Origin of the sequence: Ideonella sp. WA131b (genome assembly GCA_023657425.1) — a bacterium.
Lineage (GTDB): Bacteria > Pseudomonadota > Gammaproteobacteria > Burkholderiales > Burkholderiaceae_C > Rubrivivax.
On the sequence record JAGTJW010000001.1, the window covers coordinates 1 to 113808 of the forward strand.

General features: G+C 68.1%; 103 protein-coding genes, 1 tRNA gene and 7 pseudogenes (1 of these 111 only partly in view). 61 read left to right on the top strand and 50 right to left on the bottom strand.

The features are described 5' to 3' along the window. The first annotated feature begins 1137 nt into the window (after positions 1 to 1137). The 4 genes from KA711_00005 to KA711_00020 all read left to right on the top strand — a co-directional run bounded on the left by KA711_00005 (position 1138) and on the right by KA711_00020 (position 5617). Positions 1138 to 1350: a hypothetical protein gene (locus KA711_00005; GenBank protein ID MCM0607373.1), complete on the top strand. Its 213-nt coding sequence runs from the start codon at positions 1138 to 1140 to the stop codon at positions 1348 to 1350. 1323 nt (positions 1351 to 2673) lie between these two features. Further along, positions 2674 to 3909: an IS4 family transposase gene (locus tag KA711_00010; GenBank protein MCM0607374.1), complete on the top strand. Its 1236-nt coding sequence runs from the start codon at positions 2674 to 2676 to the stop codon at positions 3907 to 3909. 484 nt (positions 3910 to 4393) lie between these two features. Continuing rightward, positions 4394 to 5512: an IS630 family transposase gene (locus KA711_00015; protein ID MCM0607375.1), complete on the top strand. Its 1119-nt coding sequence runs from the start codon at positions 4394 to 4396 to the stop codon at positions 5510 to 5512. Positions 5513 to 5524: 12 nt separating this feature from the next. Beyond that, complete coding sequence (locus tag KA711_00020) at positions 5525 to 5617, top strand: GNAT family N-acetyltransferase (GenBank protein ID MCM0607376.1); 93 nt, start codon at positions 5525 to 5527, stop codon at positions 5615 to 5617. Positions 5618 to 5632: 15 nt separating this feature from the next. On the opposite strand, the gene KA711_00025 is transcribed toward KA711_00020, so the two are convergent. Further along, entirely contained in the window at positions 5633 to 6232 is a 600-nt protein-coding gene (locus KA711_00025; GenBank protein MCM0607377.1) for a hypothetical protein, read from the bottom strand. Positions 6233 to 6470: 238 nt separating this feature from the next. Here KA711_00025 and KA711_00030 point away from each other — a divergent pair, with 238 nt between their 5' ends. The 7 genes from KA711_00030 to KA711_00060 all read left to right on the top strand — a co-directional run bounded on the left by KA711_00030 (position 6471) and on the right by KA711_00060 (position 10296). Beyond that, positions 6471 to 6740 carry a BrnT family toxin gene (locus tag KA711_00030; GenBank protein ID MCM0607378.1) on the top strand — a complete coding sequence of 90 codons (270 nt, stop codon included), beginning with the start codon at positions 6471 to 6473 and terminating at the stop codon, positions 6738 to 6740. Further along, entirely contained in the window at positions 6718 to 7053 is a 336-nt protein-coding gene (locus tag KA711_00035; GenBank protein MCM0607379.1) for a BrnA antitoxin family protein, read from the top strand. The genes KA711_00030 and KA711_00035 overlap by 23 nt, the downstream gene beginning before the upstream one ends. A 186-nt stretch (positions 7054 to 7239) precedes the next feature. Next, positions 7240 to 7458 (top strand): DUF433 domain-containing protein, encoded by a 219-nt coding sequence (locus tag KA711_00040; protein MCM0607380.1) that lies wholly within the window; start codon positions 7240 to 7242, stop codon positions 7456 to 7458. After that, positions 7442 to 7762, top strand: coding sequence for a DUF5615 family PIN-like protein (locus KA711_00045; GenBank protein ID MCM0607381.1), 321 nt, complete (start codon positions 7442 to 7444; stop codon positions 7760 to 7762). The genes KA711_00040 and KA711_00045 overlap by 17 nt, the downstream gene beginning before the upstream one ends. Before the next feature lie 1012 nt (positions 7763 to 8774). Beyond that, positions 8775 to 9059, top strand: coding sequence for a BrnT family toxin (locus tag KA711_00050; GenBank protein ID MCM0607382.1), 285 nt, complete (start codon positions 8775 to 8777; stop codon positions 9057 to 9059). Beyond that, positions 9028 to 9309 (top strand): BrnA antitoxin family protein, encoded by a 282-nt coding sequence (locus tag KA711_00055; GenBank protein MCM0607383.1) that lies wholly within the window; start codon positions 9028 to 9030, stop codon positions 9307 to 9309. The genes KA711_00050 and KA711_00055 overlap by 32 nt, the downstream gene beginning before the upstream one ends. 765 nt (positions 9310 to 10074) lie before the next feature. After that, entirely contained in the window at positions 10075 to 10296 is a 222-nt protein-coding gene (locus KA711_00060; GenBank protein MCM0607384.1) for a helix-turn-helix domain-containing protein, read from the top strand. A gap of 170 nt (positions 10297 to 10466) precedes the next feature. Here the strand turns inward: KA711_00060 and KA711_00065 are convergent, their stop codons facing one another. Further along, the gene (locus tag KA711_00065) at positions 10467 to 11801 is read right to left on the bottom strand and encodes an IS110 family transposase (GenBank protein MCM0607385.1); all 1335 of its coding nucleotides are present in this window, start codon (positions 11799 to 11801) and stop codon (positions 10467 to 10469) included. A 542-nt stretch (positions 11802 to 12343) separates the two neighbouring features. Beyond that, positions 12344 to 13545, bottom strand: a protein-coding gene (locus tag KA711_00070; GenBank protein ID MCM0607386.1) for an IS3 family transposase whose coding sequence is annotated in 2 segments (ribosomal slippage) — positions 12344 to 13284 and positions 13284 to 13545 — 1203 coding nt in all. Because the reading frame shifts where the segments join, the coding sequence is not laid out codon by codon here. Positions 13546 to 13679: 134 nt separating this feature from the next. Between KA711_00070 and KA711_00075 the strand changes: the two genes are divergently transcribed. Together KA711_00075 and KA711_00080 are read left to right on the top strand one after the other, a co-directional pair. Then, entirely contained in the window at positions 13680 to 15029 is a 1350-nt protein-coding gene (locus KA711_00075) for an ISL3 family transposase (GenBank protein MCM0607387.1), read from the top strand. A gap of 534 nt (positions 15030 to 15563) precedes the next feature. Beyond that, on the top strand, positions 15564 to 16181 hold the full coding sequence (locus KA711_00080; protein ID MCM0607388.1) for an IS630 family transposase: 618 nt from the start codon (positions 15564 to 15566) through the stop codon (positions 16179 to 16181). Here the strand turns inward: KA711_00080 and KA711_00085 are convergent. From KA711_00085 to KA711_00120, 8 genes are all read right to left on the bottom strand, one after another. Next, the gene (locus KA711_00085; protein MCM0607389.1) at positions 16147 to 17010 is read right to left on the bottom strand and encodes a DUF4338 domain-containing protein; all 864 of its coding nucleotides are present in this window, start codon (positions 17008 to 17010) and stop codon (positions 16147 to 16149) included. The genes KA711_00080 and KA711_00085 overlap by 35 nt on opposite strands. Further along, complete coding sequence (locus KA711_00090) at positions 17007 to 18653, bottom strand: IS66 family transposase (protein MCM0607390.1); 1647 nt, start codon at positions 18651 to 18653, stop codon at positions 17007 to 17009. The genes KA711_00085 and KA711_00090 overlap by 4 nt, the downstream gene beginning before the upstream one ends. A 225-nt stretch (positions 18654 to 18878) precedes the next feature. Beyond that, positions 18879 to 20570, bottom strand: coding sequence for an IS1634 family transposase (locus KA711_00095; protein MCM0607391.1), 1692 nt, complete (start codon positions 20568 to 20570; stop codon positions 18879 to 18881). A 13-nt stretch (positions 20571 to 20583) separates the two neighbouring features. Continuing rightward, on the bottom strand, positions 20584 to 21585 hold the full coding sequence (locus KA711_00100) for an IS4 family transposase (protein MCM0607392.1): 1002 nt from the start codon (positions 21583 to 21585) through the stop codon (positions 20584 to 20586). 6 nt (positions 21586 to 21591) lie between these two features. Next, positions 21592 to 21753 carry a transposase domain-containing protein gene (locus KA711_00105; GenBank protein MCM0607393.1) on the bottom strand — a complete coding sequence of 54 codons (162 nt, stop codon included), beginning with the start codon at positions 21751 to 21753 and terminating at the stop codon, positions 21592 to 21594. A gap of 7 nt (positions 21754 to 21760) precedes the next feature. After that, complete coding sequence (locus tag KA711_00110) at positions 21761 to 22108, bottom strand: GGDEF domain-containing protein (protein MCM0607394.1); 348 nt, start codon at positions 22106 to 22108, stop codon at positions 21761 to 21763. A 376-nt stretch (positions 22109 to 22484) separates the two neighbouring features. Further along, entirely contained in the window at positions 22485 to 30785 is an 8301-nt protein-coding gene (locus KA711_00115) for a carbohydrate-binding protein (protein MCM0607395.1), read from the bottom strand. 1 nt (position 30786) lies between these two features. Continuing rightward, entirely contained in the window at positions 30787 to 31029 is a 243-nt protein-coding gene (locus KA711_00120; GenBank protein MCM0607396.1) for a hypothetical protein, read from the bottom strand. Positions 31030 to 31264: 235 nt separating this feature from the next. On the opposite strand from KA711_00120, the gene KA711_00125 reads away from it, so the two are divergent. The 7 genes from KA711_00125 (at position 31265) to KA711_00155 (ending at position 39785) form a co-directional block, all read left to right on the top strand. Then, entirely contained in the window at positions 31265 to 33814 is a 2550-nt protein-coding gene (locus KA711_00125) for a PAS domain-containing protein (protein ID MCM0607397.1), read from the top strand. Between the two features lie 35 nt (positions 33815 to 33849). Next, positions 33850 to 34464, top strand: coding sequence for a PAS domain-containing protein (locus KA711_00130; protein MCM0607398.1), 615 nt, complete (start codon positions 33850 to 33852; stop codon positions 34462 to 34464). Between the two features lie 934 nt (positions 34465 to 35398). Then, positions 35399 to 35707, top strand: a complete 309-nt coding sequence (locus tag KA711_00135) for a BON domain-containing protein (protein MCM0607399.1) — start codon at positions 35399 to 35401, stop codon at positions 35705 to 35707. A 44-nt stretch (positions 35708 to 35751) separates the two neighbouring features. Continuing rightward, positions 35752 to 36489 (top strand): trypsin-like peptidase domain-containing protein, encoded by a 738-nt coding sequence (locus KA711_00140; protein MCM0607400.1) that lies wholly within the window; start codon positions 35752 to 35754, stop codon positions 36487 to 36489. A gap of 113 nt (positions 36490 to 36602) precedes the next feature. Next, positions 36603 to 37820, top strand: a complete 1218-nt coding sequence (locus tag KA711_00145) for an efflux RND transporter periplasmic adaptor subunit (protein MCM0607401.1) — start codon at positions 36603 to 36605, stop codon at positions 37818 to 37820. A gap of 62 nt (positions 37821 to 37882) precedes the next feature. Next, positions 37883 to 38548, top strand: a complete 666-nt coding sequence (locus tag KA711_00150) for an ABC transporter ATP-binding protein (GenBank protein MCM0607402.1) — start codon at positions 37883 to 37885, stop codon at positions 38546 to 38548. Positions 38549 to 38564: 16 nt separating this feature from the next. After that, positions 38565 to 39785 (top strand): ABC transporter permease, encoded by a 1221-nt coding sequence (locus KA711_00155; GenBank protein MCM0607403.1) that lies wholly within the window; start codon positions 38565 to 38567, stop codon positions 39783 to 39785. Between the two features lie 22 nt (positions 39786 to 39807). Here KA711_00155 and KA711_00160 read toward each other — a convergent pair whose 3' ends face one another. Further along, positions 39808 to 39966, bottom strand: a complete 159-nt coding sequence (locus tag KA711_00160) for a hypothetical protein (protein ID MCM0607404.1) — start codon at positions 39964 to 39966, stop codon at positions 39808 to 39810. A 521-nt stretch (positions 39967 to 40487) separates the two neighbouring features. Between KA711_00160 and KA711_00165 the strand changes: the two genes are divergently transcribed. Further along, positions 40488 to 40898, top strand: a complete 411-nt coding sequence (locus tag KA711_00165; protein ID MCM0607405.1) for a PRC-barrel domain-containing protein — start codon at positions 40488 to 40490, stop codon at positions 40896 to 40898. A gap of 45 nt (positions 40899 to 40943) precedes the next feature. After that, a pseudogene (locus tag KA711_00170) lies at positions 40944 to 41111 on the top strand (CsbD family protein). A gap of 80 nt (positions 41112 to 41191) precedes the next feature. On the opposite strand, the gene argF reads toward KA711_00170, so the two are convergent. From argF to KA711_00185, 3 genes and pseudogenes are all read right to left on the bottom strand, one after another. Beyond that, positions 41192 to 42190 (bottom strand): ornithine carbamoyltransferase, encoded by a 999-nt coding sequence (argF, locus tag KA711_00175; GenBank protein MCM0607406.1) that lies wholly within the window; start codon positions 42188 to 42190, stop codon positions 41192 to 41194. Positions 42191 to 42208: 18 nt separating this feature from the next. Then, positions 42209 to 42415 (bottom strand): annotated as a pseudogene (locus KA711_00180) (arginine deiminase). Between the two features lie 50 nt (positions 42416 to 42465). Beyond that, positions 42466 to 43371: pseudogene (locus tag KA711_00185) on the bottom strand (amino acid permease). A 207-nt stretch (positions 43372 to 43578) separates the two neighbouring features. Here KA711_00185 and KA711_00190 point away from each other — a divergent pair. Further along, positions 43579 to 46446, top strand: a complete 2868-nt coding sequence (locus KA711_00190; GenBank protein ID MCM0607407.1) for a cation-translocating P-type ATPase — start codon at positions 43579 to 43581, stop codon at positions 46444 to 46446. Between the two features lie 226 nt (positions 46447 to 46672). Then, entirely contained in the window at positions 46673 to 47083 is a 411-nt protein-coding gene (locus KA711_00195) for a DUF2384 domain-containing protein (GenBank protein MCM0607408.1), read from the top strand. Positions 47084 to 47175: 92 nt separating this feature from the next. Here the strand turns inward: KA711_00195 and KA711_00200 are convergent, their stop codons facing one another. Then, the gene (locus KA711_00200; protein MCM0607409.1) at positions 47176 to 47538 is read right to left on the bottom strand and encodes an OmpA family protein; all 363 of its coding nucleotides are present in this window, start codon (positions 47536 to 47538) and stop codon (positions 47176 to 47178) included. After that, positions 47507 to 48292 carry a hypothetical protein gene (locus tag KA711_00205; GenBank protein MCM0607410.1) on the bottom strand — a complete coding sequence of 262 codons (786 nt, stop codon included), beginning with the start codon at positions 48290 to 48292 and terminating at the stop codon, positions 47507 to 47509. Before KA711_00205 ends, KA711_00200 begins: the two co-directional genes overlap by 32 nt. A 25-nt stretch (positions 48293 to 48317) precedes the next feature. Between KA711_00205 and KA711_00210 the strand changes: the two genes are divergently transcribed. Continuing rightward, the gene (locus KA711_00210) at positions 48318 to 49061 is read left to right on the top strand and encodes a Crp/Fnr family transcriptional regulator (protein ID MCM0607411.1); all 744 of its coding nucleotides are present in this window, start codon (positions 48318 to 48320) and stop codon (positions 49059 to 49061) included. An 87-nt stretch (positions 49062 to 49148) separates the two neighbouring features. On the opposite strand, the gene KA711_00215 is transcribed toward KA711_00210, so the two are convergent. After that, on the bottom strand, positions 49149 to 49853 hold the full coding sequence (locus KA711_00215; protein MCM0607412.1) for a VIT family protein: 705 nt from the start codon (positions 49851 to 49853) through the stop codon (positions 49149 to 49151). 341 nt (positions 49854 to 50194) lie between these two features. On the opposite strand from KA711_00215, the gene wrbA reads away from it, so the two are divergent. From wrbA to KA711_00235, 4 genes are all read left to right on the top strand, one after another. Then, entirely contained in the window at positions 50195 to 50794 is a 600-nt protein-coding gene (wrbA, locus tag KA711_00220; protein MCM0607413.1) for an NAD(P)H:quinone oxidoreductase, read from the top strand. A 124-nt stretch (positions 50795 to 50918) separates the two neighbouring features. After that, complete coding sequence (locus tag KA711_00225; GenBank protein ID MCM0607414.1) at positions 50919 to 52067, top strand: alanine--glyoxylate aminotransferase family protein; 1149 nt, start codon at positions 50919 to 50921, stop codon at positions 52065 to 52067. Positions 52068 to 52247: 180 nt separating this feature from the next. Then, a complete protein-coding gene (locus KA711_00230) occupies positions 52248 to 52775 on the top strand; it encodes a hypothetical protein (protein MCM0607415.1) in 528 nt (175 codons plus the stop codon). Between the two features lie 79 nt (positions 52776 to 52854). Further along, on the top strand, positions 52855 to 53097 hold the full coding sequence (locus KA711_00235) for a hypothetical protein (protein ID MCM0607416.1): 243 nt from the start codon (positions 52855 to 52857) through the stop codon (positions 53095 to 53097). Positions 53098 to 53179: 82 nt separating this feature from the next. Here the strand turns inward: KA711_00235 and KA711_00240 are convergent, their stop codons facing one another. From KA711_00240 to KA711_00250, 3 genes are all read right to left on the bottom strand, one after another. After that, the gene (locus KA711_00240; protein MCM0607417.1) at positions 53180 to 55387 is read right to left on the bottom strand and encodes a TonB-dependent receptor; all 2208 of its coding nucleotides are present in this window, start codon (positions 55385 to 55387) and stop codon (positions 53180 to 53182) included. Next, a complete protein-coding gene (locus tag KA711_00245; protein MCM0607418.1) occupies positions 55368 to 55688 on the bottom strand; it encodes a cytochrome c in 321 nt (106 codons plus the stop codon). The genes KA711_00240 and KA711_00245 overlap by 20 nt, the downstream gene beginning before the upstream one ends. Before the next feature lie 73 nt (positions 55689 to 55761). Beyond that, positions 55762 to 57054: a PQQ-dependent sugar dehydrogenase gene (locus tag KA711_00250; GenBank protein MCM0607419.1), complete on the bottom strand. Its 1293-nt coding sequence runs from the start codon at positions 57052 to 57054 to the stop codon at positions 55762 to 55764. 227 nt (positions 57055 to 57281) lie between these two features. Here KA711_00250 and KA711_00255 point away from each other — a divergent pair, with 227 nt between their 5' ends. From KA711_00255 to KA711_00305, 11 genes and pseudogenes are all read left to right on the top strand, one after another. Continuing rightward, positions 57282 to 59270, top strand: a complete 1989-nt coding sequence (locus KA711_00255; GenBank protein ID MCM0607420.1) for a sigma-54-dependent Fis family transcriptional regulator — start codon at positions 57282 to 57284, stop codon at positions 59268 to 59270. Positions 59271 to 59394: 124 nt separating this feature from the next. Further along, positions 59395 to 60468 (top strand): acyltransferase family protein, encoded by a 1074-nt coding sequence (locus KA711_00260; GenBank protein MCM0607421.1) that lies wholly within the window; start codon positions 59395 to 59397, stop codon positions 60466 to 60468. Between the two features lie 140 nt (positions 60469 to 60608). Further along, complete coding sequence (locus KA711_00265; protein ID MCM0607422.1) at positions 60609 to 60893, top strand: type II toxin-antitoxin system RelE/ParE family toxin; 285 nt, start codon at positions 60609 to 60611, stop codon at positions 60891 to 60893. A 4-nt stretch (positions 60894 to 60897) separates the two neighbouring features. Continuing rightward, positions 60898 to 61197 (top strand): putative addiction module antidote protein, encoded by a 300-nt coding sequence (locus tag KA711_00270; GenBank protein MCM0607423.1) that lies wholly within the window; start codon positions 60898 to 60900, stop codon positions 61195 to 61197. A 14-nt stretch (positions 61198 to 61211) separates the two neighbouring features. After that, the gene (locus KA711_00275; protein MCM0607424.1) at positions 61212 to 61607 is read left to right on the top strand and encodes a GFA family protein; all 396 of its coding nucleotides are present in this window, start codon (positions 61212 to 61214) and stop codon (positions 61605 to 61607) included. Between the two features lie 426 nt (positions 61608 to 62033). Further along, a complete protein-coding gene (locus KA711_00280; protein MCM0607425.1) occupies positions 62034 to 62312 on the top strand; it encodes a type II toxin-antitoxin system RelE/ParE family toxin in 279 nt (92 codons plus the stop codon). Positions 62313 to 62319: 7 nt separating this feature from the next. Next, complete coding sequence (locus KA711_00285; GenBank protein ID MCM0607426.1) at positions 62320 to 62640, top strand: HigA family addiction module antidote protein; 321 nt, start codon at positions 62320 to 62322, stop codon at positions 62638 to 62640. 205 nt (positions 62641 to 62845) lie between these two features. Next, positions 62846 to 63200 (top strand): annotated as a pseudogene (locus KA711_00290) (hypothetical protein). Positions 63201 to 63278: 78 nt separating this feature from the next. After that, on the top strand, positions 63279 to 63980 hold the full coding sequence (locus KA711_00295; protein ID MCM0607427.1) for an AAA family ATPase: 702 nt from the start codon (positions 63279 to 63281) through the stop codon (positions 63978 to 63980). Positions 63981 to 64058: 78 nt separating this feature from the next. Beyond that, entirely contained in the window at positions 64059 to 64412 is a 354-nt protein-coding gene (locus KA711_00300; protein MCM0607428.1) for an ATP-dependent helicase, read from the top strand. A gap of 429 nt (positions 64413 to 64841) precedes the next feature. After that, a complete protein-coding gene (locus tag KA711_00305; GenBank protein MCM0607429.1) occupies positions 64842 to 65666 on the top strand; it encodes a hypothetical protein in 825 nt (274 codons plus the stop codon). Here KA711_00305 and KA711_00310 read toward each other — a convergent pair. The 6 genes from KA711_00310 to KA711_00335 form a co-directional block, all read right to left on the bottom strand. Continuing rightward, complete coding sequence (locus KA711_00310) at positions 65656 to 66540, bottom strand: transposase (GenBank protein ID MCM0607430.1); 885 nt, start codon at positions 66538 to 66540, stop codon at positions 65656 to 65658. The two genes, KA711_00305 and KA711_00310, sit on opposite strands and share 11 nt — an antisense overlap. Before the next feature lie 85 nt (positions 66541 to 66625). After that, positions 66626 to 66850, bottom strand: a complete 225-nt coding sequence (locus tag KA711_00315) for a hypothetical protein (GenBank protein MCM0607431.1) — start codon at positions 66848 to 66850, stop codon at positions 66626 to 66628. 484 nt (positions 66851 to 67334) lie between these two features. Continuing rightward, positions 67335 to 68381, bottom strand: coding sequence for an IS630 family transposase (locus KA711_00320; protein ID MCM0607432.1), 1047 nt, complete (start codon positions 68379 to 68381; stop codon positions 67335 to 67337). 39 nt (positions 68382 to 68420) lie between these two features. Then, positions 68421 to 69995: a sodium:solute symporter gene (locus tag KA711_00325; GenBank protein MCM0607433.1), complete on the bottom strand. Its 1575-nt coding sequence runs from the start codon at positions 69993 to 69995 to the stop codon at positions 68421 to 68423. Between the two features lie 146 nt (positions 69996 to 70141). Beyond that, positions 70142 to 72889, bottom strand: coding sequence for a TonB-dependent receptor (locus tag KA711_00330; GenBank protein MCM0607434.1), 2748 nt, complete (start codon positions 72887 to 72889; stop codon positions 70142 to 70144). Between the two features lie 155 nt (positions 72890 to 73044). Next, positions 73045 to 73791, bottom strand: coding sequence for a GntR family transcriptional regulator (locus tag KA711_00335; GenBank protein MCM0607435.1), 747 nt, complete (start codon positions 73789 to 73791; stop codon positions 73045 to 73047). Positions 73792 to 73962: 171 nt separating this feature from the next. On the opposite strand from KA711_00335, the gene KA711_00340 reads away from it, so the two are divergent. The 6 genes from KA711_00340 to KA711_00365 all read left to right on the top strand — a co-directional run bounded on the left by KA711_00340 (position 73963) and on the right by KA711_00365 (position 80469). Then, positions 73963 to 74889, top strand: coding sequence for an N-acetylmuramic acid 6-phosphate etherase (locus KA711_00340; protein ID MCM0607436.1), 927 nt, complete (start codon positions 73963 to 73965; stop codon positions 74887 to 74889). A gap of 108 nt (positions 74890 to 74997) precedes the next feature. Beyond that, positions 74998 to 75903, top strand: coding sequence for an ATPase (locus tag KA711_00345; GenBank protein ID MCM0607437.1), 906 nt, complete (start codon positions 74998 to 75000; stop codon positions 75901 to 75903). Further along, the gene (gene nagA / locus KA711_00350; GenBank protein ID MCM0607438.1) at positions 75903 to 77039 is read left to right on the top strand and encodes an N-acetylglucosamine-6-phosphate deacetylase; all 1137 of its coding nucleotides are present in this window, start codon (positions 75903 to 75905) and stop codon (positions 77037 to 77039) included. The genes KA711_00345 and nagA overlap by 1 nt, the downstream gene beginning before the upstream one ends. Continuing rightward, complete coding sequence (locus KA711_00355; protein MCM0607439.1) at positions 77017 to 78066, top strand: SIS domain-containing protein; 1050 nt, start codon at positions 77017 to 77019, stop codon at positions 78064 to 78066. The genes nagA and KA711_00355 overlap by 23 nt, the downstream gene beginning before the upstream one ends. Continuing rightward, complete coding sequence (locus KA711_00360; GenBank protein ID MCM0607440.1) at positions 78054 to 79175, top strand: beta-N-acetylglucosaminidase domain-containing protein; 1122 nt, start codon at positions 78054 to 78056, stop codon at positions 79173 to 79175. The genes KA711_00355 and KA711_00360 overlap by 13 nt, the downstream gene beginning before the upstream one ends. 91 nt (positions 79176 to 79266) lie before the next feature. Next, the gene (locus tag KA711_00365; GenBank protein MCM0607441.1) at positions 79267 to 80469 is read left to right on the top strand and encodes a DUF1343 domain-containing protein; all 1203 of its coding nucleotides are present in this window, start codon (positions 79267 to 79269) and stop codon (positions 80467 to 80469) included. A 37-nt stretch (positions 80470 to 80506) separates the two neighbouring features. Here KA711_00365 and KA711_00370 read toward each other — a convergent pair. The 5 genes and pseudogenes from KA711_00370 to KA711_00390 form a co-directional block, all read right to left on the bottom strand. Next, positions 80507 to 80902 (bottom strand): annotated as a pseudogene (locus KA711_00370) (transposase). Positions 80903 to 81008: 106 nt separating this feature from the next. Continuing rightward, a tRNA-Ser gene (locus tag KA711_00375) sits at positions 81009 to 81100 on the bottom strand. Between the two features lie 79 nt (positions 81101 to 81179). Next, positions 81180 to 82478, bottom strand: coding sequence for a serine--tRNA ligase (serS, locus tag KA711_00380; GenBank protein ID MCM0607442.1), 1299 nt, complete (start codon positions 82476 to 82478; stop codon positions 81180 to 81182). Between the two features lie 91 nt (positions 82479 to 82569). Continuing rightward, positions 82570 to 83568, bottom strand: a complete 999-nt coding sequence (ispH, locus tag KA711_00385) for a 4-hydroxy-3-methylbut-2-enyl diphosphate reductase (GenBank protein ID MCM0607443.1) — start codon at positions 83566 to 83568, stop codon at positions 82570 to 82572. 2 nt (positions 83569 to 83570) lie between these two features. After that, positions 83571 to 84137, bottom strand: coding sequence for a peptidylprolyl isomerase (locus KA711_00390; GenBank protein ID MCM0607444.1), 567 nt, complete (start codon positions 84135 to 84137; stop codon positions 83571 to 83573). Between KA711_00390 and radC the strand changes: the two genes are divergently transcribed. Both radC and KA711_00400 read left to right on the top strand, forming a co-directional pair. Next, the gene (gene radC / locus KA711_00395; protein MCM0607445.1) at positions 84136 to 84807 is read left to right on the top strand and encodes a DNA repair protein RadC; all 672 of its coding nucleotides are present in this window, start codon (positions 84136 to 84138) and stop codon (positions 84805 to 84807) included. The genes KA711_00390 and radC overlap by 2 nt on opposite strands. Continuing rightward, positions 84804 to 85448, top strand: a complete 645-nt coding sequence (locus KA711_00400; GenBank protein ID MCM0607446.1) for a Smr/MutS family protein — start codon at positions 84804 to 84806, stop codon at positions 85446 to 85448. Before radC ends, KA711_00400 begins: the two co-directional genes overlap by 4 nt. Before the next feature lie 47 nt (positions 85449 to 85495). On the opposite strand, the gene KA711_00405 is transcribed toward KA711_00400, so the two are convergent. Together KA711_00405 and KA711_00410 are read right to left on the bottom strand one after the other, a co-directional pair. Next, the gene (locus tag KA711_00405) at positions 85496 to 86290 is read right to left on the bottom strand and encodes a MinD/ParA family protein (GenBank protein ID MCM0607447.1); all 795 of its coding nucleotides are present in this window, start codon (positions 86288 to 86290) and stop codon (positions 85496 to 85498) included. Then, positions 86287 to 86883 (bottom strand): GGDEF domain-containing protein, encoded by a 597-nt coding sequence (locus KA711_00410; protein MCM0607448.1) that lies wholly within the window; start codon positions 86881 to 86883, stop codon positions 86287 to 86289. The genes KA711_00405 and KA711_00410 overlap by 4 nt, the downstream gene beginning before the upstream one ends. Before the next feature lie 279 nt (positions 86884 to 87162). Here KA711_00410 and KA711_00415 point away from each other — a divergent pair, with 279 nt between their 5' ends. From KA711_00415 to KA711_00425, 3 genes are read left to right on the top strand one after another with little or no spacing between them, the layout of a single operon-like run. Beyond that, positions 87163 to 88029 carry a chemotaxis protein CheR gene (locus tag KA711_00415; GenBank protein MCM0607449.1) on the top strand — a complete coding sequence of 289 codons (867 nt, stop codon included), beginning with the start codon at positions 87163 to 87165 and terminating at the stop codon, positions 88027 to 88029. A 45-nt stretch (positions 88030 to 88074) separates the two neighbouring features. Then, positions 88075 to 88785, top strand: a complete 711-nt coding sequence (cheD, locus tag KA711_00420) for a chemoreceptor glutamine deamidase CheD (GenBank protein MCM0607450.1) — start codon at positions 88075 to 88077, stop codon at positions 88783 to 88785. Between the two features lie 21 nt (positions 88786 to 88806). After that, complete coding sequence (locus KA711_00425) at positions 88807 to 89898, top strand: chemotaxis response regulator protein-glutamate methylesterase (GenBank protein MCM0607451.1); 1092 nt, start codon at positions 88807 to 88809, stop codon at positions 89896 to 89898. Positions 89899 to 89936: 38 nt separating this feature from the next. Here KA711_00425 and KA711_00430 read toward each other — a convergent pair whose 3' ends face one another. The 5 genes from KA711_00430 to KA711_00450 all read right to left on the bottom strand — a co-directional run bounded on the left by KA711_00430 (position 89937) and on the right by KA711_00450 (position 94644). After that, positions 89937 to 91196 carry an oxygen-independent coproporphyrinogen III oxidase-like protein gene (locus KA711_00430; protein MCM0607452.1) on the bottom strand — a complete coding sequence of 420 codons (1260 nt, stop codon included), beginning with the start codon at positions 91194 to 91196 and terminating at the stop codon, positions 89937 to 89939. A 14-nt stretch (positions 91197 to 91210) separates the two neighbouring features. Beyond that, positions 91211 to 91846, bottom strand: a complete 636-nt coding sequence (locus KA711_00435; protein ID MCM0607453.1) for a non-canonical purine NTP pyrophosphatase — start codon at positions 91844 to 91846, stop codon at positions 91211 to 91213. A gap of 13 nt (positions 91847 to 91859) precedes the next feature. After that, entirely contained in the window at positions 91860 to 92588 is a 729-nt protein-coding gene (gene rph, locus KA711_00440; protein ID MCM0607454.1) for a ribonuclease PH, read from the bottom strand. A 76-nt stretch (positions 92589 to 92664) separates the two neighbouring features. Then, a complete protein-coding gene (locus tag KA711_00445) occupies positions 92665 to 93573 on the bottom strand; it encodes a serine/threonine-protein phosphatase (GenBank protein MCM0607455.1) in 909 nt (302 codons plus the stop codon). 99 nt (positions 93574 to 93672) lie between these two features. Further along, positions 93673 to 94644 (bottom strand): serine/threonine protein kinase, encoded by a 972-nt coding sequence (locus KA711_00450; GenBank protein ID MCM0607456.1) that lies wholly within the window; start codon positions 94642 to 94644, stop codon positions 93673 to 93675. 31 nt (positions 94645 to 94675) lie between these two features. Between KA711_00450 and KA711_00455 the strand changes: the two genes are divergently transcribed. Then, entirely contained in the window at positions 94676 to 95590 is a 915-nt protein-coding gene (locus tag KA711_00455; GenBank protein ID MCM0607457.1) for a YicC family protein, read from the top strand. Positions 95591 to 95738: 148 nt separating this feature from the next. Here the strand turns inward: KA711_00455 and rng are convergent, their stop codons facing one another. The 9 genes from rng to KA711_00500 are packed head-to-tail and all read right to left on the bottom strand — an operon-like array spanning position 95739 to position 103114. After that, positions 95739 to 97187, bottom strand: coding sequence for a ribonuclease G (gene rng / locus KA711_00460; protein MCM0607458.1), 1449 nt, complete (start codon positions 97185 to 97187; stop codon positions 95739 to 95741). A gap of 5 nt (positions 97188 to 97192) precedes the next feature. Next, positions 97193 to 97807 (bottom strand): septum formation inhibitor Maf, encoded by a 615-nt coding sequence (maf, locus tag KA711_00465; GenBank protein ID MCM0607459.1) that lies wholly within the window; start codon positions 97805 to 97807, stop codon positions 97193 to 97195. A gap of 10 nt (positions 97808 to 97817) precedes the next feature. Beyond that, the gene (gene rlmH / locus KA711_00470; GenBank protein MCM0607460.1) at positions 97818 to 98294 is read right to left on the bottom strand and encodes a 23S rRNA (pseudouridine(1915)-N(3))-methyltransferase RlmH; all 477 of its coding nucleotides are present in this window, start codon (positions 98292 to 98294) and stop codon (positions 97818 to 97820) included. Continuing rightward, positions 98291 to 98914 carry a ribosome silencing factor gene (gene rsfS / locus KA711_00475; protein ID MCM0607461.1) on the bottom strand — a complete coding sequence of 208 codons (624 nt, stop codon included), beginning with the start codon at positions 98912 to 98914 and terminating at the stop codon, positions 98291 to 98293. Before rsfS ends, rlmH begins: the two co-directional genes overlap by 4 nt. Before the next feature lie 2 nt (positions 98915 to 98916). After that, the gene (gene nadD, locus KA711_00480; protein ID MCM0607462.1) at positions 98917 to 99525 is read right to left on the bottom strand and encodes a nicotinate-nucleotide adenylyltransferase; all 609 of its coding nucleotides are present in this window, start codon (positions 99523 to 99525) and stop codon (positions 98917 to 98919) included. An 18-nt stretch (positions 99526 to 99543) separates the two neighbouring features. Beyond that, the gene (gene hemF / locus KA711_00485; GenBank protein MCM0607463.1) at positions 99544 to 100467 is read right to left on the bottom strand and encodes an oxygen-dependent coproporphyrinogen oxidase; all 924 of its coding nucleotides are present in this window, start codon (positions 100465 to 100467) and stop codon (positions 99544 to 99546) included. Positions 100468 to 100471: 4 nt separating this feature from the next. Beyond that, positions 100472 to 101104, bottom strand: a complete 633-nt coding sequence (locus KA711_00490; protein ID MCM0607464.1) for a 1-acyl-sn-glycerol-3-phosphate acyltransferase — start codon at positions 101102 to 101104, stop codon at positions 100472 to 100474. Positions 101105 to 101126: 22 nt separating this feature from the next. Continuing rightward, the gene (gene purD, locus KA711_00495; GenBank protein ID MCM0607465.1) at positions 101127 to 102389 is read right to left on the bottom strand and encodes a phosphoribosylamine--glycine ligase; all 1263 of its coding nucleotides are present in this window, start codon (positions 102387 to 102389) and stop codon (positions 101127 to 101129) included. Next, complete coding sequence (locus KA711_00500; protein MCM0607466.1) at positions 102386 to 103114, bottom strand: YebC/PmpR family DNA-binding transcriptional regulator; 729 nt, start codon at positions 103112 to 103114, stop codon at positions 102386 to 102388. Before KA711_00500 ends, purD begins: the two co-directional genes overlap by 4 nt. A gap of 115 nt (positions 103115 to 103229) precedes the next feature. On the opposite strand from KA711_00500, the gene KA711_00505 reads away from it, so the two are divergent. Both KA711_00505 and KA711_00510 read left to right on the top strand, forming a co-directional pair. After that, positions 103230 to 104114 (top strand): hypothetical protein, encoded by an 885-nt coding sequence (locus tag KA711_00505; GenBank protein MCM0607467.1) that lies wholly within the window; start codon positions 103230 to 103232, stop codon positions 104112 to 104114. A gap of 45 nt (positions 104115 to 104159) precedes the next feature. After that, a complete protein-coding gene (locus KA711_00510; GenBank protein MCM0607468.1) occupies positions 104160 to 105683 on the top strand; it encodes a DUF853 domain-containing protein in 1524 nt (507 codons plus the stop codon). Between the two features lie 37 nt (positions 105684 to 105720). Here the strand turns inward: KA711_00510 and KA711_00515 are convergent, their stop codons facing one another. Then, on the bottom strand, positions 105721 to 105930 hold the full coding sequence (locus KA711_00515) for a hypothetical protein (GenBank protein MCM0607469.1): 210 nt from the start codon (positions 105928 to 105930) through the stop codon (positions 105721 to 105723). A 718-nt stretch (positions 105931 to 106648) separates the two neighbouring features. Between KA711_00515 and KA711_00520 the strand changes: the two are divergent. The 6 genes and pseudogenes from KA711_00520 (at position 106649) to KA711_00545 (ending at position 111971) form a co-directional block, all read left to right on the top strand. After that, positions 106649 to 107459 (top strand): annotated as a pseudogene (locus tag KA711_00520) (histidine kinase). Further along, positions 107456 to 108277: a response regulator transcription factor gene (locus tag KA711_00525; GenBank protein ID MCM0607470.1), complete on the top strand. Its 822-nt coding sequence runs from the start codon at positions 107456 to 107458 to the stop codon at positions 108275 to 108277. The pseudogene KA711_00520 and the gene KA711_00525 overlap by 4 nt, the downstream one beginning before the upstream one ends. 131 nt (positions 108278 to 108408) lie before the next feature. Further along, positions 108409 to 108810 (top strand): DUF2306 domain-containing protein, encoded by a 402-nt coding sequence (locus KA711_00530; GenBank protein MCM0607471.1) that lies wholly within the window; start codon positions 108409 to 108411, stop codon positions 108808 to 108810. Positions 108811 to 108871: 61 nt separating this feature from the next. Then, positions 108872 to 110709: pseudogene (locus tag KA711_00535) on the top strand (glutamine--tRNA ligase/YqeY domain fusion protein). 136 nt (positions 110710 to 110845) lie between these two features. Continuing rightward, positions 110846 to 111301, top strand: a complete 456-nt coding sequence (locus tag KA711_00540) for a DUF3016 domain-containing protein (GenBank protein ID MCM0607472.1) — start codon at positions 110846 to 110848, stop codon at positions 111299 to 111301. Between the two features lie 169 nt (positions 111302 to 111470). Then, complete coding sequence (locus KA711_00545; protein ID MCM0607473.1) at positions 111471 to 111971, top strand: FKBP-type peptidyl-prolyl cis-trans isomerase; 501 nt, start codon at positions 111471 to 111473, stop codon at positions 111969 to 111971. A gap of 13 nt (positions 111972 to 111984) precedes the next feature. Here the strand turns inward: KA711_00545 and KA711_00550 are convergent, their stop codons facing one another. Then, positions 111985 to 112902, bottom strand: coding sequence for a DUF808 domain-containing protein (locus tag KA711_00550; GenBank protein MCM0607474.1), 918 nt, complete (start codon positions 112900 to 112902; stop codon positions 111985 to 111987). A gap of 106 nt (positions 112903 to 113008) precedes the next feature. On the opposite strand from KA711_00550, the gene KA711_00555 reads away from it, so the two are divergent. Continuing rightward, a protein-coding gene (locus tag KA711_00555) for an HDOD domain-containing protein (protein MCM0607475.1) crosses the window boundary here: on the top strand, positions 113009 to 113808 show its 5' portion. 157 nt of this gene lie beyond the right edge of the window; the window shows 800 of its 957 coding nt (coding positions 1–800); the start codon lies at positions 113009 to 113011; its stop codon lies beyond the right edge, outside the window.

The following is a 113808-nucleotide window of genomic DNA, read 5'->3' on the forward strand; positions in this document are numbered from 1 at the left end:
CGCTTACACTGCATGCCTCCGCGGGCAGCTTAGCTCGAACGTTAGGCAGCACAAGAAGACCCGATCTGATGCGATGTGTAGTTTTCTGAGCCGCCGCACGAATGCACGAGCTCCGGCCAGTGCGGCAATCATTCTTGCGTGGGTTTTCTGCCCTACCTTGCAGGGGCGCTTGCGCGGCGTCACAGCATCGCAGCGCTCACACCCTACGCTTGGCTGCAGCGCTTCGCGGTCAGCAGTGTTTGAACTTGATCCGCCGCTGTCAGTCAGAGCTTGGTGCCGCCGCCAAACAGGCAACTGCGGCTTCGCTGTACGCTTGCCGTGGCGGCGGACTTGGACGCATCGCGGGAGCCCTGCGCGACTGCTCGACCTCCACACTTCGCCAGCTTGGATACTCTCACCCGCCCATGTCGGCTGCACAGTGCTGCCTAACCCCTCGCTCAAGCTGACCCGCTACGGCAGGCGCTGTAAGCCTGGTCCGCGGCACATGGTGCATCATCGCGAACCAGGCTTACAGCGCCCGCCTACGCGGGCAGCTTAGCTCGAACGTTAGGCAACACAAACGAAGTCCGTGGTGCGCCAGCAGAGTCAGCGCCTGTCGGCGTGTGTTGAACAGCCACGAAGTCGCAGCAACGTCTCTTTACCGAGGTCAGCTTGTTCAAGCCTCAGGCACATGACCAAATCGAATCAACCCACTCCGTCATGTCAATAACTCGGCCAAGAGTGCAGCGCTTTCTCAGCCGGATCACCCGCAAGAAGCGCCCCGATCAAACAGCCAGAGCTCAGTCAGTTGGTCGGGCCGCCGCTCTCCAGCCGCTTGTGGCTTCACTCAGCTGTAGCTGGAGCGGCGGCTTGAAGACCCGACACACCACCTTCTTCTGCGCGGAGCGGGAGGCACCGCTGAGTGTCAGCAAGCGGAAGTGCCTTCACCTAACCCAGAGGTTTGCGGGTAAACCCTCAGTGTTGCCTAATTCCTCGCTCAAGCTGACCCGCTACGGCAGGCGCTGTAAGCCTGGTCCGCGGCACATGGTGCATCATCGCGTACCAGGCTTACAGCGCCTGCCTCCGCTGGCAGCTTAGCTCGAACGTTAGGCATCACAGAACATCCCTTCCTCTTCACAACCGCCAACGGAGGCTTCCATGGCAACCGAGAACTTCCGCGTAACGCATCCCGTCGAGGTCCAGAATGACGCCAAAGCCCGCGTTGCTCTTGACTTAATGGATCGCATCTCTCAGTGGGAGGAAGGCAAGGATGCGGAGAAGAAGAAGCGAGACTACTGGCTTACTCTGTACGCGCAGTGCTACAGGGCTGCGAACGGGGATGGCCTGAAACATGTTCTTGAACGAGAGTAGCCGCCTCAAGCAGTTTCTCTACGCTGCTGCCAAACTGTGGCAGCAGCATCTCGATGATTCGCAGTCGCTTCTCTTGCTCAACTTCGCTAGGGATGTTGCTTGAGTCCATACTTGCCTTTCTATTGCCATGATGATGGCGCTAACGCCGTGAACGTCACGGCCCGTAAATCAGTGATGCCTAACCCCTCGTTAAAGCCGACCCGCTACGGCAGGCAGCGTAAGCCTGGGCTGAGGCACTTTGTGCATCATCTCAGCCCAGGCTTACGCTGCCCGCCTCCGCGGGCGGCTTAACTCGAACGTTAGGCAGCACAAGAAGCCCCGATCTGAAGCGATGTGTAGTTTTCTGAGCCGCCGCACGAATGCACGAGCTCCGGCCAGCGCGGAGATTGCTCGTGCGTGGGTTCTCTGCCCTACCTTGCAGGGGCGCTTGCGCGGCGTTACAGCATCGCAGCGCTCCCACCCTACGCTTGGCTGCAGCGCTTCGCGGTCAGCAGCGCTTGAACTTGATCCGCCGCTGGCAGTCAGGGCTTGGTTCCGCCGCCAAACAAGCAACTGCGGCTTCGCTGTACGCTTGCCGTGGCGGCGGACTTGGACGCATCGCTGCAGCCCTGCGCGACTGCTCGGCCTCCACACGTCGCCAACTTCCATACTCTCACCCGACCATGCTGGCTGCACAGTGCTGCCTAACCCCTCGCTCAAGCTGACCCGCTACGGCATGCGCTGTAAGCCCGGGCCGCGGCACACGGTGCATCATCGCAGCCCGGGCTTACAGCGCACGCCTCCGCGGGCAGCTTAGCTCGAACGTTAGGCCTCGCATTCAACGCGCAGTGCATGCCAAGCGCTTCGAATACGCCGCTTGGCAGCTCGAACAGTGCCGCGCGTCGGCCGCGCAGCGAAAGTCAAGGCCGCTGCGGTGCTCTTCGGCTCCATCGGGAAGCCCTCGAAGCCAATGACTGGCCAAGCTCGGTGCAAGCTCAACCGCTCGTCGCAGCAGGGAGCCGTTGTCCAACCCAGCAAGCTCTGGTACAGCCGGCCAGCCACGCGAGCAGTTGCACGCCAGGCAACGCGCAAAGCGCCCTGCCAAGCTGCCAGTCGGGTGCAGCGGCAGCCGAGTATGGCGCCCGCTATCCGCTTCTTCGCGCTTCGGCCCACTCAACAGCCAGTCCTTGGTCATCGGGCCTTCCGCAGCGCGGAGCGGGAAGCGCACGTCGAGCCTTTGGAACGTCACCAACCGCGGGTTTACCCACAGCGAGGCCTAACCCAATACTGTTCCATTAGTTGATTTTCGTCCATACTTGGCCATGCGCAACCACCGGAGCAGCCATGGCCAGGACGAAGGCGACATTGGGTTCAGGGGCACGACTGGCGGACTACTTGAGTGCGAGTCTGCTGGCCCGGGTGTTTCCTGCGGAGCGAGTGCACGAAGCGCTGGACGCGCACGGTGTGAACTCGCAGCGCATCCGTCGTTTTCCCGCCGTGGCGGGGGTGTACTACACCATGGCGCTGAGCCTGTATCCGGAGGCCGCCTACGAAGAGGTGTTTTCGGTTGTCGCGCAGGGCCTGGCCTGGGCCCGGGGGTCGCAGCAGCCACCGCCGGTGTCCAAGTCCAGCATCAGCGCGCTGCGCAGCCGCATGGGCTCGGCACCGCTGCGCGATCTGCTGCGCAGCTGCTGCCTGCCGCTGGCGGATCCGGCGCGGCAGCCGCAGGCCTTCTACAAGGGCCTGCGCCTGATGGCGATCGACGGCAGCCGCCTGGAGCTGGCCGACGAGGTCGATGTGGCCACCGCTTTCGGCCGCCCGGGCAGCCGCACCGGTGTGGCTGGCTACCCGCAGGCGCAGTGCGTGGTCCTGGCCGAGTGCGCCACCCACGCCATCGTGGCTGCCGAGCTTGGACCCTATCGGGGCGACGAGTGGGCGCTGTGCCAGTGGCTGCTGGGGGCGCTGGAGCCGGGGATGCTGCTGCTGGCCGATCGGGGCTTCAACGGCTTCGAGCACTGGCAGCAGGCACTGGGCAGCGGCGCGCAGTTGCTGTGGCGGGCCACGGAGTCGCGGCTGCTGCCGGTGGAGCAGTTGCTGCCCGACGGCTCCTACCTGAGCCGCATCAAGCCCACCGGGGTGGGCAAGGCAGCGGCCGCTGCCCAGGCGCTGCAGGTGCGCGTCATCGAGTACCAACTGCCAGGCGTGCCCGATGCTGCGCCCCGCTACAGGCTCATGACCAGTCTGCTCGATCCGGTGCAGGCGCCGGCGCTGGAGCTGGCGGCGCTGTACCACCAGCGCTGGCAGGTAGAAGCGGTGTTCGACGAACTCAAGACGCATCTGCGCCAGGGCCGGCGCGTGCTGCGCAGCAAGACCGCCGAGCTGGTGCGCCAGGAGTTCTACGGCTGGGTGCTGGCGCACTACGCGGTACGCTGGCTGCTTCACGAAGGGGCGGCCCGCTGCGGCCAGGCCGACGAGGCGCTGTCGTTCACGGCCCATGTCCAGCTGCTGCGCCGCGAGCTGCCCCGCTCTGGGGCTTTTCCCCCCAGCGCAACCCAGACGCCGACAGCGATGGCTTCGTGAGCTGCTGCAGGCCAGCGCCAAGGCCCTCTGCGTGCGAACGCTCAACCAGCAGCGGCCACGCATGGTCAAGCGCCGCAATTCGCCGTACGCCCCCTACACGTCACAAAGAGTTCACCGCCCGTGCAGCTTTGAGCCCTGCATCAGCGCGCCCGCGGGGAGGCGAGCCGCGACAGCCGGACCAAGGGCAGCAAAGAACGAGTTCATGCCCTAATGGAACAGTATTGAGGCCTAACCCCTCGCTCAAGCTGACCCGCTACGGCAGGCGCTGTAAGCCTGGTCCGCGGCACATGGTGCATCATCGCGAACCAGGCTTACAGCGCCCGCCTCCGCGGGCAGCTTAGCTCGAACGTTAGGCCTCACATTCACATCCACGCTCACACCCTCTGAAGCGCCCCAGATGCTTAAGACTATCAATCTGCAGGCAGTTGCCTACCTAGTGTAGTGTTCGACTCTTGAAGGAACTTAATTGAGTTTTCCACCTCCAATGCTCTACTTCGGTTTGCAATGGAGCGAAAAATTGCGAGTTGCCCCAGGGATAGAGTTGACGGATGAGCAAGAGGTCGAACTGACGAGGCTTGCGCGCTCCAAGCGCACCAGCGTCAGGCTGGCCCAGCGTGCACAGATCGTCCTGCTGGCCGCACAGGGCCTTCAGAACAAGGACATCGCCGAGCAACTGGGCGTAGGGCGCGTGCAGGTTGCTCGCTGGCGCGAGCGCTATCTGCAGTCCGGCCTTCCGGGGATTGAACAGGACCTGCCGCGCGGCGCCCCGCCCGTGAAGATGGACGTTGCCAAGTTGGTGGAGCTGACCACGCAGAGCACGCCCGTGGCTGCCACGCACTGGAGCACTCGCAAGATGGCTGCAGTGCTGAAGGTCAGCCCGAGCACGGTGATGCGCCACTGGCAGGCCAACGGCCTGAAGCCGCACTTGGTGCGCGGCTTCAAGGTGTCCCGCGACCCGAAGTTCGTCGAGAAGCTCGAAGACATCGTGGGCCTGTACATGTCCCCGCCCGAGCACGCGTTGGTGCTTTGCTGCGACGAGAAGAGCCAAGTACAGGCGCTGGACCGCACGCAGCCGGGCCTGCCGATGAAGAAGGGGCGCGCGCAGACGATGACGCACGACTACAAGCGCAATGGCACAACCACGTTGTTCGCGGCGCTCAACGTGCTGGACGGCACCGTCATTGGCCAATGCCAACAGCGTCACACGCACGCAGAGTGGCTGAAGTTCCTGCGCAAGATCGATCGTGAAACGCCCAAGGACAAAACGCTGCACTTGATCGCCGACAACTACGCCACGCACAAGCACCCTGCGGTGCAGGAATGGCTGGCCAAGCGCCCACGCTTCAACATGCATTTCACGCCGACCTCAGCGTCGTGGCTGAACATGGTGGAGCGATTCTTCCGGGACATCACAGTCAATCGGCTGCGCCGTGGCGTGTTCACGAGCGTGCCCGAGTTGATCACTGCCATTGAAAAGTACGTCGCCCATCACAACACCAAACCAAAGCCGTTCATCTGGACCAAGAGCGCCGCCGACATCCTGCAGAAGGTAATTCGGGCCAATGCGCGCTTAAGTTCCAAACAGAACGCAACACTACACTAGGAGCATGGGCGCATCTACGCCCGCTTTGGCTTCGTGCGTTCAGGTGAGCCAACCTCGCAGAACGGGTTTAGGTTTGTGCCTATGCAGCGGGCCGCCGCCGAGTGAAGCCTAACCCCTCGCTCAAGCTGACCCGCTACGGCAGGCGTTGTAAGCCCGGTCCGAGGTACCCTGTACATTTTCTCGAACCGGGCTTACAACACCTGCCTCCGCGGGCAGCTTAGCTCGAACGTTAGGTGGCTCAACGCGCCAGCCGTGTCGCTCCAGCAACCGCCGGGCACGCTCCAGGTCGGCAGTGTTCGCCACGCGCTGAACCGGCACGTATGGCGCCACTCCCAGCCAGGCGCGAACCTCGTTAACCATCGACAGTTCGATTTTCCTTTTGCTCCGTCGCCAAGCGTCCTTGTCTTCTTCCCATCCCGGCAACGCCACAGCGCCGCGCCAGATGCTCAACTCGTCGGCGGCCAGTGCCATGTAAGCATCGCGGCTATCAATCCCACGCTGCTCAAGTTCCCAGCGCGTGCCGTGCTTCAAGCCCCACCACCAGGGCACAAGGCTTGGGTTTTCCGTTGCCCAGACACGCGACTTCTCTCTGCGCTCAAGCGAAGCCAGCATGTAGCGAACGGTGTCGCCACACACGCCAGGCGCTGCGCCAGTCGCCTTCAACGTCAGGCCGGTGTCTCGCAGCCTTTTGGCTTCCTCATATCGCTTCCAGTCACGCATACAGTTCCTCAGTTTTCCACCAGCCACCTAACCCCTCGCTCAAGCTGACCCGCTACGGCAGCCAATGCCCGGCCGCTCCGGGCGGGCGTTGCCATCGTCCCTGCGCGGCCGGTCATCGGCTTCCTCCGCAGGCAGCTTAGCTCGAACGTTAGGCGTCACAACCAACGTAGTCTGCGCCGCTACATTCTGCATCTACGGTTTGCTTGACCCTGCGACAGAACGCATATACAGTCTGCGCATGATCACCTGGGACGAGCCAAAACGTCGAACCAACCTCCAGAAGCACAAGATCGATCTTGCCGATCTGGAACCTGTTTTCGACTACCCGATGGTCACGGTGGAAGACTCTCGAGAGACCTACGGTGAACTGAGACTGCAAAGCCTCGGAATGTGGATGGGTCGAGTCGTCTTCTTGGTCTGGACTCCGCGAGGTGACGACACCGCGCATCTGATCTCATGCCGCTATGCCGAACGTCAAGAAGCCGATGACTACTTCCAAGCCCTTTAGTGCAGCAGAGATTGCCGCTGCCCGAAAAGCCGCGACGACTGAATCATCTTTGGAATCTCCGAAGGTCGACTGGAGCAAGGGTGCAGTCACGTCAGGCGGAGGGGTCGCCTCCACTCTGGCTGGAATGCGCCGCACCCGCGGACTAAACAAGCGACCCGTGAAAGAGCAGGTTGCGATCCGACTCGATCCAGATGTAGTCGGTGCTCTCAGGGCAAGTGGGCCTGGTTGGCAAACCCGCGTCAATACAGCGCTGAAAGAATGGCTGGCTTCACAGCCTTCTAAACGCAAGGCACGTCCGCCAGGTGCGGTCTAACCCCTCGCTCAATCTGACCCGCTACGGCAGGCCTTGTAAGCCCGGTCCGCGCCAGTCGTACTATCGTCGCGCACCGGGCTTACAAAGCCTGCCTCCGCGGGTAGCTTAGCTCGAACGTTAGGCCGCAAAGCCCACGCTCAGGTGCCCACCACCGATAGAATGCCGGCTTCAGCAGCGGAGCGCCCCATGAAGTCACCTCGTGTCATCTCTGATCCCGAGATCCTCGGAGGTACTCCTGTGTTCGTCGGAACGCGGGTCCCCGTACGAATCCTGTTTGAACACCTCGAGGCCGGAGACCCATTGGAAGTTTTCCTTGAAGACTTTCCGTCCGTGAGTAGGGAGCTTGCTGTGCAGGTCCTTGAAGACGCCAAATCCCAGCTGGAAGCTGATGCGCATACTGCTTGACGAGTCTGTGCCGTGGCGCCTTGGCCGTCATCTCACGGGGCACACCTTTACTTCAGTCCAGAAGCACGGCTGGGCAAGCATCAAGAACGGCAAGCTGCTCGCTCTCGCGGCTGGCGAGTTTGACGTTCTCCTAACCGCCGACAGGGGCATGGAGTACCAACAGAATCCTGGAACCCTTCCGATTGCGATCTTGGTCGTACGTGCCAAGAGCAATCGCATGGACGATCTGGTTCTTGCCGTTCCGGCAATTCTGGAAGCTCTCGCCAGTCTTGCGCCTCGCACGCTCGCCCGCGTTGCGGCCTAACCCCTCGCTCAAGCTGACCCGCTACGGCATGCAGCGTAAGCCTGGTGTGCGTCGCCCTCGGCACCTTCGCACACCAGGCTTACACTGCACGCCTCCGCGGGCAGCTTAGCTCGAACGTTAGGCCCGCCGGGAAACAATGCCTGTTGTCCTCAGCTCGGCTCGCCGCAGGCGGCTCGCCTCTGCCGCTTGCCCCCTCCCTCGCGAGGCGCCTCTGTGCACCACTGTTCAGCGCCCCGCTTCAGGTCCGCCGCTTCTTTGGTAGCCACCGCCGCAACATGCTTCGTACGGAACCGCTCACCTCGAACCACTCCTCCTTGTTTCCCGCGCACCGGACGCGAGACTCCAATCACCCCCGCAGCTCTCCTTCTCGGGTGCGCCCGGTGCGCTGCACCCAAGCGGCTGGCCTAACCCCTCGCTCAAGCTGACCCGCTACGGCAGGCGCTGTAAGCCTGGTCCGCGGCACTTGGTGCATCATCGCGAACCAGGCTTACAGCGCCTGCCTCCGTGGGCAGCTTAGCTCGAACGTTAGGCCCGCCGAAGAGCAATGCCGGTTGTCCTCATCACGGCTCGCCGCACGCGGCTCGCCTTCGCCACTTGTCCCCTCGCTCGCAAGGCACCTTTGGACTTCATCGTTCAGCGCCCCGCTTCGGCCCTGGCTTTCCTTTGCACGCCACCAGCGCAAGCTGCTTCGCAGGGACAGGCCTGTGGGACGCCACCTGTCTGTGCTCACCGCGCACCGGGCGCAGAACTTCAACCTCTCCAGCAGCACTCCATCTCGGGTGCGCCCGGTGCGCTGCGCACCAGCGGCTGGCCTAACCGGTCGCTCAAGCTGACCCGCTACGGCAGGCACTGTAAGCCTGGTCCGCGGCACATGGTGCATCATCGGGAACCAGGCTTACAGCGCCTGCCTCCGCGGGCAGCTTAGCTCGAACGTTCGGCCTCACAACAGACGCCCAGGTCAGGCCTCGGCCCAGTTTAGCGCAGCCATCTGTTTGTGCATACAATCCGCTCTGTGCGGATCACCTTCGACCAATCCAAGAACGAACGCAACCTGAGGCTGCGAGGTCTTAGCTTCGAGAGAGCCGCAGACTTCAGCTTCGACTCCGCTGTGTTCGCCGTGGACGATCGCAGGGAGTACCCTGAGACTCGGTACGTAGCTCTGGGTCTTGTGGGAGACCGTGTCCACGTTCTGTGCTTCACAGAAACTACCGACGGGGTTCGTGTCATCAGCTTTCGCAAGGCCAACCCAAGAGAGGTGAAGCGTTATGCCCAAGCGCGTTCCACTGACTCGCCCTGATGGCGAAGTCCGCGAGTTGAAGGCGGAAGACATCAAGAGCTTCCGGTCAGCGACTGCCCTGCCCGCTTCGCTGCAACAGAAGCTTGGCGTACGCGGTCCGCAGAAGTCGCCCACGAAGGAGCGAATCACCATCCGATTGTCCCGAGACGTTGTTGAACGGTTCCGGGCAACCGGTGAAGGGTGGCAGTCCCGAGTCGACGCAGCTCTGCAGGACTGGCTCAAGAAGCAGAAGCGCGGCTCTGTGCAGTGAGGCCGAACCCCTCGCTCAAGCTGACCCACTACGGCAGGCACTGTAAGCCCCGCCTGAGGTACTCCGTACATTGTCTCAGTCCGGGCTTACAGTACCTGCCTCCGCGGGCAGCTTGGCTCGAACGTTTGGCCTCGCAAGCACACGTATCGCCGGTCATCGCAAGATTTCGTCAACGGAGTCAGCCAATGCGGCAAACGCAAATCCCCTTCCGTCGCTCAATCTTGGTTCTACCCATACTGGCGAGTTTTGTTGCGTGCACCCCAACGCCACCGAACGACGCAGTTCTTGCAGAACTTGCTGCCCTCGCACCTGCCCTCCTCAAGCAATATCAATCAAGCTTGATTCCGGCAGACAAGTGGCCACTTACAATAGTGCGGTTGAAACCTCGACATGTTCTGGCTAACTCGACCGGCCTATATATTGCCCGATCACACTTCTTTGTCCTAGAAAGCGGACTGTTCGTACCACGGGCTCCAGACTTCGCTCCAAAGGAGGGCACAGACCCTTCTTACTCACCTCTCACTTCGGGTGTGTTCTCCTATCGCATAAGCGGGTAGTCATCCCTGACCCACGAGCGAGGGCTAACCCCTCGCTCAAGCTGACCCGCTACGGCATGCAGCGTAAGCCTGGTGTGCGGCGCCTTCGGCACCTTCGCACATCAGGCTTACACTGCATGCCTCCGCGGGCAGCGTAGCTCGAACGTTAGGCATCGCGGCAGTCTCACTATTTAAGTGCAACGCTCCAACCCCAATATGGAGCTTTGCAATGGGTTCGAAGTACTCACATCTTTCTGATGCCGAACGTTGGGCGATTGAGACCAAGCTCAAGGAGCGTCAGAGCTTGGCCGCCATCGGTCGCACCATGGGCCGCCATCGCAGCACCATCTGTCGCGAACGCAAGCGCGGATGCCATACATTGCGCACAAGTCCTTCACGCTGTGCGCCTCGAGCTTGTAGTCCCGTACGAATTGCTTCCTCAGTTCCATGACGTTGACTTCTTTCCAGGGCATCGGAAACTCCTCTTGTGAGCTCCGATCGTCCTATTGCGTGTCAACCATCCGCCCAGAGAATCTGTCAACCATCCGTCCCGGTCGTACCCGCGCGCGGCCTCTCAAGAAACTCCTTCCAAGTAGTTGATTCGCTTATAGTTTTTCGGCGTTATGCGGTCGGCACCAGACTCATGCCTAGGCTCTGAGCGCGCCGCTGCAGGTGGTGGATAACGCGCTGTCTGTAGCGCTCTTCGTAGTACTGCTGACCTTGGTCGACGTACTCCTGTCCCTTGGTCATCAGCGCGTAGAACAGGCGCGCCAGCTTGTGGGCCGCAGCCGTGACGGCCTTGCCTTTGTCCATGCGGCCGCACAGCCGCCTGTAGTAGGCCCCCAGCGCTGACTTGCTGCTTCGCAGTGCCGCCGCCGCTTGCCGGAACGCCTGGCTCGCTCTGTTCACGCTGTGCTTGGTCTTCGCACCCAGCACCTTGCCCCCACTGATTCGCGTGCCCGGGCACAGGCCCAGCCAGGACGCGAAGTGCTTGTCGCTGGGGAAGCGGCTAAGGTCCGTTCCGACTTCGGCCACGATGTTCAGCGCCGTGGTCTCGTCGATGCCGTCCACCTTGGTCACGTCCACTCCGCACATCTTCAACAGTCGCTCTCGGACGTTGAACTTCGGCGCGTTCTTGGCCTTGCTGCGCTTCTTGCCCTTGCCGAGTTCCTTGGTGTGGACTTCCAGCTTGGCCATCACGCGCTGGATCTCGGTCTCGCACTCCTGCAACTGCTGCGCGTAGAAGTCGAATCTGCCCAGCGCCTGCTTCAGCGCCAACAGATGCTCCGCCCTCCACGTGCCTTGCAGGCTCGCCGCGATCTCCTCCTCGCTGGCCTTGATCCGGCTGTCCCGGTACGCCGCCAGCACCTGCGCATCGCGCTCGCCCTCGACGATGGCCCTGACGATCTTCTGGCCCGTCACACCTGCCACGTCGCTGATGGCCTGGCTGAGCTGGATGTTCATCAGCGTCATGGCCTTTTGCATGTGCTGCACGCTGCGGCCCTGGTCGGCCAGCAGCCTCGTCCGCAGCCGGTTGAACTCCCGCAGCTCGCAGAACTGGTCTTGCGGCCTGAACGCCGCCTTCAGCAGTCCGTAGCTCAACAACTGCTGGATCCACCGGCAGTCCTGCACGTCGCTCTTGCGCCCAGACACGTTCTTCACCTGCCGGGCGTCCACCAGCATCACTTCGAACCCACGCCGCTCCAGCAGCTCGTACAGCGGTATCCAGTACACCCCCGTGGACTCCATCGCCACGATCTTCACGCCGCACTCCTGCAGCCAGTCGGCCATCGCTTGCAGATCCCTGGTGTACACCCCGAACTGCCTCACCGATTGCTCCGCCGCTTCATTGGGCACCGCCACGAAGTGCATCGAACCACCCACATCGATGCCAGCCGCATCCGGGTGCATCACCTCCAGCTTGCTTCGGCCTGTCCTGGCCTTGCTCATCGCCATACCTTGCTCCATCATCCGTTGCGGGATGCGGAGCCAACTATGGGTACGTCGTCGTAGCTCACTCTCTCAAACGGGATGCACCAGGCCTCGGCGCCCTTCCAAGAACACCAAGGCCTGCCGCTCACCAATGTCGATGACGTCACCCAAGACCAACCTAACCCTCGGGCATCAAGCACCAGTGTCCGTCCGGCCTTGGTCGGCTCCGCACCCCATCTTTTGCCACAACCGGCGCAGCAGTTTCATCGGAACGATTCGCGCGCGTCAGCGTGCGCTGCGGCCTAACCCCTCGCTCAAGCTGACCCGCTACGGCAGGCACTGTAAGCCCGGCCTGAGCCAGTCGTACTATCGTCTCAGTCCGGGCTTACAGTACCTGCCTACGCGGGCAGCTTAGCTCGAACGTTTGGCCATGAAGATCCTCATCACCGGCGCCGCAGGAAGGAGGCCCCTCGTCATTTCGTGTGGAACCCAACAGACAGAATGGCCGGTCGTCGTCGAGCCCGGTGTGGCCTTGCCCCTGTCCGACGTAGTCCATAGCGACTCGGTTACGCGGCTTTCTTGACCTGGCCCGCGCGCCAGTTGGCTTCGAACTTCATGGGGCTGATGTAGCCCAGTGTGGAGTGCAGCCGCCGGTGGTTGTAGAACGTCAACCAGTCGATCACCTCGTCCATCGCCTCGCGGTGGGTGGCAAACCGCTTACCGTACAGCCGCCCGACCTTCAGGCTGCCCCACAGGCTTTCCGTGGGCGCATTGTCCCAGCAGTTGCCCTTGCGGCTCATTGAGCTTCGCATCCCATAGCCCTTCAGAGCGGCCTGGAAGTCATGGCTGCAGTACTGGCTGCCACGGTCGCTGTGGAAGATCAGTCCGGGTTCTGGGTGTCGCCTGAACCACGCCATGCGCAGCGCATCCGTCACCAGGCTGGTCTGCATGTGCGGCTGCATGCTCCAGCCCACCACCTGGCGGCTGAACAGGTCGATCACCGCCGCCAGGTACAGCCAGCCCTCATCGGTGGCGATGTAGGTGATGTCGCTGCTCCAGACGCGGTCTGGTGCTTCGGGCGTGAAGTCCCTGGCCAGCAGGTTCTCGGCCACCGGCAGGCTGTGCTTGCTGTCTGTGGTGACGACGAACTTCCTCTTGCCGCGCGCCCGGATGTTGTGCATCTTCATCAGCCGCTGCACCCGGTCTTTGCCTACCCGCACGCCCCTGGCCAGGAGTTCCTTCCACACCCGGGGCCAGCCGTACTCGCCCTTGAATTCGGCGTGGATCGCGCGGATGTGCGCTACCAGGGCCTCGTTGCTTACACGCCTGGGGCCGGGCTCCGGCGGTGCTGCCTTGCTGCTGCGCTGGCGGTGCTCGAAGAAACCGCTGACGCTCACCCCCAGCACCTGGCACATCAGCGTGACGGGCCACACCGTCTTGAGCTTGTCGATCCAGGCGTACTTCACAGTGACTCCTTCGCGAAGTACGCCGTCGCTTTTTTTAAGATGTCGCGCTCCATCTTGACCCGCGCCAGCTCCGCCCGCAGCCGCGCCAACTCCATCTGCTCGGCACTGACCGGCCTGTCCCCAGCGCCTTGCAGTTCACCCTTCTCGGCCGCCCTGATCCAGTTGCCCAGCGTGGCCTTCGGGATGTCCAGAACACGTGCCGTCACGGCCGCGTCCTGCCCGCCCTTGACCAGCCTGACCGCCTCCAGCTTGAACTCCAACGTGTACCTCGCCCTGCGGCGCTTGCCTTCTTGCTTGCTCATCTCTCGTGCTCCATCTCTGTGATTTCATCATCAGCTATGGACTACGTTTTTCAGGGGCAAGGTCAGTGGGCATGTGGGCAGGCTGCCTTTGAGCCTGTCCACATGTCCACGGGGCGGTAGCCAGGAGTACCGATTTGAACGTTGGCGTGGAGGCGCTGTTCACCGGCGCATTGGGTCTGCAAGCACCATGGGTGGTGCGGGAGGTTCGGCTTGACACCGCCAAGCACCGCATCGATTTCGACGTCGAGTGCAAGCAGTCGCTGCTGGCGTGCCCGGCTTGCGGTGCGGCCTCGCAGAAGGTGCATGACCGGCTGCCGCGCTCGTGGCGGCATCTGGACTTTTTCCAGTACGAGGCGTGGCTGCACGCCGAGGTGCCACGCGTGGGGTGCACGGCCTGCGGCAAGACGACGCAACTGACAGTACCGTGGGCTCGCCAGGGCAGCGGCTTCACGCTGCTGTTTGAAGCATTGGCGCTGACGATGTGCAGGGACTTGCCCGTGCGCCAGGCGGCCAGGGATCTGCGGGTGCGCGACAAGCAGTTGTGGCGCCGCATCGAGCACTACGTGAGCCAGGCGCGGAGCAAGCAGGACATGAGCCAGGTCCGCATCGTGGGCATCGACGAGACCAGCCTGCGCCGCGGGCATGACTACGTCACCGTGGTGCACGACCTGGATGCCAAGCGGCTGCTGTTCTGCACGCCCGGACGTGAGCACCAGACGGTTCAGGCCTTCACGCAGGATCTGCATGCCCACGGCGGTGAGCCCACAGCGATCGCCCACGTCTGCATGGACATGAGTGCGGCGTACCTCAAGGGGGCTGCCACCTACCTGCCCAACGCGCTGGTCAGCTACGACCGCTTCCACGTCGTCAAGCTCGCAGGCGAAGCCATGGACGAGGTGCGCGCAGCCGAGTGGAAGACCGAGCAGGCGCAGGTGCAGCAGGAACTGGGCGTGCTGACGGCCAAGCAGCGCCGCTCCATCCTGTGGGGCATGCGCAGGAATCCTTCGGGCTGGACGGCCACGCAGCTTCAAGCCATGCACTGGTTGCAGCGAGCAAACCTGAAGACTGCGCGTGCCTGGCGGCTGAAGATGGCGCTGCGCGAGGTGTTCGCCAACGCACGCCGCCACAACCAACCCGAGCTCGCTTGCGCCGAGTTGAAGGCCTGGCTGTCGTGGGCGCGGCGCAGTCGCCTGGAGCCCTTCAAGCGGCTGGCGGCCACGCTCAGAGACCACTTCGATTCAGTCGTGCGAGGCATGCTCGATCACCGCAGCAACGCCTTCGTCGAGGCGATGAACGGGCTGATGCAGCAAGCCAAGCGCGCGGCCCGCGGCTTCAGGACAGCAGCCAACTTCATCGCCATCGCTTATCTGCGCCTGGGCAAGCTCACCCACTTGCCGGCATCGCCCTTCGTGCCGGCAATGGCACTGTCAGCGGGCCTGACACAGCATCGGATGTGCGGTCAAGTTCCACACGGAACGGCATAGAGCCAGGAAGGATAGGCCGCGCCACATACATCCGCCGCGCCGCCGAACACGAAGTCATTGGCCTTGACAGCGCGCCTTCGTCAACATCGGACCATGTCGGATCGATCGAAGACGTTGAGGCGATTCGCGCAAATCTGCGCGAGGTGCATGCCGTCATCCATATCGCCGCACTTCACGCCCCCCATGTAGGCCACGTCACAGAGGAGGTGTGGGCCGCTGCCATGACGGCCTTGCCTTTGTCCATGCGGCCGCACAGCCGCCTGTAGTAGGCCCCCAGCGCTGACTTGCTGCTTCGCAGCGCCGCTGCCGCTTGCCGGAACGCCTGGCTCGCTCTGTTCACGCTGTGCTTGGTCTTCGCACCCAGCACCTTGCCTCCACTGATCCCAAAAACTGCAGTTACCCGGGTGCCGAGGGCACCGGCGGTGGGGTTGGCAGGCCGATCTGACCGACGATGCGCTGGCAGATGTAGGCCAGCAGCGCCCGCTAGTGTAGTGTTCGACTCTTGAAGGAACGTAATTGAGTTTTCCACCTCCAATGCTCTACTTCGGTTTGCAATGGAGCGAAAAATTGCGAGTTGCCCCAGGGATAGAGTTGACGGATGAGCAAGAGGTCGAACTGACGAGGCTTGCGCGCTCCAAGCGCACCAGCGTCAGGCTGGCCCAGCGTGCACAGATCGTCCTGCTGGCCGCACAGGGCCTTCAGAACAAGGACATCGCCGAGCAACTGGGCGTAGGGCGCGTGCAGGTTGCTCGCTGGCGCGAGCGCTATCTGCAGTCCGGCCTTCCGGGGATTGAACAGGACCTGCCGCGCGGCGCCCCGCCCGTGAAGATGGACGTTGCCAAGTTGGTGGAGCTGACCACGCAGAGCACGCCCGTGGCTGCCACGCACTGGAGCACTCGCAAGATGGCTGCAGTGCTGAAGGTCAGCCCGAGCACGGTGATGCGCCACTGGCAGGCCAACGGCCTGAAGCCGCACTTGGTGCGCGGCTTCAAGGTGTCCCGCGACCCGAAGTTCGTCGAGAAGCTCGAAGACATCGTGGGCCTGTACATGTCCCCGCCCGAGCACGCGTTGGTGCTTTGCTCCCGAGTTCGTAAACATTCGGTGAGCACGTCCCCGCTCACCCCCGCAGAACCGCAGCGTAGTCTCGTCTGAGCGGATACAGCCAGATGTCCTTGGTGGGCAGCACCTGTTCATGGACGGTGCTCTTCTTGCCCCGGCCGACCGTCTTGCCCACCAGTTGCCAGTTGGCGGCCCTGTAGCAGGTGCCCTTGTGCCGGGGGCTCTCGACGAAGGTCTCCAGCAGCACCGGTCGGTAGCCGTATCGCAATTGCCAGTCCACCGGCAGCCGGCGCGCAGCCAGGGCCAGGATCTTGGAGGCCAGCCCCTTGGACTGCACCCACGGCAGGATCAGGAAGCGCGCGTTGTTGACGATCAGCTGCAGGTTCTTCTGCCGCTGCTCCGGTGTCCAGCCGATGAAGCGTTCGCGGTCGGCCAGCTTCCACGCGCTGGCGCCGAAGCTCAACAGCGCCAGCAGTTGCTCTCCCGCATACACGTTGTAGCGGATCTGGCTGCCCGACAGTGGCGTGTAGCCCAGGTAGTGGTACCGCGCCACATACTCGTTCCACAACCGGGACTCGGCCCCGCGTCCTTGCACGATGTGCAGGCTCAGCGCCGGCAGGTCGTGCACGGCAGCCACCAGCGCGGGCTGCCCGTCGGTGGCCGATGTGGCGGTGAACTGGGCGCGCCGGCGGGGATTGGGGATCAGCGAGGGCGGCAGTGTGATCAGCCCGTCGGCTTGCATGCGCAGCATCGCCACGCGGCAGCTCATCTCCCGCAGCCGGCCATCCGGACGCCGCCACTCCAGCAGTTCGCAGACCACGCGCGACAGCGGGGTTCGCTTGAGCGCCGGGTTCGACTCGATCGTGTCGACGATCGCCTGCAAGTCCTGCGCGCTGAAGTCGCGCCCGCTGTACCGCCTCATGAGCTGTCCAGGGTGACGATGTCGCTGCCGCGCAGGGCGGCCAGCTCTGCGGCATCCATCTGCCACGGCACGAAGCGCCGGCAGTCCTCGGGTGCATGACCGCCGGCTTGCGCACAGGCTTGCAGGTAGCTGCGCAACCACAGTCGCGGGTTCAGTCCCCACATCCGGACCGTGCCCAACAGACTCATCATCGTGGCCGCCAACTGCCCGGACCACTGGCTGCCCGAACCGTAGAAGTTCTTTCGGCCCACCACCGCCGGCCTGAGCGCGCGTTCGCTGGCGTTGTTGTCCAGGTCCAGCCAGGGATGGTCCAGGAACAGCACCAAGCCGGGCCAGTACGTGCGCATCGTGCGCAGCACCTTGCGGGCGGGCTCGGCCAGATGCTCATCGGACAGGCCGGCCTGGCACTGCGCATCCAAACCGGCGATGAGCTTGCGCAGCTGGGTGTCGCTGTCGATGAACGCTGCCGAGTCAACGGCGCTGTCGTACTGCTGGCGGCGCAAGGCGTGCAGCCGGTACAACTGTGCAATCTGCTCAACCCAGCCCATGGCCCAGCCCCACAACAAGGGGCGGTCGTTGGCCAGGCGCAAGAAGTCCCGGCGCTGGTGTGCCCAGCAGATCGCCAGGCTCACGCCTGGCACTTGGCGGGCGAACTTGCGATAGGCGCCGAAGCGGTCGACGCTGAGAATGCCTTGATCAACGCCTTGCAGGGCGGCGCCGGGTACCTTCGCCGAACGCGACGGGTCGAGCACGAAGCACACCACCGTCTTGGACTTGAACACCCACAGGTACCAGCGGTGGCCGACCTTGCCTTCAAGCTCCTCGAAGACCTCCCAACGCGTCTCGTCGGCATGCCAGTGGTTAGCGGAGCGCAGCTGGGCCAGCCCGGCCTCAACCAGCGGCGCGAACATCGGCAGCAGGCAGTGCAGCCCGTCGGTGAGCGTGCCCTGGGAGATCTCCAGCCCCTTGTCGCGCCAGTCTTGGAGCAGCCGCGCGCTGGGCTGGCCGTAGGCAAACTTAGACAGCAACACTTCCGCCCAGATCGACACACCCAGCTTGCCGCGCGGGATCAACTGCGCCGGTGGTGGCGCCGTCACGATGCCGGGCAGGCGAGCGCATTGGCACAGAGGCCGGTAACGGCGGCGGCGCACGACACGACGGTAGGCCTTGACTTCGATCTCCAGCACCTCGGCGTCTTGCGTGCCGGCAAAGTCGCGAAGGCCCAGGCCGCACGCAGGGCAGCAGGCCTGGCTCGTCATCTCCTGGACCACGGCCGGCAGTGCGCGCAGTCGGGTGCGGCCGTGGCCAGGCCGGCCGCGCTGTTGACCCCGTGGACGCGCCTTGCCGGTGACCCTTTGGGGCAAACCTGGAATCGTGCGCGACTGCTCCGTCTTCTCACCGAACACACGTTGGCGAAGATCGCGGATCTGGGCATTCGCCGCCTCCAGTTCGGCCCGCAGGCTGTCCTCGCGACAGCGGGCCCGACCCAGTTCGATCCGGTGGCGCCCCTGCATTCGTTCAAGTCGCTCGACGGCCCTCGCGTGCAGGGACTTGTACTGCTTGGCCTGCATGACGAGCTCGATGTGCTCGCGCTTGGTCAGCGTCACACGTTCCAGGTCGAAGGGCTTGGGGGTAGACGACAAAGCCGGCTTGGGCGGCAAGTCGGGAGGTGATCCCCTGCTCACGGCGTCTAGAACTTCGGCGTTTTGCACACCGCCAAAGGTAGCGCAGTGGGGTAGACGTGTCCAGCGATTTCGGGGCTCTGCCCCAGCGGGGTGTTGCTTACGTGCTCACCGAATGTTTACCCGAGTTCGACACTAACCGCTGTAAGTGCTTGATCCATATAGGCCAGGCCTTGGAAAATGCCACTACAGCAGCGGCATCTGGGCGTCGATGGTCGGCTTCTTGACGTTGAGCGCGGCCAGGGCTGCGGCCTGGCGTGGTTGAACGGTGGAGACGCCGTGGATAGGGGCGCTGCGGTCAATGGTGACCGTGTGCCGCTGGATGCGACGCAAGTCCGCCAAGGCTGCCTCCGGCGACAACTCGCTGCCGGCGAGCTTCAGGCGCTGGCGCATCACGCGGTACAGGATCAAGGCCATGAAGCAGATGCTCGCATGGGCCCTGATGCGCTCGGGCAGCCGGTGGAAGACCGGCGCGATCTCGATCTCCGACTTCAGCACCTTGAAGCCGCGTTCGATGTCGGCCAGCGACTTGTAGCGGCGCACCACCTCGTTCGCGGTCATGTCGCGGACATTGGTGATCAGCATCAGCTTGCCGTCCATGAGCTGCGCCCGGGCCAGCGCGGCATCGTCGATCTCGTAGGCGAACAGGTCGGACTTCAGATCGACCCGGATGATGCGCGCCAGATGCGCGTCGCTGACCTCGTGGAACAAACGCGCCTTGGCGCCGGAATCCGAGAGCTTGCGGCCGCGGTGTACCTGGCCGGCGTCCTGCGCATCGAGCTTGCTGGCCCATTGCGCTGCGCGCTCTTCCAATGCGTGGATCCTCGCCAGCCGCTCCTGGGTCTGCTCCGTCGCACGCACGGGGTTGTGGGCGACCACCAGTCGGTGGCCCTGCCACTGCGCCTCCTCGACGACTTCGTCGGTGGCCTGGGCCATGCGTGCACTCATCGGCGCCAAGAGATCGACGAACTCCCCATAGCGCCGCCCTGGCACCGCCAGGATGAATTCCAGTGGCCGATCCCCCGCCACGTGGAGCTTGGTCAGCGCCTCGATGTTGTCCAGCGAGAGCAGCCCGCGGTCGGCCACCACGACCAGGCGGCGGATGTGCGGGCAGCGCGCCAGCACCTTCTTGAGCGTGGGCTCCAGCGTCGGCGCCTCGGCCGTATTGCCGTCGAAGACCTCGTGGTAGATCGGCATACCGTCGGCCGTCTGCACCACGCCCAGCATGAACTGGCGGGCGATGACGCCTTCCTTGGACATGCCGAAGTGCCGCACGTCGCCGTCTTGCTGGCTGTGGCCCTCGGCGCGGATGGTCGTCAGGTCGTAGAAGACCACCGAGAGGTCTTCGTCGATGAGCGGCCGCAGCAGCTGCGCCACGCAGTCATCCACGGCCTGCTGGTGGTCCATCAGCGCATCCATGCTGCGCAGCAGATGCTGGTGGCTCAGCTTGGCCACGTCGATGCCCGGCATGCTCACCGTCTGCAGCCAGCGCAGCACACCCAGCTTGGACTCCGGATCGCTAAGCCGGTTGAAGGCCATCACCCGGATCGCCTGCTCGACGGCGGTGGTGAAGCGGGCGCGCCGGAACACCGCCCCCAGGGCATTGAAGCCCAGCTCATGCCACAGCGCATCGAGGGCCCAGACATCGCCCAGGCACAGGGCCGACTCGAAGCGCACCTGGAGGTCGCCGCCCGTGGCAACTGGGCGCCCCTTGGCTCGCAACAGGCCATCCAGAAGCGAGTCGACCTGACCGCCGCGCTCGTCGATGCGGCCCAGAGTGGCTACCGTGCGCTGGCGCGGCTTGCCGTGTTCATCGCGGAACGACTCGACCAGTTGCGCGTAGGTGCGTTCGCCGGACCGGGTGAGCTTGATGAACATGGCGAGAGTGTAGCTACCTCCCTGTTGCATGCCAATACCCTCGCACGCATGGCGTGCCACTACAGAAAAACTGGCGCTGCAGCGCTAACTTGTTGATTACATTGGAGCCGGGGCGAGAAAATCGCTCGAACTCGGCTTTTGGTGTCGAACTCGGGTGCGCCAGCACCCAGCCGTAGAACTCCTGGCGCGCCAGCTCGGCGGTCTTGCTGCGCAGCACGCGCCGGCCCTGGCGCAGATGCGTCTTGAGTTCGTCGAACACCGCCTCTACCTGCCAGCGCTGGTGGTACAGCGCCGCCAGCTCCAGCGCAGGCGCCTGCACCGGATCGAGCAGACTGGTCATGAGCCTGTAGCGGGGCGCAGCATCGGGCACGCCTGGCAGTTGGTACTCGATGACGCGCACCTGCAGCGCCTGGGCAGCGGCCGCTGCCTTGCCCACCCCGGTGGGCTTGATGCGGCTCAGGTAGGAGCCGTCGGGCAGCAACTGCTCCACCGGCAGCAGCCGCGAATCCGTGGCCCGCCACAGCAACTGCGCGCCGCTGCCCAGTGCCTGCTGCCAGTGCTCGAAGCCGTTGAAGCCCCGATCGGCCAGCAACAGCATCCCCGGCTCCAGCGCCCCCAGCAGCCACTGGCACAGCGCCCACTCGTCGCCCCGGTAGGGTCCAAGCTCGGCAGCCACGATGGCGTGGGTGGCGCACTCGGCCAGGACCACGCACTGCGCCTGCGGGTAGCCCGCCACACCGGTGCGGCTGCCCGGGCGGCCGAAAGCGGTGGCCACATCGACCTCGTCGGCCAGCTCCAGGCGGCTGCCGTCGATCGCCATCAGGCGCAGGCCCTTGTAGAAGGCCTGCGGCTGCCGCGCCGGATCCGCCAGCGGCAGGCAGCAGCTGCGCAGCAGATCGCGCAGCGGTGCCGAGCCCATGCGGCTGCGCAGCGCGCTGATGCTGGACTTGGACACCGGCGGTGGCTGCTGCGACCCCCGGGCCCAGGCCAGGCCCTGCGCGACAACCGAAAACACCTCTTCCTAGGCGGCCTCCGGATACAGGCTCAGCGCCATGGTGTAGTACACCCCCGCCACGGCGGGAAAACGACGGATGCGCTGCGAGTTCACACCGTGCGCATCCAGCGCTTCGTGCACTCGCTCCGCAGGAAACACCCGGGCCAGCACATGGCCGAGGTTGGACAAAAATCGGCTAACGGAACCGTATTGGGTTAGGCCGCCGCACCACGCCGATGCGGGCCCCGACGTTCACCTGATGCCCTCCCAGCGCGCAGGGCCGGGTGATCGCGCGCCGCAGCTCTGCAGTCAGCGCGATGGCGGGGTCCTCGCTGTCGATATGGGGCAAGGCGCAGACGAACTCATCACCGCCACGCCGGCAGAATCGATCGAGATCCACGAACAGCAGTGCGAGCTTGTGAGGCCCGCCAGCGTGTTGAGCGCGAACCCGCACCCCGTGATGCTCGAAGCCGCGTCGGTTGGGCAGACCGGTGAGCGGATCACAGCCCTCCACGCGCCTGGCGCTGGCAAGCTCGCTGCCCAAGTGCACGATGAACGCTTGGCTCTGCGACAGCAGGCACGCAGCCGGTCGATGCGGCGCAGCATCGCGGCATGGTGCTCGCGCGGCGTTCGACGCCAGGGCACCAGGCGCTCCAGCAGCCCGTCCTCCTCAACTGCAGCGCTCACCCCCGACAACACGAGGTGCGCAGCGTCCAGGCATTCGGCTTGCGGATGCATGGGAAGTCACGGTCCGGGGCGACGGTGGCGTCGGTGCGCTGGCAGACTGGCCGGTGCGGCGCGGCTGGCACTGGTGGCCTTGACCGCCTGCGCCAGCGCGACCGGATCGAACCCGCCCGGCGGGTGTCGCACCCGACTTGTCGGGCAGGTTGAGCGGGCGTGGGGGGCTCGTTCACAGCCTCTCAAGACCCGTCGCTGTCCAGCGGCACCACGAAACCCGCTTGCTGCGGCAGGTCTCGCCAAGCCAGCTGCTCGCCGCGGCGCAGAAGCGTTGCCCCGCAGGCGGCAGCCTCGCGCCGGGCCTGCGCGTCACCCCCACGCAGCAGCACGAACCGAAGCCGGCGGCCTTCGTGCAACAGGCTCAGCTCGGCACGTGGCCAGTGCGCCGGCAGGCAGGGCCGCAGGCTCAGGGTGCCGGCATCCAGGCTCAGCCCGAGGATCGACTCGATGGCAGCGCGGTGCATCCAGGCCGCGGCCCCGGTGTACCAGCTCCAGCCTCCGCGACCCACGTACGGTGGCTGGGTGTAGACGTCACCGGCCATCACGTAGGGCTCCAGACCATAGGCGGCCCCCTGCTGCGGATCGGCCGCGCGGTGCGCCGGGCTCAGCCAGGTGAAGTACCGCCACGCCGCTTCGCCGCTTTCCGGGTGGCCGTGGTCCGCTGTCATCCGCGCCTGCGCCATCAGTGCCCACACGGCGCCATGCGTGTACTGGCCGCCGTTTTCGCGCACGCCTGGCGGGTAGGCCTGGATGTAGCCGGCGCTGGGCCGGGCGTGCTGCAAGGGCGGGTCCAGCAGGCGCAGCAGGCCGGCCTTCGCGTCGGCCAGCTGCGCATCGACTGCCGCCATCGCCACCACCTGCTGCGGCCACGTCGCCACGCCCGACAGCACGGCCCAGGCCTGCGCGATCAGGTCGATGCGGCATTCCGCAAGGCCCTGCGAGCCAAGCGGGCTGCCGTCGTCGAAAAAGGCCCGCCGAAACCAGGCCCCGTCCCAGGCCGGGCCGCGCAGCGCCCGCTGCCAACCCTGCGCCGCCGCGTCCCAGCGCTCGGCCCTTTGCGCCTCGCCACGGGAGCGTGCGATCGGCGCGAAGGCGGCCACCACTGTGCAGAGGAACCAGCCCAGCCACACCGACTCGCCGCGTCCTTCGTGGCCGACGCGGTTCATGGCGTCGTTCCAGTCGCCGCTGCCCATCAGCGGCAGGCCGTGCGCGCCGACGCGCAGGCTGCGGTCTATCGTCCGCGCCGCGTGTTCGTAGACCGTGGCCGTCAGCGCGCTCACCACGGGTGTCGCGTAGACATCCTCGGCACCCGGCGGCACGACCGGGCCCTCGATGAACGGCACGGTCTCCGACAGCAGCGTGGCGTCGCCGGTGACCACCAGGTAGTGTGCGCAGGCCTTCGGGAGCCACAGCAGGTCGTCGCTGAAGTGCGTGCGCACGCCAGCACCACCGGGCGCGTGCCACCAGTGCTGCACGTCGCCCTCCGGGAACTGCCGCGAGGCCGCGAGCAGGATCTGCGCGCGCAAGAGGTGTGGCGCGGCCACGGCCAGGGCCATGGCGTCCTGCAACTGGTCCCGAAAGCCGGTGGCGCCGCCCGCCTGGTAGAACCCGGCCTTGGCCCACAGGCGGCAGGACACGGTCTGGTACAGCAGCCAGCGGTTGACCAAGGCATCGAAGAGCGGGTCCGGCGTGGTCACCTTGGTGGCCTGCAGCAAGGTGTCCCAGGCCGAGCGTGCAGCGTCCAGGCGCAGGTCCGGTGGCATGGCGGCGGCGCGCGTGACGAGGCTCCGCGCCGCATCCGGGCTGCCGGCATAAGCGAGCAGAAAGACGCAAGCGGCCGAGGTACCGGGGGCGATGTCCAGGTGCAACGCCAGGGCGGCGCAGGGATCAAGCCCGCGCCCCTGCGAGCGCCCTAGGTGATCCGGCAGCACCAAGCGTCCGCGTGCGTCGAAGAACTCGCGGCGGTCGCAGGTCCAGTCCGCCTCGGGGTCGTGGGGCTGGGCCGACCCGTGCGCGACCGCGAAGCAGGCCGTGCCGTTGCCAAAGCCACCGGAGGCCTCCAACTGGGTGCAGAGCAGCCCGGTGAGCCAGCCCTCGGGCAGCCGCTGGCGCAGCCGGGCGGTGTGCACCGTGGCCCGCGAGGCGGTACCCGCACCCATCGTCCACTCGACCAGGCCGGCCACACGCAGGTGCAGCGTCTGCGTGCCTCGGTTGGTGATAGCCACTTGGAGTTGCTTGACCGCCAGCACCGGGTCCACGCACCAGGTGAGGATGACCTCCGCGTCGCCCTTTCGGTGCTCGATGCGGCTCCAACCTTGGCCGTGGGTCACGCGGTAGACCACGGCTGCACCGTCGCTCGCCGTGCCGCCGCTGGCCGTGGCGCTCCAGACCTGGCGCGTGCGCATGTCCTGCAACAGCAGCCACTCAGAAGGCGGATCGGCCACCGCATCGTTGGACCAGGCGGTGAGCTGGTTCAGGCGGCTGTTGCCGGCCCAGGTGTGGCCGCCGCCGGCCTCGGACAGGAGGGTGCCGAAGTCGGCGTTGGCAATGACGTTGATCCAGGGCCGTGCCGGGCGCAGGGCCTCGCCGGCCTCGAAGACGAAGTCCGCGCCCTCGGCCGTGAAGCGCCCTTGCGGAGCCGGCGCCGGTGATGCAGGGCCTGCCGCCGCTGGCAAGGCGCAGCGTGCTCCTTCATGGCGGCGCTCGAAGGCGGCCTCGTGCCCGGCCATCCACCCCTGGACCAGCATCGCCAGCGGCCGGCCGTCGGCGACCAGCCTCACGCGCGCCAGGCCGTTCAGGGCCGCCTTTTCGGCGTCCGTGATCTCATGGGCTTGCACAACGAAGAGCCCCGTGCAGGCGTCGCTGCCCCGCGCCCGGTTCTCGGCGTCATGTCGCTCGCGCAGCACCCGCAGTTCTTGCTGCACCGCCATCGCGTAAGACACCGGCTCCGCGTTGAGCACCACGAGGTCGCACCCGACACCGCCCCAGGCCCACAGCCGCAGCGCCAGAGCCAGCGAGCGCAGCAGCCCCTGGCCCTGCGCCGCCTGGGCCAGCACCAGGACGATGGGTCGATCGCCGGAGACGCCGAAGCGCCACAGCAGACGGCGGTCGAAGCCGCTGCAGGCGGCGGGCGCGCCCCGCACCAGGTCCGGCCGGGAGAGCGTGTGCACCAAGGCGGAGCTCAGGGACTGGATGGCGACGAAGTCGTTGGCACCCATCCCCCACGCCCGCAAGCGGATGCCGGTCAGCGTCGCCGACATCAGCGAGGCCCGCTGCACGTGGACGGGCTGGCGGTACTTGTCGATGACCGCACTGAGCACGCCGCCGTTGTCGGTGGCGGCGGTGGCAAAGGTCAACAGCGCCTTCGCGCCCGGCAAGATGCGCACCCGCAGGGCGATCGCGCACACAGGGTCAAGGCCAGTGTCCATCGGCACCGGCACGTCGCCTGGCATCACCGGCGCGGCATCCAGGGCTGCCAACGGCCGGCTGGTGCCGCGGTTGCGGCCCAGCCAACGCAGGCGGTCTGTCTGCACATGGAGCGCCTGCGCAGGCGGGTCGCTGGCGGCCAGAAAATGCGCGGCCATCACCACCCGCTCGCCGGCCAGACGCGGGCGGCGCTCGAACACCAGCGCCTGCATGGCTGGGCGCCAACTGGCACGCACGAACAGGTTCGAGAAGGCGGGATGGGCCTCGTCGGCGCCCGGCTCCGCCAGAGCCAGCTCGAAGGCCGAAATCAGCTCGAGGTCGAGTGCCGCATCGCCGAGGTTGCGCAGCTCGACCTGCCGGAACTCGATGTCGTCCTCCGGACTCACCCAGACCGTGACCTGGGTCTGCAGGTCGGGCCACCGGGCTTCGAGGCACACGCGATCGGCGTGGAAGATGCTTCCATAACACGCATCCGGGTCGGGGGCCGGATGCTGGCTCAGCGAGACCCGCGCAGCCTCGTCAGCGCGGCGCAGGTAGAAGAAGCTGCCCGAGGCATCGCGCAGCGCATCGTCGCGCCAGCGCTGGATGCCCACCGGGCCCCAACGGCTCCAGCCGGCGCCGCTGGCGCGCAGCGTCACGCGGTAGCGCCCGTTGGACAGGATATGCGTAGGCTCCACCGCAGCTTCGCCTGGCCGCACCTGTCGCAACAGTCCGGGCGCGCGGCCCCTGAGCTCAGCCCCCTGGGCCGGACCCGTCGGCGCTGCACGCAGCCGCGGCACCTCGCGCGGGGCGCGTTCGTGGAGCAAGGGCACCATCGCCTCCAGGTGGGGCTCGGCCATGGCCCAGCGGCGCACCACGTCGTCGCGCAGCACGTTGGTCAGCGCGACGATCGTCATGCCCTGGTGATGGGCCATGCTGGTGGCCACGGGCGTGTAGGGCTCGCCCAGCGCGCATCGCGAGGGCGTGTAGTCCAACGCCTCGATGAAGCCCAGGCTGCCACGAGCACCCAGCGCCTCCAACGCCGCGAGGTTGGCCGCCGCGCGCCGCGGGGCCCGCTGGGCCGCCAGGGCCGTGGCGTAGGGTGCGATCACCAGCTCGTCGGGCGGTGTGCGCCGCAGGGCCAAGCGCGGCACGCCTTGCGGCGCGTACTGGTAGGCCAGGGTCGAGTCGCGGCCAGCATAGGCCGACTCGGAGATGCCCCAGGGCACGTCGTGCAGGCGGGCGTAGGCGATCTGCTCGCGAAGCGCCGCCAGGCCTGCGTCTCGCAGCACACTGCCTTCGGGCTCGTCGATCAGCAGGCTGGGCATCAGGTACTCGAACATCGATCCCGACCACGAACGAAGACCGGCCACCGCGCCGACGGCGTAGAACGGCCGGCCGAGTGCGGCCCAGTGGCCCACCGGCACGTCGCCTTTGGCGATGGCCAACAGGCTGGTCAGGCGGGACTCTGAGGCCAGCAAGTCGTAGAACCCGGCGTCCAGCGCCTGCTCGGCCACGCGGTAGCCGATGTGGAACAGATGGCGGCGGGGGTGGTACAGGAAGCGATAGTCGGCCGCCCAGGCCAGGCCGGTGCAGCGCGCCGCCACAGCGCGCAGGCGTACCGCCACGGACTCAGGAGGATCGGTGCGCCCTGTCGGGCCCTCCTCTCGTTCGCCGTGGCCGGCATGCGCAAACGCCAGGCAGGCCTGGCCCACGGCCAGCAGGTGGCCACCGAGATTGCCGCTGTCCACCGTCGACACGTAATGGGGTGGCAGCGGCGCGCAGGTCTGGGTGTCGTACCAGTTCAGGAAGTGGCCGCGGTGGCGCTGCAGCCGGTCCAGGGTGTCCAGCGTGGCCTCCAGCCGCTGCAGGAGCTCTGCGCTGCCGATCCAACCGAATTCGCGCGCACAGGCTGCGCTTAGCAGGTACAGCCCGATGTTGGTGGGCGAGGTGCGGTGCGCCAACATCTCCTGCGGCAGGGTCTGCAGGTTGTCGGGCGGCAGATGGTTGTCGTCGGCACTGACACAGCGCTCAAAGTAGCGCCAGGTGTCGCGCGCCACAGCTTCAAGGTAAACACGGTCGGCGCCGGGCAAGGCGGCACCCGTGCGGGCCGGTGGCGGTCGGCTCGCCCACCAGGTCCACAGCGGCGACGCGGCCCACAACAGCCCCAAGGCGACGGTCATCGCCGGATGTGGCGTGCCGGCGGCCAGCAGGCCAAGCGTCAGCAGCAGCGCCAGCGCCGGCTCGACCGCGTGGCGGCGCAGCAGCTGGTCCAGCCGCGTCGTCGACTCGGCCTGCGCCGTGGCCGCGGTGGTCCACTGCAGCAGGCGGCGCCGGCTGATGCCCATGCGCCACAGCGCGCGACCGATGGCGTCGGCCCGCTGGCGGCCGAGCTGCAGCAGTTGGGCCAGGTGCCACAAGCCGCCACCCAAGGACCGCATCAGCCCGGCCCCGGCCTGGCGGAAGAAGTACCCGCGGGCGCCGTCTTCGCTGCGCGGCCACAGGCCGGCCAAGGCACCCAGCACCGGCCCGGCCGAGAAGGCAGCCAGCACCAGGGCCAACGCAGCCACCGGCACCAAGGCGCTGCCGGTCAAGGACAGCACCACCAGCGCCAACGAAGCCGGCGCCACCAAGGAGCGGCGCAGGTTGTCCAGCAGCTTCCAACGGTTGACGGCCCGCAGCCGGTAGCGCCAGGGCGACAGCAGCAGCGGCAGCAGCTGCCAGTCGCCGCGTGTCCAGCGATGCACACGCGAAGCGGCCACGTCGGCGTGAAAGGGTGCGGCCTCGACAAGGCCGATGTCGGTCACGGCTGCGCAGCGCGCCAGCGAGCCCTCGAAGAGATCGTGGCTGAGCACCAGCCCCTCCGGCAGGCGACCGGACAGCACCGCATGCACAGCCTGCACGTCGAGCAGCCCCTTGCCGCTGAAGCTGCCCTCGCCGAAGAGGTCTTGGTAGACCTCCGAACTGGCGGCGCTGTAGGGATCCAGGCCGCACGGTCCGGCAAACAGCGCGTGGAAGGGGGTGAGCTCTTGCCGTGCCGGCAGCGGCGTGAGGATGCGCGGCTGCAGGATGCCGTAGCCGGCGTCAACGCGGCGCCGGCCGAGATCCAGCCGCGGACGGTTCAACGGGTGCGCAGCCACGCCGACCAGCGCCCGCAGACTGCCCGGCGGCAGTTGGGTATCGCTGTCCAGCGTGACCACGTAACGTGTGGCCTCGGCCAGGCGGGAAAGCTCACCCAGATCGACAAAGGGGCCTGGCCCGCCCTGGGCCAGCGCGGCCACCAGCTGCTCGAGCTTGCCGCGCTTGCGCTCCCAGCCGATCCAGGCCTGCTCGCTCGGGCTGAACCGACGCGCTCGGTGCAGCAACACAAAGCGCGGCGCGGCGCCCGGCAAGCCCGGATGGCGCGCATTGAGCGCCTCGATGCCCTGGGTCGCGCAGCTGAGCAACGCGGCATCGCCATCGACCCGCTCGGCATCGGCATCCACGCCGTCGCTGAGCAGCGCGAACTGCACCTCGCGTTCCGGATTGGCCAGGTGGTGCAGCTCCAGCCGGTGCAGCAAGGCCTGCACCGAGGCGACGCTGCCCAAGAGAGCCGGCACAGCGACGAGCGCGCGATGTTCGGCTGGAATGCCTGCCCGCAAGGCCAGCCGCGGCAAGGAGCATGGCTGCGCCGACTCGCTGATGAGCCGATGAATGACCGCGATCACCGCCTCCGATGCCGGCAAGGCCATGAGCAAGGCAACACCGAGCCCCGGCCCGACCGCGGACGGCGCGCCCGACTCCAAGAGCCAGACCAGGAGCCCGACCGTCGACAGCAGCACCACAGCCAGGTAGGCCGGCAGGGCCAGTGGGAGGGCGCTGGTTCGCCAGGCGAGCGCGCTTTGTTCCCTCAGGCCCAGCACCCGCAGCAGCGTCGGCCGGCCGGCGCCGGCCAGCCAGTGGCCGGGAACGCCCGAGAGCGCATCGGCAGGCGTGGCACCCATCAGCTGAAGCAGGCGTTGCGCCACCACCCCTTCGCCCAGCCCGCTGCGCCGCGCCAGCCTTTCGATGCCATGCAAGGTCTCGTCGCGCGTGGTGGCGTGCTCGGCCTCGAAGACCGGCGAGCGGAGCATGCTGCGCATCAACGCGCTGGTGCGCGCCACGATGTCGGCCCAGTCGGCGTCGCCGATCTCGCGCAGCGCGTTGACGGCGTTGCGCACACTGAGGTTGTCGGCGGCCTGGTCAGCGCCTTGCTGCGCATGCTGCGTCGACGCGTCAGGCAGCGCGTGCTGCAGCCAGACGAGATGTTCCGGGCGCACGCTGCCTTCAGCACCTTGGGACGGCTCTTGCAGACGCAGGGCCATCTGCGCCAGAAAGGTGCCGCCGACACCGCGGCGCTCAAGGCGCTGATGCACCAGCTCCAGCGCGGCAACGTCGACCCCGTCGAGCCGGTCGCAGCACAGGTTCGCCGCCTCCCGGGCGGCCTTGTTGCAGGCCACTCGTTCGGCCAACCGGCGCAGGCTCTCGATCAGTACCACACGCAAGGTGGTGGGCAGAGCCCACATCTCGCTCAGATGCAGCTCGCGCGTCTCCTGATACGCCCGCAGGTAGGTGGAGAGCAGGTCTTCATCGAAGTCGCCGTCGGTGTGGGCGACAAAGGCCCAGGCCACGCCGTAGACGCGCGGCAAGCCGGCCAGCGGCGCCCCGACGAGCACCGGAAGCTCGCGAAAGTAGCGCCGCGGCAGCCCTTCGCGAACCTGCACCAGCTGCGCTTCGATGAGGTGGAAGTTGTCCAGCAGCCACTCGGCGGCGGGGCTCACGTCATGGCCGCTCCCTGTCTGCCAGCCGATGTAGCGGTGCGCCTCGCGCAGCACCGCAATGTTGCTGCGCAGACGCGGGTGGAAGGTCGGCGCCAGAGGGCGAGAACGCGCCACCCGGTGTGTCCTGCCCAGGCTGCGACCATGCTGCGCGAAACGCTGCAAGCCGAAGATCTCGGACCGTATCGATGGCTGCAGCGGCCCGCGCGCCGGGTCAAGAAGTGCACAGAGTTCAGGAGTGGCGGCCGGGATCAGCGCGCTGAGGCCGGGCAGCCGCCCCACCCTAACAGGCCCACAGGGCCAGGCCGACGAGCAGCGCCAGCGCCAGCAGACTGGTGACGACCCGCGCAGCCAAGAAAGCCATGGCGGCTTCGACCGCGCAGCCTAGCCTGAACAGCCGCCCGCACAGGGCACGGCACGCCTGGAGATGATCGCCCAGCCCCGACATCTCCAGGGGTGACGGGTCTGCCGCCTCGCCGAAGCAGGCCGTGCTCCAGCAGGGCCCGGGGATGCGCGGCGCGTTCACCGCACGTCCATCCTGCCGGCCACGACTCCCCCGGCGCGGGGCAAACCGGCCAGCCCGGCAGGCGGGCGAGATGGCGCCGGGGCGAGCTGCGCGCGGCGGGCAGGGATGGGATGCATGCGGGGCTCGTGGGTGCTCGGCGGGACTTGGCCAAGGGTGCTTGTAGCCGCCGCGCCCTCCCAGCGTCTGTGCGCCGCCGCACGGCGGTGCCTGCGACACCGGGCCCCATACTCGGACCATGCGTGATCTTGCGGGGGCACTGCCGGAGCGGCCTTGCGCGACGGTGCCCGTCGTCGGCCTGGGCGCCTCTGCCGGCGGGCTGGAGCCGCTGATGCAGTTTCTCGGCCAGGTGCCACCAGCCAGTGGTCTGGCCTTCGTCGTTGTGCAGCACCTGGACCCCCATCACCAGACACTGCTGGCCGATCTGCTGCAGCGGGCCACCGCTGTGCCGGTGCTCGAAGTGGGTGGGCCTACGCCGGTGGTGGCTGACCAGGTTTACGTGATGCCGCCGGCCGCAGAGATGACCCTCAGCGGTGGCGCCCTGCACCTCGCCCAGCCCTCGAGGCCGCGCGGTCACCGGCTGCCCATCGACGTGATGTTCGGCTCGCTGGCCCGAGAACTGGGCGAACGCGCGATCGGCGTCGTGCTGTCGGGCATGGGAGCCGACGGCAGCGCGGGCTTGCGGGCGATCCATGCGCAGGGCGGCCTGACGCTGGTGCAGCGGCCGGCCTCGGCGCAGTTTGATGACATGCCCCGCCACGCGATAGCGACAGGCTGCGTCGACATCATCGATCTGCCGGCCAAGTTGCCGGCACTCATGCTCGCGCTCCTGGCCACGCCACAGCGGCGCTCAGCGGCCCGGGGCTGGGCTGGCCGCAGCGATGCGGCTGCCCTCGCGCGCATCCTGGCGCTGCTCCACGCGCAAACCCGGCACGACCTGTCGCTGTACAAGCCCAACACCCTGCAGCGCCGTGTGGCGCGGCGGGTCGCCGTCCACGGGCTGCCCTCGACGGCGGACTATGCGGACTTCGCGAGCGGTCATCCGCAGGAGCTGGATCTGCTCCTGAAGGAACTGCTCATCGGTGTGACCGCGTTCTTCCGCGACCCCGAAGCCTGGCAGGATCTGCAGGACCGCGTGCTGCCGGTGATGCTGGCCCAGACCGACCGCACGGCCGGCCCGATGCGCGCCTGGGTCGCTGGGTGTTCTACAGGCGAGGAGGCCTACACGCTGGCCATCGCCTGCTCGGAGGTCCAGGAGACCCTGCCGCAGGCGCAGCGCCGCGACGTGCAGGTCTTCGCCACCGATCTCCATGCAGACGCGATTGCCGCAGCGCGCGCAGGCTGCTACGCCGAGACGAGCGTCGAAGGTCTGACGCCCGAGCGGCTGTCGCGCTTCTTTTCTCGCACGCCCAAGGGCTGGCGGATCGATGCGCGCATCCGCGACAGGGTGCTGTTCGCCCAGCACGACCTGCTCCAAGATCCGCCCTTCACGCGCCTGGACATCCTCACGTGTCGCAACCTCATGATCTACTTCGGCGCGGCACTGCAGCGACGACTGGTACCGCTGTTCCACTACAGCCTGCGGGCCGGCGGTGCGCTGCTGTTGGGCAACGCAGAGACCGTGGGCCGCGCCGAGACGCTGTTCGTGCCGCTGCACCCGAGGTCGAGGATCTACCGGCGCAGCGAGAACGCCGGGCCTGCCGACCCTGCTGTCTTTCCGATCCAGGGCCGCCCCGGTGCCGCTGCCATCCCGAAGGAGACTCAGCTGCCGCACACCACCCCCCCGCCCGCCAACCTGCAGGTTCTGGCCGATCAGCTGCTGCTGCAAGGTCATGCGCCGCCGGCCGTTCTCGTCAACGCAGCCGGCGACATCGTCTACATCAGCGGCCGAACCGGCCGCTTCCTGGAGCCGGCTGCCGGCAAGGCCAACTGGAACCTGCACGCGATGGCACGGCCCGCCATCCGCGCTCAACTGGCGGTCGCCTTGCGCACCGCTGTGCAGACGCATACGACGGTGGAGCTGCGGGCGTTGCACCTGGATGACGGTGCGGGCGCTGCGCTGGACATCACGGTGCAGGGCATCGCGCAGCCCAAGCCGCTGCAGGGCATGGCCCTGATCGTCTTCCGCGAGCGTCCGGCTCAGCCGCGCCGCAGGCCCACAGCCGCCGCAGGCGCGGAACAAGCGCCCCGGGCCGACCAGCTGCTGCGCGCTCGTGAGGAGATCCAGGCGCTGCACCAGGAAATGCGGGCGTCCCGCGAAGAGCTGCAAGCCGCCAACGAGGCGCTGCAGAGCACCAACGAAGCGCTGCAATCGGCCAACGAAGAACTGACGACCTCCCAGGAAGAGGCGCAATCGATGAACGAGGAGCTGCAGAGCATCAATGGCGAGCTGCAAGGCAAACTGGACGACCTGGCGCTGGCGCAGAGCGACATGCAGAACCTGCTCAACAGCACGGAAATCGCGACTCTGTTTCTCGACGAGCAGTTCAAGGTGCGCCGCTACACCGAGCAGACTGCGCGTGTCATCCACCTGCGCGAGCACGACATCGGCCGGCCGCTGAGCGAGCTGACCAGCACGCTGCTGTACCCCGATCTTGACAACGACATGAGGCAGACGCTGCGCACTCTGACCATCAGCGAGAAGCAGATCGCGACCACCGACGGACACTGGCTCAACGTTCGCGTCATGCCCTACCGCACGCTCGCCAACGTGGTTCAGGGCGTGGTCATCACCTTCGTGGACATCACGGCGGCCAAGCACCTGGAGGCCCGGCTGCGCGAGGCGTAGAGTGGGCGGCTTGTCAGCCACCCGAGGAGACTTTCATGTCCCTGTCGACGAGCCCCGGCATCCCGGGCATGGACGCGCAGTCGCTGCACGCCTTGCGCCGCCGCGCCACCACCCGTCTGGGCGGCGCGACCGCCGAGAACGGGCCTGCTGTCGGCTTCGTGGATGCCTTGGGCGTCCTGCACGCATTGGCCTCGTCCCCTGACACCGCGCCGGATGCGCTGGCCCTGCTGCACGAGCTGCAGGTTCATCAGGTCGAGCTCGAGTTGCAGTCGCAGGAGCTGCTGCTGTCGCGTGGCGAGTTGGAGTTGGCGCTGCGGCGGCAGGCCGCACGCCACGATGCCCTGCCGGTGGGCTGCTTCGTCATCGATGCGGGCGGTGTGGTGGTCGAGCTGAATGAGACCGCAGCCGGGCTGCTCGGCCTGCCGCGTGGGCGTGTGCAGGGCCAGCGCATCGCTGCCTTTTTTGCAGGCCCCGACAGGCAAAGCCTGGACACGGCCCTGGCGGAGCTGCAGGCGGCGGCACCGCTGCGCTCGTTCAGACTCACCGTCGCCCCGCAGGGCCAGGCTGCGCAACCGGTGCTGGCCCGCCTCGGCGCCGACACGGCCACGGGCGACGCTCTGCTCTGTCTCATGAGCGCGGAGTCCCGGTGATACCTACCGGGTGCCTACCGGGTGCCAGCTGCTCGCCCCAACCCTGCAGCGGCCCCAGAGGATTGCGTCGCAGTTCGCGCTCGTGCAGCGCGGGCTGCCCTCACCAGCCTGTACACCAGCACGTCGTCCACCAACTCCAGCAACGCGTCGACGCGCCAGCCCGTGGTGAGCGTCTCGCGTCGGAATTTGAGCGCATCCAGCCAGAAACTGCCCACCCGCTGCCGCCCACGCTCCTAGGAGCGTGGGCGGCAGAAATCCAGCCCCGCGTTGGGCCGACTTCGGGGCCCAGGCCAGGCGCCGCGCGCAGCCCGGGCTGTGCGCCCGGGCCAGCGTGGCAACGCCGCAAGGGCCCCGAAATCGGCCCAACCCAAAGGGCCGGGGCGGCCAAAGCCGCTGGCGGGTGTTGCGCCGCTGGCGCGGGCGTCAAGCCCGCGCTGCGCGACGCGCCTACGCCAGTGGCTTTGGCCGCCCCGGCGCGGGGCTGAATTTCTGCCGCCCACGCTCCTAGCGTGGCCGCGGCGATGCGCTGCAGCAGGTCGGCGAAATGCAGCATCGCCAGCGCCGCATGGCGGGCGGGGTCCAGCCCTTGCTCGTGCACCGTCAGGCGGGTGGCGCTGGCGGGCGCCAGAGCAGCCAGCGACGCCACGGCGTCGACATGGCTCACCCACTGCGAATCGGTCTCGACTCTTGAGCTGGGCAACAAGGTGCCGCATCCAGCCAGGCCCAAGCCGCCCACCGGGCAGATCACCGCGGCCGCCCGCAGGCCCTGCACGCGTCTGTGCGGGGACCCACTCTCGTCGCCTGAGCGTCAACACGCCATCGAACACGCCCTGGCTGGCACCGATGTTCGATGGCGCACGGACTGACCCCTCCAAGCCGCATAGCGTCGGCAGCGCCAGCCGGCCCAACATCACGCCCACCTTGAGGTCACTTCATGAAGCTCCGCACACTGCTTGCCCCGCTGGTCTTGGTCCTGCTTGTCACCGCCGGCTGCGCCGTTTCGCGCGGCCAGCAGACGACCGGGGCCTACCTCGACGACGCGAGCATCACCACCCAGGTCAAGAGCCGGATGCTGAGCAACCCGGACGTCGCCGGGACCAGCATCAGCGTTGAAACACTCAACGGCACGGTCATGCTGTCCGGCTTTGCAAAGAGCGCTCTGGAGAGAAACACGGCCGAGCGCATTGCGCGCGATGTCAACGGCGTCAGGTCCGTGAAGAACGAGATCACGATCCGCCCTTGAAGCCCGTGGAGCCCGACCAGGCGCCTCCCGGCCAGGCGCTGACGATGCTGCTGGCGATCACGCGGGTCAAGACCTGGGCCGGCGCCCGCCTGTTGACCTCGGCGAGCGGCTTCTTCTTCAGGCGCGACGCCCGCGTCTTCCTGATCACCAGCCGGCACGTGTTCTTCGACGAGCCCTCGGGCCACTCGCCAGACGGTGTCGAGATCCTCTGCCACACCGACCGCAGCGACCTCACCCGTGTGCAATCGCTGCGCCTGTCGCTGTACGCCGATGGCCGTGCACGCTGGCGGCAGGCGCAAGACGGCGGCGGCGACATCGACGTTGCCGCGCTTGAGATACCGCTGCCCGATCTGCCGCAGGCCCACGCCATGCAGACCTTCGGCCCCGAGAACCTTGCCACCGGTCGCCAGGCGCAGGAGCTCGGTGATGTCGGCGACAGCCTGGCCATTCCGAGCTTCCCGCTCGGCTTCCACGACACGGTGCACTTCTTGCCCGTCGTGCGCACGGCTGGGATCGCTTCCGCCTACGGCGTGCGCTTCCAGCGCCGGGGCTGCTTTCTCACCGACGGCCGCACCCACCGAGGCAGCAGCGGAGCGCCGGTGCTCCGGCATGCCGGCGCCGCAGGGGGGCCGCGCCGCTGGTGGCTGCTCGGCATACACGCCAGCCGCATGGACATGAGCGACCGCGACAGCCAGCTCGATGAGTCTCTGGGCCTGAACTGCGCTTGGTATGCCGATGTGTTGCTGACGCTGACAGACTCGCCCATCGGCGGCGCACCGTGAACGCGCCCGCCCCGGCTCCCGGGGCTGAGCCCGGTGGTCTTGCTGCGCTGCTGGGGCAGGCCGAGGCAAGGCCCTGGTATCGGCGTGCGCTGCCCTGGTTGGCGGTGGGCACGATGTTGCTGATGGTGGCGGGTGGCACCACCTGGTGGATGAAACGCGCCGCCCGGGCCGCACCGCAGTACAGCACCCAGGCCGTCACCCGAGGAGACCTGACGCTCAGCATCACCGCCAACGGCACGGTGCAGCCCACGCGCTCGGTGAGCATCGGCAGCGAGCTTTCGGGCACCGTGCTGCGCGTCAACGTCGACGTCAATGACCGCGTCACCAAAGGCCAGGTGCTGCTGGTGCTGGACACCGCCAAACTGCGCGACCAGATCCTGCGCTCCGAGGCCGGCCTGGCTGCCGCCCGCAGCCGCGTGCGCCTGGCGGCGGCGACGCTGGCCGAAGCGCACACGAGGCTGGCGCGGCTGGAGGCGATGGCGCGCCTGTCGAACGGTCGCGAGCCGGCGCCGGCCGATCTTGACGCCAGCCGCGCCAACCTGACCCGTGCACAGGCCGATGCGGCCAGCGCCGAGGCAGGGGTCAGCGAGGCACTGGCCCTGCTGTCCACCGACCAGATCAATCTGACCAAGGCCTCGATCACAGCCCCCTCCGACGGCGTGGTGCTCACCCGCTCCGTGGACCCGGGCAACGCGGTCGCGGCCTCACTGCAGGCAGTGACGCTGTTCACACTGGCCGAGAGCCTGACCACGCTGCGCCTGTGGGTCTACGTCGACGAGGCCGATGTCGGCGTCGTCAAGACCGGCCAGGCCGCTCGCTTCACGGTCAGCGCCTACCCAACGCGCAGCTATCCCGCGCGGATCACGCGTGTGGGCTTCGGTGCGACCCTGACCGACAACGTCGTGACTTACCTCACCTGGCTCGACGTCGACAACACCGATCTGAGCCTGCGCCCGGGAATGACCGCCACCGCCACCATCGTGGCCACCGAACGCAAGGGCGTGCTGCACGTGCCCAATGCAGCACTGCGTTTCACGCCAACCACCGCCACCAATGCGGCGAAGAAGGGCTTGGCAGCGGGTGTGAGCTTCGGCCCGCCCAAGACGGAAAGCCAGCGCAAGAGCGCGGCAGAGGGCGCCAGCACCGCCGGTGCGCGTCAGGTGTGGGTGCTGGCCACCGACGTCGACGGCCGGCCGCTGCCCGGCGCGGTGCCCCAGGCCGTGGCCGTGACGCCCGGCATCAGCGACGGCCGAAGCACCGAGATCGCCGCCGGGGCCCTGCGCGAGGGCATGCTCGTGGTGACCGCGCAGACCACCGGCGCGGCGCCGTGACAGCGCCGCTGATACGGCTGCGGGACATCACGCGGCGCTACGGCAGCGGCGCCAGCGAGCTGATGGCGCTCAAGGGCATCAGCATGGATGTGGCAGCTGGTGAGTTTTTGGCCATCATGGGGCCCAGTGGCTCCGGCAAGAGCACGGCCATGAACATCCTGGGGTGCCTGGACACGCCCACAGCCGGCCAGTACCTCTTCAGGGGCACGCGCGTGGAGGCGCTCTCGCGCGACGAGCGCGCACGCCTTCGTCGCCGCTACCTGGGCTTCGTGTTCCAGGGCTTCAACCTGCTGGCGCGCACCTCGGCGCAAGAGAACGTCGAGCTGCCGCTGCTGTACCGCGGCGACGGCACCGCCACGCGGCGCGCCGCCGCCACGCGCGCACTCGCCGATGTGGGGTTGGCAGGCTGGGAGCGGCACACGCCGGCTGAGCTTTCGGGCGGCCAGCAGCAGCGCGTGGCGATCGCGCGTGCCATCGTCACGGCGCCTGCCGTGGTGCTGGCCGACGAGCCGACCGGCAACCTGGACAGCCCGCGCAGCCACGAGATCATGGGCCTGCTGATGTCGCTGAATCGCGACCAAGGCATCACTGTGCTGATGGTGACGCACGAGCCTGACATGGCCGCCTATGCGCGGCGCATGGTCCACTTCCTGGACGGTCGGATCGCTCGGGACGAGCTCAACCCCAACCCGACGCTGCAGGCCCCTGCTTCGGCCGAGGCCGCCTGAGGGCGAACAGGTCACGATGCTGTTGAGCGTGCTGCTCCTGGCCTTGCGCTCGGTGCAGCGCAACCTGCTGCGTTCGTTCTTGACCATCCTGGGGGTCGTGATCGGCGTGGCCGCCGTCATCACCATGGTGACGCTTGGCAACGGCGCCACGACAGCCATCGAGGGCAAGATCGCCAGCCTGGGCACCAACCTCCTGGTGGTGGGCCCCGGTCAGCGCCTGGGTGGGGGCGGCGGCAGCGGCGTGCCGCAGTTCACCGAGACGGACGCCGAGGCCATCGCCACCCAGATCGGCGGCGTGGCCGAGGTGGCGCCGCAGGGCCGCGCCAGTGCCATCGTGGTGGCCAATGGGCGGAACTGGGCCACCAGCGTGAGCGGCAGCACCAACGCCTGGTTCAGCGCCGGCAACTGGGCGTTGGCCGGCGGGCGTGTCTTCACGCCTGACGAACAGCTGGCCGGCTCGGCGGTGTGCATCGTCGGCGAGACCGTGCGGCGCGAGCTCTGGGGCGGCTCGCCCGCAGGCCCGGACATCGCCGGCCTGGGCGAGCTGCTGCGCATCCGCCAGTTCTCTTGCCAGGTGGTGGGCGTTCTCGCCGCCAAAGGCCAGGGCGGAATGGGCGACCAGGACGACAGCGTCGTGCTGCCGCTGCACACGCTGCAGCGCCGCGTGACGGGCAACACGCGCGTGGCCGCACTGATCGTTTCGATGGCCGAAGACGCCGACAGCGGGCCCCTCAAGGCCAGCCTGCGCGAGCTGTTGCGCGAGCGGCGCCAGCTGGCCGCGGGCGACGACGACAACTTCAACATCTTCGACACCCAGCAACTGGCTGACACACTCAGCAGCACCATGGGCGTGCTGACCGACCTGCTCGGCGCTGTGGCCGCGGTGAGCCTGCTCGTGGGTGGCATCGGCATCATGAACATCATGTTGGTCAGCGTCACCGAGCGCACGCGCGAAATCGGCTTGCGGCTCGCGGTGGGCGCGGTCGAGCGCGAGGTGTTGCTGCAATTCCTCATCGAGGCCGTCGTCCTGTCGGCACTGGGCGGCGCGGTGGGCGTGCTGCTGGCCGCTGCGGCCTCGTGGGGCGGGGCTCGGCTCATGGCGGTGCCCTACGTGTTCGACCCCGTCATCAACGGCGTGGCGCTGCTGTTCGCGGCCGCCATTGGGGTGGTCTTCGGCTACGTGCCGGCGCGTCGCGCCGCGCGGATGGACCCGATCGACGCGCTTCGGCACGAGTAGCGGCGAACAGGTGCTCCGTCCCTCAGGGGCCGGGCTGGGCCTCTTGCAGGTCGACTTCGCGCACCAGGCGGCGCAGCACGATGTCTTTGAGGCCCAGCGCCGTGGCCGAGGCCACCAGTGCCTCGCGTTCGGCGCGCAGCGCGCTGCGATGCGCACCGCCGAGGCCTGCAACGCGGCGCACTCGGGCGGGCGGGCGGGCGGGCCGGCAGCGCAGAGCCGGCCAGGCTTCGCAGCGCGGCCTGGCTCGCGGCGGCCCGCGCGCAGCGCTCGGCATCATCGTGGGCACCGACGGCGGGCAGCACCAGGCCGCACAACAGCCGCGGCAGCACGAGGAAGAAGACCCCGGGGATCAAGGTCCGCAGCGCCCAGGCCACCGCCACCCGCCAGCAGCAACACGAACAGACCAACGGCCAGGACCATCATGCCGGCCTACCGTTCAGGCCTTCAGGACCGCAGGCTCAGGGGATCGATCCATGTGCGCCGGCCGGCTGCGCGCTGTGCGGCGCAGTCGGTCGCGCATGTCTCGCCCTGAATGGCGCCATCGCCAGAGAGCTCGACGACTCATTCGGGGACCTCCAAGCCGATGCGCCCGCCCTGATTGGCAGGATCCCGCAGGCGTTCGGCGTTCACGTCCTGCTGCGCAATGAAGTCCGTCTTCATGGTGGTCGGTGCCAGTCGGTTCCAGCGTCCCAAGGAAGCGCCATGAAGTCGAACGACCTCACGCGCGACAACTTCGGCATGTACGCACACCGCAGCCCAGGCCCCGGCCCTTCGCTGATGGGCGCCGACACCTTGATGGGCAACGATGTTTGCAACAAGGAAGGCGAAGACTTGGGCGACATCAAGGAACTCATGATCGACATGGCCACCGGCAAAGTGGCCTACGCCGTGCTGTCCTTCGGCGGCGTGCTCGGCCCGGGCGACAAACTGTTCGCCGTGCCCTGGGCGGTGTTGACGCTCGACACCGCACACAAGCGCTTCACCCTAAACGTGGCCAAGGCGACGCTCAAGGACGCGCCGGGCTTCGACAAGGCGCACTGGCCGTCGATGTCCGACCGCACCTGGGCCGGCGGCGTGCACCCGTTCTACGGCACACCCTACATCGCGACCTGAGCGGTGGCCTTGCACCCCCTTTCCACCACCGCAGAAGGCATCACCATGAACAAGGACCAGGTCAAGGGCTCGATCAAGGGCGCCGTCGGCAAGGCGCAGGAGGCTGTCGGCAAGGTCGTCGGCAGCGACGAACAGCGCATGAAGGGCATCCACAAGCAGGTCGAAGGCAAGGCGCAGAAGACCGTTGGCGACCTGAAGGAAGTCGCAAAGGACATCACGCTCCTAGGAGCGTGGGCGGAAGCGCATTTCCGCGGAGGGCCACGACCAGCCTCGTGCCGGGCTCTGGTCCACGCTCAACCCAGCGTGGCCACGAGCACGGCCTTGATGGTGTGGAGCCGGTTCTCGGCCTGCGTGAACACCACGGAGGCTCCGGACTCGAACACCTCGTCCGTGACCTCAAGTTCAGACAGTCCGAACTTCGCATGCACCTGTCGGCCCACTTCGGTGTCCAGCCCATGGAGGGCGGGCAGGCAGTGCATGAACTTGGTGCGCGGTCGACCGGTGGCGCGCATCAGCGCCGCATTCACCTGGTAGGGCCGCAGCAGCTCGATGCGCTCGGCCCAGGCCGACTCGTCCTCACCCATCGACACCCAGACGTCGGTGTAGACGAAGTCGGCGCCAAGCACCGCCTGCAGCGGGTCGGTCTGCAACTGGATGCGCGCACCGGTGTGTCGCGCCAACTCGTGCATGGCTGCCACCAGGGCGGGCGGCGGCATCAGTGCAGCAGGCGCCGCGATGCGCACGTCCATGCCCATCTGGGTGCCGCCCACCAGCAGCGAGCGGCCCATGTTGAAGCGTGCGTCGCCGAGGTAGCAAAACGACAACTCGCGCAGCGGACGCTCGTCAAGCTCCTGCATGGTCATCAGGTCGGCGAGAACCTGGGTCGGGTGGGCCTCGTCGGTGAGGCCGTTCCAGACCGGCACTTGGGCGTGCCGCGCCAGCTCCTCCACCACGCCCTGCCGGAAGCCGCGGTACTCGATGCCATCGTAGTAGCGGCCAAGCACACGGGCCGTGTCCTTGAGCGATTCCTTGTGGCCGAGTTGCGAGCCGACCGCGTCAAGCACGGTGACATGACCACCCTGGTCGTGCACGGCCACCTCAAACGCACAACGTGTGCGCGTGGAGGGTTTCTCGAAGATCAGCGCGATGTTCTTGCCCTTCAGGCGCGGCCTTTCGGTACCGGCGGCCTTGCTGCGCTTGAGCTCCACCGCCAGATCCAGCAGGTAGCGGATGGCGTCGGGCGCGAAGTCCTTCAGCGCCAGCAGGTTGCGGTTGCGCAGATTGAAGCTCATCGGGGGGCTCGGGGGGGTTCAGACGGGGTCGCGCTCGATCGGACAGCTCATGCAGTGGCTGCCACCACGGCCGCGGCCGAGTTCTGAGCCGGGCACGGTGATCACCTCCACGCCGGCCTTGCGCAGCAGCGTGTGGGTGTGGGTGTTGTGCGCGTAGCCCACCACGACGCCTGGTGCGAGTGCCAGCAGGTTGTTGCCGTCGTCCCACTGCTCGCGCTCAGCAGCAGGTGCTTTGAGCCGGCGGCGAACAACTGCCAGGCGCAGTACAGCGTGGCCAGCCAGGCCGGCATGCTGCCACCGCCGGCCGGCGTGAACAGCGACCCCGCGGCCAGCAGCATCCAGGCCAGGAAGCCGCCGCCCACCGCGACGATGAGGCCCACGTCAATGAGCACCCCGCCCCAGGTGCCCACTGCGCGCTCCGGCACCCAGGCCATCGAAGGGTTGGGCAGCCCGGCCAACGTGGCCTGGTTGACGATGCCCAGCGACAGCAGCGAGACCGGCACCAGCAGCGCCGGGCAGACCAGGAAACCGATCACGGTGGCGCGGCCCACGTCCTGACGGCCCTTGGCGCGCGCCGAGTAGACACTGGCGCCCTCGATGCCCATGAAAACCCAGACGGTGACGAGAATGGTGCTCTTGACCTGTCCGAGCACGGTGCCGAGTGTCGGAGTGCCCCAGAAATCGAGCCGAAAGGTGGCGGGCTCGAAGGCCAGCGCCACGAGCACGATGAACACCAGCAGCGGCACGATCTTGGCGGCCGTGACCACGGCATTGAGCACCGCCGCGCCCTGGACGCCGCGCAGCACCATCAGGTGCACGGCCCACAGCACCAGCGAAGCTCCGACCATCGCCGCTGGCGAGTTGCCGCCGCCGAACACCGGGAAGAAGCAGCCCAGCGCGCCGAATGCGGCCACGAGGTAGCCAACGTTGCCGAACCAGGCGCTGACCCAGTAGCCCCAGGTCGCGTTGAACCCCACGTACTCGCCGCCCAGCGCGCGGGCATCAGCGTAGACGCCGTTGTCGAGCGCAGGCTGGCGCATCGAAAGCATCTGGAACACGCGCACCAGCAGGAGCATGCCGACGCCGGTGATGCCCCAGCCGATCAGGATGGACCCGGCTCCGGCGCCCGCGGCCATGTTCTGCGGCAGGCCGAAGATGCCGCTGCCGACGATTGAGCCCACCACCAGGGCCACGAGCAGGCCCAGGCCCAGGCGTGCCGGTGGAGTCGATGGTGTGGAGTCGTTCACCGGCCGCAGGCTGCGCGCCTTGGCAGGCCGGCGTCCGTGCGGCGGCGCACTCAGCGGGCTCGGGCGACGGGTCGGCCGGCGCTGGTGCCGGTGTGTGCCGCCGCACAGCGGCAGTGCCGGCACTGCGCGCAGGCTGCTGCGATGTCGCCTTCATCCACCATCCCTGATGCGCGGCCGCCCGCGGCCGCCGTCGAAGAACCCTCGCTGATGGACGGCAATCGCGTCGCACAGGCCTTGGGCACCGATCCTGCGCGCGGCCTGTCGGCGCCCGAGGCCGCGCGGCGGCTGCAGTCCGACGGGCCCAACGCGCTGCGGGCACAGCCTGTGCCGCCGCTGTGGCTGCAGGCGCTGAAGCACCTGCAGGATCCGCTGGTCTACCTGCTGGGCACCGCGGCGGTGCTGGCCCTGGGCGGCTGGTGGTTCGAGGGCCGGGGTCGTCCTGGCGTCGCCGGCTGGCCTTTGGACGCCATCGTCATCGCCATCGTGGTCCTGCTCAACGCCGGCCTGGGCTGGCTGGAGGAGGCCAAGGCCGCTCAGGCCGTGGCCGCCCTGGCGCGCTTGAGCGTAGCGACGTCGGCGGTGCTGCGCGACGGCGCCATGCTGCGCGTGCCCAGCGCCGAGCTCGTGCGTGGCGATGTGCTGGTGCTGGCCGAAGGCGATGCCGTGGCAGCCGACGCGCGACTGCTGCACGCTGCGGCGCTGTCGCTGCTCGAAGCGGCGCTCACCGGGGAGAGCGAGGCCGTGCACAAGGACGCGGGCACCCTCCAGCAGGCCGTGGCGCTGGCCGACCGTCGCAACATGGTGTTCCAGGGCACGGCGGTGGCCCAGGGGCACGGCCACGGCATCGTCACCGCCACCGGCATGGCCACCGAATTGGGTGGCATCGCCACCCTGCTGGACAACACCGCCGACGCGCCCTCGCCGCTGCAGGACGAGCTGGCTCATCTGGGCCGCGTGCTCGGCGCAGCCGCGCTGGCCATCGGGGCGGCGGTGGTGGTCGTGGTGCTGATGGGACGGTCGGCGCCGCCCAGCCTGTCCGAGCTGGTGACAGTGCTCCTTCTGGGCGTGTCGGTGGCGGTTGCGGCGGTGCCCGAGGGGCTGCCGGCGATCCTGTCGGTGGTGCTCGCCATGGGGGTGCGGCGGATGGCTCGGCACCGCGCGATCGTGCGCCAGCTGGCCGCGGTAGAGACGCTGGGCTCGGCCTCGGTGATCGCGACCGACAAGACCGGCACGCTGACGCGCGGCGAGATGACGGTGCAGCGCGTGCTCAGCGTTTCGGGCCGCGTGGATCTGAGCGGCGTCGGCTACGGGCCCGAAGGCCATGCCGTGCACGCCGGGACCGATCTGCGCCCAGGCCCGCTGTTCGACGAGCTCGAGGCCGTGCTGCACGCCGCCGCACAGGCCAGCAATGCCCAGCTGCGGCAGGCCGTCGATGGCAGCTGGGCGGTGCTCGGTGACCCCACCGAGGGTGCGCTGCAAGTGGCCGTGCGCAAGCTGCGGCCAAGCGGGGCTGCTGGCGCCGGGGCTGCGCGCCTGGGCGAGATCCCGTTCACGTCGTTGCGCAAGCGCATGGCGGTGCTGCTGGCAGGCGCGGCCGGCGCGGGGCCGGTTCTGGTGGTGAAAGGAGCACCCGAGCTGCTGCTGCCGCGCTGCACCCACGTCCGGCAGGGCCGCCTGACGAGGACGCTGGACGATACCTTGCGGGCACGCCTGCACGCCGAGATCGACGCCATGGCCGGCGATGCGCTGCGCACGCTGGCGGTGGCCCGACGCACCCTGCCGGCCGCAGCAAGGTTGCCAGCTGACGCCGACGCGGCAGAGGCACTGGAGCAGGATCTCGAGTACCTCGGCAGCGTCGGGCTGATCGATCCGCCGCGGGCCGAGGCGGCCGCCGCCATCGCCGACGCCCACCGCGCCGGCATACGCGTGGTCATGATCACCGGCGACCACCCGGCCACCGCAGCGCGCATCGCCGCCGACCTGGGCCTGGCGCCGCTCGGTGCACCGCTGCTCACAGGGCCGGCCCTGGACGCACTGGACGACGCTGCGCTGGCCGTGGCCGTGGCGCGCATCGCCGTCTACGCGAGGGTGGCGCCGCGCCACAAGCTGCGTCTGGTGCGTGCGCTGCAGAAGGACGGCCAGGTGGTGGCGATGACGGGCGATGGCGTCAACGACGCCCCGGCGCTGAAGGCGGCCGACATCGGCGTGGCCATGGGGCGAACTGGCACCGAGGTCACCAAGGCCGCAGCGCGCATGGTGCTCGCCGACGACCACTTCGCGACGCTGGTGCTGGCCGTGCGCGAGGGCCGCGGCGTGCTCGAAAACATCCGCAAGTTCCTGCGCTACCTGCTGTCTTCGAACATCGCCGAGGTCATGGCCGTGCTCGCGGGCGTGCTCGGTGCGGGCCTGCTGGGGCTGAAGTCGAACGCGGGTACGGCGGTGGCGCTGCCCTTGCTGGCCACCCAGCTCTTGTGGGTGAACCTGGTCACCGACACCGGGCCGGCCTTGGCCATGGGCGTGGACCCAGTGGCCGAAGACGTGATGGCCCGCCCCCCGCGTGCCCGGCATGAGCATCTGGTCGACGCCACCATGCTCCGCGACGTGGCCGGCACGGGGCTGGTGATGGCTGCGCTCACGCTGCTGGCACTGGACCTGTTCCTGCCCGGTGGCCTGCTCGAGCCCCCGACGGCCCTGCTCGGCCCGGAGGATCAAGGCCTGCCGCTGGCGCGCACGGCGGCCTTCACGGTGCTGGTGCTCACGCAGCTGTTCAACGCCTTCAACGCACGCTCAGCCATGGACTCGGCCTTGCGCCATCTGGGCTCCAACCCCTGGCTCTGGTGGGCCGTGGCCAGCTCGCTGTGGCTGCAAGTGGCGGTGGTGCACCTGCCCATCCTCAACCTGGCCTTCGGCACCGTGCCGCTGTCACTCGGGCAGTGGGCCACCTGCGCGGGTCTGTCCAGTGGCGTGCTGCTCTTCAGCGAAGCCAGGAAGGCATGGCGCCGTCGCTGAGAGCACGGCGGGCTCCACGAGCCCGGGCTTGCAACGCGCCGTCGCGGTGGGTGCGGGCGTGCGCTGAGGCACAGACGCCGCCAGGGGTTGGCTTTGAAGCTCGCTGTCCCGTGCCGCGCGATCGCGGCGGCCCCAGTGGAGAACAACCATGAACTCGCCCGCTCGCGCTGCATCGCAGGGGCCTCATCCCCTGTCCGTGCGTGCCCGCAATGCCGCAGACTTCGTGGTGGGCTCCTCGCCCTGCCGCAGCAGTTTCGAGGCTTTGGAGCTCGCCTACCGGCCCTCGGGCGGCCTGCTGAGCGGGCTCGCCTTCTCGCACCAACTCAAGCTGCTGGGAGCTGGCTGCGCAGGCGAGTTGTCGCGCCGCCTCGCGGCCGGAGAGATGTTCGGCTGGGCTTGGCAGGGCGAACTCTGGCTGCCCCTTTTTCAGGTCGTGTGGCCCGAGCTTGCGGTGCGCCCCAGTGCAAGCCGCGTGCTGGCCGAGTTGCGGGGCGTGTTCGACGACTGGTCTTTGGCCCAGTGGTTCGTGCAGCCGAGCGCCTGGCTACGCGGGCAACGCCCGGTGGATCAGATCGCCACAAACCCGGGAGCCGTGCTCCTGGCAGCACGCGGCGACCGAGTCATCGCCGGGCCCTGAAGGCGCCTGGACTCCGTTCGCACCGAGCCTGTGGAGGCGCCCGCGGCGGGCCTCTTCGCAAGAAGCCGCGCCCGAGCGTGGGCCTGGGCTGCTCAGAACTCGCCGCTGACCTCGACCTCCACGCGTCGGTCGCGCTGCAGGCACACGATCAGCGTCTCGCGTGCGATGGGTGCTGCGCAGTCCGAGGCCGCAGTTACCGGCTCCGAGGAGCCGCTGCCCACCGACTGGATGCGGCCGGCAACGAGTCCGGGCAGACCCGAGAGGTAAGCCTTTACGACATCGGCCCGCTGCTGCGACAACACCTGGTTGTGGCCGGTCTCGCCCATGCGGTCGGCATGACCGATGACACGGATGAGCTCGTAGCGCCTTCCAGCCAGGCGTGCGGCGAACGCGTCAAGCTCGGTGCGTGCCGCGGGGCGCAACTCACGGCTGTCGTGCGAGAAGATGGAGTCCACGGGCAACACGACGCGAGGCGGCGGCATCGCCGCGATCGGGACCACGATGTCCGGCGCCTTCGGCGCGGCAGTCACTATCGGCATCGGCGGCGCCACAGGCGGGGGTGCTGCCACGGGCGCCACCAGGACAGGCTGCGCCAGCATCGGGGTTGCGGGCAGGGCCAAGGCTTGGCGCATCGGACCCGGCGCGCGGCCGAAAGGGAACACCAGACTCACCATCGTGGTGTTGATGTGCGCACGTTGCCCGAGCGCGTCGCTCACGCGGTGGCGCCGTGATGGCATTGAAGCCGGTGCGGCCGAGGTCAAAGTAGCCGGCCTCGGCACCCAGGTAGCGGTTCCACTGCCAACCCATGAAGACGCGGTAGGCGCGGTCGCGCTCGTCGCGCTCCAGAACCGTCGCCGTGACACCAGGGCTCAGGGCGCGGGCAGCCAGACTCTCCTCGTCGAACTTGGCCCGACCCTGACCGGCGCCCAGACCGAAGTAATGGTGGCTGTCGTTCTGCGCGAGAGCAGGGGGGCATGGGCCAGGGCCCAGGGTGCGGCCAGCACGAGAGCGGCCAGCCGCAGGGGAGGTGTCGAGTGCATGGCAGTGCCTGGTTCTGTGGAGGGGTTGAGCCGTGGCCGCGGCCGGGGGCGCGGTAGGCCTGGCGGCCGTTGTAGGCGCGCCGCGTGCGAGCGTCTGTGCGCTGGCGACCGTACAGTGCCCAACGCACGATGTGGTTGCCGGGGCGGGGACACGCACGCGGACGGGCATACTTCGTCCACGGGGCCGCCAATTCATGCGAGGCCGAATCGGAGCTGCCATGACAGAACGACAGGATCCCCGGCTCAACCACCTGCTGGCGGCATTGCCGGCCACCGAATGGGCGCGCTGGGCACCTCAACTGGAGTGGGTGGAGCTGCCCCTGGGCCAAGTGCTGTACGAGTCGGGCCGCACCATGAGCCACGTCTACTTTCCCACCAACGCCATCGTCTCGCTGCTGTACGTGATGGCCGACGGCTCGTCTGCCGAGATCGCGGTGGCAGGCCGCGATGGCGTGGTGGGCATCTCCCTGTTCATGGGTGGCGGCTCCACACCCAGCCGCGCCGTGGTGCAAAGCGCGGGCGAAGGGTGGCGGCTGCGCGGCCCCGTGATGCTGGACGAGTTCAGCAACAACCACTCGGTGATGCACCTGATGCTCCGCTACACCCAGGCCCTGATCACCCAGATGGCGCAAACCGCCGTTTGCAATCGCCACCACCTGCTCGATCAGCAACTGTGCCGCTGGCTGCTGCTGAGCATGGACCGCCTGGTCGGCGACGAGCTCGTGATGACGCAGGAGTTGATCGCCAACATGCTGGGCGTTCGGCGCGAGGGCGTCACCGAAGCGGCGTTGAAGCTGCAACGCGACGGCCTCATCCGCTACGCCCGCGGCCACATCACCGTGCTCGACCGTCCTGGACTCGAGGCCCGCACCTGCGAGTGTTATGCCGTGGTCAAGAAGGAGTACGACCGCCTGTTGCCCGTGCGCATGGCAGAGTGAGCCCTCGCGGACCTCCCACGCCTTCAGGGCCCCCAGTGCCGGACCAGGCACGTCGCGCCCCCCAAGGGGGCTCGGGTGCACAGCGATTCAGAGGGAGGCCGCGCCGAACACCACCCCCGCGCCGGCCGTGATCGCCATGGCGAGCGCGCCCCACAGCACGACGCGCCAGGCACCGACGAGCGGTGCGGCACCCCCGACACGGGCCGCCAGTGCACCCAGCGCACCGAGGAAGACGAGCGATGCCGCGCTCACCCAGGCGATGAGGGTGGGTGCGGGCGCCAGGGCGGTCACGGCCAGCGGCAGGGCCGCTCCGGCCGCGAAGCTCGCCGCCGACGCCCACGCCGCCTGGACGGGCCGCGCGGTCACCGTCTCAGAGATCCCGAGTTCGTCGCGCGCGTGCGCGCCCAGCGCATCGTGTGCCATGAGCTGCGTGGCGACTCGCTGCGCCAGGTCGGCGTCGACACCACGCGCCACGTACAGGGCGGCCAACTCACGCCGCTCGGCGGGGAAGTCGGCCGACAGCTCGGCGCGCTCGCGCGCGAGATCGGCCTGTTCCGCATCCGACTGCGAGTGCACGGACACGTACTCCCCAGCCGCCATCGACATCGCCCCGGCCATCAAGCCAGCGATACCGGTCAGCAGCAGCGCCTGCGGGGCGGTGCCCGCCGCAGCAACCCCCACCACCAGACTGGCGGTCGAGACGATGCCGTCGTTGGCTCCCAGCACGGCGGCGCGCAGCCAGCCGATGCGGTCCGTGCGGTGGCGTTCATGGTGGCGGCGCAGGGCAGGCATGCCTCCCATCATGCGCTCTCAAGACTGCGGCGTGCGGGTGAAGTTCGGGCTGTGGCGTGCAGTCGACGGTCCTGCGCCTGTGTTCGCTGCCGCCCACGCTCCTGGCGTGTGCCCTTCGTGCGCGGGGCGCCCCGCAGGTTGCGCCAGCCGGTGCATCGTGCTGCTGCTCTTGGGCCGGCTCTCAGCCCCAAGGGCTGGCGACGCCGCGGAAGCGCCCGCTGTGTCGGCTGGCCCCCTCGGCCATTCGACTGCCTTGAACGCCGACGACGGCGGTTGCGCACGAGGGCAGCCCGCCGCCTGACGAACAATCCGCGGCACCCCCACACCCAAGGAGCCGCTTCATGGCCAAGGTCCTCGTCCTCTACTACAGCAGCTACGGTCACATCGAGACCATGTCCCGGGCCGTCGCGGAAGGCGCCGCGTCCACGGGCGCTGAGGTCACCATCAAGCGCGTGCCCGAGCTCGTGCCGGCCGACGTCGCCAAGGCCTCCGGCTTCAAGCTTGAGCAGGCCGCACCGGTGGCCACGGTCGACGAGCTGCCGGCCTACGACGCGATCATCCTGGGCGTGCCCACGCGCTTCGGCAACATGCCGGCGCAGATGAAGAACTTCCTCGACCAGACCGGAGGCCTGTGGTTCCAGGGCAAGCTCATCGGCAAGGTGGGCTCGGTGTTCACGAGCACGGCCACGCAGCATGGAGGCCAGGAGAGCACCATCCTGTCTACGCACACGGTGTTGCTGCACCACGGCATGGTCATCGTCGGCCTGCCCTACGCCTTCCAGGGCCAGATGGGCGTGTCCGAGGTGACGGGCGGCAGCCCCTACGGCGCCAGCACGATCGCCGACGGCAACGGCTCGCGCCAGCCCTCGGCCAACGAGCTGGCCGGTGCGCGCTTTCAGGGCGCGCACGTGGCGAAGATCGCCGCCCGGCTGGCGGGCTGAAGGCCGGTGACGGCAGCGTGACGAAGGCCCGCACATCGGGTGCGGCCGACGACGGGCGCGGCGCGGGTGCCGGTGCTAAGCTCATCCGACCTGATCGCAGCACACATCGAAACGGAGACGGACCATGCCCGGACTGAACGCGCACATCGACCCCGACGGGCTGCTGGAGTACTCGGTCGTCTACACCGACCGCGCGCTCAACCACATGTCGCAGCGCTTCCAGGGCGTGATGTGCGACATCTCCGGCGTGCTTAAGGAGGTCTACCACGCGCGCAGCGCCGTGGTGGTGCCCGGCAGCGGCACCTATGGCATGGAGGCCGTGGCCAGGCAGTTCGCGGGTGGGCGGCATGTCATGGTCATTCGCAACGGCTGGTTCAGCTACCGCTGGACGCAAATCCTCGACATGGGCGGCATTGCCACCAGCCACAGCGTACTGAACGCCCGCCCCCTGGGCCCGGGCCGGCAGATGCCGTGGGTGCCGGCTCCGCTGCAGGTGGTGCGCGAGGCCGTCGCCGCCGAGAGGCCCGCGGTGGTGTTTGCGCCCCACGTCGAAACCTCCGCCGGCATGCTGCTGCCCGACGACTACCTGCGTGGCGTGGCCGACGCCGTGCACGCGGCGGGCGGCTTGTTCGTGCTGGACTGCATCGCCAGCGGCGCGCTGTGGGTGGACATGCAGGCCACCGGCGTGGACGTGCTGATCAGCGCACCGCAGAAGGGCTGGAGCGGCTCGCCCTGCTGCGCCTTCGTGATGCTGTCGGAACGTGCGCGCGCGGCCATCGACGGCACCACCAGCACCAGCTTCTCAGCCGATCTCAAGAAGTGGCTGCAGATCATGGAAACCTACGAGGCCGGCGGCCACGCCTACCACACCACCCTGCCCACGGACGCACTGGCCGCGACGCGCGACGTGATGCTGGAGTCGCGCGCATACGGTTTCGAGCGGCTGCGAACCGCGCAGTGGGCGCTGGGCACGCGCGTGCGTGCGCTCCTGGCGCAGCATGGCCTGCGCAGTGTGGCCGCCGAGGGCTTCCAGGCCCCGGGTGTGGTGGTGAGCTACACCGACGACGCCGGCCTGCACACCGGCAAGGCCTTCGCGGCCGTGGGCGTGCAGAGCGCCGCAGGCGTGCCGCTGCAGTGCGACGAAGGCGCCGACTTCAAGACCTTCCGCCTCGGCCTGTTCGGCCTGGACAAGCTGCACGACGCCGCCGCTGCCACGGCACGGCTGGAGCGCGCGCTGCAGCAAGTGCTGGGCGAGGCGCGCGCAGCGGCTTGAGCGGCCCCCCAGGCTCGCGGCGATCCACGGCGCCGCACTGGAACCTGCCACTCATCAACAGCGGTGTTGAAGCGCGGCGAGGCGGTTGATCGGTAACCCTAAGAACCGCCGTTGACCCTGCGCCGTCGCTGTTTTCTTTGGCGCTGGCGCGGGTTTGAGGCTGTTTGGCAAACCCACCCGATGGGTGAGGCCAACGAACCGAAGAAGTCCGCGTTGGCACAAGCCAGCGATGACGCGATGGTGGTCGACACGATGGGCGGCCGTGTGCATGTGCGCGGGGACGAGACTGCCCAAGCCACACCCCACGGACAGATCGTGTTCTTCGCCGAATGCCTGGCCACCGCGGGTGTTTTCGACCGCTGGGTGCAGACCTGCCCGCTGCACTGCAGCAGCCCCAACGCATCGCGACCACACGACGTGCTGGGCACGCTGATGCTGGGCCTCTTGGCCGGCAGCAAGCGCTATGCGCACATCGCCGGCGTCCGCAGCGACGCGGTGGCTGCCAAGGCCCTGGGTCTGCGCGGCATGGTCAGCGAAGATTCGGTGCGCCGCGGGCTGGCGGCGATGGTGCCGGCGGCCAGCGAGCCGTGGACGCGCCAGGCGCTGATGGCCAGCGTGCGCGAGGCCCTGGACCGACCGTGGATTCTGGACATGGACGCCACGATCAAGCCGCTGTATGGCCGCCAGGAGGGTGCGGAGATTGGCTAAAGCCCGCATAAGCCGGGCCGACCCAGCCACGTGCTGCACACCTTCCGGGTAGGCAACCTGCGCCCACGCTCCTAGGAGCGTGGGCGGCGCCACCCGCAGCGGCAACCAGACCACGCTGTACCTGACGCCCATGCACGCCGAAGCGGGGTTGATCAAGTCGATGATCACCAACGTTCATGCGGCCATCCAGCACGTCAGAGCTGCTGCGGAGCAGTTGCCCAAGCTCCACCGCTGGCGGGTAATGCTGGCCTGTATTTGCCAGCGCTTCGTCGGTCAGATCGGCCTGCCAACCCCGCCGCCGACGCTCCCGGCGCCCGGGTAGCAGCTGTTTTTGGGTTCACCCGCCCTCGTGGCTGAACCGGCCCGGTTGTCTCAAGCACTGCGGCGCGCAACGCCGAGAGGGCTCAGGGCCAGTCGGTCACCCAGCGTACGGAGACCAGTCCGTTGCGCGGCGGCGCCGGCTCGAAAAAACGGCCGTTGGCCTCGCCGACGATCACGCTGCCGGCCACCGCGCGGCCGGCCAGATTGTCCAGCCGGGCCAGCAGTTCCAGCCGGCCCGTGGGCAGCGGTTGCACCCAGCGCGCCTTCAGCCCGACCAGGCCATAGCCCGCCGCAAAGTCGCTGTTTGCGTCGTTCACGGCCACGCGGCCGGCACCCTTGACTTCGAGCGCCAGCTCCAGGGCCACCAGAGGCTGCCACGCCAGCTCGGCGAACAGGCTTCGTGGCTGCGTGCCGGCGATGCGGTTGCCCGCCGGCACCGGCACCGTGGGCGTGGTGCAGGGGGGCGCCGCGCACACCGCGAAGGCATCTTCGTAGCGCGCGTCGAGCAGCGTCAAGGCCAGGCTGCCGCGCAAAGTCGGTGCGAGCGGCGCCGACAGCGCCAGCTCGAGGCCGCTGCGCGTGGTGCGGCCGACGTTGCGGAAGCTGCTGCGGCCGCCGCGGTTGCTGGCCACCGCGATCTCGTCGTCGGTGCGCGCCTCGAACAGCGCAAGATCCACCGCCGCGCCGCCGCGGCCACGCCACTTGAGGCCCAGCTCGGCCTGACGGCTGCGCTGCGGCTGCAGCGCCGTGTTGAAGCCGCCCTCGCCATCGGGGCGGTAGGCCACCTCGCCCAGCGTTGGTGCCTCGAAGCCGCGGCCCAGGCTCAGGTAGGTGCGCCAAGCCTCGCTGCCGCGCCACTGCAGCGACACCACCGGGCTGCGCGCCGAGTAGGCGAGCGTGCCGGAGTCGTCGCCGTTGCCGCCGACGATGTATCGGTCTTGTGACGCGTAGCGCACGCGCGTGGCGCGCAGGCCGGCCGCCAGCGCCCACGCGGGCGCCAGCTCGGCGTCGGCCTGCACAAAGAAGTCGCGGCTGTCCAGGCGGTTGGCCTCGTCGCGGCGCAGGCGGCCGCTCACGCCCAGCAGCCGCGTCGCGGCGGCGCCGCTGAAGTTCTCGAAGCCGCGCCGGTCCTCGCGCGCAAACTCCTGCGCGGCGCCGGCCACGAGCTGCAGCTGGCGCTCGCCCTGCAGCGCCCAGCGCCAGACAAGCCGGCCGTCGATCCCGCCGTAGCGGCGGCCAAAGTCGATCACGCCCCCCGGATGGCGCTCAGTGAGCGCGGGGTTGGCGGCGTTGAACTGCGTCGCCACCGGGATGGCTTGCCACTGGGTGACGGCGCGCCGGCCCGTCCAGGCCGCCACCTGCCCCTCGGCCAGCGCGCCAGCATCGAGGCGGCGTCGCCACGACACGCCGGCCTGCGTCTGCGCCGTGTCCTTGCGCGTGTCGAAGCGGTCGGCCTGCCCGGGCGCGTCCTGCGGCAAGGCCAGCGGGTTGGTCTGCCAGGGGTCGGCGTCGAACTGGGCGCGCGTCAGGCCGAGCGGGTCTTGTGCCGGCTGGTCGAGTGCGTTGGCCACCAACACCAGACGCTCACCCGCGAGCTCGCGGGCCAGCCGGAGGTTGAGCAGCCGTCGTTGCGCCGCCGACTGCGGCCTGAAGCCCTGGATGTCCATCTCCGAGGCCGAGGCGCGCAGCGTCCAGCCCGGGCCCAGTGGCGCCAAGGGGCCCTCGATCGTGAGCCGCGCCTGCGCCAGCCCGAAGCTGCCGGCGTCGCCGTCCAGGCGCACGCGGCCTGCGGTGGGCGCCGTGCTCGTCACCGCGATGACGCCGCCGGAGCTGCTGCCCATGAGCGCCGAGAACGGGCCGCGCAACACCTCCACTCGGCTGGCACCGGCGATGTCGACGTGGGAGACCTGGCCCTGGCCGTCGGGGCCGCTGGCCGGGATGCCGTCGGCCACCAGCCGCAGGCCGCGCACACCGAAGCTGGCGCGCGCGCCGAACCCACGCGAGCCCAGCTGCAGGTCTTGTGCGTAGTTGCTGCGGTTGTTGGCCACCAGGCCGGGCACACGCGCCAGCGACTCCGACAGGTTGATCATGGGTCCGCCACTGCGAAGCTCGTCGGCGTCGACGACGCTGGCGGCATGCGGGGCGTCGAAGGCGCGCTGCTCGGCGCCGCTGGCGGTGACGATCACCCGCTCCTGCGCCGCGGCGTCTGTGGCCAGCAGCGACGCGGCCAACGCAGACGCGGCCAGGCCCGCCACGCGCCCGCAAGGCGGGCTACTGCGGCGGCTGCGCATCGATGCGGATCGCCGCGTACCAGGCCGCCAGGTGGCCGATGTCCTCGTCCGTCAGTGCGCGGGCCATGACGTTCATCACCTCGTGGCGGCGAGAGCCGCTGCGGTAGGCGCGCAGCTGCGCCGCCAGGTAGAGGGCCGGCTGCCCGGCCAGGTGAGGCGCGTCAGGCACGGTGCTCAGGCCCAAGGGGCCGTGACACACGGCGCAGGCCTGCGCGCGCTGGCGCCCGGCCTGCACGTCCTGGGCGGCGACAGGTGCGGGCAGCAGCAGGCAAACGGCCAAGACGGCCGCGAGAGGCTTCAGGAGCTGCAAGGTCGTGGCGTCCTCTTCCGAAGCCGGCAAGGTGCCCGCAAGGGGCGCCTTGCCGGCAGGTCGCTCAGGGCGCGCTGTAGGTGACGCGGTAGATGGCCCCGGCGAAGTCGTCGCTGATCAGCATCGACCCGTCCTTCATCATCGCCACGTCGACCGGGCGGCCGCGGTAGACGCCATTGCCGTCCATCCAGCCCTCAGCGAAGACCTCGGTCTTGTCGGCCGTGCCATCGGCCTTGAGCGAGACGAAGTTGATCAGCGCGCCGCTGGGCTTGGTGCGGTTCCAGGAACCATGCGACGCCACGAAGATGCCCCCGCGGTACTTCTCGGGGAACATCGAGCCGCCGTAGAAGCTCATGCCCAGCTGCGCCTGGTGGGCCGGGAACAGCACCTGCGGCGCCACCAGGCCGGCGGGCGCGGGCAAGTCCTTCAGGTCGGGCGCGGCACCGCTGCCGGCGATGGTGACGCCGCCGTTGGTCCAGGGGAAGCCGAAGTGCTGGCCGCGCTGCGTGACGCGGTTGAGCTCACCCGGCGGGATGTCGTCGCCCATGCCATCGACCTGGTTGTCGGTGAACCACAGGCTGCCGTCCTTGGGGTTGAAGTCGTGGCCCACGGAGTTGCGGATGCCGCGGGCGAAGACCTCGCGCTTGCTGCCGTCGAACGGGTTGAAGCGGATGATGCCGCCGATGCCGAGATCGTCGTACAGCTTGACCTTGTCGCGCGGCTGCACGTTGAAGGGCTGGCCCAGCGACACGTACAGCTGGTTGTCGGCCCCGACGCGGCACACGCGCGCACCGTGGTTGAAGCTCTCCTCCTCGGGGGGGATCAGCTTGCCCTGGGGCACGACCTCGATCACCGCGACGTCAGGGCCTTCATAGAAGAACTCGGCGGCGGGGAAGTTGAGCACGCGGTTGTGCTCGACGACCATCAGGAAGCCGTCGCGCGTCCAGCACACGCCATTGGGGTTGGTGAACTTCAGGCTCGGCGCGAAGCTCTTGACCTCGTCGGCCACGCCGTCGGAGTTGCGGTCGGTGACGGCCCAGACGCTGGTCTTGCGCGTGCCGACGAACAGCATGTTGGTGCTCGGCGCCACGGCCATCATGCGCGCGTCGGGCACGATGGCGTAGAGCTCGATCTTGAAACCCGGCGGCATCTTGATGTTGCGCAGGTTGTTGCGGATGGCGTCGGCGTTGCGCCCGGTCTGGGCGACCACCGGGATGTTCAGGTCGGTGGTGGCCACCTTGAACTGTTTGAGCTTGTCGAGGTTGCCCTGGGCAGCGGCGCTCAGGCTGGCGGCGGCCAGCGCGGTGGCGGTGAGCAGCGCCGGCCAGGCGCGGCGTAGCGGGTTCTTGCGGATCATCGACGTGTCTCCTCGGATGGGTTTGCTTCGGCTCGCGGCGGCCGCATGGGGAGCCACCACAGAACTGCCCAGCAATCCGCGTTCCACTCAGTGAACACCCCTATCGCGGCAAAGGGCGCGCTGGCGTCTGATCGCGGCCTGCCGTGGCGAGACTGTCTTACTTCGCGACACTGTCGCGCGGCAACGTCGAGAAGCGATGCAGAACTCCCCCCGGCCGCGGGTTCACGATGGAAACCGGCGGCCGGCCCGGGTGCCCCGAGGAGACACACGCCGTGAACACCGTCGAAGCCACGCGCGCCCTGGCGCGTGCCCGCGCGCTCAGCCACCGCGGCAGCACCTTGCCGCTGGACGGCACGCCGTCGATCCTGGTGCTCGACAGCTGGGCCCGCTGCCTGGAGCACGGGCTGGACGCCGCCGCGCCGATGCGCGTGCCGGTGGTCGAAGCGGCTGAGCTGGCGCGGCGCCGCGAGCGCTCGCGCACCGTGTTGGGCCTGGCGCAGGCCGAGCTCGAGACGCTGTCGCGGCAGATCGCCGGCAGCAACCACCTGCTGGCCTTCGCCGATGCCGACGGCGTCATCCTCGATCTGCAGGCCGACAGCCGCTTCGGCAGCAGCAGCGGCAGCGGCGACGGCAACAGCGCCGGCATCCTGGCCGGCAGCCACTGGCACGAGTCGGTGGCCGGCACCAACGGTCTGGGCACGGCCCTGGCCTGCGGGCAGGCGGTGGCGGTCACCGGGCGCGAGCACTGGTTCCTGTCGCTGGGCGCGGTGTCCTGCACGGCGGCCCCCGTGCGCGATGGCCAGGGCCACATCGTCGGCGTGCTCGATGCCAGCTCTTACGTGCTGTCCCGCCACCGCCACACCCAGGCGCTGGTGCAGATGGCGGCCAAGCAGATCGAGAACCGGCTGCTGGCGCACCAGATGCGCGGCCAGCTGCTGCTGGCCGTGCACCCGCGCGCCGAGTACCTGGGCACGCTCAGCGCCGGGCTGCTGGCCTTCGATGCCGAGGGCCGCCTCACGGCCTGCAACGCCACCGCCCGCGAGCTGCTGGCGGGCCTGCAGCCCGGGCCCGGCAGCGCTTTCGACTCGCTGTTCGCCGAGCCTTTCGAGCGTCTGCTCGGGCGGCTGCAGCGCGACGACGAGACACGGCTGCGCGACAGCCTTGGCAGCCTGCTCGTGGCGCGGCGGCTCTCGCCTGCACCCGCGCGGCGCCTGGGGGTGGGCGCCGCAGGTGCGGCCGCCGTCAGCGGCACCGCAGTCCGGGCCGACGACAGGAGCCTCGGTTTTGTGGCGGACGACGCCGCCGTACGCGACGCCTGCCGCCTGGTGGAGCGCGCCGTGGCGCTGCGCGTGCCCGTGCTGCTGCAAGGCGAGACCGGCACCGGCAAAGAGGTGCTGGCGCGCCACGCCCACCGCATGGGCCGGCGCCGGGGCGAGTTCGTGGCCGTCAACTGCGGCGGGATGCCGGCAGAACTGTTCGAGGCCGAGCTCTTCGGGCACGTGGCCGGCGCCTTCACGGGGGCGAGGCCGGGCGGCAGCCCGGGGCTGCTGGCGCGGGCCGACGGCGGCACGCTGCTGCTCGACGAGATCGCCGAGCTGCCGGCGCAGCTGCAAGCCACTTTGCTGCGCTTTCTGGACGACGGCGTCGCCCGGCCCGTGGGCGCGCTGGAGGGCCGGCGGCTCGACGTGCAGGTTCTGGCCGCCACCCACCGCGACCTCGACGAGGCCGTCCGCGCCGGCCGCTTCCGCGCCGATCTGCTGTACCGGCTGCACACCGTGCGCATCGAACTGCCGCCGTTGCGCACGCGCAGCGACTTCGACGCCGCGGCCCACGCGCTGCTGCAGGGCATCGACGGCTCGGCACGGCTGGCCGGCGACGCGCTGGCGCGGCTGCGCCAGCACGACTGGCCGGGGAACTTTCGCGAGCTGCGCTCGGTGCTGGTGCGCGCGCTGCTGCAGCGCACGCTGAGCGGCGACGACACGAGCGCCGAGCTGGGCGAGGACGACATCGTCCGGGCCCTGCCCGCCACAGCCCGCGCAGCGCCCGCCGCAGGGGCCGACGGCGGCAAACCCTCGGCGCTGCGGCGCCAGGGCGATGCGCTGGTGCGCCAGACCTGGGAGCGCTGCGGCCGCAGCATCAGCCGCACGGCTCGCGAGCTGGGCATCTCGCGCAGCACGGTGTACCGCCACCTCGGTGGAGAGCTCGGCGGCCGATAGAGTTCCGGTGGCGGAGCACGAGAGATTGAGTCTCGAACGGCCTTCGTTCCGCAGAGTCCCGGGTCCCGACGCCAGACCCAATCGGGTTACCGATAGCCGCCTCGACTTTCTCGACGCCCTGCGCTTGCTCGCCCTGGGCCTGCTCATCCTGTATCACGTGGGCATGTACTACGTGACCTGGGACTGGCACCTCAAGAGCCCCTTTGCGAGCACGGCGCTCGAACCCTGGATGCGGCTCGTCAATCCTTGGCGCATGAGCCTGCTCTTCGTGGTGTCGGGGGCCGTGACGGCCATCCTGCTGCGAAGAGACGCCCCAGGGTGGCTCGGATTCAGGCTCAGACGCCTGGGCTTTCCGCTTGTTGCAGGGGTGCTGGTGATCGTGCCGCCGCAGTCCTACTGGCAGGTGATCCAGCAGATGGGCTACGACGGCAGCTACCTGGAGTTCCTGCCACTCTACCTGGGCGGTCACGGGGACTTTTGCAAGCCCACCGGCCCCTGCCTGACCTTGCCGACCTGGAACCACCTCTGGTTCCTGCCCTACCTGATGGTCTACACGCTCGTGTTGTGGGCGAGCGTGCGTGTCGCGCCGCTCTGGCTGGAGCGGGCGGGCCAGCGACTCTCGGGCACGCTGTCAGTCTTGAGCCTGCTGGTCGCGCCCTGGCTGGTGCTTGCCACGGGCCGGCTCGCCCTGAGGCCCTGGTTCGACGTCACGCACGCTCTCGTCGACGATCCTCTGGCGCATGCGCAGTACCTCCCAGCCTTCCTCGCAGGAGCGATCCTCGCGAGCACACCTGGCGCTTGGTCGGCCATTGCTCGCTTTCGCGTGGCCGCGTTGCTCGTCGCGCTGGGAAGCTGGATGCTGCTGTTGTCCGCACCGGGCGTCCCTGCGCCGCTGCAGCGCACGGTCTATGCCGCCCAGCAGTGGGGCGGGGTGATGGCGGTCCTCGGTTTCGCTTGGGTGCATCTGAACCGACCCAACCCATGGCTGCGCGGGCTGGCCGTCAGGATCTTTGCGGTGTACGTGCTGCACCAGACGCTGATCATCCTTCTTGCCGTGGCGCTCAGGCCGTTGGCACTGCAACCCATTGCCGAGGGACCGCTGCTGGTTGTCGGCACCGTGACATGCGCCTTGGCGCTGGTGAGGATCTGTGAAGCCATCAGGCCGCTCCGGCCCTGGCTCGGATTGCCAAGTGCATGACTCCTTCAAACTTGCTCAGTCAGGAGGTGCTGAGAAAGCTGCAGTCTCAGCGCGGTTGGTGACCCGATGAGCGCGACCTTGACTTGAGGCCGAATGGAAGTTCGTGAACAATCGATTACAGTCAAGACCAGTACAAAGTCGTGCTCACAGAGTCATTCGATCGATGGCTGGAGGGGCTCCGTGATCCGCAGACCCGACGCCGTCTGGTTCTGCGACTTCGAAAGGCGAGCCTCGGGCAGCTTGGCGATGTCAAGCCAGTTGCCCAAGGGGTGTACGAGATGCGCGAGTTCTTCGGTCCCGGATGGCGGCTGAACTGCGCGCGGCGCGGCGACGTCCTCATCGTGATGCTCGGGGGCGGAACAAAGGGAACGCAGACACGGGATATCGAGAAGGCCATTGCACTGGCCAAGACCATCGAGGACTGACCACATGAGCAAGAAGATCAAGCTGTCCGAGTTGGCCGAGTTCGATCCGTCCAAGTACCTGGACGACGACGAGGCCATCGCCGACTGCATCCGTCTGGCTGTCGAAGATGGCGACCCGGGGCTGCTGGCTGCAGCCCTCGGTGATGTCGCTCGTGCGCGGGGGATGACACAAGTGGCGCAGTCGGCTGGTCTGACCCGGGAAGCGCTGTACAAAGCGCTCAGACCCGAGGCCCACCCTCGCTTCGACACGATTCACAAAGTCTGCAAGGCTCTTGGCGTCAAACTGACTGCGACCACGGTTTGACGGAGGAGAGGCCCATGACAGCAACCTGTGCCTGCGGCAGCTCATCGATCACGGTAAACACGGGCCCCCTCATGCTCGGTGTCTGCCACTGCACCAACTGCAAGCGCCGTACAGGAAGTGCCTTCGGAATCTCGACCTACTTCGCCAAGGACGCTGTGGTTCGGCAAGAGGGCGACACGAAGGTCTATGCCTTCCACCACGCCGCGCAAAATCACGATCAGGAGCGTCACTTCTGCCCAAACTGCGGCACGACGCTGTACTGGTTCGTGTCCTCGCTGCCCGACAAGATCGGGATTGCAGGCGGATGTTTCGATGGCGAGGGCCTACCGGAGCCGACATACGCCGTCTCCGATGCCAAGCGCGTATCGTGGCTATCGTTGCCATCCAGATGGCAGGTGTGGGCCGAATGAGGCTGATGAGGCCACACGTGAAGTTCGATCAGACCCAGAGCTCCAGACTTTTCAGACCTCGGTACGGATCACCGGCAGGTCGTCGATTTCGCCAAGTGCTTGATTCTTCGGGGTTTTTCAGACTTTCTCAGTCAGGAGGTGCTGAGTAAGCTGCAGTCTCTGCGAGATCGGTAACCCGATGAGCAGAGGCTTCCCTGATCGGCCTGGTACGCCGCGGATCTGAGAATTGCAATCAGATCAACGCCTTGCGAGGGCCGGTGTGAAGATTGGACAAGTTGCAGAAAACAACTTGGCGGGGCGGCAGTGATGGGTTTGAAAACAGTCCCCGGTCAGGAGGCTTTACCTTCTGGGGTACTGATGAGACTCGCACTTGCTCAACTCATTCATTCTCTTGCTGCGCGTGGCGCTACGCGCTACACTTCGCCCATGATCAGGAGTTTCCGGCACAAAGGGGTCGAGCGCTTCTTCCGCTCGGGGTCTCGAGCCGGCATCCAGGCCGCGCATGCGCCTCGCCTGGGCCGACAACTGTCTGCGCTGGATGCCGCCAAGAGGCCAGAAGACATGAATCGCCCTGGCTGGGATTGGCACCCCCTGAAGGGAAGCCTGTCCGGACACTGGTCGGTCAGCGTCAACGGAAACTGGCGCCTGACCTTCTCGTTCGAAAACGGCGATGCCGTCTTGGTCGACTACCAAGATTACCACTGAGGTTCATATGAGTTCGATGTTCAATCCCCCCCACCCTGGACTCACTCTGAGGGACGACATCCTGCCTGCCTTGGACCTACAGGTCGGCGAAGCTGCTGCGCAACTGGGCGTCGACCGGACCACGTTGTCCAAGGTGCTCAATGGACGGGCTGCAGTTAGCCCTGCGATGGCCCTACGCCTTGAGCGTTGGTTGGGGCGCGACCACGGTGGTGCCGCTGAAGTTTGGCTGGCGCAGCAGGCTGCGTACGATCTCTGGCAGGCACGTGCGGAGGTGAAGGCAAGTAGAGCGCTGTCAGGCGTCAAAGTACTCAAGCTTCAGGCCACTTGACAACCTTGCACAAGTCAACGATGAGCTCACCCGAACAATTGATCCAACGCCAGCTCGACGCGTACAATGAGAAGGACGTCGGAGCCTGGCTGCAAACCTATCACCCACAAGCCGAACAGTTTCAACTCCATGGAGGTCGGCTCGCATGCGGCCATGATGAACTGCGAAGCCGCATCGTGGTGAGATTTCGAGAGCCGGACTTGCACGCGAGGCCTACAAGTGGCTCGTGGCGCCGATGCAGGAGGCGCGCCCCCGCAGGGGCTTGTCCGAGCTGCGGTGGGAGCACTTCCAGGTCAACTCCGGCGCGCAGAACTGGTCGCAGGAGATCGAGCGAGTTCTCAAGGAGAACGAGCTAATCGTTCCTGGCGAAGAAGCAGTTCGCCGACCTGGTCGACGAGGTCGTCCAGCAATTCACCATGCGCCCCGGCGTGAAGGTGAAGATCGCCATCGAGCTCCAGGCCGAGTCGGCCACTGATTTCGACGACGGGCTTCAGCGTGCGGTGAAGGAGAACTGCAACGTGCTGAAGTTCAAGAACGCTGAGTTCGAGTCGGGCGAGTAGGAAAAGCTCCTTATTGATTAAGACATCCTGATAGACAAGGAAGTCGATACCAAGGTGGCACTGTGACCGAGGCTCTGTATGCACTGGATGATTGAGCGCGCCGTGCTCGATGAAGTTCAAGAGGCGATTCTTACTGCGGTTACTAACGACCCAGGGCCTCATTGGATCGAGGGCTATGCGGGCACGGGCAAGACGATCATCGTGACACTTGCCCTTGGGGCGATTCGGCGAAAGCATCCAAAAGCGAAGATCTGCTTCGTGACTTACACCCACGCTCTTAAAGATCTCGTGGCGTCAGGAGTAGATGGGCAAGCCGACATCTTCACCGTAGATGCCTTCGTGGGCGGATCTGGTCGATACGACTGGGTCTTCATTGATGAGGTACAGGACATCTCCGAAGCTGACATCCTAAAGATCCAGCAGCGAGGAAGACATGTTGTATGGGCCGGTGATCCTTTTCAATCTCTGTATCACGGGCGAGTGAACCGAGACCGCCTGCCGGAAGTGCTCGGAACCACCAGTTGGGAGCTTGTAAACATCTATCGGTATCCGTTCAAGGTCTTCAAAATCGTGTCGTCCATCTACGACGCCGACATTGCCGAGGATGCCATGGTGAACGTTGATGACAGCGTGGAGGTTCAGCTTCATCGAGCGTCCTCTCGCACCGATGAAGTCCGCTGGGTTTGGGATAAAGCCAAGGCGGTATCCGTAGTTGAAAGACCGGCTGCGATCTTGTTTCCAACGCACGACATGGTCTATGACTTCGCGAGTGAGGTTTGATCGATTGAAGGAGTCGGTGCGCCGCCAGCACGCGTCCAGAAGGGCCGTATCGTCGACTATTCCGCTTTCAACGAGCACTTGAGCAAACAAAAACTCCCATTGCGGTTTTTAGGAAGTAACAACGGCAGCCTGCCGGAAAGTGACACAACGAAACTGTGCTACCTGATGACTTACAAGAGCGCCAAGGGCCTGGACTTCAACAGTGTATTCGTACCAAACCTTAATGATCGCATGTCTTTCGAGGATGGGAAGCCGCTTTCATTCTCAAGAGATGAGTGGCAGCGAAAGCTTCTTTTTGTCGCCTTAACAAGGAGTCGGAGGGATCTGTTTCTCTCGTACCACGGCACTCCACATCCCTATATCGACGAGATGCCCAAGGAGGACATATTGCTTTCGTCAACCCCAAAGGCCGCGCCTAAGCGGCGCTTCTAGACGATGAACTTTGTCATCCTCACAAAGACTGAGTGGGCGTTACTGTGTGCGCAAGGGTGCCTTGATGTCCTGTATGAACGGTTTGCTGGCGCCGACGATGCTCTGACGTCTCCATCGGATGCCCTTGCATGGTCATTGTTCTCGCGCGCCCCTCGGTATGTGTCGGGTGATGCCAATGGAATGATTGCAGCCCAAATCGAAGGTGACTGGGCGCCTCTGCCAGAAAGGCCTCCAACAAGATTGCTTAGGCTCTCCGCAGTGAGGTCATTTTTTGCACTCACGAGCTCAGCGCAGCGGCACCTTGCAGAGGATGCGAGCAGGCGGAATGTCCGGCTGTCAGAGCCGATCTTTGAAGCGCAGTGGCGAGCCTGGACCGACGAACAGCGGCGAATCCTTCGGGTCCGTGGATCAAAGGAACTGGTTCGACTGATGGGCCTCGACGGAGCACTCGATTGGAGCGAGGAGGTAGGTCTGCTCGGAGAGCCCCATCAAAATGAACTCGGCGTCCGCGACAGTCTGGCCTCACGGCTACAAATCGACGCCCGTCACGTGATATCCGACGACCGAGCCCGGGCAACTGAGGGCACGTGTGCGCACGCGGTGGTCTCGGCAACACTTTGGGCGAGCTACATCTGCGGTCGCGACATTCCTGCCGAAGGAACGCTGCTGGCCAGTGAAATTGGCACCCTGTACGATCAACTGGCCGAAGCCCGATACGGCAAGATTGATCACCTTTCGAGATCGTTACATGCCGGCTTGGAGTATCTTCGACTTGAGGCTGCTGAAGCGTTTGGGTCCTATGTCAGTCCGATATCTGTCGGGATCTTCTTTCGGTTTCTGATCGCCTCGCGATTTGGTCCCTTGCCACAGCCTGCCGATGTCGTCTCCGCCATTTTCAGACTTCGGATATTGGACGGAGACAAGGTTGCAGCCGCCTGCTGCTACTTGGTCGGACTGGAACTCACTCCCGAATATGTACAGCAACTGGCCTTGTACCTTGCACCAAGTCCTACATCCCTCGTATCAACTGTTGACAGCGGAGTGCCTTCAGGGATGGCGACGCTGGATACGATCCGGACAGCCGCAGCCAGAGTTCCGGATCGTTTTGAGCTCCCTCCTGCGCGAGAGGAGTTGAACTCAAGCCCAGACGCGATGACTGACACGGGCAGCGATTCCAGCAGCTCAGAGGATTGCCGTGATAGCAGTGGGTCCGAAGGGGACGTCCTGAGTCAATACTGTTCCATTAGGGCATGAACTCGTTCTTTGCTGCCCTTGGCCCGGCTGCCGCGGCTCGCCTCCCCGCGGGCGCGCTGATGCAGGGCTCAAAGCTGCACGGGCGGTGAACTCTTGGTGTCGTGTAGGGGGCGTACGGCGAATTGCGGCGCTTGACCATGCGTGGCCGCTGCTGGTTGAGCGTTCGCACGCAGAGGGCCTTGGCGCTGGCCTGCAGCAGCTCACGAAGCCATCGCTGTCGGCGTCTGGGTTGCGCTGGGGGGAAAAGCCCCAGAGCGGGGCAGCTCGCGGCGCAGCAGCTGGACATGGGCCGTGAACGACAGCGCCTCGTCGGCCTGGCCGCAGCGGGCCGCCCCTTCGTGAAGCAGCCAGCGTACCTCGGGCGAGCCCGGTTCAGCAGCCGACTGTCGGTGGGGTGCGCAATCGCCTTGGGCTGCACCGTGGTGTCCACGACCACGGTGTCCAGGCTCTGCCGCTTCACCACGCCCGCCGACATCGCCGCCTTGATGCTGTGCTCAAGCAGCCACTCGCAGCCTTCCTCGCCGATGCGCTGCCTCCAGCGCACCAAGCTCGACGGATCGCAGGGCAGCTCGTGCCGGAAGTAGCGCTCGCCGCTGAAGTGCTGCCAGTAAGGGTTCTCGATCCAGCGTTCCACCACGTCTTCATCCGACAGCGCGAACGTGTGCTTCAGGTACAGCAGTGAGGCCATCAGCCGCGTGGGCAGCGCGGGCCGGCCGGTGGTGGACTCGAACTTGGGGCCCCAGGCCTGCTCGAGGGCCGCCCAGTCGATCAGCGATGCAAGCTTGATCAGCTCATGCCGCTGATCGATGAGGTTGACCAGTTCCATCCGGAACAGGTCCTGCTCGGCGGCGTGATGTCGGGACTTCGGACCCATCGGCGACCTCGGTGCAGTTTGCAAGGAACCGAGAGCAATTAGGCCTCAATCCTGCAACTCGCACCATCAGCAATCGCCCGGAAAGCTAGCAACGGCGCGGGTTCCTGGGTTGTTCAGGGCGGACTCGGTAAGTCTTGGTCAGCGTGTCGTGCGCCGGATGCTCCCCATCGACGCCCTCGGCCGAGAATCGAGTCCCTGACTTGAAGTCGATGCCCACCGTCAAGACCTTGCTCGCCTCGTCGAAGCGAACTCCGGCAACGAACCACGGCGGTGCGATCCCCAGTGCCGTCTCGAACAACCTGTCATGCATGCGAAACGCTCCTGCTCGTCATGGACAATGCGTCAGCATGCCGCATTGGCCATGACGGCCAGCGTACAAGCTGGCAGCCGGCATCAAGGGTTCGCTTCGCCGGGCTTCGCCCGCCCTTGACCCCGGCTGCCAGCTCAAACACCTCCATATTCACCCACTCGGAATTCAACAGAGGCCCGAAAGAGATGCCAGATTACCGTTGTGGAAAGGGCACCACCCCAGGTTGTCCTGAATGATGTGATGTCGATTCCAACGAGCCCATTGCAGTTCCGACTCTGCTTGGTTCTCGGGCAACCTTGCACAGCGCGTTGTGCACGGCGCATGGGGCCATCGCGTGACGCTTACCGCCGATCGACGCTCGCTACGGCGATTAGCGAGGCCTGGGCGACAACTGCCATCGGGTAGACCCTGCTTTAGGCACTTTGGTGCGTGCCGGCAGACATTCCACAACTTATCACTCGGCGCCCTTTACTAGTCCACTGACTCAGAAGAATTGGTGGTGTCGGCGCTGAGGGTTGTCGTACTTCCACTTCAGCGGCTTGGGGTTCTTGTTGTACTGGCGGATGTAGCGCATGAGCTTCTTGTCGAGGTCTTTGACGGAGGTGAAGATTCCCCGGCTGATTACGTCGCGCTGGATGCGGGAGAACCAGTTCTCGACCTGGTTGAGCCAGGATGAGTAGGTCGGCGTGTAGTGGATCTGGACGTTGGTGTGCTCGGCCAGGAAGGCTTGAACCAACTCGGTCTTGTGGCTGCTGACGTTGTCGCAGATGACATGGATTTCGCGGCCGTCGGGCTGACTGGCGATCACGTCGCCGAGGAAGCCGACGAACTGCTCGCTGGTGTGCCGCGGGGCGGTCATGCCCAGCACCTCCCCAGTGGCGGTGTTCAGCGCGGCGAACAGGCTGAGCGTGCCGTTACGCTTGTATTCGAAGCCGTGGCTCTCTGCGCGGCCGGGGGCCAGAGGCAGCATCCGGTCCTTGCGGTCGAGCGCCTGTATGGCCGTCTTCTCGTCAACGCAGAACACGGCGGCGTGCGCTGGCGGGTTCAAGTACAGGCCGATCACGTCGGCGGCCTTGGTCTCGAAGTCGGGATCGTTGGAGACGAGGTGCCGCTCCAGGCGGTGCGGCTGCAGGCCGTGCTTGCGCCAGATGCGCTGCACGGCGGAGAACGAGACATCGCCCAGCTCGCCCGCCAGCTTGCGGCTGCTCCAGTGCGTGGAGCCGTCCTTGGGCTTGTGCTTCAGCGTCTTGTTCAGCACCCGGGCCTCCAGCTTGGCTACCGGCCGCACCGGAGCACGACCAGGGTGCAGCGACACCAGCCCGGCCAGGCCCTGAAGTTCGAAGGCACGGGTCCAGCGCGTGACGAAGGCATCGTTGCAGGCCAGCTTGCCCCGGATGTCGACCCGGCGCTCGCCATCGGCCCAGAGCAGTACGCACCGCGCCCGCCGCGCCAACGCCGCACTGCCGCTGCGCTTGCGGATCACCGCCTCCAGATCGCCGCGCTCGTCGGCCGTCAATGTCATCCTGTGCATGCCCTCCAAGATGGAGCATACACAGCCGATTTCAATGCTTCAGTGGACTAGGGGCTGTTTGCGACCCAGCAAGCACACCGCTGTCGCAATCGAGCTGCCAATGCATAACTGCCATGGGAAAGCCAGCGCCTTCCATGCCGCTGGCAAGCCCAGTGCATCCACAACATAGGCCTGCTGCAGCAGGATGGCAAAGAAGCCTGCCGCCAGCGCGGCGATGACCGAAGCGGTTGAGCCGCGGCGCGTGAACACCGCCGTGACATACACGCCGATCAACCCGGAATAGGCAAATGTCATTACCCCCAGCACGAAGGGCAGCAAGGCCGCTGCGGTGTAGCGCTGCCAGTAAAAGCACAGCACGGACATACCAAACAGCGCCAGTCCCAGCACGACCATGCCGGCTTGGCCGGCACGCACGTAGTGCCTTTCGTCTGGCGCTCGGCGCCCTGAGCCCAAGGATTGCGACTCCCGCCACGGGCGGTAAAAGTCCTGCACCAGTACCGACGACATCGAAATCAAGCCTGAGTTCACCGCTGCAGCCGCAATGACGCCAACGCAGACAAAGCCTCGCAGGCCTGGTGGCATCTGAGTGAGGATGAAGGTCATGAACACGGTGATGTCCTGGCCCTCGAAGCGCGTCACCACGCCTGCGGTGCCATCGGCCGCGGCGATGTTCATCAAGTCAGGTCTGTTGTAGAAGACGTACAGCAGTGAACCCACCGCCATGAAAATCAGAACCACGGGCACTGTCACCAAGGCAGCGGTAACCATCGCCCGGTTGCCGTCGCGCGCGGTGCGGCACGCCAGAAGGCGTTGGGTGGTGTCCTGGTCCAGCCCGAAATTGGCGGCGTTGAGCAGGGCATAGCCCGTAACGATGGCCGCGAATGAGAAAGGCGCGCCCCAATCCAACGAAAAATCGAACAGGCGAAGTTTGTCGACGCCCTCGGGCGTTTGCGCCAATGCCTGCCAGATCTCGGCCCCGCTGGCTGGAATCTTGAGACATAGGAACACCAGCACGATGAGTGCCGCGCCCACGTACAGCACCACCTGCACCAGGTCGCTCCAGATGATGGCGTTGAGGCCACCCATGAACGTGAAGGCCAGGCCGAACACCAGCAAGAGCAAAGACGCCTGGACGATGGACTCGGCCTGAATGTTGCCGAAGGCGATCATGGCCACAGCAACGGCCGCAAGGTACAGCCGCGCCCCGCTTGCGAGCACGCGGCCGACCAAGTACATACCGGCGGCGGCCCGCCGCGCACCAACGTCGAAGCGCCGCTCCAGCAGTTCGTACACCGTCACCGCGTTCATGGCGTAGAAGCGCGGCATGAGCACGCGGGCGACCAGCAGTGCGCCCAGCAAGGCGCCGACGTTGCTGCCGAGGTAGGTGTAGTCACCGCGGTAGCTGCTGTCGGGCGCGCCAAGAAAGGTTGCGGCCGACTGGGTGGTCGACAGCACCGACACCGCCACCAGCCAGATGGGTACCTGATGGCCCGCGAGAAAGTAGTCGCCGGCGCTGCGCATCTGCCGCCTGGTCGACAGCACGCCGACCACCGCGATGATGATGACGTAGCCCGCAAGGACCGCCCAGTCGATTGGCGTGAAGCCGAGATTCATCTACAAGTGCTCAAGTCAATTCGCGCAGTTCTGGTGGTCATGCAGTCGAAGCGAGCGCTGCCCAGCCAGCGCAAAGCTGCGCCGCCGGGACTCCACCCTCGACCGAGCCTCGAGGCGGCCTGAGACTACCTGCGGCGGCCCACAGCTCAGAACTTCATCGTCGCTGACAAGCCGTAGCTGCGCCCCAGAGCGCTGTAGGTATCAGTGAACGTGTTGTAGACGCCCGGATTGGTCATGCCCGTTGGCGGCGCCTTGTTGGTGAGGTTGTCGACGCCGGCATTGACCGTCAGGCCCTTGATCGGTGTCGCGACCGAGACGTTGAGATCGAACGTGTCATACGCCGGGATCGAGCCGCTGCTACCAACCGCGCTGTCGCGCACCTTGCCGATGCGCCGCCAGCCAACTTGCGCGGTGTTCTCGCCCAGGGTCCAACCCAGCGACAGGCGGTGGCGATAGTCAGGCATCACCAGCGAGACCGCGTCCGACGAACAGCGGAAGCCGTAGGTGCCCTTGCAGTCCACCGGGTCCAGAACCGGGTTGCGCTGGATGGTGTAACTGCTCATCACCGAGGCTTGGTACTGCACGACTGCGCGCTGGCCGCTGAGGCCGAAGGGGTTGGCCTGGCGGTAGCTGAAGTCGATATCAAACCCGCTTTGTTTGATAAGGGCCAGGTTGCGGTCGACGGGGAAGCCGTCCTTGATGCGGCCGGTCGCCGGATCGCGCGTGACGGCGGCGCACAGCGGGTTGTCGGCGCGCGGGTCGGTGATGTAGCAGCTGGTCAGCGCGTCGATCGGCTGCACTTGGCCGACCGCGTCCTTGATCTCGATGGTGTAGTAGTCCACCGACAACGACAGCCCGGCCAATGCCGCCGGCTGCACCACGAAGCCCAGTGTCTGCGACTTGCCCTTTTCGGCCCGGATGTCCGGGTTGCCGCCGAAGAAATAGCCGCCGGTCAGGGTGGCCGCGTTCAGCGAGTCATACGAGCCCACCGGCGCGGCATTGAAGCGCGCGCACTGCGCAGCGTTGCCGGTGCCCAGCGCGCAGGGGTCGCCTTGGTAGCGTGGGCGCAGCCGTGCCACGCTGACTAAGCTGGAAAAGGGGATCGAGCTGATCGCGCCGGCGAACTCGCCGAAGTTGGGGTCGCGGATGGTCGATTGATCGGTGGCGCGAACGCGCAGTGAGTTGTTCAGGGACCACGATAAGCCGACTTTGCCGGTGTCGTACCGCGTAGACGGGCCTTGCGACTTGTCGTAGTTCGAACGCCGCGCTGCGCCTTCGAGCACCAGCCGTTCGACAAAGGGCAGCTTGGCCAGCAGTGGCACTTGCAGTTCGGCATAGACCTCGTTGGCTTTGATCGTCGGTGGCACCGGCGTGCTGACCAGCGATGCCGGCCTGAACGACTGGTTGATGCCGGGGTCGGTGATGTAGGTGCCGGTCTCGCGCCGCTGCTCGGCGCCGACCGCAAAAGCGACAGCACCAGCAGGCAGCGAGAACAGCTCGCGGCTGTCGCCACTGACCGTGGCGGCCATCACGCGCTGTGTGCGCTTGCGGCTGCCCAGGCTAAAGGGCTGCGCCAGCGAAGACAAGTCCGCGCTGGTGCTGAAGAGATTCACGGTGTTGACCAGACCGGCAAAGCGCGAGGCCACGCCGTCGCCGTTGATTGTGATGTCTTCTTTGGTCGAGCCACTCTGGACGTAGATCTCCCAGTCGATGGCCGAAGTGATGGCGCCGCGCAAGCCGACCTGCGCTTGCTGCGTATTGCGGTCGTTGGCCGCAGTCAGAACCCCGAGCTCCCCGAGCGAGCGTTCGATATTGACGCTGGCCACACCGTTGACAAAGGTTATAAGCGGCTGCGCCTCGGCGGGGATGAAGGTGTTCGTTTGATTGATGTTGTAGCGCGCGTTGACTACCGGCGGGTTCTGACCGTTGGTTGGCGCACCGGTGGTTTTGACCTGCGAGAACATGAAGCGGCCGAAAAGTTGCACGCTGTCCAGGATGTCGTAGCGGAAAAAGCTGGAGGCGTTGAGCCGCTCCAGCGGGCTGACCAGGGTGTACTGCGGCGTGTAGTTGCTGGTCTGTGGTGTGGTCGTGAAGGCGCCGGCGTCGGTGATCGAAAAGCGCTGGCCACTGACCACGTCGGTGTAATTGCCGCCGCGGGGCGCTACCAGTGTTGGGTTGACCAAGGCCCAGTTGCGCTCGCCAGCCAGCAGCTGGTCGCGTTTTGTGTATTCGACGTAGCCCACGACGCTGCCACGTTCGCCCAGGTTCAGGCCACCGGTGAGGTTGACGCTGCTCTGCTGCCCGCCACCGCTGCTGCCGCGGTAGCTGGCCTGGGCTTGCAGGCCATCAAAACGCGTCTTCATGATGAAGTTGACGACACCCGCCACCGCGTCCGCGCCATAGACGGCAGCGGCACCACCGGTCAGCACATCGACGCGCTGGATCAGCGTCGCCGGAATGGCGTTCACGTCGACCGCGTTGCGAAAGCTGAAAGGCACCGCGCGGGTGCCATTGATCAGCACCAGCGTGCGGTTCTGGCCCAGGTTGCGCAGGTCCAGCGTTTGCGCGCCAAAGGCGTCGCCGTTGACTCCGGCGGAAGAGCTTTGAAGGCCACCGGCCAATTGGGGCAGCTTGGAAGAGAAGTCTTCAACGGAGGCCGCGCGCAGCAAGCCGATCTGCTCGGCGCTGGTCTGTGAGACCGGGCTGGTGGACGTGATCGCCAGCGACTTGATGCGCGTGCCGGTGATCTCGATACGGGCAGCTTCTGCCTCAGGGGGCGCGGGTGCGTTCTGCGCCAGCGCGACCTGACAGGCCAACCCAAGGGCCGTCAAAGCAAAGCCGCGCTTTGGCATGGCGCAGAAACGACGGGAAGTTTGAAGTGCGAGGGGCTTCATGGTTCGACCGGTTCCTTGTTGGATGTGAGGAAATTTGGTGACAAGCCGCCTGGTCCGCCATCGGCCATCTGGTTCGCGACACCAAAACAATACCAATGAGTACATTGGTATGCAATCTCGCTTTCCCCAGTACGGCGCGTGTCCTCGTCTGACCTTCAGCTTGACGCGAGCTCAGCCACGAAGTCGTAGGTATCGCCGCGGTACACCGAAATCGTCATCTCGATCGCACGCCCGTCACGGCCGAAACCCACTCGCTCGACGCGCAGACCCGCGGAGTCGGGCTCCGTGCGAAGCCGTTGGGCCTGTTCGTCGTCGAGCAGAACCGCACTCAGCCGCTGAAGTGCGCGCACCGGCCGACCCACGGTCTGGTCCAACGCGTCGTACAACGAGTCCACGACCGCGTGTTCGGACGGCAGCGCGGCGCCCACCACGGTGGCCATCTCGATCGCCATCGGGCGCCCGTCGGCGAAGCGCAGTCGCTCAAAACGGTACACCGGGCTGCCAGGGCCGAGGCCCAGCTTCAAAGCCTCCTCGGATCGCACCGCACCCCCGCTGCGGCGCAACCATTCGCTCGACGGCTCGAACCCGCGTGAGCGCATGTCCTCCGAGAACGAGGTCAGCTTGGCAAAGTGCTTGTCTATGTGAGCGGGCGGGGCAACGAAGTTGCCCGCACCGCGCCGACTGACCAGCAGACCCTCCGTCGACAAAGCGTCCAGCGCCTTGCGCACCGTGATGCGTGAGATCGCCAGACCGGCAGCGAGTTGTCGTTCCGACGGCAGCGCATCCTCCGGGCCAAGCCAGCCTTCGGAGATGGCACGCTGCAGCGCTCTCTGCAATTGCAGGTACAGGGGCTGGCTGCTGTTCGCGTCAATCGCGCCCAGGCGCTGAATGAGGTCATCCATAGTGAGTCCAGAGCTTCAAGGCGAGCGGTTCCGTGTGGGCCGACGTTGTGGAAATAGTACCACACCATGACCAGTACCAGGTCGAAAGCAAAACTGCGCCCCACTGAGCGAACCCCTCGCAGGATTGCTCTGCTACTGGCAAAAACTGGGCTTCGCTGGTACTATCCAGATATGACCAATACAGAAAGCCTTGCTGGTGCCCACCCGGAACTCGACTCGTACGACGCGCTCCGGCTCGTGCGTGCTCTAGCCGCCGATCATCAAGGCGCCGTTGATGCGGTCCTGGGCGCCGCATCCACCGTCGCCCGTGCCGTGGAAGATGCGCTGCCGCGACTGGGTCGTGGTGGCCGCCTGATCTATGCCGGGGCTGGGACTTCAGGACGCTTGGCGCTTCTCGACGCCGTCGAACTCGGGCCCACGTTCTCATGGCCAGCCGAGCGCAGATTGGCATGCATGGCTGGCGGCGCGGCGGCGTTCCACGACGCGGTCGAGAACGCCGAGGACAACTGCGAGGCTGGGGAGAACGACATGCGCGCGCTGTCGATCAGCACCAACGACGTCGCGATCTTGGTGGCGGCGTCAGGCCGTACACCCTACGCCTTGGGCGCACTGGCTCAGGCGCGCGGGGCTGGCGCTCTGACCGTTGGTCTGGCCAACAACGCCGACACGCCGCTGCTTCGCGACGCCGACATTGCCATTTGCCTGCCTACTGGGCCGGAAGTCGTGGCCGGTAGCACGCGTCTGAAGGCGGGTACCGCTCAAAAGATCGCCCTCAACACGCTGTCTACAGCGCTCATGGTGCGCCTGCGCAAGACGCATGGGCACTTGATGGTGGACCTGCAGGTCACCAATGCCAAGTTGCGCGAGCGCGCCGTCGTGCTGGTGAGCACCCTTGTGGGCTGCGATCCAGCCGTCGCTCGCCAGACGCTGGCCCGCTGTGAATGGCGCGTGAAGGCAGCGGTGCTCGTTCTGCGTCGCGGCCTCGGGCCCGAAGCCTCGCAAGCTCTGCTCGACGCCTGTGGCGGCTGGCTTCGGCAGGCGCTCGATGCGCCTCTGCAAGCCCCTGTGCATCAAGCACCGAGCGGGGCGCCCAGGTGAGCGAACTCCCTGACTGGACCTGGAGAGCAAGTCCCGACCGACGAATTGGCCTTGCCATCTCTTTGGAACTGTCCAGCGATGCGATGTGATGCGTCAGAACCGTCGACTGTGATCGCAATCGACGGCGGTGGCACCACCACGCGCGTGCGCCTGTACAGCACCGAGGGTGTCGCCCTGGGCGAGGGCCGGGCCGGGCCCTCGGGCTTGTCCTTGGGCGTTGGCCAGGCATGGCATCAGATCGAGCATGCCTTGGTGCAGGCGCTTCAGCAGGCCGGGTTGGACAGCGCGGCACTCTGCCGAATGCCCGTGTCCGCGTCTTTGGCCGGCGCCAGCAGCGAGGCTCGCGTGCGCGAGTTCATCGCGTGCGGTTCTGCTTACTCCGAGGTTCGAGTGCACTCCGATGTCTTGGCTGCGCACATCGGGGCATTCGATGGCGGGCCGGGAGTGGTCTTGGTGGCCGGTACTGGCAGTGTTGCGCTGATGCGCAGCCGGGACGGATCCACGCGCCATGCTGGTGGCTGGGGCTTTCCGGACGGCGACGAAGGTGGTGGAGCCTGGCTCGGCATGCAGGCGATCAACGCGACCGAACGGGCCCTGGACGGGCGGGCGCCGACTGGCCCGCTCGTCGAGCAAGTCGGCAGGGCCCTGGCTGGGCAGATCGGCGCCGATAGCGGCCCAGCGGACATGTCAGCAGTCGTCCGACAGTGGCGCCAACAGTCGAGCCAGACCACCTACGCGGCGCTTGCGCCCTTGGTGTTCGATGCGGAGAAGCAGGACCCCGCAGCGGCAGACTTGATTGATCGAGCAGCGGCCGAACTGCGCCGCCTTGTGCTTGCCGTCGACCCGCGGGAGCACCTCGACCTGGTGCTTGTGGGCAGTGTCGGCCGCCGCCTGTTGGCCGCGCGCCCGGGTGCTGTGAGTGGGCGGATCGCCAGTCCCGTTGCTGACGCGCTGGGTGGCGCCTTTCGACTTTGGCGCGAGGCGGCCGCCAACCGGCGCGCTGAGAACCCATGATGGTGCCGGATCGAACCAGTGGCGCTCTGTCATCCCTGGTACTCACGCCGGGTGGTTGGGTGCGGGGTGAACTGCGGTGGCACGCAGGCCGGATCGAAGGGGTTTGGGGTGAGCCCGTCGACGACATGGCGTCTGACGGCGCCGAAGTTGTGCTGCCCGGCTTCGTGGACTTGCATGTCCACGGAGGCGGCGGCGCCGACGCGATGGACGGCGGCACGGCCATGGCTACGGTGGCCGCCACCCATGCGAAGTTCGGCACCACGTCGTTGCTGGCGACAACTCTGACCGCCCCGCCCGTCGAGCTGGTACGCGCCCTGACTGATCTTGCGCCCCTGGTCCTGCGGCGTCCAGCGGGCACTGCGCGGGTGCTCGGCGTGCATCTCGAAGGCCCGTTCATCAACCCCGGTCGGCTCGGCGCGCAGCCGCCGTTCACGCGCGAGGGCGACGTGAACGAAGTGCAACGCCTGCACGCCATCGCCCCCATCCGCGTCGTCACGCTTGCGCCGGAGGGCGCGCGCGACCTCGCGATGGTGGCGTCGCTCGTTGCGATGGGCATGCGCGTGCAGATTGGGCACAGCAACGCGACTTTCGAAGACGTCGAACGCGCGATGGCCGCAGGGGTGGGCGGATTCACACACTTGTTCAACGCGATGAGCCCCTTGCACCACCGCGGCCCCGGCGTTGTGGGCGCAGCGCTGGCACTGGCGCAGCATGCGGAGATCATTCCCGACCTGGTGCATGTTCACCCTGGCGCCATTCGAGTGGCCCTCCGCGCGATTCCCGGCGTGTACGCCGTTTCCGACGCCACCGCCGGTGCCGGCATGCCCGATGGCAATTACCGCCTGGGCCCACAGACGGTTTGCAAGTGCCTGGGCGCGATGCGCCTGGCCGATGGCACGCTTGCTGGCAGCGCGCTGACCATGGACCAGGCCTTGCGAAACCTGCTCACGGTCGGGCTGTCGCTGCGCGAGGCTTCGGCGCGGCTGGCGACCATTCCGGCGGGGTATCTCGGGCTGCCCGACCGGGGCGTGATTGCGCCCAGCGCATCGGCCGATCTGGTTGTGCTCGATGCGGCGCGTCGCGTTCGCCGCGTCATCGTCGAAGGAGAAGACATTGCTGTCCCAAATGAGGCTTGAAGCCCTGGAGATTCCGGCTGCCATGGACCGGCTGCTGAAGGCCGACGCGTCGCCGTACGAGCAATTGGCGCAGTCCTTTCGTGCCGCGCGGCCAAGTCAGTGGTTGACCGTCGCGCGCGGCAGCTCGGACCATGCGGCGTCGCACCTGGCATTTCTGGCGATGGTGCGGCTTGGGCTGCCTGTCGCATCGGTGCCGTTGTCGGTATTCACGCAGCATCATGCAAAGTGGACTCTGAGCGCGGCGTGGGCAGTGGCGCTGTCGCAGTCCGGTCGCAGCCCGGACCTCATACAAACACTGGGTGCGCTGCGCCGAGGCGGTGCGCGCGCCCTGGCGCTGGTCAATGACGAAAGCTCGCCCCTTGCCGCTGCTGCCGAGTGGGTTTTGCCTTTGCGCGCCGGACACGAACGCTCGGTTGCCGCGACCAAGAGCTTTGTCGCCCAACTGGTTTGCGGTGTGCGCCTGGTGGCAACCCTCTCGGCCGACACCGTGCTGTCTGGCGCGCTCGCTGAGCTGCCAACCGCACTCGAACGTGCGCAGAGCTGCGATTGGACGGCCGTGATCCCGCACTTGCAAAGCAGGGGCCGCGCCGGTGGCCTCTACGTCCTGGGCCGCGGCACCGGTCTGGCGCTCGCGCACGAGATTGCACTGAAGTTCAAGGAGGTCTGCGGACTGCAAGCCGAAGCTCATTCGGCGGCCGAGGTTCGCCACGGTCCGATGGCGCTGGTAGAGCTTGGCTACCCGGTGCTCGTCCTTGCGCCGCGCGGTCCGGCGCAGGCTGGACTGTTCGAGCTGGCTGCCGACTTGCGCCAGCGCGGGGCCTGCGTGATGTTGGTGGCACCTGCGACAAGCGCAGGATCTGCAGGTGCGGTGGCATGCGAACTGCCGCTCGAGGTTGGCGCGCACGACGTGTTGGACACCTTGACTCTGGCGCAGAGCGCCTACTTGATGATCGAGGCGCTGGCCCGCGCGCGCGGCCTCGACCCTGACCAGCCGCAACACTTGAGCAAGGTCACATGCACGCTCTGAGCACACCCACTCCACCCGAGCGGCTGGTTGAGCAGCCGTCAACGGAGACCGTGGATCTGGGGATCGTAGAAGGCTACTTCGGCCGGCCTTGGTCATGGGCCGAGCGGGAGGCGACGATGGTGTTCCTCGCCGGTGCAGGCTATCGATTCTTTCTCTATGCACCCAAAGCCGATGTCCATTTGCGCCGCCGCTGGCGCGAACCCCACCCGGATGCCGAGCTTTCGGCCCTGAGGCGCTTCGCCGAAAGCTGCCACGCCCACGGCGTACGTTTCGGCGTTGGCTTGAGCCCGTTCGAGGCCTGGCGCGACTTTGGATCTGAGACCCGGCAGGCCTTGGCCTCGCGGCTGCGCGAACTCGACGCGCTCGGACTTGATCTGCTGGCGCTGCTCTTCGACGACATGCGGGGTGACAGCCCTGAGCTGGCGGTGCGCCAAGCCGAGATGGTTGGTTTCGCAGCGGCGCACACGCATGCAACCCAAGTGTGGATGTGCCCGACCTACTACGCCGACGCCCCTGTGCTCGACCTCGTCTTCGGCGCTCGCCCGGCCAACTACCTGGCCACGCTTGGCCGCCGACTCGACCCTGCGATTGGGGTGTTCTGGACTGGCGAGGAGGTTTGTTCCCGAGAATTCAGTCGATCGCACCTGGAGCGCATTGCCAGCGAGCTTCGCCGCCGTCCTGTGCTGTGGGACAACTACCCTGTCAATGATGGGGAGCGTATGTCACGCCACTTGCACTTGCGCGGCTTCACCGGGCGCAACGTACTGGCCGCCGATCTCATCGCTGCACACGCCATCAATCCGGCACTCCAACCCGTACTGACGCGTGTGCCTGCGCTCACGCTGGCCGCACAGCGACGCCTGGGGCCCCGATACAGCTATGGTGAGGCCACCCGCGAAGCCCTGGTCCAGGTCCTCGGCGAACGGCTGGGCCACCGGGTCGCTGAAGACCTGTTGGCCTTGCAGGATGTTGGTCTCGATCGCCTCGGCGGACGCAGGGCAGCACTGCGCGAACGGTATGCGGCGCAGTCGCACCCCGGCGCACGCGAAATCACCAACTGGCTCGACGGCACCTACGCTATGGGTGCTGAAGAGGTGCAAACGCAGTAGCGGGCGCCGAGCCAGACTCAAGCGAGCCTTCTCTTAGGATCGCCCCCAAAACTTTGGCCGGTATTGCAACCGGCCGCTGACGGAGACGAGAATGAAGTTTGGCATTGATCGCCTACTTGAAGACCAGAACCTGCTCGCGCTTCTGAAAGGCCGCCGCATCGGTCTTGTGGCGCATCCAGCCAGTGTCACCCTCGACCTGACCCACTCGCTTGATGCGCTGATCTCGGCCGGTCTGCGTGTGACGGCTGCGTTTGGACCGCAGCATGGATTGCGTGGCGACAAACAAGACAACATGGTCGAGAGCACCGACTTTTCCGATCCGGTGCACGGTATACCTGTCTTCAGTTTGTACGGGGAGGTTCGGCGGCCAAGCTTGCAGATGATGGATACGGTCGATCACCTGTTGGTGGACTTGCAGGATGTGGGTTGCCGCATCTATACCTTCATCACCACACTGCTCTACCTGCTGGAGGAAGCGGCACGCTACGGCAAGACGGTGTGGGTGCTCGATCGCCCAAACCCCGCGGGTCGCCCTGTAGAAGGTTTGACCTTGCGACCGGGCTGGGAAAGTTTTGTCGGTGCAGCACCTATGCCCATGCGACATGGGATGACGCTGGGTGAGATGGGGAACTGGTTTATCGAGCACTTTGGTCTCGATGTTGACTATCGCGTCATCGAAATCGAAAACTGGCAGTTCGATCAGGGACCTGGTTTCGGTTGGCCGCTTGGCGAACGTGTCTGGATCAACCCGAGCCCAAATGCGCAGAATCTGCCGATGGCGCGCGCCTATGCCGGAACGGTGATGTTGGAGGGCTGCACGCTCTCAGAGGGCAGAGGGACAACTCGGCCATTAGAGCTCTTCGGGGCTCCGGACATCCCTGCACGCTCGCTGCTACTGGAGATGCGTCGCCTGGCGCCCCAGTGGCTGGAGGGCTGCTATTTGCGCGAGTGCTGGTTCGAGCCCACATTCCAAAAGCATGCGCATAAGCTCTGCCACGGCGTGCAGATCCATCCAGAAGGCCCTCCTTACTGCCACGCAGCATTCCGACCGTGGAGGCTGCAGGCCTTGGCGTTCAAGGCGCTTCGCCGCCTTGAGCCGGGTTACCCGCTTTGGCGCGACTTTCCGTACGAGTACGCATTCGGCAAGCTGGCCATTGACGTGATTAACGGCTCGCCGCTCCTGCGGGAATGGGTCGACGAAGCAGCCGGCGAACCGGGCGACCTTGAGCAGTTGGCTGTGAACGACGAAAGTGCGTGGCTCGAGGAGCGACGGGCCCATCTCTTGTATGGGTGAGCGCCTCCGTGCGCATGCGCGTGTTCCATCATGCCAACTAGTGTAGTGTTGCGTTCTGTTTGGAACTTAAGCGCGCATTGGCCCGAATTACCTTCTGCAGGATGTCGGCGGCGCTCTTGGTCCAGATGAACGGCTTTGGCTTGGTGTTGTGATGGGCGACGTGCTTTTCAATGGCAGTGATCAACTCGGGCACGCTCGTGAACACGCCACGGCGCAGCCGATTGACTGTGATGTCCCGGAAGAATCGCTCCACCATGTTCAGCCACGACGCTGAGGTCGGCGTGAAATGCATGTTGAAGCGTGGGCGCTTGGCCAGCCATTCCTGCACCGCAGGGTGCTTGTGCGTGGCGTAGTTGTCGGCGATCAAGTGCAGCGTTTTGTCCTTGGGCGTTTCACGATCGATCTTGCGCAGGAACTTCAGCCACTCTGCGTGCACCTCGGCCCCAGACCGCAGTCAGGAGCCCATAACGCAAAGCCCCGCGTGGTGCGGGGCTCTGGGCGGCTTCGAAGCCTGCTGAGCAGGTTCGAAGGTCTTGTAGTGGCGGAGAGGGAGGGATTCGAACCCTCGGTACGGGAGGACCCGTACGCCGGATTTCGAATCCGGTGCATTCGACCACTCTGCCACCTCTCCGGTCATGCGTGGTCTGGCCTTGCGCGAAGCTTGGGATTCTATGCGGAACCCATGCGCGCTCCGGCGGCCGTTCACCCGTTCAGGCGCTCAGCAGGGCGGTTCCGCCCAGGTAGGGCCGAAGCGCAGCCGGCACGTGCACGCTGCCATCGGCCCGCTGGTGGTTCTCGAGCACGGCCACCAGCGCGCGGCCCACGGCCAAGCCGCTGCCGTTGAGGGTGTGCACGAACTCGGTCTTGCCGGCCGGGCTCCTGAAGCGCGCCTGCATGCGGCGCGCCTGGAACGCGCCCATGCTGCTGCACGAGCTGATCTCGCGGTAGGTGTTCTGCGCCGGCAGCCAGACTTCGAGGTCGAAGGTCTTCACCGAGCCGAATCCCATGTCGCCGGCACACAGCAGCACCACGCGGTAAGGCAGCTCCAAGGCCTGCAGCACGGCCTCGGCGTGGCCCACCATCTCGTCGAGTGCGGCAAGGCTGTGCTCGGGTGTGGTGATCTGCACCATCTCGACCTTGTCGAACTGGTGCTGGCGGATCATGCCGCGCGTGTCGCGCCCGGCCGAGCCGGCTTCCGAGCGAAAGCAGGGCGTGTGGGCGGTCAGGCGCACCGGCAGTTGCTCGGGCGCGATGATCTTCTCGGCCACCGTGTTGGTGAGCGTGACCTCCGAGGTGGGGATCAGGTACCACTTGGCGCCGGCCGCCTCGCCGTCACCCGAGACGACGTGGAACAGGTCGTGCTCGAACTTGGGCAGCTGGCCTGTGCCGCGCATGGCTGCGGCGTTCACCATGTAGGGCGTGTGGCACTCGGTGTAGCCGTGGCGCTGGGTGTGCAGGTCGAGCATCAGCTGCGCCAGCGCCCGGTGCAGCCGCGCCGCCGGGCCGCGCAGGAAGCCAAAGCGCGAGCCCGCCAGCTGGGCGCCGGTCTCGAAGTCCAGCCCCAAGGGCGCACCCAGATCGACGTGGTCGCGCGGCACGAAGTCAAAGACCGGCGGCACGCCCCAGCGGCGCTGTTCGACGTTGCCGGTCTCGTCAGCGCCTTCGGGCACGCTGGCGTCGGGCAGGTTGGGCACGCTCATCAGCATCTGCTGCAGTTCGGCCTGCACCTGCTCCAGCCGCTCGGCCCCGGCCTGCATCGCGTCGCCGATGCCGCCCACTTCGGCCATCAGCGCGGCGGCGTCCTCGCCGCGGCCCTTCATCTGGCCGATCTGCTTGCTCAGGGCATTGCGGCGCGCCTGCTGCTGCTCGGTGGCGGTCTGGATCAGCTTGCGCTCGGCCTCGAGCGCGCGGAAGCGCTCGACATCGAGGAAGGGCTGCGGGTTGCGGCGGCGCTGCAGTTGCGCGACGACGGCGTCGAGGTCGCGGCGGAGAAGGTTGATGTCGAGCATGGCGGGCTCCTGAAGTCGTTTCCTGATGCGAAGACGGCGCCTCTTCCGGGCGCCGTCGTCTTCGTGATGGGGCGGGCGAAGGCGGCGGCGGTCAGGATCGGGATGATCCGGATGCCGCGCCCACCACCAGGCCGGCCTCGGCCATGCTGCGGTCACCCAGGCCGCGGGGCAGCGGGAAACGCACGTTCTCGACCACGCCGTCCATGCGCCGCACGCTGGTGGCGCCCAGCTCGCGCAGCCGCGCGATCACGGCCTGCACCAGCACGTCGGGCGCCGAGGCGCCGGCCGTCAGGCCCACGCGCTGGCGGCCCTCGAACCACTCGGACTGCAGCGCCTGCGCGCCCTCGACCATGTGCGCCTCGGTGCCCAGCCGCTCGGCCAGCTCGCGCAGCCGGTTGCTGTTGCTGCTGGTGGGGCTGCCCACCACGATGACCACGTCAACCGCCGGCGCCATCACCTTGACGGCGTCCTGGCGGTTCTGCGTGGCGTAGCAGATGTCCTGCTGCTTGGGCTCGCGCACGTGCGGGAACACGCGCTTCACTTCGGCCAGGATCTCGGCGGCGTCGTCCACCGACAGGGTGGTCTGCGTCACGACCGCGAGCTTGTCCTTGCGCGGCTGCACCTGCGCCACGTCGGCGGCCTCCTCGACGAGGTAGATGCCGTCGCTGAGCTGGCCCATGGTGCCTTCGACCTCGGGGTGCCCCTTGTGCCCGATCATGATGAACTCGTAGCCTTCCTTGGCCAGCTTGGCCACCTCGACGTGCACCTTGGTGACGAGCGGGCAGGTGGCGTCGAAGACCTGGAAGCCGCGCCGCGCGGCCTCGGCGCGCACGGCCTTTGGAACGCCGTGGGCGCTGAACACCAGCGTCGCGCCCGGCGGCACGTCGGCGAGGTCTTCGATGAAGATGGCACCTTTGGCGCGCAGGTTGTCCACCACGTAGGTGTTGTGCACGATCTCGTGGCGCACGTAGATCGGCGCGCCGTACTTGTGCAATGCGCGCTCGACGATCTCGATGGCGCGGTCGACGCCGGCGCAGAAGCCGCGCGGCTCGGCCAGGAAGATCTCGCTGAGGGTGGTGTCTTCAGCCATGGCTACAGCACCCCCAGCAGCTTGACGTCGAAGCGCACGGCCTGGCCGGCCAGCGGATGGTTGAAGTCGAACAGCAACCAGCCCTCGCCGACCTCGCGCACCACGCCGGCGTAGCGGCCCTGGCCCTCGGGCGTCGGGAACTCCACCACGTCACCCACGGCGTACTCGGTGTCGCGCTCGCCCAGTTCATGCAGCAGCGACAGCCTCACGCGCTGCAAAAGCTCAGGGTTGCGTTCGCCGAAAGCGGCGCCGGGCGGCAGCTCGATGCGCGCCTCGGCGCCCTCTTCCAGACCCAGCAGACACTGCTCGATGGCCGGCGCGAGCTGGCCCGTGCCGAGCGACAGCGTGGCGGGCTTGTCGGCAAAGGTGTCCACCACCGCGCCGCCGTCAGGGCCAGCAAGGCGGTAGTGCAGCGTCAGGAACGAACCGGGCTGGACACGCGGGGTTTCAGGGTTCGGCACGGCGGCGTCGGTGGGCACTCGGGGGCGCCCGTCAGAGGGCACTTTCGGGGAGGTCGTCTGGGGCGAAGTCCCTTGCGTAGACTGCCGGACGATTCTAAGTCGCCCCATGAAGCATCTGCCCACCGACCAGCGCCCGCGCGAGAAGCTGCTGGCCCGCGGCCCTGCCGCGCTGGCCGACGCCGAACTGCTGGCGCTGCTGCTGCGCACCGGCACCGCCGGCGCCGGGGTGCTCACCGTCGCGCAGCAGGTGATCGATCGCTGCGATGGCTTTGCCGGCCTGCTCCAGCCCGAGGCCCGTGCCTCGCTGGCCGGCGTGCGCGGTTTGGGTCCAGCCAAGCAGGCCGAACTGCTGGCGGTGGCCGAGATCGCGCGCCGCGCCGTCGCGCAGCCGCTGCGCGAGCGCCCGGTGTTCGACAACCCGCAGCGCGTGAAGGACTACCTTGCGCTGCAGCTCGACGGCCATGGCCAAGAGCACTTCGGCGTGATGTTCCTCGACGCCCAGCACCGGCTCATCCGCTTCGACATCCTGTTCAGCGGCACGCTCTCACAAACCAGCGTCTACCCGCGCGAGGTGGTGCGGATGGCGCTGCGCCACAACGCCGCGGCCGTGGTGCTGGCGCACAACCACCCCAGCGGAGTGGCCGAGCCCTCGCGGGCCGACGAGTTCCTCACCCAGAGCCTGACGAGCGCGCTCAAGCTCGTGGACGTGCGCGTGCTCGACCACATCGTCGTTGGCCGCGGGCAGACCGTGTCGCTGGCCGAACGCGGGCTGCTGTGAGCCCGCGCGCCCGCTCCTTGGCCGACCTGGCCGGCCTGCGCGACGCGCTCGCCGAGCGCCTTCGCCAGCAGCGCGAGGCCGCCGCCACGGCGCTGGCGGCACAGCGCGCGGCCGAACGTACCCGCCGGCTGTTTGCTGATGCCGTCGGGCCCGTGACGCCGCTGCCGCCACACGGCCTGGCGGGCTCGGCGCTGCAGGCGGAACGCCCCGAGCCGCTGCCGCGCCAGCGCGAGGCCGACGAGCGGCGCGCGCTGGCCGAGGCGATGTCCGACGAGGTCGATATCGAGAGCCTGCTGCTCACCGACGATGGCCTGAGCTTCCGCCGCGAGGGCGTGGGCCAGGAGGTCGTCAACTGGCTGCGCCGCGGCCGCTGGGCCATCCAGGGCGAGCTGGATCTGCACGGGCTGCGCCGGGACGAGGCGCGCGATGCGCTGTCGCTGTTCCTGCGCGACAGCCGCCAACGAGGCCGGCGTTGTCTGCGCGTGGTGCACGGCAAGGGCCACGGCTCGCCCGGCCGCCTGCCCGTGCTCAAGGTCAAGGTGCAGCGCTGGCTGTGCCAGAGCGCCGAGGTCTTGGCGTTCACGCAGGCCAGCGCGCCGCAAGGTGGGGCGGGTGCGCTGATCGTGCTGCTGAAGGGCTGACGCCACGGTCGGGCCGGCCTTGGCAGCCGGTTCGCCGGGGGCACCGCTCAAGGCGCAACCAGACGCTGCGCCACCTGCAGCAGCGCCAGCGCCGGCGGCGTGCCGGGCAGCAGCTCCAGCAGCAGCTGGCGCCGCAACACGGCCTCGCGCACGGCGGGATCGGCCGGCACTTCCCCGACCAGGTCGAGACGCACCGGGCTGTCCAGCGTGGGGTTGACGTACCGGTCCACCACCTGCTGCAGCTGCTGACGCACGGCGCGGGCCTCGCCGCCGCGGCGCACCTGGTTGACGAGCAGGCGGATCTGCCGCCTCCCCTGCGTGGTGGCCAGCACCTTGATGGTGGCGTAGGCGTCGGTCAGCGACGTCGGCTCGGGCGTGGCCACCACCAGCACCTGGCCCGCGAGGCTGACGGTGTAGAGCACGACCTCGGAGATGCCGGCGCCGGTGTCCAGCAGCACATGATCGAAGCGCGGCGCGACTTCGTCGATCACCTGCTGCAGCTTCTCGCGCACCTCCGGCGTCATGCGCGAGTACTCGACCATGCCCGAGCCCGCCAGCAGCACATGAAAGCCGCCGGGCGCCGGCAACACGGCCTGCGGGAGCGAGGCCTTGCCGGTGAACACGTCGTGCAAGGTGATCTTCGGGAACAGGTTCAGCACCACGTCCAGATTGGCAAGGCCAAGGTCGGCGTCGAGCACCAGCACCCTGCGACCATGTCGCGCCAACGCGGCAGCAAGGTTGGCCGTCAAGAAAGTCTTGCCGACGCCGCCCTTTCCGCTGGTGACAGCCATGATGTGGGACCCGGGCGCGGGAAGGGCCGCGGGTGGAGAAGCGCTGGTCATTCGTGGTCCTGGATCTGGAAGCTGTCGAACAACAAGCGCTTCTCTTCGTTGCTGACGACCGACATCGCCGAGGGCTCCAACTGCACCAGGTTGCGGCCTTGTGCCTTGGCCCCGTAGAGCTGCTGGTCGGCGCGCTCCTTCCATAGGGCCGGCGTCGATCGCACCCACTGCGGCGCGAAGGCGCCGCCGATGCTGATGGTGACCGACAGCTCTTGGTTCGAAGGCTGCAGCAGGATGGGCATGCGCTCCACGCGCCGCCGGATGCGCTCGGCCACGGTGGTGCCGAAGGTGCTGGCGCAGTTGGGCAGGATGATTGCGAACTCCTCGCCGCCCACACGAGCCACCAGGTCCATCGGCCGCACGCTGTCCATCAGTGCCGAAGCGACGACGCCGATCACCTGGTCGCCGGCGCCGTGGCCGTGGGTGTCATTGACGCGCTTGAAGTGGTCGATGTCCAGCGCCAGGAGCAGCGCCGGCTCGCCGCTGCGCGCCACGCGGTCGACCTCCCGCTCCAGCGCCATCTCGAAGGCGCGGCGGTTGGCCAGGCCGGTCAGCGCATCGCGGCTGGACAGCTCCACCAACCGGTCGATCATGGCCTGCTGCCAGGTAACCGATGCGGGGTCGCCCGTGGGCGGCACCTGCCCGGCGTGCGCCAGCAACTGCAGCGCCTGCTCGAAGCGGAGCGCCGGCGGGGCGGCTGCTGCGGGGTGGCGGGGTTTGGACAAGGCCCGGCGGGCGGCGATGGCAGCCCGTCAATGCATCGAAGGCGGTCAGTCTAGCAGCGCGCCCCGGGCGACGGCCCGTCCAATTGGGCCCGACAGGCATGCCAATTCGGCCCACCGCAGTCGCGGGCCCGTGGCCACACTGGCGAGGTGACACAAGCCCTCCCGCCCACCTTCGCGCCGGCCCCGTCGTTGCCGTCGGACGCGGAGTACCCGCTGACCCCCGCCGACTTCGAGCGCATCCGCAAACTCATCCACGTGCGCGCAGGCATCAGCCTGCATGCCGGCAAGCAGGCCATGGTCTACAGCCGGCTCTCACGTCGGCTGCGAGAGACACGGCACACCTCATTCGCCAGCTACCTGGAACTTCTTGAGCGCGGCAGCAGCGAGTCCGAGTGGCAAGAGTTCGTCAACTGCCTGACCACCAACCTGACCGCTTTCTTCCGGGAGGAACACCACTTCCTCGCGCTGGTGGACGACCTGCGCGCACTGGCCGGCCGCAATGGCGGGCCTCTGCGCATCTGGTGCAACGCGGCCAGCACCGGCGAGGAGCCGTACTCGCTGGCAATGACGGTGGTCGAGACCATGGGGATCTCGGCACAGGCACGCCTGGTGTGCAGTGACATCGACACCAAGGTGCTGACCGCGGCGCAGCGCGGGGTCTACCCGGCCGATGCGCGCGGGCTCAGCCCCGAGCGACTGAGGCGGCATTTCCTGCGGGGCACCGGCGCCAACGCCGGCAGCATCCGGGTCAAGCCCGAGCTGACCCGGTTGATCGAGTTCAGGCCCTTCAACCTGATGAGCCCGAGCTGGGCGGCCCTGGGCGACGCCTTCGACATCGTCTTCTGCCGCAACGTGATGATCTATTTCGACGCACCGACGCAGCGCAAGGTGCTGGAGCACATCCATGGCGTGACGCGGCCGGGCGCACTGCTCTACGTGGGCCACTCCGAGAACTTCACGGAGTCTCGGGATCTCTTCCGGCTCCGTGGCAAGACCATCTACGAGCGGGTCTGACACGCCCGGGGCCGCGCGCTCAAGGCGCCGGCGTCGACGGCCGATATGACTTCCGGAGCACTCATGCACGCCGCCTCACGTCCCACCTTACCTCACCCTGGCGTCCCGCCGTCGCAGGCCGCGTCCCAGAGCCGCCTGGAGCGCCTGAAGGCGCAAGTTCGCAAGCCCGGGCAGGCCAGCTTCTTTTTCTGGGACGCGCACTTCAGGAACGATGCCGTCAAGGTGCTGCCTGGGGAGTTTTTCGTTCACGACGAGGACATGCTGGTGATGACGACACTGGGCTCGTGCATCGCCGCCTGCCTGTGGGATCGCGACAAGCGCGTCGGCGGCATGAATCACTTCCTGCTGCCGGATGCCGGCGCGGCAGGGGTCGGCGGCGCTGACGGCGGCCGCTACGGAAGCTATGCGATGGATCTCTTGATTGGCGAGTTGGTCAAGCGCGGCGCCACGCGCTCATCGATGGAGGCCAAGGTCTTCGGAGGCGGCGCGGTGGTCAGCGGCATGAACAGCATCAACGTCGGCGAGCGCAACACAGCCTTCGTGCTGGACTATCTGCGCACGGAGCGCATCACGGTCGTGAGCAAGGACGTCATGGACATCTATCCGCGCAAGGTGTGCTTCCTGCCGGCCAGCGGCAAGGCCATGGTCAAGCGCCTGGCCAGCGCCAACACCGAGGCGCTGGCGGCTCAGGAACGCGCCGCCGCGCAACGCGCCGCGCCAACGGCCAGTGCCGGCGGCAGCGTTGATCTGTTCTGAACCCGCTTTCGGAGTGCCTTGATGGCCGGTTCCAAGACACGTGTCGTCGTCGTCGACGACTCCGCGCTCGTGCGCGGGCTGCTCGCCGAGATCATCGGCCGCGAGCCCGACATGACCTGCATCGGCGCCGCCGCCGACCCGTTGGTGGCGCGAGAGATGATCCGCAACCTGAACCCGGACGTCATCACGCTCGATGTCGAGATGCCGCGCATGGACGGGCTGGACTTCCTGGCACGCCTCATGCGCCTGCGGCCCATGCCGGTGGTGATGGTGAGCACCCTCACCGAGCGTGGTGCCGACGTCACGCTGAAGGCCTTGGAACTGGGCGCGGTGGACTTTGTCTCCAAGCCCAAGATCGGCGTGGCCGACGGGCTGCGTCAGCTCGGCGCGGACATCACCGACAAGATTCGGGCTGCGGCACGCGCCCGAGTCACCCGTCTGCCCGCCGCAACGGCCGGCACGGCCGGCCCGGCGGCCGCGGCACGGCCGTCGCCGATGGCGTCTCTCGGGCGCCTGTCCACGGAGAAGATCCTGTTCATCGGTGCCTCCACGGGCGGCACCGAGGCCACGCGCGAGCTGTTGGTCGAGCTCCCGGCTGACAGCCCCGCAGTGATGATCACCCAGCACATGCCGGCCGGCTTCACGAAGAGCTACGCTGCCCGGCTCGACAGCCTCTGTCGCATTCGGGTCGCCGAGGCCCGCGACGGCGAGCGTGTGCTGCCGGGCCACGCCTACATCGCGCCTGGTGGCTTCCACCTCAGCGTGGAGCGCTCAGGGGCGAACTACATCTCCCGCGTGAGCGACGGGGACCCGGTCAACCGCCACATTCCCAGCGTGGAGGTGCTGTTCGACAGCGCTGCCAAGGTGGTGGGGCGCAATGCCCTGGCGGTGATGCTGACCGGCATGGGCGCCGACGGCGCGCGCGCGATGAAGAGCATGCGCGACGCCGGCAGCTTCAACATCGTGCAGGACGAGGCCAGCTGCGTGGTGTTCGGCATGCCGCGCGAAGCCATCGCGCAGGGCGCGGCGAACGAGGTGTTGCCGCTGCCGCGCATCGCGCCGCGGCTGCTGGAGTGGCTGCGCGCCAATGCAGGGGTGGCCACCCGCGTCTAGGAGCGTGGGCGGCACAGGTTCAGCGCCGCGCCGGGACCTCAGCGGGTGGGCGCTGCGAACAGCGCCGTCAGATCCGACAGGAAGTCGAAGCCACGCGGCGTGGGCTGCACCCACTCGCCCGCCGTGCCCTCTTCGCGCAGCGCGACCAGGCCCCGCTCGCGAGCACGCTGCAGCCGCGCCAACACGGCTGACGGCGGCAGCCCGGTGCGCTCGGCGAACAAACGCAGCGGAAAGCCCTCCTTCAGCCGCAGCGCGTTCATCATGAACTCCAACGGCAGATCGGCGCGGGCCACCTCGTGCTGGTTGCTCACCGCGCGGCCCTCCAGCGCCTGCGCGATGTAAGTGGTCGGCTCGCGCCAACGAACCTGGCGCACCACGCGCTCCGGAAAGCTCAGCTTGCCGTGCGCGCCGGCCCCGATGCCCAGGTAGTCGCCAAAGCTCCAGTAGTTGAGGTTGTGCACGCAACGGTGGCCCTCGCGCGCGAAGGCACTCACCTCGTAGCGCGCCAGGCCGGAAGCGGCGGTGCGCTCGGCGATCAGGTCGAGCATCTCGCTGGCCTGGTCATCATCGGGCAGTTCGGGCGGCTGCACGGCGAACAGCGTGTTGGGCTCGATCGTCAGATGGTAGATCGACAGGTGCGGGGGCGCGAAGCTCAGCGCCTCGTCGAGCTCTGCGCCCAGCTGCTCCGGCGTCTGGCCGGGCAGCGCATACATCAGGTCGACGTTCCAGGTGTCGAAGGCCGTGGCGGCCTCGGCCACCGCGGCACGCGCCTGCGCGGCGTCGTGCACCCGGCCCAGGCGGGCGAGCGCAGCGTCGTCGAAGCTCTGCACGCCGATCGACAGACGCGTGATGCCGGTGCCACGAAAGGCGCGGAAGCGCTCGCGCTCGAAGGTTCCGGGGTTGGCCTCCAGCGTGACCTCGCAACCCGGCTCCAGTGGCAGGCGCGCTCGCACGGCAGCCAGCAAGCGGTCGACGACCTCGGGCTCGAACAGGCTGGGCGTGCCGCCGCCGATGAAGACGCTGGCGACACGTCGACCCCACACCAGTGGCAGACTGGCCTCGAGATCGGTCACCAGGGCGTCGACATAACGGTTTTGCAGGGCCGCTTCCAGGCCTGGGGTGCCGTGGCTGTTGAAGTCGCAGTATGGGCACTTCTTCAGGCACCACGGGAGATGCACGTACAGCGCCAGCGGCGGCGGCGCCGGCAGGCGCAGGATGCCCGGGCGCAGGAAGTACTCCAGGCCGGTGGGCTGGAGCGCGGCCGGATTGGACACGGCAGCCGGCACCAGGGGCGGCAAGGGCGCCGCCGGGCTCACAGGTGCCACACCTCACGCAGTTGCTGCTGCAGCTGAACCCACGCGCGCGCGCGGTGGCTGTGGGCGTTCTTGGTGCTCGCGTCGAGCTCGGCCACCGTACGGTCGAGCTCGGGCACGAACATCAGCGGGTCGTACCCGAAGCCGCCGCTGCCGCGGGGCGCCGCCAGGATGCGCCCCGGCCAGCGGCCCACGGCCACCAATGGCTGCGGGTCGGCGTCATGGCGCAGGGCCACCAGCGTGCTGATGAAGACCGCCCGCCGGGCCTCGGGCGCCGGGTGTGCGGCCAGCGCGCGCAGCAGTCGCTGGTTGTTCGCCGCATCCTGCCGCGCCCTGGTGGCCTCCCGGTCGGGGAGCGGCTCGACGAAGCCACCGTAGTGCGCAGAGATCACACCCGGCGCGCCGCCCAAGGTGTCGACGCACACGCCCGAGTCGTCGGCCAGCGCCGCGCTGCCACTGGCCGCAGCCGCATGGCGCGCCTTGGCCAGTGCGTTCTCGATGAAGGTGCCGTGCGGCTCGTCGGTCTCGGCAATGCCCAGTGCATCCTGCGGCACGAGTTCCAGCGCCAGACCGGCCAGCAGCGCCCGCAGCTCCGAGAGCTTCTTGGCGTTGTTGGAAGCCAGCACGAGCCGCATCACCGCAGCCCCTTCAGCCCAAGCGCAGCGCCCGCCGCTGCAGCGACACAAGTTCGCGGATCCCGCGGTCGGCCAGGGCCAGCAGCGCATCCAGATCGACGCGGCTGAACGGCACGCCCTCGGCCGTGCCCTGCACCTCGACAAAGCCGCCGGCACCCGTCATCACGACGTTCATGTCGGTGTCGCAGGCCGAGTCTTCAACGTACTCCAGGTCGAGCAAAGGAGTGCCCTTGACGACACCCACCGACACCGCGGCGACCGCATCGCGCAGCGGACTGGCGGCGATCCGGCCCTGCGCAAGCAGCCAGCTGACGGCATCGTGCGCCGCCACCCAGGCCCCGGTGATGGCCGCGGTGCGCGTGCCGCCATCGGCTTGCAGCACATCGCAGTCGAGCGCGATCGTGCGCTCGCCCAGGGCCTTGAGGTCGACCACCGCGCGCAAGCTGCGGCCGATGAGGCGCTGGATCTCCTGCGTGCGGCCGCTTTGCTTGCCCTTGGCGGCCTCGCGGTCGGAGCGGGTGTGGGTGGCGCGCGGCAGCATGCCGTACTCGGCCGTGACCCAGCCCTCGCCGCTGCCGCGCTTGTGCGGCGGCACCTTCTCCTCCACCGAGGCGGTGCACAGAACGCGGGTGGCGCCGAAGCTGATCAGCACCGAGCCTTCGGCGTGGCGGGTGTAGCCGCGTTCGATGGAAACCGGGCGCAGGGCGTCGGCGGTGCGGTCAGCGGAACGGATGAAGGTCATGAACGGACGGGGCAGTGGAGCCGCAGATTGTCGTCCGTCTGGGCCGGGTGTCCGGCCCAAAGCCGTCCAGCGCTTTTCAGCGCTTGCGCGCCGACGACCGCTGGATGGCCTCGTTGATCTCGCGGATGGAGCGCTCGATCTCCTCGTCGTCGAGCTCGTCGCTGCCCACGTCGTCCAGGCTGGCCTGGATGGTGCTGGCGAACACGTGGTCAGCCAGCGAATCGGTGCTCACGCCAGCGGCATCGACATCCTCGGCGGCCTCCCACTCCACGGCAAGCACCGTGACGTTGTCGCTGCGCGCGCCAGCCACGCGAAGCGCACGGTCTACCAGCTCGGGAACGGCGTCGGAGATCGTGCGCGTCGCCAGGATGTGGGTGATGTCGGGATCTGACACGCTGCCCCACAGGCCGTCGGAGCACAGCACGACCTTGTCGCCAGGGCGCATCTGCATCGGGCCCCCGATGTCCACCACCGGACGGCCGGGGCTGCCCAGGCAGGCGAAAAGCACATTGCGATTCACCTTCTCAGGCATCGGCACGGCCTGCGCCACGGTCCGCTGAAGCTCGCTGTAGCTGTGGTCCCGCGTCCGCAACACCAACTTGTCGCCACGCAACACGTACAGGCGGGAATCGCCACAGTGTGCCCAGTACAGGTGATTGCCCTGCAGCAGGCAGGCGACAACGGTGGTACGCGGGGTGTCCATCAGCGCGCGCTCAGTGGCATAGCGCAGCAGCCGGTGATGGCCGGCGATGACGGCATCGTGCAGGAAGCGCAGCGGCTCGGCCAGCCGAGGTCTGGCCTCGCGCTGGAAGTGGGCCGACAGCGTCTGCAACGCCAGTTGCGCGGCCACCTCGCCCTCGGGGTGTCCGCCCATGCCGTCGGCCAGCGCAAACAGACCCGACTCCCGCGTGTAGCTGTAGCCCACGCGGTCTTCGTTCTTCTCACGGCCACCGCGGCGGCTGAGCTGGTGGACGGAAAAGCGCATGCTCAGCCGGCCTCAGGCTGGAGCGCCGGCAGAGCGCGCAGCGCCCTCGCTGGAACGCCAAGCCCACCGAAGGCCAGGCCCCTCATGAAATCCTGGCCCTCATGGCTTGACACCTGTCTTGATGGTCTCGAGCTGCAGCTTCAGCCGCTCCGAGAAGCTCAGCTTGGTATACCGGCGCTCGGTCTCTCGCGCGAGCTCCTTCTGCAGCGCGAACACGCTCTGCGGGCGACTCAGCGGGTCCTGGCTCATGCACCACTCCGTGACCTCAATGAGATTGTCGGAGTAAACGTTGCGCAGCCGCGAGAGGCTCAGCGCCAGGCGGTCCTTCTCGACGCGTTGAGGCGCATCGTTGGGGGGATAGCCCTGCATGCAGGCGTAGATGCAAGCACCAATGGCGTAGATGTCCGTCCAGGGGCCGAGGCTGCCGTCGCGGCGGTACATCTCCGGTGCGGCGAAGCCCGGCGTGTACATCGGGCGGATGAAATTGCCCTCCTTGCTCAGCACCTCGCGCGCGGCCCCGAAGTCGAGCATCACCGCCCTGTTTTCGTTGGTGATGAAGACGTTGGCGGGCTTGATGTCCAGGTGAAGCATCTTGTGCTGGTGCACGATGCGCAGTCCGCGGAGGATCTCGTCGAACAGGCTGCGGATGGTGCTCTCGCGGAACACCTTGTCGCGCTTCAGGTCCCTCGCGGTGACGATGAAATCCTGCAGCGTGTCGCCCTGCAGGTAGTTCATCACCATGTAGACGGTTTCGTTCTCGCGAAAGAAGTTCAGCACCGAGACCACGCTCTGGTGGCTGATCTGCGCGAGGCTGCGACCTTCTTCAAAAAAGCTCTTCAGGCCCAGGCGGTACAGCGGCTGCTTGTCAGGCTTGACGCGCGGTGTCAACTCGCCCGGCGCGCGCTCGGTCAACGAGGCAGGGAGGTACTCCTTCACAGCGACGAAGTGGCGGCTCTCGTCCTCAGCCAGATAGACCACCCCAAAACCGCCGGCCGCGATCTTCTTGACCACCGTGTAGCCACCCACCACGGTGCCCGAAGGCAAAGGAGCAGGCTTGGGCTTGGACGACATAATCGCCGCAGTTGCTATCAGGGATGGACAAGTGCCGGTTTATAGCATGACGGGTTATGCAATCGAGGCCTCCGGCGCCGCGTCGCCAGAGGGTGCGGCGACCCCGGTCGCAGGCGCCTCGGTGACTGTGGAGGCGCGCTCCGTCAACGGTCGCTTCCTGGACCTGTCGTTCCGCCTGCCGGACGAGCTTCGCGGCCTGGAGCCGACGCTGCGCGACAAGCTGACGGCCGTGTTTCGGCGCGGCAAGATCGAGCTGCGCGTCACCACCGCGCACCAAGGTGACGGTGCGCTGCCGCAGCCCACGCCCGAGCAGCTCAACCGCCTGTCGCATCTGCAGGGCGCTGTCACCGGCTGGCTGCCGCAGGCGCGGCCTCTGTCGGTGAACGAAGTCCTGCACTGGTGCCGCAGCGGTGCCGGCAATGAGCGGCTCGACGACGCTGCGCTGCGGGCCGTCACGCGCTGCATCGAGGGCCTGCGCGAGGCGCGCTCTCGCGAGGGTGCGCGCCTGGCCGGCGTGCTGCTGGAACGCGTGACGAGACTGCGCGAGTTGGTTGCGCAGGCACAGCCTCTGCTGCCGCAGGTGCTGCAACGGCAGCAGGTGCGGTTTCTGGAACGCTGGAACGAGTCACTGGCCTTGGTGCCCGGCGGGCGGTCGTTGCCGGCCGAGGCGCTGCACGAGCGCGCGATGGCAGAGGCCGTCGCCTTTGCCATCCGCATCGACGTGGCCGAGGAGCTGGCGCGCTTGACCTCGCACCTCGACGAGATCGAGCGCCTCCTGAACGTCGGCGGCGAATTGGGCAAGCGACTGGAGTTCCTGATCCAGGAGCTTCAGCGCGAGGCCAACACCTTGGGCAGCAAAAGCGCGGCCCTGGAACTCACGGCCCTTGCGGTTGAGATGAAAGTGGCGGTGGAGCAGATGCGAGAGCAGGTGCAGAACATCGAGTAGCTTTTCAGGGGGTGCGGACTTCCCGCAGTCAAGAGGGGCGTGCCGATGGTTGGGTTCCGGCGCCCTCTGGCGAGCACCCCCAAGCCGCGAAACGCGCTTGAGTTCCCCCGCGCAGCGGCCTCAGCCCGCCGACCGCTGCGGCCCCGGGCTACATCAGCACGATGTCGTACTGCTCCGGATTCACCCCGGCCTCCGCACTCAGCGAGATCGGCTTCCCGATGAACTCGGAGAGCCCCGCCAGGTGCACGCTCTCCTCGTCGAGCAGCATCTCCACCACCGCCGCGCTCGCCACCACGCGGAATTCCTTCGGGTTGAACTGCCTCGCCTCGCGCAGGATCTCGCGCAGGATGTCGTAGCACACGCTGCGCGCCGTCTTCACCTGCCCGCGGCCCTGGCAGGTGGGGCAGGGTTCGCACAGCATGTGCGCCAGGCTCTCGCGCGTGCGCTTGCGTGTCATCTCCACCAGGCCTAACTGTGTAAATCCGCTCACCGTGGTGCGCGTGCGGTCCCGGCTGAGCTGCTTCTTCAGCTCAGCCAGCACGGCCTGCTGGTGGGCCTCGTTCGTCATGTCGATGAAGTCGGCAATGATGATGCCGCCCAGGTTGCGCAAGCGCAGCTGCCGCGCCATCGCGCCTGCGGCCTCGAGGTTGGTCTTGAAGATCGTGTCGTCGAAGTTGCGCGCACCGACGAAGCCGCCGGTGTTGACGTCGACGGTCGTCAGCGCCTCGGTCTGATCGATGATCAGGTAGCCGCCGCTCTTGAGCTCCACGCGCCGCGCCAGCGCGCGCTGGATCTCCTCTTCGATGCCGAAGAGGTCGAAGATCGGCCGCTCGCCGCGGTACAGATCCAGCTTGCCCACCGAGCTGGGCGTGTACTCGGCCCCGAAGCGCTGCAGCGCCTCAAACTGCATGCGGCTGTCGATGCGGATGGTGGCGGTGTGCTCGTTGGCCAGGTCGCGCAGCACGCGCTCGGCCAGCGTCAGGTCCTGGTGCAGCAGCGTGCCCGGGGGCTGGCGCATGGCGCGCTCGCGGATGGTGGTCCAGGTGCGGCGCAGGTAGCGGATGTCGTCGGCCAGTTCCTCATCGGCCGCCTCCTCGGCGTTGGTGCGCAGGATGAAACCGCCCCCCCCGTCGGCCGCCAGCGCCGTCACCCGCGTACGCAGGCTCTCGCGCAGCTCGGCGCTGCCGATCTTCTGGCTGATGCCGATGTGGCTGTCGTGCGGCAGGAAGACCAGCATCCGGCCGGCGATGCTGACCTGCGTGGACAGGCGCGCGCCCTTGGTGCCGATGGCGTCCTTGATGACCTGCACGGTGAGCGTCTGCCCTTCGAACACCTGGCGTTCGATGGGCACCGGCGGTGTGTCGGTCTTGGGGCCCGGGTTCAGGTCGGCCACGTGCAGGAAGGCCGCACGCTCCAGACCGATGTCGATGAAGGCGCTCTGCATGCCGGGCAGCACGCGCACCACCTTGCCCAGGTAGACGTTGCCCACCAGCCCGCGCTCCAGGGCGCGCTCGACGTGCAGTTCCTGCACGGCGCCGTTTTCCACGACGGCCACGCGCGTCTCTTGCGGGGCCCAGTTGATCAGGATGTCCTGCACGCTCGTCACCTCGGTTCGGGCCGCACGCCGCAGGCGCGCAGCAGGGATGTCGTCTCGAACAACGGCAGGCCCATGATGCCGCTGTGGCTGCCCGCGATGTGCGCCACATGCGCGGCGAAGGCGCCCTGGATGCCGTAGGCCCCCGCCTTGCCGAAGGGCTCGCCGCCAGCGACGTAGGCCTCGATGTCGGCCGCGGTCAGGGGCGCCACCCTCACGTGCGAGGTGCTCAGCGCCGCGTGCGTTCGGCGGCCGTCGTGCACGGCCACGGCGGTGTGGACGCGGTGCGTGCGACCGGCCAGCGCCTGCAGCATCCGGTGCGCCTCGGCGGCGTCGGCCGGCTTGCCCAGGATGCGCCGGCCCAGGGCCACGGTGGTGTCGGCGCACAGCACGGGCGCCGCGGGCAGGCCGCGGCGGCGCAGGCGCTCGCGCGCGGCGCCCAGCTTGGCGCGCGTCACGCGCTGCACGTAGTCGGCCGGGCTCTCGCCGGCACGGGTGGCTTCCAGGGCCTCGGCGTCCTCGCCGTCGTCGGGCAGCAGCGGCTGAAAGCGCACGCCGATCTGCGCCAGCAGCTGTTGCCGACGCGGGCTCTGCGAGGCCAGATAGACAAAGGCGTGCGGCATGCGCGGGGCCCTATTCGCGGTGGTAGGGGTGGCCTTCGAGCAGGCTGTGCGCGCGGTACAGCGCCTCGGCCAGCAGCACGCGCACGAAGGCGTGCGGCAGCGTCAGGTCACTCAGGCGCAGCGTCTCGTCGGCGCTGCGCTTGATCGGGTCGTCCAGGCCGTCGGGGCCACCGATGAGCAGCGCGGCGTCGCGGCCGTCGTCGCGCCAGGCTTGCAGCCGATCGGCCAGCTGCCGGGTGGTGAGGCGCGTGCCGTGCTCGTCGAGCACCACGCGCCGCGGGCGGTGTTCCTTGGCCAGCACCGCCTCGAAGCGCTGGGCCTCGGCGGCCCGGCACTGCGCGGCGGTCTTGCCGGCGCTGCGCGGCTCGGCCTTCAACTCGCGCAGCTCCAGCCGCATCTCGGGCGGGAATCGCTTGGCGAAGTCAGCCCAGGCCACATCGGCCCAGGCGGGCTGGCGCTGGCCCACGGCCAACACCAGCAGCTTCATGCCGGGCGAGCGGTCTTCTTGGCGGGGGCCTTGCGCGCCGGGGCAGCCTTCTTCGCGGGAGCGGCGGGCTTCTTCGCCGCGGCGGCCTTCTTCGCGGGGGCGCGGGCCTTCTTCGCAGGCGCGCTGGCCTTCTTCGCCGCAGCGGCCTTCTTCGCAGGGGCACCCTTCTTGGCCGGCGCAGCGGCCTTCTTCGCGGGCGCGGCCGGGCGGGCGGCCTTCTTCGCAGGGGCCGGGGGCGGCTCGGGCTCGCTGGCCTTGGGCAGGCCCTTGGGCGCTTCGGCCGCCTTCAGGCGCACGGGCTTGCCGCCCCAGATTTCCTCGAGGTGGTAGTACTCGCGCACCGCCGGCTGCATGATGTGCGCCACCGCGGCGCCGCAGTCGACGATGATCCACTCGCCGTTGTCCTCGCCCTCGGTGGACAGCACCTGCATGCCGCGGCTCTTGACGCTGTCGCGCACACTGGCGGCCAGGGCCTTGGTCTGCCGGTTGCTGGTGCCGCTGGCCACGATGACCCGCTCGAACATCGAGCTCAGATGCTCGGTGTTGAACACGGCGATGTTCTGGCCCTTCACATCTTCCAGGCCATCGACGATGGCGCGCTGCAGCTTGCGGATGTCCAGGTTCAGCTCCTTGTGTCGCGTTCCTCGCCCTCGTACAGGCGGTGTCGGGCAATATAGCGCGCCACTTCGGGCGGCACCATCGGCGTGAGGTCGGCGCCGGTGCGGGCGGCGTCGCGGATCTGTGTGCTGCTGATGTCGAGCATCGGCAGCGGCACCATGCGGTGCGGGTGGGCCAGCACCTCGGCCTGCGGGGCGCACACGGCGCCCGGGCGGTTGGCCACGGCCAGTTCCACGCGGCCCAGCAGCTCGCGCCAATGCGCCCAGGTGTGCAGGTTGGCGTACTGGTCTTGCCCGATCAGCAGCACCCATTGGTGGCCGGGCTCGGCGGCCTGCAGCGCGCGCACGGTGTCGAGCGTGAAGCTCGGGCCGTCGCGGTCGACCTCGATGCGCTCGAGCACGAAGCGCGGCTCGTGCGCGATGGCCGCTTCCACCATGGCCACGCGGTGCGCCGCGGCCGTCACGGCGCGGCCGCCCAGTTTCTGCCAGGGCTGGCCCGCGGGCACCCAGCGCACGCTGTCCAGTGCCAGCGCCGCCAGCGCCGACTCGGCCAGCGCCCCGTGCGCGCGGTGCACGGGGTCGAAGGTGCCGCCGAACAGGCCGATGCGGCTCACGGCGGGCTCACGGGGCCTTCACGCCACAAGCCAATCGCGCGGCGGCAGGAAGTCGGTGTACAGCCGCGCCTCGGGCGTGCCGGGCTCGGGCTTCCAGTCGTAGCGCCACTTCACGATGGGCGGCATGCTCATCAGGATGCTCTCGGTGCGGCCGTCGCCGTGCAGGCCGAAGTGGGTGCCGCGATCCCACACGAGGTTGAACTCCACGTAGCGGCCGCGCCGGTAGGCTTGGAAGTCGCGCTCACGATCGCCATAGGCCATGCCGCGGCGGCGCTGCACGATGGGCCGGTAGGCCGGGATGAAGGCGTCGCCCACCGCGCGCATGAGCGCAAAGCCCCGCTCGAAGCCGCCGTCGTTGAAGTCGTCGAAGAAGATGCCGCCGATGCCGCGCGCCTCGGCCCGGTGCTTGAGGAAGAAGTACTCGTCGCACCAGGGCTTGAAGCGCCCGTACAGATCGGCGCCGTGGGGCGCCAGCGCGTCGGCGCAGGTGCGGTGGAAGTGCACCGCGTCGTCCTCGAACGGGTAGTAGGGCGTGAGGTCCATGCCGCCGCCGAACCACTGCACCGGCTCGCCCTGCTCGGGAAAGGCCGCGAGCATGCGCACGTTCATGTGCACCGTGGGCACGTAGGGGTTGCGCGGATGCATCACCAGGCTCACGCCCAGGGCCTCGAAGCGCGCGCCGGCCAGCTCGGGCCGGTGCTGCGTGGCGCTCGGCGGCAGCTTGCGGCCCTGGACATGGCTGAAGTTGCAGCCGCCGCGCTCGAGCACGCCGCCCTCCTCCACCAGCTGGCTCAGGCCGTCGCCTTCGAGCTTGCCGCCGACCGGGCGGGTCCAGCCGTCGCGGCGGAAGGGTGAGCCGTCTTCCTCTTCGAAAGCGGCGACGATGCGCCCTTGAAGGCCCAGCAGGTACTCGCGCACGGCCGTGGTGGGGTCTTGGCTCATGGGGTCACTTCTCCAGCAGCCGCACCGGCGCGGCCTTGTGATGTTTGCAGCCGCGCGTGCCTTCGCAGACGGCGGCCATGGCGGCCAGGTCGAGCTTGGGGTCGCCGCTCAGGCGCCAGGCGTGCTCCAGCCGCACCTCGCGGCGGCCGAAGTCCAACAGCGCCAGCGCCACGGGCACGTCGGCCTGCAGCGCGATGCGGTAGAAGCCGCTGCGCCAGCCCTCGGTGCGCGAGCGCGTGCCCTCGGGCGACAGGCCCATCCACAGGAATCGGTCGTCGGCTTTTGCGCTCTGCAGCTCGCTCACCATCAGCCCCACCATGCCCTGCGGCCCGCGGTGGCGTCCCACCGGGCGCGCACCCAGCGAGCGGATCCAGGTGCCGAAGAGCGGCCAGCGGAACAGGCTTTCCTTGGCCCACCAGGTGAGCGGCAAGCCCACCGCCACCCGGGCCAGCATGGCCACCGGGAAATCCCAGTTCGAGGTGTGCGGCCAGGCGATCATCACGCCCTGCCGGGCCGGCATGCCCGGGCACGCCACGCGCCAGCCAAACAGGCGCAACACCGCGCGCGCCCAGGCGCCGCCCTGCAGCGGCACTCCCATGGGCAGCGGCTGCGGGGCAAGGCGCTGCGGAACGTTCAAGGGCTCAGGGGCCAGCGGCCGCTCAGTGCTTGATGGCTCGGTGGCCGATGTCGTTGCGCCAATGCGCGCCCGCCATCTGAACCTGCCGAACCGCAGTCAGCGCCTGCTGCTGCGCCTGACGGACGCTGTCGCCCAGCGCGGTGACGCACAGCACGCGGCCGCCGCTGCTCTTGAGCATGCCGCCATCCAGCATCGTGCCGGCATGGAACACCTGCAGTTCCGGCGAGGCGGCCGGCAGCGCCGTGAGGGCGTCGCCCTTGCGCGGGCTGGCCGGGTAGCCGTGCGCGGCCACCACCACGCCGAGTGCGACGCGGCGGTCCCACTGCAGATCGACACTCGCCAGCTGGCCCTCGGTGGCGGCCATCAGCAGCTCGAAGAGGTCGCTCTTCAGGCGCATCAGGATGACCTCGGCCTCGGGGTCGCCCAGCCGCGCATTGAATTCCACGGTGCGCGGCCGCCCCTGGGCATCGATCATCAGCCCGGCGTACAGGAAGCCGCTGAACGGGTGGCCGTCACGCGCCATGCCGGCGATGGTGGGCTGCACGATCTCGCGCATCACGCGCGCGTGCACGTCGGGCGTCACCACCGGGGCCGGTGAATAGGCACCCATGCCGCCGGTGTTGGGGCCGGTGTCGCCCTCGCCCACGCGCTTGTGGTCCTGGCTGGTGGCCAGCGCGACGACGTCGCGGCCGTCGGAGACGACGATGAAGCTCGCTTCCTCGCCGGCCATGAACTCCTCGATGACCACACGCCCGCCCACGGTGGCCAGCATGTGGTCGATGGCGGCGTGGGCCTCGTCTTCCGTCATCGCCACGACCACGCCCTTGCCCGCCGCCAGGCCGTCGGCCTTGATGACGATGGGCGCGCCGTGCTTGGCCACGTGCGCGTGCGCGGCGGCGGCCTCGGTGAAGCTGGCGTACAGCGCGGTGGGGATGCCGTGGCGCTGCATGAAGTCCTTGGCGTAGCTCTTGGAGCTTTCGAGCTGCGCCGCCGCCCGCGTGGGGCCGAAGATGCGCAGTCCGCGGGCGCGGAAGGCGTCCACCACGCCGGCGGCCAGCGGCGCCTCGGGGCCCACCACGGTGAGCGCCACCTTCTCGGCGGCGGCAAAGTCCACCAGCGCGGTGATGTCGTTCACACCGTCGAAGGGCAGGTTCTTCAGCGCCGGGTCGGCGGCGGTGCCGCCGTTGCCGGGGGCCACGAACACGGTCTGCACGCGGGCCGACTGCGCCAGCTTCCAGGCCAGCGCGTGCTCGCGGCCGCCGCCGCCGATGACGAGCACCTTCATGCCTCGTTCAATGCGGCGTTGTGGAAGACATCCTGCACGTCGTCGAGGTCCTCGATCACGTCGAGCAGCTTCTGCATGCGCGCGGCGTCCTCGCCAGCCAGTTCGATGGTGTTCTCGGCGCGCATCGTCACCTCGGCGATCTCGGGCTTCAGGCCCTTGGCCTCGAGCGCGGCCTTCACGGCCTCGAAGGCGGCCGGCGAGGTCAGCACCTCGATGGCGCCGTCCTCACCGGTGATGACATCGTCGGCACCGGCCTCCAGCGCCACCTCCATCACCACGTCCTCGCTGGTGCCGGGCGCAAAGACGAGCTGCCCGCAGTGCTTGAACTGGAAGGCCACCGAGCCCTCGGTGCCCAGGTTGCCGCCGTACTTGCTGAAGGCATGCCGCACCTCGGCCACGGTGCGCACGCGGTTGTCCGTCATGCAGTCCACGATGAGGGCCGCGCCGCCGATGCCGTAGCCCTCGTAGCGGATCTCCTCGTAGTGGGCGCCCTCGAGGTTGCCGGTGGCCTTGTCGATGTTGCGCTTGACGGTGTCGACCGGCAGGTTCACGGCCTTGGCCTTGTCGATGGCCAGCCGCAGGCGCGGGTTGGCCGCCGGGTCGCCACCGCCCAGGCGGGCCGCAACCATGATCTCGCGGATGACGCGCGTCCAGGCCTTGCCGCGTTTTTCGTCCTGGCGGCCCTTGCGGTGCTGGATGTTGGCCCACTTGGAATGACCGGCCATGGGTGCTGCTGCTGTTCGTCGGGTGTCGGGTCTTCGATTTTACGGGGGCGGCCCCGGGGGCTCTGGCGTTACGCTGTCGCACGACCGGCCGCTGCGATGCCGGCGCGGAGCACCTATGGACCTCGACACCTGGCTCGACGACGCCTGGAACCGCCACGCCGACGCGCCGGACGCCGTGATGGCCGCACTGGCCAGCACCGGCGCCGGGCTCGCCAGCGACGACGACGGCATCGGCCGCCTGTTGCACCTGGCGCATCACGTGGCGGGCGCGCACCTGGGCGGGCCGGCCGCGCTGGACGCCGGCCGCACGCTGCTGGGCGCCCTGGCGGCCCTGCCCGCCGCCGGGGCCGCGGCACGGGCCAGCGCCGCCCAGTACGACCGCGCGCTGGCCCTCACCGGCGGCGCCGGCAGCGCCACCGCCGGCCTCGCAGCGCCCGAGGCCGTCCGAGTGATGGCACTGGCCGCCACCAACCTGGCCGAGCGCGACCCCTCCCGCGCCGGCACGCTGCTGGGGCAGGCCGTGGCCGCCGCCGAGGCCGCGTCGCTGCCCGACGCCGATCCCGCCGTGCGCGCACTGGCCGTGGCCGGCAACAACATCGCCGCCGCGCTGGGCGAGCGGGCCGCGCTGGACGACGCGATGCGCGGCCTGATGCTGAAGGCCGCGGAGGTCGGCCTGGCCTGCTGGCGCCGCGCCGGCAACTGGCTGCACGAGGAGCGCGCCCACTACCGGCTGGCGCACTCGCACCTCAAGGCCGGCGACCCGGCGCTGGCGCGCCATCACGCCCAGGCCTGCCTGGCCCTGGTGGCCGCCCACGGCGACGAGGTCCTGGAACGCTTCTTCGGTGAAGAGGCCCTGGGCCTGGCCGAGGCCGCGGCGGGCGACGCCGCCGCCCACGGCCGTGCGCTGGCCGCCGCGCGCGCCGCCTTCGAGCGGCTGAGCCCCGACGACCAGTCGTGGTGTCGCGCCAGCCTCGACAGCCTGTCCGCCGCCCTGCCCTAGACTGCGCGCCGTCGCGCGGCACCGGCGCCGCGCTGGAGCGTCGTGATGCCCGATCCCATCCTGCTGGCCCGCCACGGCAAGGTCGAGTGCCACCTGCTGCCGGCCCTGGCCAACCGCCATGGCCTCGTCACCGGCGCCACCGGCACCGGCAAGACCATCACGCTGCAGACGCTGGCCGAGAGCTTCAGCAGGATCGGCGTGCCCGTGTTCATGGCCGACGTGAAGGGCGACCTCACCGGCATCAGCCAGCGCGGCGCGCTGCCACCCAAGGTGAAGGCCATCCTCGCCGAGCGTGGCATCGCCGAGCCCGAACCCTTCCAGTGCCCCGCCACCCTGTGGGACGTGTTCGGCGAACAGGGCCACCCGGTGCGCGCCACCGTGTCGGACATGGGCCCGCTGCTGCTGGCGCGCATGCTGGCGCTCAACGAGACGCAGGCCGGCGTGCTGAGCCTCGTCTTCAAGATCGCCGACGACGCCGGCATGGCGCTGCTGGACATGAAGGACCTGCGCGCCATGCTGCAGCACGTGGGCGAGAACGGCAAGCAGTTCACCACCGAGTACGGCAACATCAGCGCCGCCAGCGTGGGCGCCATCCAGCGCGGCCTGCTGCAGATCGAGGAGCAAGGCGGCGACCAGTTCTTCGGCGAGCCCATGCTCGACATCGCCGACTTCATGCAGACGGTGGACGGCCACGGCGTCATCAACATCCTCGCGGCCGACAAGCTGATGAACGCGCCGCGGCTGTATGCCACCTTCCTGCTGTGGATGCTGAGCGAGCTGTTCGAGACGCTGCCCGAGGTGGGCGACCTCGACAAGCCCAAGCTGGTGTTCTTCTTCGACGAGGCGCACTTGCTGTTCAAGGACGCCCCGGCGGCGCTGGTGGAGCGCATCGAACTCGTGGTGCGCCTGGTGCGCAGCAAGGGCGTGGGCGTGTACTTCGTGACGCAGAACCCGCTCGACGTGCCCGACACCGTGCTGGCGCAGCTGGGCAACCGCGTGCAGCACGCGCTGCGCGCCTTCACGCCGCGCGACCAGAAGGCCGTGAAGGCCGCCGCCGACACCATGCGCGCCAACCCGGGCATCAAGGACATGGCCACGGCCATCCAGGAGCTGGCCGTGGGCGAGGCGCTGGTGAGCCTGCTCGACAGCAAGGGCCGGCCGAGCGTGACCGAGCGCGTGTACGTGCTGCCGCCGGGCAGCCAGATCGGCCCCATCACGCCGGCGCAGCGCCAGGCGCTGCTGGCCAGCAGCCTGGTGGCGGGCACGTACGAGAAGACGATCGACCGCGAGTCGGCCTACGAGATGCTCAAGGGCCGTGCCACGACGGCGGCCCAGGCAGCGCCCGGTGGCCTGCCCGCCGGCGGCGGCGCGGCGGCCCCGTCCGGCGGCGGCGTGATGGACATGGTGAAGGACATGATGCTCGGCAGCACCGGCCCGCGTGGTGGGCAGCGGCCCGGGCTGGTGCAGGCGGCGGCCGGCTCGGCGGTGCGCAGCATCGGCTCGGCCGTGGGCCGCGAGATCGTGCGCGGGGTGCTGGGCTCGCTGCTCGGGGGCTCGCGCAGGCGCTGACTGCGCTGCGGCAGCTGCGGCAAGTGCAAGCGCGGCCTCAGGCGTCCTTCACCAGCACCCGGTTCTCGAAGCTCTCGCCCTCAAAGCCGTCACTCTTGAAGCAATAGGGCGTGGCGCCGATGTCGCGCCAGCCCTGGCGGCCGTACCAGGCCCGGGCGTGGGCGTTGCCGACCCAGGCGGTGAGCCACAGGCGCGTGCTACACGAAACCCAGCAGATGCCCTTGGCACTCGGCGACGAGCAGGCCACCCGCCGGCCGTGCCAGCAGGCGGGCCATGGCGTCGGGGCCGAACGACTGCTGCACCTCGCGCACCAGCGCCGGCCGGATGCCGTGCGGTGGCGTAGGTGTCGAGGAACACCTGCGGCGGCCAAGCGCGCCCAGTACCTGCGCGTCGTCGGGGCGGGCGGGGCGCAGAGATCGGCGGCGGCTGTGCTCATGTCCTGGATCCTGCGCCTGCTGCGCGCCGACAGGGCAACCGTCGGCTGGCGCCCCATCGAGAGTCATCTGGCGACACCGGCCGCCCAGCTGTCGCGGCACGACAGCTGAGTTCGACGCTCGGGCCCGCCGACAATCCCCGGCGATGCACCCAACCGCCCCGACACCGCCCTGGCCCTGCGTCCGGCTGCGCTGGCGCCAGCGCGCGCCTGCCCGTCAGCGCTGGCTGCTGGCTCGTCGGCGTGTGCACCGACGATCGCCGCTGCTCTTCACGCTGACTGAGCACTGGCTGGTGGCGTTCCGCTACAAGCTGCTGTACTCGTGCTGCATCGGCGCTGGCCTGTCTGTCGGTCGTCAACGACGGCAGTGCAGCCTGCTGCACGCCTGGCTGCACGACCAGCTGGCGGGCCAGTGGCGCAGGCCTGCCCGCTTCCTCGGCCGCGGGCTGGCACAGCGGCTGGGCGGGCGTGTGGCCCTTCGACCTTGCTCCTGTGTCACTGCTGGGTCCGCCTCTGGGGCAGTGGTTGGCCGATGCGATCACCGGCTTCGACTCGGCCGCCGATCTACGACCTCGCCAGCCGCAGCACCCAGCTCACGCTGCTCGTCAGCCTGCTGGCCACGCTGGCCTTCGTGGCCGTGATCAGCAGCCGCGAGCGCCTGGCCAGTGCCAAGGCAAAGGCCGAGGCGGCCGAGCGCGCCGCCGCCGAGAACCAGCTCAAGCTGCTGCAGAGCCAGCTCGAGCCGCACATGCTGTTCAACACGCTGGCCAACCTGCGCGTGCTGATCGGCCTGGACGCCGCCGCCGCGCAGCAGATGCTCGACCGGCTGATCGCCTACCTGCGCGCCACGCTCGAGGCCTCGCGGCTGCCCGCACACCCGCTGGCCACCGAGTACGCGCGTGTGGCCGACTACCTGGCGCTGATGGCCATCCGCATGGGCCCGCGGCTGCAGGTGGAGCTCCATCTGCCGCCCGCGCTGGTCGCGCACCCGGTGCCACCGCTGCTGCTGCAGCCGCTGGTCGAAAACGCCATCAAGCACGGCTTGGAGCCGCACGTGGCCGGCGGCCGACTGGTGGTGAGCGCGTTTGCAGGACGGCGAGATGCTGGTGCTGCAGGTGCGCGACACCGGCATCGGCTTGGCGCAAGCGGCCGCCGTCACGGCGGGCACGCGCTTCGGCCTGGCCCAGGTGCGCGAGCGGCTGGCCACGCTGCACGGCGCGCGCGCCAGCCTGGTGGTGGCGCCGGCTCCCGATGCCGAGGGCGGCACCGTGGCCACGATCCGACTGCCGCGCGCGGCCGCACCCGCTGCCGCACCGGCCACCCTGCCCACGCCCACGCCATGAACCCCACCGCCCTGATCGCCGAAGACGAACCGCTGCTCGCCACCCACCTGCGCCAGGAGTTGCTGCGCCTGTGGCCCGGCCTGGAGGTGCTGGCCACCGTGGGCGACGGGCTGCAGGCGGTGGCGCAGACGCTGGCGCTGCAGCCGACGCTGGCCTTCTTCGACATCCGCATGCCCGGTTGCACCGGCCTTGAAGCCGCTGCCGCGCTGGCCGAAGACTGGCCGCAGGGCGAGGGCAGCGCGCCCTTTCCGTTGATCGTGTTCGTCACCGCCTACAGCGACCACGCGCTCGCCGCCTTCGAGGCCCAGGCCGCCGACTACCTGGTGAAGCCGGTCGATCCGCCGCGGCTGGCCGCCTGCGTGCAGCGGCTGCAGCAGCGGCTGCAGGAGCGCCAGCGGCAGGCACCGGCGCCGGCGCAGGCGCTCGATGCCGCGGTGGCGCAGCTGCGCTCCTTGCTGGGCGGCGCGGCACCGGCCGGCGGGCCGCCGGCGGCGCGGCTGGAGGTGATCCAGGCCCAGGTCGGCAGCGTCGTGCACTTCGTGCCGCTGGACGAGGTGATCTACTTCGAGGCCGCCGACAAATACGTGCGCGTCGTCACCGCGGCGCGCGAGCACCTGATCCGGCAATCGCTGCGCGAGCTGCTGCCGATGCTCGACACCGCGGTGTTCTGGCAGGTGCACCGCGGCACCGTGGTGCAGGCACGCTGCATCGAGCAGGCAAGGCGCGAGGAGTCCGGCAAGGTGACGCTCAAGCTGCGCGGCCGGCCCGAAACGGTGACGGCGAGCCGGCTGTACGCACACCTGTTCAAGGGCCAGTAGCGCCGGCAGCGCCTGCGCCTTGCGGGGCGGTGGCGCCGCTTCGCGACAGTCGGCGCCCAGACGTCGCGGCGCACTGGCCCGCCACGCAGCCCGCGGGAACCATGGCGTCCAGACCTGCACTGGAGCCCGCCATGACCACCTTCGTCGAACTCGCCGCCACCAAGCCCGTGATCTTTGTCCACGCCGTCTCGATGATCGGCGCCGTCGCGCTCGGCGGCTGGCTGCTCGTGAGCCGCAAGGGCCGCACCGCGCACCGCGTCGGGGGCTGGGCCTGGGTGGCGCTGATGGCCACGGCCGCGATCAGCAGCCTGTTCATCCGGTCGAAGTTTCCGGGCTTCGGAGGCTTCGGGCCCATCCACCTGCTGACGCTGCTGGTGATGGTGATGCTGCCGCTGGGCGTGTTCATGGCGCGCTCGCACCGTGTCGAGGTTCACCGCCAGATGATGCGCCGCCTGTACATCGGCGCCTGTCTGGTGGCCGGCGCGTTCACGCTGCTGCCCGGCCGCATCCTGGGACAGATGCTGTGGGCCTGAGCCACTGATCGACCGATCGGCAGGGGTGCGGCGCCGGGGGCCGTCCCTAGAATCCCGGTGCATGTCCGCCCCCAAACCCCCCACCTCAGCCCCCAGCACGCCGGTCGCGCCCGCGAACTTCCTGCGCGGCATCATCGAACGCGATCTCAGCGCCGGCACGCTGCAAGGCCGGCAGTGGGGTGGCGGCCCGGGCGATGCCGCCCACCACGCGGCCGGCGGGCCCGATCCGGCCCGCATCCGCACGCGCTTCCCGCCCGAGCCCAACGGCTACCTGCACGTGGGCCACGCCAAGAGCATCTGCCTGAACTTCGGCCTGGCGCGCGACTACGGCGGCGTCTGCCACCTGCGCTTCGACGACACCAACCCCGAGAAGGAAGAGCAGGAGTACGTCGACGCCATCATCGAGGCCGTGCGCTGGCTGGGCTTCGACTGGGCCGCGAACGACACCGCGCACCTCTTCTACGCCAGCGACTACTTCGACTTCATGTACCGCGCCGCCGAGGCGCTGGTGGCCGACGGCCTGGCCTATGTCGACGAGCAGAGCGCCGAGGCCATGCGCGCCAACCGCGGCGACTTCACCACGCCCGGCACCGACAGCCCCTTCCGCGGCCGCACGCCGGCCGAGAACCTGGCGCGCCTGCGCGAGATGAAGGACGGCCTGCACGCCGACGGCGCGCATGGTGCTGCGCGCGAAGATCGACATGGCCTCGCCGCAACATCAACCTGCGCGACCCGGCCCTCTACCGCATCAAGCGCGCCACGCACCACAACACGGGCGACCGCTGGTGCATCTACCCGATGTACACCTACGCGCACCCGATCGAAGACGCGCTCGAAGGCATCACGCACAGCATCTGCACGCTGGAGTTCGAAGACCAGCGCCCGTTCTACGACTGGCTGCTCGAGAACCTGGCGCGCCTGGGCCTGCTGGCCCATCCGCTGCCCAAGCAGTACGAGTTCGGCCGGCTGAACCTGAGCTACGTCGTCACCAGCAAGCGCAAGCTGCGCGCGCTGGTGGAAGAAGGCATCGTCAGCGGCTGGGACGACCCGCGCATGCCCACGCTCTTTGGCCTGCGGCGGCGCGGCTACACGCCGGCGGCCATCCGCGCCATGGCCGATGGCACCGGCGCCAGCAAGACGAACATCTGGCTCGACTACTCGGTGCTCGAGCAGAGCCTGCGCAACGACCTCGAAGGCCGGGCCCCACGCGCCATGGCCGTGCTCGACCCGGTGCCGCTGGTGCTGCAGAACTGGGCCGAGGTCTTTGGCAGCGAGGCCCATGTCGAGCCCTGCCAGGCGCCCGTGCACCCGCAGCGGCCGGAGCTGGGCACGCGCCACTTCGGGCTGTCGCGCACGGTGTGGATCGAGCGCGACGACTTCGCCGAAGCAGCGCCCAAGGGCTTCTTCCGCCTGTACCCGCCTCAGACGCAGCCTGACGGCAGCGTCGTGCCTGGCAACAAGGTGCGCCTGAAGTACGGCATGGTGGTGGAGTGCACCGGCTGCGAAAAAGACGCCGCAGGCGCCATCACCGCCGTGCTCGCGCGCGTCGTGCCCGACACCAAGAGCGGCACGCCGGGGGCTGATGCCCTCAAGGTGAAGGGCACCATCACCTGGGTCGGCCAGGCCGACGCCGTGGCCGCGCCGGTGGTGCTGTACGACCGCCTCTTCACCGCGCCGCAGCCCGAGGCCGACGGGCGCGATTTCCGCGAGGTCGTCAATCCGCAGAGCAAGGTGCTGGTGCAGGCCCGGCTAGAGCCTTCGCTGGCGAACGTGGTCGCGGAAAGCCGCTTCCAGTTCGAGCGCCACGGCTATTTCGTCGCCGACCGCGAGGCGCACCGCCCGGGCGCGCCGCTGTTCAACCGCATCACGACCTTGAAGGACGGCCGGGCCGGCGGCTGAGCCCGTAAAGATCGGCAAAGGGCTTGTGCAGACGGGCCGCGGCTCAGGCAGGATGCGGGTACCCACGATCCACCAGGAGAACACCGCCATGACACGCCCCGTTGCCTTTGCAGGCGCCGCCGCGCTGCTGTTTGCGATGGCCGCCACGCTGGCGCCACCGGCGCTGGCCGCCGGCCAGGTGCAGGTGAAGTGGATCGAGCCCGAGAAGTTCGCCGATGCCGGCCGCGGCAGTTTCGAGCGCGAGCGCACGCTCGAGACGCTGGCCGAGCACCTCCAAGGGCTGGGCCGCCAATTGCCCGACGGGCAGACGCTGCGCATCGAGGTCACCGATCTCGAGCTCGCCGGCGAACTCGAGCCCTTTGGCCGCTTCCACCAGGACGTGCGCGTGCTGCGCGGCCGTGCCGACTGGCCGCGCATCAGCCTGCGCTACAGCCTGAGCGACGGCAGTCGCACGCTGGCCAGCGGTGACGCCGACCTCAGCGACCCGAACTACTTCTTCCGCTCGCTGCGCGCCTCGCACTTGGGTGCGCTGGGCTACGAGAAGCGCATGCTCGACGACTGGGTCGCGTCGCTGGTAGCCACCAAGCGCTGATGCGCACGGCGGGGCCACAGGCGCGGCGCGGCGCGGCGCGAAGGGCCGGGTGGGCATCAGCGCGGCGGATGGACCATGGTCGGCGTGGCATGCGTGCTCCAGGATGTGGCCGGGACGCTCGCTGATATTCTTGGAGCGTGGGCGCCCGTCTTTCGCGACCCGACCCCTCATGCAAGCGTTCAAGCACCCCTCATCCGCAGGCCTCGCACTCGTGCTGTCGGCCGCCCTGGCCTGCCCCGCCGCCGCACAGACGGCGCCCACGGCCCCAGCGGCCGCCGCCCCTGCGGCGCTGCATCCGGCCCTGAAGGCCGCTGCTGCCGAACCGGGCGCCGTGGTCACCGCCAGCGGCCTGGTGTTCCGCCCGCTCGCGGCCGGCCAGGGCGCCAGCCCGACCGCCACCGACGTGGTGCGGGTGCATTACCGCGGCACCTTCCCCGACGGGCGCGAGTTCGACAGCTCGTACAAACGCAACCAGCCGGCGAGCTTTGCGCTGAACGGCGTCATCCGCTGCTGGACCGAAGGGCTGCAGCTGATGAAGGCCGGCGGCACGGCGCGCCTGACCTGCCCGGCCGACATCGCCTACGGCGAACGCGGCGCCGGCAACGGGCTCATCCCGCCCGGCGCGGTGCTGGTGTTCGAGGTCAAGCTGCTGGGCATCGGCGCGAACTGAGCCCGCGGCCGGGTCAGCCCGGCGCAGGCTTGGCGCGCAGCCGCTGCACGGCCATCACGCCCGCCAGCACCAGCACGCCGGCGATGACGCCCACCACGACCTCGGCCAGGGTGCTGCTGAGCAGAGCCGCCCAGCCCGACAGCCCCGCCACGGCGTTGGCGATGCCATGGTGCAGCAGCGGCACGCCGTGCACCAGGATGCCGCCGCCCACGAGAAACATCGCCGCCGTGCCGGCCACGCTGAGCGCCTTCATCAGCCACGGCGCGGCCACCAGCACGGCGCGTCCCAGCGCCTGCGCCGCAGTGTTCGGGCGACGGCTCAGCCAGAGGCCGGCGTCATCGAGCTTCACGATGCCAGCCACCAGGCCGTAGACGCCCACCGTCATCACCAGGGCGATCGAGGCCAGCACGGCGAACTGCGTGCCCAAGGGCTGGCCCGACACCGTGCCCAGCGTGATGGCGATGATCTCGGCTGACAAGATGAAGTCGGTGCGCACGGCACCCTTGATCTTGCCGCGCTCCAGCGCCACGAGGTCGACCTCAGGGTCGGCCAGCGCCGCCGCCAGGTCGGCGCGGCGGACGACGTCGTCCGCGGCGCTGTGCAGAAAGCGGTGCGCCAGCTTCTCGACACCCTCGTAGCACAGGAACGCGCCGCCAATCATCAGCAGCGGCGCCACCAGCATCGGTGCGAAAGCCCCGATGGCCAGCGCCGCCGGCACCAGGATGAGCTTGTTGACCAAAGAGCCACGCGCCACGGCCCACACCACGGGCAGCTCTCGCTCGACGCGCACGCCCGCCACCTGTTGCGCATTCAGCGCGAGGTCGTCGCCGAGAACGCCGGCGGTCTTCCTCGCCGCCACCTTGGACAGCGCGGCGACGTCGTCGAGCACGGTGGCGATGTCGTCGAGCAGCGCGAGCAGACTGGAAGCCATGCCGTGGATTGTGTCCTCAGGGGACGGGTGTGAACGTACAGGCCTCAAGCATGGCGCGCGCGGGCCGATAGCCCTGGCAAGTCGAACGCCGGCGCCGCACGCACCCATGCCCAAGACACCCACAGCCCCGCCACCAACCGCCGCCGCGCCGACCACCCGGGCGCCCGGCGCGTCCGATCCGTCGGCACTGGCGCATCGCATCGGCCATGAGCTCGACCGTGCCCGCCGCAGCGGACCACTGGCCCAGATCGCCATTCCGCCCTCCCCGGAGCAGCTCGCGCGGCTGCGCGAGGCTCTGGCCGTCCCCGACCCCGACCTGACGCAGCTGTCCCGCATCGCGGGCAGCGATGCCGCGATGGCCGCCACTCTGCTGCGCAACGCCAACACCGCGCGCTACCGCGGCGCTGACGCGGTGCCGGTGCAGACCGTCGGTCAGGCCCTCAACCGCATCGGCCTGCGCGAGGCCGCCGTCATCCTGACCGAGGTGCTGCTGCGTCAGGCGATCCCGGTGCGCCACCCGCTGCTGCAGCGCTTCTGGGAGCAGGCCTCGCTGCGGGCCGCTGCGATGGGCTTCATCGCCCGCCAACTGCCGGGCACGACACCGGAACTGGCCCAGTTGTTCGGACTCTTCTGCCACGTCGGCATGCCGGTGCTGCTGCAGCGCATGCCCGGCTACAGCGGCACGCTGGCCGAGGCCTCGGCGCGCAAGGACCGCGGCCTGATCTCCACCGAGAACGCCAACCACAGGACCGACCACGCCGTGGTGGGCGCGCTGGTGGCACGGGCCTGGCAGGTGGCGCCGCCGGTGATGGTGGCGATCCGCCTGCACCACGAGCTCGACCGGGCCCGCGGCACGGCCGACGCCGATCCCGAAGCGCTGACGCTGGCGGCCATGGGGGTGCTGGC

Excerpts from the sequence above, each read along its gene's own strand:
- KA711_00005 (MCM0607373.1), top strand. The coding sequence starts at position 1,138 with ATGGCAACCGAGAACTTCCGCGTAACGCATCCCGTCGAGGTCCAGAAT.
- KA711_00010 (MCM0607374.1), top strand. The coding sequence starts at position 2,674 with ATGGCCAGGACGAAGGCGACATTGGGTTCAGGGGCACGACTGGCGGAC.
- KA711_00015 (MCM0607375.1), top strand. The coding sequence starts at position 4,394 with ATGCTCTACTTCGGTTTGCAATGGAGCGAAAAATTGCGAGTTGCCCCA.
- KA711_00025 (MCM0607377.1), bottom strand. The coding sequence starts at position 6,232 with ATGCGTGACTGGAAGCGATATGAGGAAGCCAAAAGGCTGCGAGACACC.
- KA711_00030 (MCM0607378.1), top strand. The coding sequence starts at position 6,471 with ATGATCACCTGGGACGAGCCAAAACGTCGAACCAACCTCCAGAAGCAC.
- KA711_00035 (MCM0607379.1), top strand. The coding sequence starts at position 6,718 with ATGACTACTTCCAAGCCCTTTAGTGCAGCAGAGATTGCCGCTGCCCGA.
- KA711_00040 (MCM0607380.1), top strand. The coding sequence starts at position 7,240 with ATGAAGTCACCTCGTGTCATCTCTGATCCCGAGATCCTCGGAGGTACT.
- KA711_00045 (MCM0607381.1), top strand. The coding sequence starts at position 7,442 with ATGCGCATACTGCTTGACGAGTCTGTGCCGTGGCGCCTTGGCCGTCAT.
- KA711_00055 (MCM0607383.1), top strand. The coding sequence starts at position 9,028 with ATGCCCAAGCGCGTTCCACTGACTCGCCCTGATGGCGAAGTCCGCGAG.
- KA711_00060 (MCM0607384.1), top strand. The coding sequence starts at position 10,075 with ATGGGTTCGAAGTACTCACATCTTTCTGATGCCGAACGTTGGGCGATT.
- KA711_00065 (MCM0607385.1), bottom strand. The coding sequence starts at position 11,801 with ATGGCGATGAGCAAGGCCAGGACAGGCCGAAGCAAGCTGGAGGTGATG.
- KA711_00080 (MCM0607388.1), top strand. The coding sequence starts at position 15,564 with ATGCTCTACTTCGGTTTGCAATGGAGCGAAAAATTGCGAGTTGCCCCA.
- KA711_00085 (MCM0607389.1), bottom strand. The coding sequence starts at position 17,010 with ATGAGGCGGTACAGCGGGCGCGACTTCAGCGCGCAGGACTTGCAGGCG.
- KA711_00095 (MCM0607391.1), bottom strand. The coding sequence starts at position 20,570 with ATGTTCATCAAGCTCACCCGGTCCGGCGAACGCACCTACGCGCAACTG.
- KA711_00125 (MCM0607397.1), top strand. The coding sequence starts at position 31,265 with ATGCGTGATCTTGCGGGGGCACTGCCGGAGCGGCCTTGCGCGACGGTG.
- KA711_00130 (MCM0607398.1), top strand. The coding sequence starts at position 33,850 with ATGTCCCTGTCGACGAGCCCCGGCATCCCGGGCATGGACGCGCAGTCG.
- KA711_00135 (MCM0607399.1), top strand. The coding sequence starts at position 35,399 with ATGAAGCTCCGCACACTGCTTGCCCCGCTGGTCTTGGTCCTGCTTGTC.
- KA711_00140 (MCM0607400.1), top strand. The coding sequence starts at position 35,752 with ATGCTGCTGGCGATCACGCGGGTCAAGACCTGGGCCGGCGCCCGCCTG.
- KA711_00145 (MCM0607401.1), top strand. The coding sequence starts at position 36,603 with ATGTTGCTGATGGTGGCGGGTGGCACCACCTGGTGGATGAAACGCGCC.
- KA711_00150 (MCM0607402.1), top strand. The coding sequence starts at position 37,883 with ATGGCGCTCAAGGGCATCAGCATGGATGTGGCAGCTGGTGAGTTTTTG.
- KA711_00155 (MCM0607403.1), top strand. The coding sequence starts at position 38,565 with ATGCTGTTGAGCGTGCTGCTCCTGGCCTTGCGCTCGGTGCAGCGCAAC.
- KA711_00165 (MCM0607405.1), top strand. The coding sequence starts at position 40,488 with ATGAAGTCGAACGACCTCACGCGCGACAACTTCGGCATGTACGCACAC.
- argF (MCM0607406.1), bottom strand. The coding sequence starts at position 42,190 with ATGAGCTTCAATCTGCGCAACCGCAACCTGCTGGCGCTGAAGGACTTC.
- KA711_00190 (MCM0607407.1), top strand. The coding sequence starts at position 43,579 with ATGTCGCCTTCATCCACCATCCCTGATGCGCGGCCGCCCGCGGCCGCC.
- KA711_00205 (MCM0607410.1), bottom strand. The coding sequence starts at position 48,292 with ATGCCCGTCCGCGTGCGTGTCCCCGCCCCGGCAACCACATCGTGCGTT.
- KA711_00210 (MCM0607411.1), top strand. The coding sequence starts at position 48,318 with ATGCGAGGCCGAATCGGAGCTGCCATGACAGAACGACAGGATCCCCGG.
- KA711_00215 (MCM0607412.1), bottom strand. The coding sequence starts at position 49,853 with ATGCCTGCCCTGCGCCGCCACCATGAACGCCACCGCACGGACCGCATC.
- wrbA (MCM0607413.1), top strand. The coding sequence starts at position 50,195 with ATGGCCAAGGTCCTCGTCCTCTACTACAGCAGCTACGGTCACATCGAG.
- KA711_00225 (MCM0607414.1), top strand. The coding sequence starts at position 50,919 with ATGCCCGGACTGAACGCGCACATCGACCCCGACGGGCTGCTGGAGTAC.
- KA711_00230 (MCM0607415.1), top strand. The coding sequence starts at position 52,248 with ATGGGTGAGGCCAACGAACCGAAGAAGTCCGCGTTGGCACAAGCCAGC.
- KA711_00240 (MCM0607417.1), bottom strand. The coding sequence starts at position 55,387 with ATGCGCAGCCGCCGCAGTAGCCCGCCTTGCGGGCGCGTGGCGGGCCTG.
- KA711_00250 (MCM0607419.1), bottom strand. The coding sequence starts at position 57,054 with ATGATCCGCAAGAACCCGCTACGCCGCGCCTGGCCGGCGCTGCTCACC.
- KA711_00255 (MCM0607420.1), top strand. The coding sequence starts at position 57,282 with ATGGAAACCGGCGGCCGGCCCGGGTGCCCCGAGGAGACACACGCCGTG.
- KA711_00270 (MCM0607423.1), top strand. The coding sequence starts at position 60,898 with ATGAGCAAGAAGATCAAGCTGTCCGAGTTGGCCGAGTTCGATCCGTCC.
- KA711_00275 (MCM0607424.1), top strand. The coding sequence starts at position 61,212 with ATGACAGCAACCTGTGCCTGCGGCAGCTCATCGATCACGGTAAACACG.
- KA711_00280 (MCM0607425.1), top strand. The coding sequence starts at position 62,034 with ATGATCAGGAGTTTCCGGCACAAAGGGGTCGAGCGCTTCTTCCGCTCG.
- KA711_00285 (MCM0607426.1), top strand. The coding sequence starts at position 62,320 with ATGAGTTCGATGTTCAATCCCCCCCACCCTGGACTCACTCTGAGGGAC.
- KA711_00295 (MCM0607427.1), top strand. The coding sequence starts at position 63,279 with ATGCACTGGATGATTGAGCGCGCCGTGCTCGATGAAGTTCAAGAGGCG.
- KA711_00305 (MCM0607429.1), top strand. The coding sequence starts at position 64,842 with ATGGGCCTCGACGGAGCACTCGATTGGAGCGAGGAGGTAGGTCTGCTC.
- KA711_00310 (MCM0607430.1), bottom strand. The coding sequence starts at position 66,540 with ATGGGTCCGAAGTCCCGACATCACGCCGCCGAGCAGGACCTGTTCCGG.
- KA711_00315 (MCM0607431.1), bottom strand. The coding sequence starts at position 66,850 with ATGCATGACAGGTTGTTCGAGACGGCACTGGGGATCGCACCGCCGTGG.
- KA711_00320 (MCM0607432.1), bottom strand. The coding sequence starts at position 68,381 with ATGCACAGGATGACATTGACGGCCGACGAGCGCGGCGATCTGGAGGCG.
- KA711_00325 (MCM0607433.1), bottom strand. The coding sequence starts at position 69,995 with ATGAATCTCGGCTTCACGCCAATCGACTGGGCGGTCCTTGCGGGCTAC.
- KA711_00330 (MCM0607434.1), bottom strand. The coding sequence starts at position 72,889 with ATGAAGCCCCTCGCACTTCAAACTTCCCGTCGTTTCTGCGCCATGCCA.
- KA711_00335 (MCM0607435.1), bottom strand. The coding sequence starts at position 73,791 with ATGGATGACCTCATTCAGCGCCTGGGCGCGATTGACGCGAACAGCAGC.
- KA711_00340 (MCM0607436.1), top strand. The coding sequence starts at position 73,963 with ATGACCAATACAGAAAGCCTTGCTGGTGCCCACCCGGAACTCGACTCG.
- nagA (MCM0607438.1), top strand. The coding sequence starts at position 75,903 with ATGGTGCCGGATCGAACCAGTGGCGCTCTGTCATCCCTGGTACTCACG.
- KA711_00360 (MCM0607440.1), top strand. The coding sequence starts at position 78,054 with ATGCACGCTCTGAGCACACCCACTCCACCCGAGCGGCTGGTTGAGCAG.
- KA711_00365 (MCM0607441.1), top strand. The coding sequence starts at position 79,267 with ATGAAGTTTGGCATTGATCGCCTACTTGAAGACCAGAACCTGCTCGCG.
- serS (MCM0607442.1), bottom strand. The coding sequence starts at position 82,478 with ATGCTCGACATCAACCTTCTCCGCCGCGACCTCGACGCCGTCGTCGCG.
- ispH (MCM0607443.1), bottom strand. The coding sequence starts at position 83,568 with ATGGCTGAAGACACCACCCTCAGCGAGATCTTCCTGGCCGAGCCGCGC.
- radC (MCM0607445.1), top strand. The coding sequence starts at position 84,136 with ATGAAGCATCTGCCCACCGACCAGCGCCCGCGCGAGAAGCTGCTGGCC.
- KA711_00390 (MCM0607444.1), bottom strand. The coding sequence starts at position 84,137 with ATGGGGCGACTTAGAATCGTCCGGCAGTCTACGCAAGGGACTTCGCCC.
- KA711_00405 (MCM0607447.1), bottom strand. The coding sequence starts at position 86,290 with ATGACCAGCGCTTCTCCACCCGCGGCCCTTCCCGCGCCCGGGTCCCAC.
- KA711_00410 (MCM0607448.1), bottom strand. The coding sequence starts at position 86,883 with ATGATCGACCGGTTGGTGGAGCTGTCCAGCCGCGATGCGCTGACCGGC.
- cheD (MCM0607450.1), top strand. The coding sequence starts at position 88,075 with ATGACTTCCGGAGCACTCATGCACGCCGCCTCACGTCCCACCTTACCT.
- KA711_00425 (MCM0607451.1), top strand. The coding sequence starts at position 88,807 with ATGGCCGGTTCCAAGACACGTGTCGTCGTCGTCGACGACTCCGCGCTC.
- KA711_00435 (MCM0607453.1), bottom strand. The coding sequence starts at position 91,846 with ATGCGGCTCGTGCTGGCTTCCAACAACGCCAAGAAGCTCTCGGAGCTG.
- rph (MCM0607454.1), bottom strand. The coding sequence starts at position 92,588 with ATGACCTTCATCCGTTCCGCTGACCGCACCGCCGACGCCCTGCGCCCG.
- KA711_00445 (MCM0607455.1), bottom strand. The coding sequence starts at position 93,573 with ATGCGCTTTTCCGTCCACCAGCTCAGCCGCCGCGGTGGCCGTGAGAAG.
- KA711_00450 (MCM0607456.1), bottom strand. The coding sequence starts at position 94,644 with ATGTCGTCCAAGCCCAAGCCTGCTCCTTTGCCTTCGGGCACCGTGGTG.
- maf (MCM0607459.1), bottom strand. The coding sequence starts at position 97,807 with ATGCCGCACGCCTTTGTCTATCTGGCCTCGCAGAGCCCGCGTCGGCAA.
- rlmH (MCM0607460.1), bottom strand. The coding sequence starts at position 98,294 with ATGAAGCTGCTGGTGTTGGCCGTGGGCCAGCGCCAGCCCGCCTGGGCC.
- hemF (MCM0607463.1), bottom strand. The coding sequence starts at position 100,467 with ATGAGCCAAGACCCCACCACGGCCGTGCGCGAGTACCTGCTGGGCCTT.
- purD (MCM0607465.1), bottom strand. The coding sequence starts at position 102,389 with ATGAAGGTGCTCGTCATCGGCGGCGGCGGCCGCGAGCACGCGCTGGCC.
- KA711_00500 (MCM0607466.1), bottom strand. The coding sequence starts at position 103,114 with ATGGCCGGTCATTCCAAGTGGGCCAACATCCAGCACCGCAAGGGCCGC.
- KA711_00505 (MCM0607467.1), top strand. The coding sequence starts at position 103,230 with ATGGACCTCGACACCTGGCTCGACGACGCCTGGAACCGCCACGCCGAC.
- KA711_00510 (MCM0607468.1), top strand. The coding sequence starts at position 104,160 with ATGCCCGATCCCATCCTGCTGGCCCGCCACGGCAAGGTCGAGTGCCAC.
- KA711_00525 (MCM0607470.1), top strand. The coding sequence starts at position 107,456 with ATGAACCCCACCGCCCTGATCGCCGAAGACGAACCGCTGCTCGCCACC.
- KA711_00530 (MCM0607471.1), top strand. The coding sequence starts at position 108,409 with ATGACCACCTTCGTCGAACTCGCCGCCACCAAGCCCGTGATCTTTGTC.
- KA711_00540 (MCM0607472.1), top strand. The coding sequence starts at position 110,846 with ATGGCCGCCACGCTGGCGCCACCGGCGCTGGCCGCCGGCCAGGTGCAG.
- KA711_00545 (MCM0607473.1), top strand. The coding sequence starts at position 111,471 with ATGCAAGCGTTCAAGCACCCCTCATCCGCAGGCCTCGCACTCGTGCTG.
- KA711_00550 (MCM0607474.1), bottom strand. The coding sequence starts at position 112,902 with ATGGCTTCCAGTCTGCTCGCGCTGCTCGACGACATCGCCACCGTGCTC.